The sequence below is a fragment of the Rhodococcus pyridinivorans genome (assembly GCF_900105195.1).
Taxonomy (GTDB): Bacteria; Actinomycetota; Actinomycetes; order Mycobacteriales; family Mycobacteriaceae; genus Rhodococcus; species Rhodococcus pyridinivorans.
In genome coordinates this window covers 1,027,237-1,142,579 of record NZ_FNRX01000002.1, presented here as the reverse complement: position 1 = coordinate 1,142,579, position 115,343 = coordinate 1,027,237, and the positions used below count along the sequence as shown (strand labels likewise).

The 115,343-nt window shown below is 66.7% G+C and carries 109 protein-coding genes and 1 pseudogene (2 of these 110 only partly in view); 40 read left to right on the top strand and 70 right to left on the bottom strand.

Translation table 11 applies throughout. The features are described 5' to 3' along the window. Positions 1–1,755, bottom strand: partial view of a 2-oxoacid:acceptor oxidoreductase subunit alpha gene (locus BLV31_RS06040; RefSeq protein ID WP_064060494.1) — the 5' portion only. The gene continues 180 nt to the left of window position 1, outside the view; only the first 1,755 of its 1,935 coding nucleotides appear in the window; it begins with the start codon at positions 1,753–1,755; its stop codon lies off the left edge, out of view. A gap of 130 nt (positions 1,756–1,885) precedes the next feature. After that, positions 1,886–2,599, bottom strand: coding sequence for a dienelactone hydrolase family protein (locus BLV31_RS06035; RefSeq protein WP_064060504.1), 714 nt, complete (start codon positions 2,597–2,599; stop codon positions 1,886–1,888). A gap of 212 nt (positions 2,600–2,811) precedes the next feature. Here BLV31_RS06035 and BLV31_RS06030 point away from each other — a divergent pair, with 212 nt between their 5' ends. Then, on the top strand, positions 2,812–3,504 hold the full coding sequence (locus BLV31_RS06030; protein WP_039585036.1) for an SDR family NAD(P)-dependent oxidoreductase: 693 nt from the start codon (positions 2,812–2,814) through the stop codon (positions 3,502–3,504). Between the two features lie 5 nt (positions 3,505–3,509). Here BLV31_RS06030 and BLV31_RS06025 read toward each other — a convergent pair whose 3' ends face one another. Both BLV31_RS06025 and BLV31_RS06020 read right to left on the bottom strand, forming a co-directional pair. Continuing rightward, complete coding sequence (locus BLV31_RS06025; RefSeq protein ID WP_033096410.1) at positions 3,510–3,785, bottom strand: WhiB family transcriptional regulator; 276 nt, start codon at positions 3,783–3,785, stop codon at positions 3,510–3,512. A 215-nt stretch (positions 3,786–4,000) separates the two neighbouring features. After that, positions 4,001–5,221, bottom strand: a complete 1,221-nt coding sequence (locus BLV31_RS06020; RefSeq protein ID WP_064060493.1) for a CaiB/BaiF CoA transferase family protein — start codon at positions 5,219–5,221, stop codon at positions 4,001–4,003. Between the two features lie 206 nt (positions 5,222–5,427). Between BLV31_RS06020 and BLV31_RS06015 the strand changes: the two genes are divergently transcribed. Beyond that, a complete protein-coding gene (locus tag BLV31_RS06015; protein WP_064060492.1) occupies positions 5,428–6,843 on the top strand; it encodes an MFS transporter in 1,416 nt (471 codons plus the stop codon). Positions 6,844–6,895: 52 nt separating this feature from the next. Here the strand turns inward: BLV31_RS06015 and BLV31_RS06010 are convergent, their stop codons facing one another. Then, entirely contained in the window at positions 6,896–7,792 is an 897-nt protein-coding gene (locus BLV31_RS06010) for a LysR family transcriptional regulator (RefSeq protein ID WP_064060491.1), read from the bottom strand. Between the two features lie 71 nt (positions 7,793–7,863). On the opposite strand from BLV31_RS06010, the gene BLV31_RS06005 reads away from it, so the two are divergent. The 3 genes from BLV31_RS06005 to BLV31_RS05995 all read left to right on the top strand — a co-directional run bounded on the left by BLV31_RS06005 (position 7,864) and on the right by BLV31_RS05995 (position 10,699). Beyond that, positions 7,864–8,781 (top strand): CoA transferase subunit A, encoded by a 918-nt coding sequence (locus tag BLV31_RS06005; protein ID WP_064060490.1) that lies wholly within the window; start codon positions 7,864–7,866, stop codon positions 8,779–8,781. Then, the gene (locus BLV31_RS06000) at positions 8,778–9,554 is read left to right on the top strand and encodes a CoA-transferase subunit beta (protein ID WP_064060489.1); all 777 of its coding nucleotides are present in this window, start codon (positions 8,778–8,780) and stop codon (positions 9,552–9,554) included. Before BLV31_RS06005 ends, BLV31_RS06000 begins: the two co-directional genes overlap by 4 nt. A gap of 134 nt (positions 9,555–9,688) precedes the next feature. Beyond that, positions 9,689–10,699 (top strand): DICT sensory domain-containing protein, encoded by a 1,011-nt coding sequence (locus BLV31_RS05995; protein WP_006553724.1) that lies wholly within the window; start codon positions 9,689–9,691, stop codon positions 10,697–10,699. Positions 10,700–10,715: 16 nt separating this feature from the next. On the opposite strand, the gene BLV31_RS05990 is transcribed toward BLV31_RS05995, so the two are convergent. After that, a complete protein-coding gene (locus BLV31_RS05990; protein ID WP_064060488.1) occupies positions 10,716–11,942 on the bottom strand; it encodes an EAL domain-containing protein in 1,227 nt (408 codons plus the stop codon). Between the two features lie 293 nt (positions 11,943–12,235). Here BLV31_RS05990 and BLV31_RS05985 point away from each other — a divergent pair, with 293 nt between their 5' ends. Then, on the top strand, positions 12,236–12,658 hold the full coding sequence (locus tag BLV31_RS05985) for an STAS domain-containing protein (protein ID WP_052039944.1): 423 nt from the start codon (positions 12,236–12,238) through the stop codon (positions 12,656–12,658). Positions 12,659–12,885: 227 nt separating this feature from the next. Next, positions 12,886–15,498 carry an AMP-binding protein gene (locus BLV31_RS05980; RefSeq protein ID WP_371850708.1) on the top strand — a complete coding sequence of 871 codons (2,613 nt, stop codon included), beginning with the start codon at positions 12,886–12,888 and terminating at the stop codon, positions 15,496–15,498. Positions 15,499–15,611: 113 nt separating this feature from the next. On the opposite strand, the gene BLV31_RS05975 is transcribed toward BLV31_RS05980, so the two are convergent. From BLV31_RS05975 to BLV31_RS05945, 7 genes and pseudogenes are all read right to left on the bottom strand, one after another. Beyond that, positions 15,612–16,652: an acyl-CoA dehydrogenase family protein gene (locus BLV31_RS05975; protein WP_064060487.1), complete on the bottom strand. Its 1,041-nt coding sequence runs from the start codon at positions 16,650–16,652 to the stop codon at positions 15,612–15,614. Then, positions 16,649–17,794 (bottom strand): acyl-CoA dehydrogenase family protein, encoded by a 1,146-nt coding sequence (locus BLV31_RS05970; RefSeq protein ID WP_064060486.1) that lies wholly within the window; start codon positions 17,792–17,794, stop codon positions 16,649–16,651. The genes BLV31_RS05975 and BLV31_RS05970 overlap by 4 nt, the downstream gene beginning before the upstream one ends. Continuing rightward, positions 17,791–18,399: a TetR/AcrR family transcriptional regulator gene (locus tag BLV31_RS05965; protein WP_232333390.1), complete on the bottom strand. Its 609-nt coding sequence runs from the start codon at positions 18,397–18,399 to the stop codon at positions 17,791–17,793. Before BLV31_RS05965 ends, BLV31_RS05970 begins: the two co-directional genes overlap by 4 nt. 92 nt (positions 18,400–18,491) lie before the next feature. Beyond that, positions 18,492–18,980, bottom strand: a pseudogene (locus tag BLV31_RS05960) (AMP-binding protein); the annotation flags it as partial. Positions 18,981–18,982: 2 nt separating this feature from the next. Then, complete coding sequence (locus BLV31_RS05955) at positions 18,983–20,140, bottom strand: acyl-CoA dehydrogenase family protein (RefSeq protein ID WP_064060484.1); 1,158 nt, start codon at positions 20,138–20,140, stop codon at positions 18,983–18,985. Positions 20,141–20,180: 40 nt separating this feature from the next. Next, positions 20,181–20,990 (bottom strand): crotonase/enoyl-CoA hydratase family protein, encoded by an 810-nt coding sequence (locus BLV31_RS05950; protein WP_033096334.1) that lies wholly within the window; start codon positions 20,988–20,990, stop codon positions 20,181–20,183. Between the two features lie 113 nt (positions 20,991–21,103). Beyond that, positions 21,104–22,540 (bottom strand): ABC1 kinase family protein, encoded by a 1,437-nt coding sequence (locus BLV31_RS05945; protein WP_064060501.1) that lies wholly within the window; start codon positions 22,538–22,540, stop codon positions 21,104–21,106. A 186-nt stretch (positions 22,541–22,726) separates the two neighbouring features. Between BLV31_RS05945 and BLV31_RS05940 the strand changes: the two genes are divergently transcribed. After that, the gene (locus tag BLV31_RS05940) at positions 22,727–23,746 is read left to right on the top strand and encodes a sigma-70 family RNA polymerase sigma factor (RefSeq protein WP_064060483.1); all 1,020 of its coding nucleotides are present in this window, start codon (positions 22,727–22,729) and stop codon (positions 23,744–23,746) included. Positions 23,747–23,755: 9 nt separating this feature from the next. On the opposite strand, the gene BLV31_RS05935 is transcribed toward BLV31_RS05940, so the two are convergent. Together BLV31_RS05935 and BLV31_RS05930 are read right to left on the bottom strand one after the other, a co-directional pair. After that, positions 23,756–24,214, bottom strand: coding sequence for a VOC family protein (locus BLV31_RS05935; RefSeq protein WP_064060482.1), 459 nt, complete (start codon positions 24,212–24,214; stop codon positions 23,756–23,758). A 118-nt stretch (positions 24,215–24,332) separates the two neighbouring features. Further along, on the bottom strand, positions 24,333–24,866 hold the full coding sequence (locus BLV31_RS05930) for a hypothetical protein (RefSeq protein ID WP_039585044.1): 534 nt from the start codon (positions 24,864–24,866) through the stop codon (positions 24,333–24,335). A 116-nt stretch (positions 24,867–24,982) separates the two neighbouring features. Between BLV31_RS05930 and BLV31_RS05925 the strand changes: the two genes are divergently transcribed. The 4 genes from BLV31_RS05925 (at position 24,983) to BLV31_RS05910 (ending at position 28,576) form a co-directional block, all read left to right on the top strand. After that, on the top strand, positions 24,983–26,185 hold the full coding sequence (locus BLV31_RS05925) for a sensor histidine kinase (RefSeq protein ID WP_064060481.1): 1,203 nt from the start codon (positions 24,983–24,985) through the stop codon (positions 26,183–26,185). After that, entirely contained in the window at positions 26,182–26,838 is a 657-nt protein-coding gene (locus tag BLV31_RS05920) for a response regulator (protein ID WP_064060480.1), read from the top strand. The genes BLV31_RS05925 and BLV31_RS05920 overlap by 4 nt, the downstream gene beginning before the upstream one ends. 53 nt (positions 26,839–26,891) lie before the next feature. Continuing rightward, positions 26,892–27,503 (top strand): DUF1707 SHOCT-like domain-containing protein, encoded by a 612-nt coding sequence (locus BLV31_RS05915; RefSeq protein ID WP_006553741.1) that lies wholly within the window; start codon positions 26,892–26,894, stop codon positions 27,501–27,503. A 149-nt stretch (positions 27,504–27,652) separates the two neighbouring features. Continuing rightward, positions 27,653–28,576, top strand: a complete 924-nt coding sequence (locus BLV31_RS05910; protein ID WP_019290818.1) for a PaaI family thioesterase — start codon at positions 27,653–27,655, stop codon at positions 28,574–28,576. A 241-nt stretch (positions 28,577–28,817) separates the two neighbouring features. On the opposite strand, the gene BLV31_RS05905 is transcribed toward BLV31_RS05910, so the two are convergent. After that, entirely contained in the window at positions 28,818–30,023 is a 1,206-nt protein-coding gene (locus tag BLV31_RS05905) for a serine hydrolase domain-containing protein (protein WP_064060479.1), read from the bottom strand. Between the two features lie 112 nt (positions 30,024–30,135). On the opposite strand from BLV31_RS05905, the gene BLV31_RS05900 reads away from it, so the two are divergent. Beyond that, positions 30,136–32,106: a M13 family metallopeptidase gene (locus tag BLV31_RS05900; RefSeq protein WP_033096342.1), complete on the top strand. Its 1,971-nt coding sequence runs from the start codon at positions 30,136–30,138 to the stop codon at positions 32,104–32,106. 99 nt (positions 32,107–32,205) lie between these two features. Here BLV31_RS05900 and BLV31_RS05895 read toward each other — a convergent pair whose 3' ends face one another. Further along, positions 32,206–32,928 (bottom strand): M23 family metallopeptidase, encoded by a 723-nt coding sequence (locus BLV31_RS05895; RefSeq protein ID WP_033096343.1) that lies wholly within the window; start codon positions 32,926–32,928, stop codon positions 32,206–32,208. 360 nt (positions 32,929–33,288) lie between these two features. After that, on the bottom strand, positions 33,289–34,623 hold the full coding sequence (locus BLV31_RS05890; RefSeq protein WP_033096344.1) for a cytochrome P450: 1,335 nt from the start codon (positions 34,621–34,623) through the stop codon (positions 33,289–33,291). Between the two features lie 731 nt (positions 34,624–35,354). Between BLV31_RS05890 and BLV31_RS05885 the strand changes: the two genes are divergently transcribed. The 3 genes from BLV31_RS05885 to BLV31_RS05875 all read left to right on the top strand — a co-directional run bounded on the left by BLV31_RS05885 (position 35,355) and on the right by BLV31_RS05875 (position 37,884). Next, positions 35,355–36,647 carry a cytochrome P450 gene (locus BLV31_RS05885; RefSeq protein WP_006553750.1) on the top strand — a complete coding sequence of 431 codons (1,293 nt, stop codon included), beginning with the start codon at positions 35,355–35,357 and terminating at the stop codon, positions 36,645–36,647. Continuing rightward, on the top strand, positions 36,644–36,832 hold the full coding sequence (locus tag BLV31_RS05880) for a ferredoxin (RefSeq protein ID WP_006553751.1): 189 nt from the start codon (positions 36,644–36,646) through the stop codon (positions 36,830–36,832). The genes BLV31_RS05885 and BLV31_RS05880 overlap by 4 nt, the downstream gene beginning before the upstream one ends. A gap of 401 nt (positions 36,833–37,233) precedes the next feature. Beyond that, a complete protein-coding gene (locus BLV31_RS05875) occupies positions 37,234–37,884 on the top strand; it encodes a TetR/AcrR family transcriptional regulator (RefSeq protein WP_019290814.1) in 651 nt (216 codons plus the stop codon). Positions 37,885–37,912: 28 nt separating this feature from the next. Here the strand turns inward: BLV31_RS05875 and BLV31_RS05870 are convergent, their stop codons facing one another. Both BLV31_RS05870 and BLV31_RS05865 read right to left on the bottom strand, forming a co-directional pair. Next, entirely contained in the window at positions 37,913–39,331 is a 1,419-nt protein-coding gene (locus tag BLV31_RS05870) for a glycoside hydrolase family 140 protein (protein WP_033096414.1), read from the bottom strand. Positions 39,332–39,456: 125 nt separating this feature from the next. Beyond that, a complete protein-coding gene (locus BLV31_RS05865) occupies positions 39,457–40,338 on the bottom strand; it encodes a DMT family transporter (protein ID WP_039585048.1) in 882 nt (293 codons plus the stop codon). A 37-nt stretch (positions 40,339–40,375) separates the two neighbouring features. Here BLV31_RS05865 and BLV31_RS05860 point away from each other — a divergent pair, with 37 nt between their 5' ends. Then, the gene (locus BLV31_RS05860) at positions 40,376–41,779 is read left to right on the top strand and encodes an aminotransferase-like domain-containing protein (RefSeq protein WP_039585050.1); all 1,404 of its coding nucleotides are present in this window, start codon (positions 40,376–40,378) and stop codon (positions 41,777–41,779) included. A gap of 13 nt (positions 41,780–41,792) precedes the next feature. On the opposite strand, the gene BLV31_RS05855 is transcribed toward BLV31_RS05860, so the two are convergent. From BLV31_RS05855 to fgd, 3 genes are read right to left on the bottom strand one after another with little or no spacing between them, the layout of a single operon-like run. Continuing rightward, positions 41,793–42,092, bottom strand: a complete 300-nt coding sequence (locus BLV31_RS05855; RefSeq protein WP_039585051.1) for a WhiB family transcriptional regulator — start codon at positions 42,090–42,092, stop codon at positions 41,793–41,795. A 3-nt stretch (positions 42,093–42,095) separates the two neighbouring features. Continuing rightward, the gene (pgi, locus tag BLV31_RS05850) at positions 42,096–43,748 is read right to left on the bottom strand and encodes a glucose-6-phosphate isomerase (RefSeq protein ID WP_074853046.1); all 1,653 of its coding nucleotides are present in this window, start codon (positions 43,746–43,748) and stop codon (positions 42,096–42,098) included. A gap of 20 nt (positions 43,749–43,768) precedes the next feature. Continuing rightward, on the bottom strand, positions 43,769–44,773 hold the full coding sequence (fgd, locus tag BLV31_RS05845; protein WP_065995763.1) for a glucose-6-phosphate dehydrogenase (coenzyme-F420): 1,005 nt from the start codon (positions 44,771–44,773) through the stop codon (positions 43,769–43,771). A 206-nt stretch (positions 44,774–44,979) separates the two neighbouring features. On the opposite strand from fgd, the gene BLV31_RS05840 reads away from it, so the two are divergent. Genes BLV31_RS05840 through BLV31_RS05830 form a run of 3 tightly spaced genes read left to right on the top strand, consistent with a single transcriptional unit; the run spans position 44,980 to position 46,605 of the window. Then, complete coding sequence (locus BLV31_RS05840) at positions 44,980–45,741, top strand: DeoR/GlpR family DNA-binding transcription regulator (protein WP_064060819.1); 762 nt, start codon at positions 44,980–44,982, stop codon at positions 45,739–45,741. Positions 45,742–45,771: 30 nt separating this feature from the next. After that, positions 45,772–46,113: an ArsR/SmtB family transcription factor gene (locus BLV31_RS05835; RefSeq protein ID WP_064060868.1), complete on the top strand. Its 342-nt coding sequence runs from the start codon at positions 45,772–45,774 to the stop codon at positions 46,111–46,113. 3 nt (positions 46,114–46,116) lie between these two features. Next, entirely contained in the window at positions 46,117–46,605 is a 489-nt protein-coding gene (locus tag BLV31_RS05830) for an SRPBCC family protein (RefSeq protein WP_024102123.1), read from the top strand. Here BLV31_RS05830 and BLV31_RS05825 read toward each other — a convergent pair. The 6 genes from BLV31_RS05825 to BLV31_RS05800 all read right to left on the bottom strand — a co-directional run bounded on the left by BLV31_RS05825 (position 46,571) and on the right by BLV31_RS05800 (position 52,762). Next, positions 46,571–47,683 carry an ABC transporter ATP-binding protein gene (locus BLV31_RS05825; protein ID WP_006553670.1) on the bottom strand — a complete coding sequence of 371 codons (1,113 nt, stop codon included), beginning with the start codon at positions 47,681–47,683 and terminating at the stop codon, positions 46,571–46,573. The two genes, BLV31_RS05830 and BLV31_RS05825, sit on opposite strands and share 35 nt — an antisense overlap. A gap of 11 nt (positions 47,684–47,694) precedes the next feature. Beyond that, positions 47,695–49,029 carry an ABC transporter substrate-binding protein gene (locus BLV31_RS05820; RefSeq protein WP_081263424.1) on the bottom strand — a complete coding sequence of 445 codons (1,335 nt, stop codon included), beginning with the start codon at positions 49,027–49,029 and terminating at the stop codon, positions 47,695–47,697. A gap of 18 nt (positions 49,030–49,047) precedes the next feature. Further along, the gene (locus BLV31_RS05815) at positions 49,048–49,941 is read right to left on the bottom strand and encodes a carbohydrate ABC transporter permease (RefSeq protein WP_039585281.1); all 894 of its coding nucleotides are present in this window, start codon (positions 49,939–49,941) and stop codon (positions 49,048–49,050) included. Further along, entirely contained in the window at positions 49,938–50,864 is a 927-nt protein-coding gene (locus BLV31_RS05810) for a carbohydrate ABC transporter permease (protein ID WP_064060820.1), read from the bottom strand. The genes BLV31_RS05815 and BLV31_RS05810 overlap by 4 nt, the downstream gene beginning before the upstream one ends. Positions 50,865–50,979: 115 nt before the next feature. Beyond that, complete coding sequence (locus BLV31_RS05805) at positions 50,980–51,921, bottom strand: L,D-transpeptidase (protein WP_006553674.1); 942 nt, start codon at positions 51,919–51,921, stop codon at positions 50,980–50,982. Positions 51,922–52,132: 211 nt separating this feature from the next. Continuing rightward, entirely contained in the window at positions 52,133–52,762 is a 630-nt protein-coding gene (locus BLV31_RS05800) for a hypothetical protein (protein ID WP_064060821.1), read from the bottom strand. A 139-nt stretch (positions 52,763–52,901) separates the two neighbouring features. Between BLV31_RS05800 and BLV31_RS05795 the strand changes: the two genes are divergently transcribed. Continuing rightward, on the top strand, positions 52,902–54,239 hold the full coding sequence (locus BLV31_RS05795) for a wax ester/triacylglycerol synthase domain-containing protein (protein WP_064060822.1): 1,338 nt from the start codon (positions 52,902–52,904) through the stop codon (positions 54,237–54,239). Between the two features lie 57 nt (positions 54,240–54,296). Continuing rightward, the gene (locus BLV31_RS05790; protein WP_019290802.1) at positions 54,297–54,734 is read left to right on the top strand and encodes a PaaI family thioesterase; all 438 of its coding nucleotides are present in this window, start codon (positions 54,297–54,299) and stop codon (positions 54,732–54,734) included. A 26-nt stretch (positions 54,735–54,760) separates the two neighbouring features. Here BLV31_RS05790 and BLV31_RS05785 read toward each other — a convergent pair whose 3' ends face one another. The 9 genes from BLV31_RS05785 to BLV31_RS05745 form a co-directional block, all read right to left on the bottom strand. Then, complete coding sequence (locus tag BLV31_RS05785) at positions 54,761–55,729, bottom strand: MsnO8 family LLM class oxidoreductase (RefSeq protein ID WP_064060870.1); 969 nt, start codon at positions 55,727–55,729, stop codon at positions 54,761–54,763. A 13-nt stretch (positions 55,730–55,742) separates the two neighbouring features. Further along, positions 55,743–56,048, bottom strand: a complete 306-nt coding sequence (locus BLV31_RS05780) for a hypothetical protein (protein WP_235367110.1) — start codon at positions 56,046–56,048, stop codon at positions 55,743–55,745. Next, positions 56,003–56,266, bottom strand: a complete 264-nt coding sequence (locus BLV31_RS05775) for a hypothetical protein (protein WP_039585283.1) — start codon at positions 56,264–56,266, stop codon at positions 56,003–56,005. Before BLV31_RS05775 ends, BLV31_RS05780 begins: the two co-directional genes overlap by 46 nt. A gap of 28 nt (positions 56,267–56,294) precedes the next feature. Beyond that, complete coding sequence (locus BLV31_RS05770) at positions 56,295–57,971, bottom strand: FAD-dependent oxidoreductase (protein WP_039585286.1); 1,677 nt, start codon at positions 57,969–57,971, stop codon at positions 56,295–56,297. Between the two features lie 125 nt (positions 57,972–58,096). Continuing rightward, entirely contained in the window at positions 58,097–58,321 is a 225-nt protein-coding gene (locus tag BLV31_RS05765) for a dodecin (protein WP_006553682.1), read from the bottom strand. A 92-nt stretch (positions 58,322–58,413) separates the two neighbouring features. Beyond that, positions 58,414–59,673 carry a serine hydrolase domain-containing protein gene (locus tag BLV31_RS05760; protein ID WP_006553683.1) on the bottom strand — a complete coding sequence of 420 codons (1,260 nt, stop codon included), beginning with the start codon at positions 59,671–59,673 and terminating at the stop codon, positions 58,414–58,416. A gap of 106 nt (positions 59,674–59,779) precedes the next feature. Continuing rightward, complete coding sequence (locus BLV31_RS05755; protein WP_006553684.1) at positions 59,780–60,331, bottom strand: DUF6764 family protein; 552 nt, start codon at positions 60,329–60,331, stop codon at positions 59,780–59,782. A gap of 117 nt (positions 60,332–60,448) precedes the next feature. After that, positions 60,449–61,501: a DNA polymerase domain-containing protein gene (locus tag BLV31_RS05750; RefSeq protein ID WP_039585290.1), complete on the bottom strand. Its 1,053-nt coding sequence runs from the start codon at positions 61,499–61,501 to the stop codon at positions 60,449–60,451. Position 61,502: 1 nt separating this feature from the next. Beyond that, a complete protein-coding gene (locus BLV31_RS05745; RefSeq protein WP_006553685.1) occupies positions 61,503–62,567 on the bottom strand; it encodes an ATP-dependent DNA ligase in 1,065 nt (354 codons plus the stop codon). Between the two features lie 58 nt (positions 62,568–62,625). Between BLV31_RS05745 and lppU the strand changes: the two genes are divergently transcribed. After that, positions 62,626–63,210 (top strand): LppU family putative lipoprotein, encoded by a 585-nt coding sequence (gene lppU, locus BLV31_RS05740; protein WP_039585292.1) that lies wholly within the window; start codon positions 62,626–62,628, stop codon positions 63,208–63,210. Between the two features lie 107 nt (positions 63,211–63,317). Then, positions 63,318–64,097: a 3'-5' exonuclease gene (locus BLV31_RS05735; protein WP_039585293.1), complete on the top strand. Its 780-nt coding sequence runs from the start codon at positions 63,318–63,320 to the stop codon at positions 64,095–64,097. Positions 64,098–64,113: 16 nt separating this feature from the next. Here the strand turns inward: BLV31_RS05735 and BLV31_RS05730 are convergent, their stop codons facing one another. Continuing rightward, entirely contained in the window at positions 64,114–64,974 is an 861-nt protein-coding gene (locus BLV31_RS05730; RefSeq protein ID WP_039585294.1) for a LuxR C-terminal-related transcriptional regulator, read from the bottom strand. 195 nt (positions 64,975–65,169) lie between these two features. Here BLV31_RS05730 and BLV31_RS05725 point away from each other — a divergent pair, with 195 nt between their 5' ends. The 9 genes from BLV31_RS05725 (at position 65,170) to BLV31_RS05685 (ending at position 73,677) form a co-directional block, all read left to right on the top strand. Beyond that, positions 65,170–66,750 carry an acyl--CoA ligase family protein gene (locus tag BLV31_RS05725; protein WP_235367112.1) on the top strand — a complete coding sequence of 527 codons (1,581 nt, stop codon included), beginning with the start codon at positions 65,170–65,172 and terminating at the stop codon, positions 66,748–66,750. Between the two features lie 36 nt (positions 66,751–66,786). After that, positions 66,787–67,533, top strand: a complete 747-nt coding sequence (locus BLV31_RS05720; RefSeq protein ID WP_006553690.1) for a TetR family transcriptional regulator — start codon at positions 66,787–66,789, stop codon at positions 67,531–67,533. A gap of 123 nt (positions 67,534–67,656) precedes the next feature. After that, positions 67,657–68,814: an acyl-CoA dehydrogenase gene (locus BLV31_RS05715; protein ID WP_006553691.1), complete on the top strand. Its 1,158-nt coding sequence runs from the start codon at positions 67,657–67,659 to the stop codon at positions 68,812–68,814. Positions 68,815–68,873: 59 nt separating this feature from the next. Then, positions 68,874–69,722 carry a 3-hydroxybutyryl-CoA dehydrogenase gene (locus tag BLV31_RS05710; RefSeq protein ID WP_006553692.1) on the top strand — a complete coding sequence of 283 codons (849 nt, stop codon included), beginning with the start codon at positions 68,874–68,876 and terminating at the stop codon, positions 69,720–69,722. Between the two features lie 266 nt (positions 69,723–69,988). Continuing rightward, complete coding sequence (locus BLV31_RS05705) at positions 69,989–70,288, top strand: hypothetical protein (RefSeq protein ID WP_232512540.1); 300 nt, start codon at positions 69,989–69,991, stop codon at positions 70,286–70,288. After that, complete coding sequence (locus BLV31_RS05700) at positions 70,285–71,283, top strand: hypothetical protein (RefSeq protein ID WP_064060823.1); 999 nt, start codon at positions 70,285–70,287, stop codon at positions 71,281–71,283. The genes BLV31_RS05705 and BLV31_RS05700 overlap by 4 nt, the downstream gene beginning before the upstream one ends. Then, complete coding sequence (locus BLV31_RS25345) at positions 71,283–72,227, top strand: hypothetical protein (RefSeq protein WP_231414086.1); 945 nt, start codon at positions 71,283–71,285, stop codon at positions 72,225–72,227. Before BLV31_RS05700 ends, BLV31_RS25345 begins: the two co-directional genes overlap by 1 nt. Then, entirely contained in the window at positions 72,224–72,751 is a 528-nt protein-coding gene (locus BLV31_RS05690) for an LpqN/LpqT family lipoprotein (protein WP_064060824.1), read from the top strand. Before BLV31_RS25345 ends, BLV31_RS05690 begins: the two co-directional genes overlap by 4 nt. Beyond that, positions 72,748–73,677 carry a hypothetical protein gene (locus BLV31_RS05685; RefSeq protein WP_248846225.1) on the top strand — a complete coding sequence of 310 codons (930 nt, stop codon included), beginning with the start codon at positions 72,748–72,750 and terminating at the stop codon, positions 73,675–73,677. Before BLV31_RS05690 ends, BLV31_RS05685 begins: the two co-directional genes overlap by 4 nt. Positions 73,678–73,762: 85 nt before the next feature. On the opposite strand, the gene BLV31_RS05680 is transcribed toward BLV31_RS05685, so the two are convergent. The 20 genes from BLV31_RS05680 to BLV31_RS05585 form a co-directional block, all read right to left on the bottom strand. Next, positions 73,763–74,455 carry a GTP pyrophosphokinase gene (locus tag BLV31_RS05680; RefSeq protein ID WP_064060826.1) on the bottom strand — a complete coding sequence of 231 codons (693 nt, stop codon included), beginning with the start codon at positions 74,453–74,455 and terminating at the stop codon, positions 73,763–73,765. A gap of 82 nt (positions 74,456–74,537) precedes the next feature. Next, entirely contained in the window at positions 74,538–75,131 is a 594-nt protein-coding gene (locus BLV31_RS05675; RefSeq protein WP_064060827.1) for a hypothetical protein, read from the bottom strand. A 41-nt stretch (positions 75,132–75,172) separates the two neighbouring features. Next, positions 75,173–76,132 (bottom strand): MlaD family protein, encoded by a 960-nt coding sequence (locus BLV31_RS05670; RefSeq protein ID WP_081263425.1) that lies wholly within the window; start codon positions 76,130–76,132, stop codon positions 75,173–75,175. Then, positions 76,129–77,112 carry an MlaD family protein gene (locus BLV31_RS05665; RefSeq protein WP_064060829.1) on the bottom strand — a complete coding sequence of 328 codons (984 nt, stop codon included), beginning with the start codon at positions 77,110–77,112 and terminating at the stop codon, positions 76,129–76,131. The genes BLV31_RS05670 and BLV31_RS05665 overlap by 4 nt, the downstream gene beginning before the upstream one ends. Beyond that, complete coding sequence (locus tag BLV31_RS05660) at positions 77,109–78,212, bottom strand: MlaD family protein (protein ID WP_248846226.1); 1,104 nt, start codon at positions 78,210–78,212, stop codon at positions 77,109–77,111. Before BLV31_RS05660 ends, BLV31_RS05665 begins: the two co-directional genes overlap by 4 nt. A gap of 54 nt (positions 78,213–78,266) precedes the next feature. Then, entirely contained in the window at positions 78,267–79,268 is a 1,002-nt protein-coding gene (locus BLV31_RS05655; RefSeq protein ID WP_064060831.1) for an MlaD family protein, read from the bottom strand. Then, entirely contained in the window at positions 79,265–80,278 is a 1,014-nt protein-coding gene (locus tag BLV31_RS05650) for an MlaD family protein (protein WP_064060832.1), read from the bottom strand. Before BLV31_RS05650 ends, BLV31_RS05655 begins: the two co-directional genes overlap by 4 nt. Further along, positions 80,275–81,357 (bottom strand): MlaD family protein, encoded by a 1,083-nt coding sequence (locus BLV31_RS05645; RefSeq protein ID WP_064060833.1) that lies wholly within the window; start codon positions 81,355–81,357, stop codon positions 80,275–80,277. Before BLV31_RS05645 ends, BLV31_RS05650 begins: the two co-directional genes overlap by 4 nt. A 10-nt stretch (positions 81,358–81,367) precedes the next feature. Next, entirely contained in the window at positions 81,368–82,243 is an 876-nt protein-coding gene (locus BLV31_RS05640; protein WP_081263426.1) for an MlaE family ABC transporter permease, read from the bottom strand. Continuing rightward, on the bottom strand, positions 82,243–83,109 hold the full coding sequence (locus tag BLV31_RS05635; protein ID WP_064060834.1) for an MlaE family ABC transporter permease: 867 nt from the start codon (positions 83,107–83,109) through the stop codon (positions 82,243–82,245). The genes BLV31_RS05640 and BLV31_RS05635 overlap by 1 nt, the downstream gene beginning before the upstream one ends. Before the next feature lie 132 nt (positions 83,110–83,241). Then, the gene (locus BLV31_RS05630; RefSeq protein ID WP_064060835.1) at positions 83,242–84,294 is read right to left on the bottom strand and encodes an ABC transporter ATP-binding protein; all 1,053 of its coding nucleotides are present in this window, start codon (positions 84,292–84,294) and stop codon (positions 83,242–83,244) included. Between the two features lie 282 nt (positions 84,295–84,576). Continuing rightward, on the bottom strand, positions 84,577–86,205 hold the full coding sequence (locus BLV31_RS05625; RefSeq protein WP_064060836.1) for a 4Fe-4S binding protein: 1,629 nt from the start codon (positions 86,203–86,205) through the stop codon (positions 84,577–84,579). Between the two features lie 31 nt (positions 86,206–86,236). Next, positions 86,237–87,547 carry a C40 family peptidase gene (locus tag BLV31_RS05620; protein ID WP_064060837.1) on the bottom strand — a complete coding sequence of 437 codons (1,311 nt, stop codon included), beginning with the start codon at positions 87,545–87,547 and terminating at the stop codon, positions 86,237–86,239. A gap of 195 nt (positions 87,548–87,742) precedes the next feature. Next, on the bottom strand, positions 87,743–88,363 hold the full coding sequence (locus BLV31_RS05615; RefSeq protein ID WP_064060838.1) for a TetR/AcrR family transcriptional regulator: 621 nt from the start codon (positions 88,361–88,363) through the stop codon (positions 87,743–87,745). Between the two features lie 104 nt (positions 88,364–88,467). Next, positions 88,468–89,703, bottom strand: coding sequence for a cytochrome P450 (locus BLV31_RS05610; protein ID WP_064060839.1), 1,236 nt, complete (start codon positions 89,701–89,703; stop codon positions 88,468–88,470). 23 nt (positions 89,704–89,726) lie between these two features. Next, positions 89,727–89,945 carry a ferredoxin gene (locus BLV31_RS05605; RefSeq protein WP_064060840.1) on the bottom strand — a complete coding sequence of 73 codons (219 nt, stop codon included), beginning with the start codon at positions 89,943–89,945 and terminating at the stop codon, positions 89,727–89,729. A gap of 464 nt (positions 89,946–90,409) precedes the next feature. Next, positions 90,410–91,066: a TetR/AcrR family transcriptional regulator gene (locus tag BLV31_RS05600; RefSeq protein ID WP_064060841.1), complete on the bottom strand. Its 657-nt coding sequence runs from the start codon at positions 91,064–91,066 to the stop codon at positions 90,410–90,412. 174 nt (positions 91,067–91,240) lie between these two features. Next, the gene (locus tag BLV31_RS05595; RefSeq protein ID WP_064060842.1) at positions 91,241–92,086 is read right to left on the bottom strand and encodes an enoyl-CoA hydratase-related protein; all 846 of its coding nucleotides are present in this window, start codon (positions 92,084–92,086) and stop codon (positions 91,241–91,243) included. A 34-nt stretch (positions 92,087–92,120) separates the two neighbouring features. Continuing rightward, the gene (locus BLV31_RS05590; RefSeq protein WP_064060843.1) at positions 92,121–93,638 is read right to left on the bottom strand and encodes a class I adenylate-forming enzyme family protein; all 1,518 of its coding nucleotides are present in this window, start codon (positions 93,636–93,638) and stop codon (positions 92,121–92,123) included. Between the two features lie 248 nt (positions 93,639–93,886). Beyond that, positions 93,887–94,849, bottom strand: a complete 963-nt coding sequence (locus BLV31_RS05585; RefSeq protein WP_064060844.1) for a PDR/VanB family oxidoreductase — start codon at positions 94,847–94,849, stop codon at positions 93,887–93,889. Between the two features lie 110 nt (positions 94,850–94,959). Between BLV31_RS05585 and BLV31_RS05580 the strand changes: the two genes are divergently transcribed. The 3 genes from BLV31_RS05580 (at position 94,960) to BLV31_RS05570 (ending at position 97,371) form a co-directional block, all read left to right on the top strand. Further along, complete coding sequence (locus tag BLV31_RS05580; protein WP_064060845.1) at positions 94,960–95,751, top strand: SDR family NAD(P)-dependent oxidoreductase; 792 nt, start codon at positions 94,960–94,962, stop codon at positions 95,749–95,751. Between the two features lie 31 nt (positions 95,752–95,782). Further along, positions 95,783–96,658 (top strand): alpha/beta fold hydrolase, encoded by an 876-nt coding sequence (locus BLV31_RS05575; protein WP_064060846.1) that lies wholly within the window; start codon positions 95,783–95,785, stop codon positions 96,656–96,658. A 77-nt stretch (positions 96,659–96,735) separates the two neighbouring features. After that, a complete protein-coding gene (locus BLV31_RS05570; RefSeq protein ID WP_064060847.1) occupies positions 96,736–97,371 on the top strand; it encodes a TetR family transcriptional regulator in 636 nt (211 codons plus the stop codon). A gap of 87 nt (positions 97,372–97,458) precedes the next feature. Here the strand turns inward: BLV31_RS05570 and BLV31_RS05565 are convergent, their stop codons facing one another. Together BLV31_RS05565 and BLV31_RS05560 are read right to left on the bottom strand one after the other, a co-directional pair. Further along, on the bottom strand, positions 97,459–98,946 hold the full coding sequence (locus BLV31_RS05565) for an aldehyde dehydrogenase (protein WP_064060848.1): 1,488 nt from the start codon (positions 98,944–98,946) through the stop codon (positions 97,459–97,461). Positions 98,947–99,220: 274 nt separating this feature from the next. After that, the gene (locus BLV31_RS05560) at positions 99,221–100,213 is read right to left on the bottom strand and encodes a GNAT family N-acetyltransferase (protein WP_064060849.1); all 993 of its coding nucleotides are present in this window, start codon (positions 100,211–100,213) and stop codon (positions 99,221–99,223) included. 203 nt (positions 100,214–100,416) lie between these two features. Here BLV31_RS05560 and BLV31_RS05555 point away from each other — a divergent pair, with 203 nt between their 5' ends. Both BLV31_RS05555 and BLV31_RS05550 read left to right on the top strand, forming a co-directional pair. Beyond that, a complete protein-coding gene (locus tag BLV31_RS05555; protein ID WP_064060850.1) occupies positions 100,417–101,586 on the top strand; it encodes an aromatic ring-hydroxylating oxygenase subunit alpha in 1,170 nt (389 codons plus the stop codon). Between the two features lie 50 nt (positions 101,587–101,636). Continuing rightward, positions 101,637–102,788 carry an acyl-CoA dehydrogenase family protein gene (locus BLV31_RS05550; protein WP_064060851.1) on the top strand — a complete coding sequence of 384 codons (1,152 nt, stop codon included), beginning with the start codon at positions 101,637–101,639 and terminating at the stop codon, positions 102,786–102,788. 54 nt (positions 102,789–102,842) lie between these two features. On the opposite strand, the gene BLV31_RS05545 is transcribed toward BLV31_RS05550, so the two are convergent. The 7 genes from BLV31_RS05545 to BLV31_RS05515 form a co-directional block, all read right to left on the bottom strand. Then, positions 102,843–103,712, bottom strand: coding sequence for an SDR family NAD(P)-dependent oxidoreductase (locus tag BLV31_RS05545; protein WP_064060852.1), 870 nt, complete (start codon positions 103,710–103,712; stop codon positions 102,843–102,845). A 305-nt stretch (positions 103,713–104,017) separates the two neighbouring features. Beyond that, the gene (locus tag BLV31_RS05540; RefSeq protein WP_064060853.1) at positions 104,018–106,441 is read right to left on the bottom strand and encodes a CaiB/BaiF CoA transferase family protein; all 2,424 of its coding nucleotides are present in this window, start codon (positions 106,439–106,441) and stop codon (positions 104,018–104,020) included. Between the two features lie 43 nt (positions 106,442–106,484). Further along, positions 106,485–107,945 carry an aldehyde dehydrogenase gene (locus BLV31_RS05535; RefSeq protein WP_081263427.1) on the bottom strand — a complete coding sequence of 487 codons (1,461 nt, stop codon included), beginning with the start codon at positions 107,943–107,945 and terminating at the stop codon, positions 106,485–106,487. Positions 107,946–107,968: 23 nt separating this feature from the next. Further along, entirely contained in the window at positions 107,969–109,162 is a 1,194-nt protein-coding gene (locus BLV31_RS05530; RefSeq protein WP_064060854.1) for a thiolase C-terminal domain-containing protein, read from the bottom strand. Next, on the bottom strand, positions 109,159–109,614 hold the full coding sequence (locus BLV31_RS05525) for a Zn-ribbon domain-containing OB-fold protein (protein WP_064060855.1): 456 nt from the start codon (positions 109,612–109,614) through the stop codon (positions 109,159–109,161). Before BLV31_RS05525 ends, BLV31_RS05530 begins: the two co-directional genes overlap by 4 nt. Further along, entirely contained in the window at positions 109,611–109,928 is a 318-nt protein-coding gene (locus BLV31_RS05520) for a hypothetical protein (RefSeq protein WP_064060856.1), read from the bottom strand. The genes BLV31_RS05525 and BLV31_RS05520 overlap by 4 nt, the downstream gene beginning before the upstream one ends. Positions 109,929–110,011: 83 nt before the next feature. Further along, positions 110,012–111,493, bottom strand: a complete 1,482-nt coding sequence (locus tag BLV31_RS05515; protein ID WP_064060857.1) for an acetyl-CoA acetyltransferase — start codon at positions 111,491–111,493, stop codon at positions 110,012–110,014. 181 nt (positions 111,494–111,674) lie between these two features. Here BLV31_RS05515 and BLV31_RS05510 point away from each other — a divergent pair, with 181 nt between their 5' ends. Continuing rightward, positions 111,675–112,475 (top strand): crotonase/enoyl-CoA hydratase family protein, encoded by an 801-nt coding sequence (locus BLV31_RS05510; protein WP_064060858.1) that lies wholly within the window; start codon positions 111,675–111,677, stop codon positions 112,473–112,475. Between the two features lie 15 nt (positions 112,476–112,490). Here BLV31_RS05510 and BLV31_RS05505 read toward each other — a convergent pair whose 3' ends face one another. After that, a complete protein-coding gene (locus tag BLV31_RS05505) occupies positions 112,491–113,765 on the bottom strand; it encodes an MFS transporter (RefSeq protein ID WP_064060859.1) in 1,275 nt (424 codons plus the stop codon). Between the two features lie 40 nt (positions 113,766–113,805). Continuing rightward, positions 113,806–114,810 carry an aldo/keto reductase gene (locus BLV31_RS05500; RefSeq protein ID WP_064060874.1) on the bottom strand — a complete coding sequence of 335 codons (1,005 nt, stop codon included), beginning with the start codon at positions 114,808–114,810 and terminating at the stop codon, positions 113,806–113,808. Positions 114,811–114,924: 114 nt separating this feature from the next. Here BLV31_RS05500 and BLV31_RS05495 point away from each other — a divergent pair, with 114 nt between their 5' ends. Beyond that, a protein-coding gene (locus BLV31_RS05495) for a TIGR03086 family metal-binding protein (protein WP_064060860.1) crosses the window boundary here: on the top strand, positions 114,925–115,343 show its 5' portion. The gene runs 148 nt beyond the window's last position; only the first 419 of its 567 coding nucleotides appear in the window; its start codon is at positions 114,925–114,927; its stop codon lies off the right edge, out of view.

Sequence of the window (115,343 nt, the reverse complement as noted above, 5' to 3'; positions counted from 1 at the left end):
GAACCGCGACCGCAGCAGGAAGGACAGCTGACCGAGGTTCATCTCCGGGACCAGCACGCGCCGGTAGCGGCCGAGCACGTCGCCGAGATTCTTCGGCATCGGCGCCAGGTGCCGGAGGTGCGCGCGGGCGACGACATGCCCCGCTCGCCGGGCGCGACGCACGGCCTCCCCGATCGGCCCGTACGACGAACCCCAGCCGAGCACGAGCACCTCGGCGTCGCCGGTGGGGTCGTCGACGTCGAGATCCGGGACGTCGATGCCGGCCACCCGCGCGACCCGCAGTCGGGTCATCAGCTCGTGGTTGGTGTGGTGGTACGAGATGTCGCCGGTGCCGTCGGCCTTCTCGAGTCCGCCGATCCGATGCTCGCGACCTGCGGTGCCGGGTATCGCCCAGTCGCGCGCGAGGGTGTCGGCGTGGCGGGCGTAGGGCAGGTAGCCGGGATCGTCGTCACCCGGCGACGCGGCGAAGCGCGGATCGATGCGGGGCAGGTCGTCGATGTCGGGGATCCGCCACGGTTCGGATCCGTTGGCGATCGCACCGTCGGACAACAGCATGACCGGGGTGCGGTAGGTGATGGCGATGCGCGCGGCTTCGAGTGCGGCGTCGAAGCAGTCGGCGGGTGACTGCGGAGCGACGATCGCGACGGGCGATTCGCCGTTGCGGCCGAACATCGCCTGCATCAGGTCGGCCTGTTCGGTCTTCGTCGGAAGGCCCGTGGACGGTCCACCACGCTGGACGTCGACGACGATCAGCGGCAGTTCGGTCATCACCGCCAGACCGATGGCCTCGGATTGCAGGGCGATTCCCGGACCCGACGTGCTCGTGACCCCGAGCGCGCCACCGTAGGACGCGCCGATCGCGGCGCCGATACCCGCGATCTCGTCCTCGGCTTGGAAGGTGTGCACTCCGAAGCGTCCGAGTCTGCTCAGTTCGTGGAGGATGTCGGAGGCCGGCGTGATCGGGTAGGTGCCGAGGAAGACGTCCATCCCCGCCGCGCGACCCGCCGCGACGAGACCGTAGGCGAGGGCGGTGTTGCCGGTGATCTGCCGGTACGTCCCGGGTGGCAGTGCCGCGCGGGCCACCTCGTAGGTTGCGGCGAACGTCTCGGTGGTCTCGCCGTAGTTCCAGCCGGCGCGCAGGGCGAGGACGTTCGCGTGCGCGATGTCGGGTTTCGACGTGAACTTGCGCTCGAGGAACGTCTCGACCGGCGCGATCGGCCTCCCGTACATCCACGACAGGAGACCGAGCGCGAACATGTTCTTCGAGCGCTGCGCGTCCTTCTTGCCCACACCGGCGGGTTCGACGGCTCCGGCGGTGAGGGTGCTCATCGGCAGGGCGTGGACGGTCAGATGCTGCACGGCGTCGGTACCGAGCGGATCGGCGTCGTATCCCGCCTTGCTCAGGTTCCGTTTGGTGAACTCGTCGCTGTTCACGATGACGGTGCCGCCTCGGGGCAGGTCGCCGACGTTGGCCTTGAAGGCCGCCGGGTTCATCGCGACCAGCACGTCGGGGCGGTCGCCGGCGGTGAGGATGTCGTGGTCGGCGATCTGGATCTGGAAGCTCGAGACCCCGGGAAGAGTGCCCTGAGGTGCGCGGATCTCGGCGGGGAAGTTGGGTTGTGTGGCAAGGTCGTTGCCGAAGGCCGCCGCCTCGGCGGTGAACCTGTCACCGGCGAGTTGCATGCCGTCGCCGGAGTCGCCGGCGATGCGGATGACGACCTGTTCGAGTTTCGCGCTCGACGCCATGCGCTCCATCGTGGCCCTCACGCGCGCATGTGCAACCGTTTCTCCCGAAAAATTCTGCTCATCCGCTACAAGATCGGCTTTCTGCTACAGCAATTGCCGGCAATCACCGCAGCGGAAAGCCAACTTTGTAGCGAACGCGTCAGGAGCGGACGGTGTCGCCGATGAAGTTCAACGCCTGGGGCCACGACACGGCGTAGGCGTCGGCGTTGACGGGATTGCCGTGCCGGTCGCGGGAGGAGAAACCGTGTTCGGCGCCCGGGTAGACGTGGGTGATGGTCGCGCCGGTCTCGCGCTGTTGCAGCGTCGCCTGCAGGTTCGCGAAGGTCTCGGCGCTCATGATCGTGTCGGCGCCGGCGTGCAGCACCATGACGGGTGCAGCGACGCGACCTGCCTGTTCGACGGCGTCGATCGTGTGGTTCGGGGCGGGCGGCACCGCGATCGACGGGTGGTAGGCCACGACGTTCGCGACCCGCGTGTCGCGGGCGCCGAGGATCAGGGCGAGGCGTCCGCCGAGGCACCATCCGATCACGCCGACCTTCTCCAGGCGCAGCTCACCGAAGGCATGGTCGAGCAGGGTCGCCATCTCCGCGAGGCACTTCTCGTCGTCGAGGCCCCGCATCAACTCCACGAGTTCCTCGCGCGAGGTGTCGTCGGCGCTCGGTCCGTGCCAGGGATCCCAGACGAGCGCGGTCACACCGGTTCCGGCGATGTCGTGCGCGTACTCGCGGACCTGGGCGTCGATGCCGGTGATCATGGGCAGCAGCAGCATTCCTCCGGTGGCACCGCCGAGCGGCCTGGCCAGATAGGCGCGCAGACCTCCGATGTGAACGAATTCTGCCTCGATGTCGGTCATCGACCGTCCTTCCACTTTGCGTCGTTTGTTCGTCATGATCTTCGTACGAAGTCGTTCAGCGGGCAGCACATCCACCCGTCACTGCAGCTCAGGGGCCGTCCGTCCCACCCACCAAAAAAGAACATCATTTCCGATCTGCGGCATCGTTCCTCTCGCGCACCGACGTACGGTTGGAGCACGGCAGACGGCTCGCTCGAAAGGGATACCGGCAGATGGCTCGCACCGTATTGGTCAGTGGTGGCACCGGCGGCCTCGGCAGCGCCGTGACGAAACATCTCCTCGACACCGGATGGCGGGTCGTGGTGCCGTGGCTGGTCCGTGACGAGCTCGAGCGCGTGGGCACGCATCCGAACCTCCAACTCGTCCAGGCCGACGTCTCCGACGAGCAACAGCTCGAGGACGCCCTGAACCTGGCGTGCGACGACCCCGACGCTCCCCTCTTCGGCGTCGTCAATCTTGTCGGCGGCTTCACCTCCGGACCTCGGGTGCACGAGACTCCGATCGAGGTCCTCGACTCCCAGCTCGATCTCAACCTGCGCACTGCCTATTCCGTCAGCCAGGCGGCGCTGCCCCACCTGATCCGCCGCGGCGGTGGATCGATCGTCTGCATCTCCACCGCCGCGACGCTCAACCCCTTCCCGGGCGGCGCCCCCTACATCGCTTCCAAGGCTGCGGTGTCGGCGCTGGTCGAGACGATGGCGCTCGAGTACCGCGACGACCACATCCGCGTCAACGCGCTGCTGCCCGTCGTCATCGACACCCCGGCCAACCGCGCCGCGATGCCCGACGCCGACACGAGCCGCTGGTCGAAGCCGGCCGACATCGCGAAGGTCATCGAGTTCCTGATCTCCGATGCGGGCGCCTCCGTCACCGGTGGTCTGATCCCCGTCACCAATGTCGGCTGACAGCGTCAGACCGACTGGAGGCGACCGAGTTTCATCGCACGTTCGAACGCTCGCCGTTCGGCGTAGTTCATGCCGCCCCACACGCCGTGCGTCTCTCCGGTGCGCACGGCGTGCACTCGGCACGCGTCGATCACCGGACAGGAGCGACAGACCTCCTTCGCCTGCCGCTCGGCCCGGAGCACCGCACCACGGCCGTCCTCGGGCTGAGGGAAGAACATCGACGTGTCCACCCCGCGGCACCGCGCCGCGACCACCCAGTCACGGTCGCCGGATCCGTACATCGCCGCCTCCTTGCCCATCGGGTCATCGCGGACCCGCACTCGTCGAACGAGTGTTTGTACGGCCATTTTTCGGTACCCGGCGGGGATCGTCAATCCTTGAGCAGCGCGGATCCATCAGAATCGACGATGGCAGTCGCTTCGGATACCTATAAGCACCGGAAGCTATGGCCGCACATTTGGCGAGCGGGCGAGGCCGAGCGGACCAGCGGGGCGGATCAGCCGACGATGCCGGCCTTCTTCAGGCCCGCGATCTGCTCGTCGGTGAGCCCGAGAGCGGCGAGCACCGTGTCGGTGTGCTGACCGAGCCCCGGCACCGCCCCCATCGGCAGTTCGACGTCGCGGAAGTTCATCGGCGGCAGGATGCCACGCACCGTCCCCGCCTCGGTCTGCACCTCACGCCAGCGATCACGCGTCGAGAGCTGGGGGTGCTCGATGAGCCCGCGTAGATCCCGCAGCTGCGCGGCCGGCACACCGGCGTCGGCGAGCTTCTCGTCGAGCTCCGCGCTCGTGAACTGCTTGGTGGCCCGCCCGACCAGCGCATCGACCTCCTCGCGGCGACGCACCCGCTCGAGATTGGTGGCGTAGCGCGGATCATCGCCCAGTTCGGGCATGCCGAGCACATCGGTGAGCGTGCGCCAGCCCCGATCGTTCTGCACGCCGATGAGGATCTCGCCGTCCGAGGTGGGGTACTTGTCGTACGGCGCGATCGAGGTGTGCGACAGACCCATCCGCGGCACCTGCCGCCCCTGATACATCTGCAGGTACATCGGATAACCGAGCCATTCGGCGGTCGCGTCGAACATCGACACGTCGATCGTCGCGCCGACGCCCGTGCGGTGCCGGCGCAACAGCGCCGCCTGGATGGAGGTGAGCGCATACATGCCCGCGGCGATGTCCGAGGTGGGGATGCCCGTCTTCACCGCAGTCTCGGGCGTGCCGGTGATCGAGCACAGGCCGGTCTCGGACTGCACGAGCATGTCGTAGGCCTTGCGGTCGCGCATCGGTCCGTCGGTGCCGTAACCGGACATGTTGACCACCACCAGTTCCGGGTGGTCGGCACGCAGGTCGTCGGCACCGAGTCCGAGACGCTCCACCGCGCCGGGAGCGAGATTCTGCAAGAAGACGTCCGCACCGCGGATCAGCGCCTTCACCGCATCGATGCCCTCGGGAGCCTTGAGATCCACCGCGAACGATTCCTTGCCGCGGTTGAGCCAGACGAAGTGTGCGGCCAGGCCGTGCACGGCACCGTCGTAGGCGCGCGCGAAGTCGCCGTCGCCGACGCGTTCGACCTTGACGACACGGGCTCCGAGGTCTGCGAGATGGCGCGTCGCGAGGGGCGCGGCGACCGCCTGTTCGAGGCTCACCACAGTGATGCCCTCCAGCGGCAGGCCGGCAGAAACCTCCACCTCGGTCCGATCGGTTCGGTCGCTCGTCACCTGATGTCCTTTCGCGTTCGCGGTTCCCCCATCCGGCGTCGCTGCATGTCTACCAGGACGAACACGGACTCCCCAGTAATACCTCTGCGGTATCGATTCGGGTCCTATTGGGTATTGGACTGGAAAGCCGAGCCCTGCCACTCTCTGTTGAGACGCAGACCACATTCCACCCGCCTCGTCCCGGGGGCGTAGCAGACGGAGGGCGCATGAGTTCGTCCACACCCACCGATCAGGAGATCGCGAGGAAGGCCCGCAAGGCCGGTATCGCCTCCTTCATCGGCACCACCATCGAGTGGTACGACTTCTACATCTACGGCACGGCCGCCGCGCTGGTGTTCGGCCAGGTCTTCTTCTCGGACGAACTCTCGAGCGGTGTCGCGACCCTCCTCGCGTTCGTCACCCTCTGGGCCGGCTTCCTCGCCCGCCCACTCGGTGGCGTCATCTTCGGCCATCTCGGAGACCGCCTCGGACGCAAGAACACCCTCGTCATCACGCTCGTCATGATGGGCATCGCGACGGTGGGCATCGGTTTGCTCCCCACCTACGCGCAGATCGGAATGTGGGCGCCGGTCCTGCTGGTCTTCCTGCGCATCGTGCAGGGCGTCGCGGTCGGCGGCGAATGGGGCGGCGCCGTCCTCATCGCCAGCGAGAACGCCCCGAAGGGCAAGGGAATCCTGTATTCGGCGTTCGCGCAGCAGGGTTCGCCCGCCGGCAACCTGCTGTCGACGATGGCCTTCTTCTTCCTCGCAGCGCTGCCCACCCCGCAGTTCATGATGTGGGGCTGGCGCATCCCGTTCCTGCTGTCGGGCGTGCTGGTCGTCATAGGCATGGTGATCCGCCTCGAGCTCGAGGAATCGGACGCGATGAAAGCCGTTCTGGCACGCAAGAAGACCGTCAAGCTCCCGATCAAGGAAGTGCTGCGCAAGCACTGGGTCCTGGTCCTGCTCGGCGCCGGTGCACTGCCCCTCGCCCAGGTGACCTATTTCAAGAACACCTTCGCCCTGTCGTGGGCGACGAGCGAACTCGGTTACGAGCGCGGCACCTTCCTCGCGATCATCGCCATCGCCCTCGTCGTGCAGTTCATCGTGCAGCCGTTCGGTGCCGTGCTGGTGTCGAGAATCGACATGCGCAGGGCCATGCTCCTGATGATCGTCCCGGAGCTGTTCCTCATGCCGGCGATGTTCTTCGCGATCCGCACCGAGACCTTCGCGGTCGCCGTGATCGGTATGTGCCTCGCGACGATTCCGCACTCGATGTTCTACGGCGCGATCGCCGGCATCCTGGCCCGCGCCTTCCCGGCAAACATCCGGTACTCGGGCCTGTCGCTCGCCTACCAGCTGTGCTCGCTGATCGTCGGTGGTGGCACCCCGGTTCTCGCCCAGTACCTGCTCAACTCGTCCGGTGACGTCACCGGCGTGGCCATCGCGGCGGCCTGCTACGCAGCGGTTTCCCTCGTGTGCACCCTGGCACTGCTCGAGCGCACCGGATACGACCCGAAGGCACCCTCGGTCGCCGAGAAGTCCGACGCCGACGAACTCGCCCTCGAGCAGTCGGAGGCGGCCGAGCACGACCGCCGTACTCCGGGAACCGACGACACCCCACGAGATCGCGTCCATGCCTAGGACGGATCGCTCGCACTCGGGGCCGGCCGGCGCAGTCGCCGGCCGGCCCCGGTCAATCCGGAGTCGGCAGCGCTTCCTCGGAGAGGCGGAGAACCTCCCGCAGCGCGGCACTGTCGTCGTCCTCCCGCCACACGAGCCGCACGTCGAGCGGCTCGGGATGATCTGCGAGAGGAACGAACACGACCTCGGGGTTGATGACGTTCGCTGCGACCGACGAGACCGTCATCGAACATCCCACCCCGGCCGAGACCAGGGCGATCAGCGACAGCGAATCCGGGGCGCTCTGAACGATTCTGGGCGTGAATCCGACGTCGTGGGCGATACGGAGCAACAGCTCGCGCAGCATCGATCCGGGTTCGGCGGGCAGCATCACCCACGCCTCGTGCGCGAGGTCCTCGAGCCGGACCTGCTCACGGTCGGCGAGCGGGTGCTCCTTGGGCAGCGCCACGACAAGGTTCTCTCGGGCCACGACGCGCGACGCGATCCCCGGTGGGAAGAACAACAGGCGCACGATGCCGATGTCGAGCTTGCCCGCGGCCAGCTTGTTGAGCGCCTCGCTCGCGTACGCCGAACTGTCGAGCACGAATTCGATACCGGGATGAGTGCGCCGCACGAGCTTCGCCCACCGGCCCACGAGATAGTGCGAGGACGAACCGGCGAAACCGATACGGACCCTGCCGGTCTGACCCGACCCCGCGGCGGTCACCGCCATCTCGGCGAGCCGGCAGGCGTCGAGGATGTTCCGGGCCGGCTCCACGAGCGCGCGACCGCTCTCCGTCAACCGCACGCTGCGGGTGTTGCGTTCGAAGAGTTCGGCTCCGAGTTCTTTCTCGAGCCTGCGGATCGTGCGGCTGAGCGGCGGCTGGGCCATGCGCAGCCGCTGCGCCGCGCGACCGAAATGCAGTTCCTCCGCCACCGCCAGGAACGCCTTCACCTGCTGGATCTCCACCCGTCGATTATTGCGCCTGCGGGCTCCTGACATCCGACACCGAATTACCGACCACACGGAGGACGACCGGTATGCCGGACAAACTCATGACCATGCGCGAGGCGATCGCCACCTATGTCGAGGACGGCATGACCGTTGCCCTCGAGGGTTTCTCGCACCTCATCCCGTTCGCCGCGGCGCACGAGATCATCCGGCAGGGCAGGCGCGACCTGACGTTGTGCCGCATGACCCCCGACATCATCTCCGATCAGCTCATCGCCGCCGACTGCGTGTCGAAGCTCGTCGCCTCGTTTTTCGCCAGCGGCTCGGCCGGGTCGCTGTACGAGATCCGCCGGCGCATCGAGAGCCACGACCCCGTCGCACTCGAGGTCGAGGAGTACAGCCACTACGGCATGGTCTGCCGCTACCAGGCCGGCGCGGCCGGGCTGCCCTTCTTCCCGCTGCGCTCGTATGCGGGCAGCGACCTGCCGAAGATCAACCCGAACATCCGGCTCGTCGAGGATCCCTTCAGCGGCGGCAGCGTCTACGTTGTGCCTCCGCTGAACCCGGACGTGACGATCATCCACGCGCAGCGCGCCGACCGCTCCGGCAACGTCCAGATCTGGGGCATCGCCGGTGTGCAGCAGGAAGCGGTCTACGCTGCGAAGAAGGCCATCGTGGTGGTCGAGGAGATCGTCGACGACGACGTGATCCGCTCCGATCCCAGCCGCACCCTCGTCCCTTCGCACGCGGTGGACGCGGTGGTGCTGAGCCCGCGCGGAGCGCACCCCTCCTACGCGCAGGGTTACTACGACCGCGACTGCGCGTTCTACCGCCGATGGACCGCGATCAGCAAGGACCCCCAGCAACTGCGCACCTGGTTGAAGGAATGGGTCCTCACCACCGCCGATCACGCCGAATACCTCGAGAAACTGGGCGAAGAGTACTGGGCCGACCTCGAGGTCGCGCCGCGCCCCTCCGGGACCGTCGACTACGGGAGCCGAAAGTGACCACCACCGAAACCTTCTCCACCACCGAACTGATCGTCTCCGTCGCCGCGCGGGCCCTGGCCGGCAAGGCCCGGGTCTTCGCCGGGGTGGGTCTGCCCACCCTCGCCGTCGACCTCGCCGCCCGCACGTCGAACCCCGACGTCGAGCTGATCTACGAATCCGGGGTCTGCGGTGCGCACCCCGAGGCGATGGCCGAGGGCATCGCCGACTCCGTCGTGGTCTCCGGCGCCGAATCCGTGGTGTCCATGGCGTCGCTGTTCGGGTACGTGCTCCAAGGCGGCAACGTCGACGTCGGGTTCCTCGGGGCGGCACAGATCGACCGCGACGGCAGCCTCAACACCAGCATCATCGGCGACTGGGACAAGCCCACCGTGCGCCTGCCCGGCGGCGGCGGAGCCGTCGAGATCATGCCCAACGCCGGCGAAGTGTTCGTGATCATGCGACGCCACGATCCGAGTGCCTTCCCCGCCGAACTGGACTTCTGCACGACCCCGAGCCCGGTGCGCGCCCGTGAGGCGGGCGTCGGCATCATGCCCCGCGGCCGCGGGGTGACGAAGGTGTTCACCAGTCTGGGCGTGCTGTCGCGGCAAGATTCCTTCGACGAACTCGAACTGACCAGCATCCACCGCGGTGTCACCGTCGACCAGGTCCGCGCCGCCACCGGCTGGGATCTGAAGGTCTCCGACGAGGTGACGCTGACCGAGGATCCCACCGCCGAGGAGATCGACCTGCTGCGCAACGAGATCGACAAGGTCCGCCTGTATCTGCGGTGATCCCGTCGACGTAACCGACGTGGCGGCTGGCAGGATGTCCGCAACGGACGACGCCCCGGATCCTGCGAGCCTGCGCGCGTCCGGCGTGATGCGCGGCGGACGGACCGCCGCGTGATGCGGGAAGGCGGCACGTCATGCACGCGAGCACGATCCACGACCTCGTGGACGGCACGGTCGTCGCGGCTGTGATGCCGTTGACCGACCTCGCGCACAGGCCGGTGGCCGGACGCGATGCCGTCGCACTGGTCGACGAGCACGAGGTGTTCGCCGATCCCCCGACGGTCCTGCACCGGATCGCCGCTGTGCGCGAGCGCGGATTCGCCGTGGCGGTACGCATCGCGGAATCGGCGTCCCGCGCCACGGTCGTCCTGGCTCTGGTCGAGCCGGAGGTGGTCGTCGTACCGGCCGAGGCGCTCGTCGCATCCGACCTGCGGGCCGCCACTACCCTGCTGTCGTTGCGGGCCCACTGCGAGCGCACGAACTCCGTCGTTCTCGCCGAGGGCGTCGACTCCGACCTTCATCGCGAGGCGGCCCTCGCCCACGGTATCGATTTCGGTTGCGGTACAGCACTACACGTTGCGGAGGGTGAAGCCGGCCCTTCGTCGCCGCGCGGCGGGTTGTTCCGTGAACCCACCTGGAGTGCGCCGCTCGACGACGCGACCGCCGCGCCCTTCCGCATCCTGTCTGCCGGTCGGGAACGCGTGCGGAGCGGCAAGGGTCTGCTCGTGTCCATGAGCGCCGACCTCGAGGCGCGAGCCGGGGAGGCCGGACCCGACACGATCGCCCTCGGCACCTTCCAGCACCACGACCACTTCACCGGGGCCGCACGCAGACGATGGCTGTCGATGGCCGACACCCTCGCGCACGTCGCGGTCTTCGCGGTCGGGTTCGGCACGAGCACCTCGGGCCCGGACCTCGTCCCGATCGAGCCGCACGATCCCCTCGTCGACGAGTGGAACGTCATCCTCCTGGGAGAGTCGTTCGCGTGCGCGCTCTCTGCCCTCGACCTGCACCGTCGAACGGCCGGCGGCGAGCGGGAGTTCGAGTACGTCGTCTCCTACGACCGGGAGGCCGTCGCCCGCGCGGCGCGCGCGACCCTGTCCCGTCCCCGACCGGTCCCCTTGGAGGTCCCACCCTCGTCCTGAGCCGCTCTCCCTCGGGTCACCCCTCGAAACGCGCCAGGATGCTGTGGGCGCACCGGATCACGGTGCCGCGGTCGTAGGACAGCACGTAGCGGAACTCGCGGTCGAGATCCGCTGCGTCGGTGTGCATGTCGAGCGCAGCGAGTACGCACGCGAAGTGCGGACCGAGGACGACGACGTTCCATTCGTCGACGATCGGATCGTTCGGGTCCAACGGCGCGTGGTGTACCGCGGAGTCGACGTAGGGATCGATTCCGACGCCGTAGACCCCGGTGTAGGCGACCTGCCCGGCGAGCTGCGCCCATCGAACCCGGGAGGTCGGAGTGAAGTGCTCGGCGCGCTGGAAGGTGCCGAGCACGATCGTCTCCGGTCCGGCTCCCACCGCGTTGGTCTCGAGCAGCTTGCTCATCGACACCAGAAGTCGCTTGAAACTACTTGTGCGTCTGCGTCCTTCGGACGCCAGAGCGAAGGGAGTGAGTTCGAGGCCGCCGGGAACGGCCCGTCGCGGACGCAGCGATATCGGTTCGACATCCGAATCCGCTTGCGCGGCATCACCGGTCGATCCGACTGTCGGATACAGCGCGCCCATTCCGTATTCGGCGGCCAATCCCAGAGCGCGGCGGCGATGCAGTTCCGAATCGACGCCCTGCGCGATGACGACCGCGCTGCTGGATTCGATGTACGCGGCGACGGCGTGGGCGATCCTCGCCGTCGAGGCGTCGGCCGCACGCGCGATCAGGGCCGGCGACGTGATGATCACATCCGGTTCGACGAGCGGCAGCAGCGCGAGGGCCTGAGCACGCGCTCCCACACCGTCCACCGCGACGAGCATGCCGGCGGTGCGCGCCGCCGCAATGGTGCGCAGCGTCCTGGCAGGGGCGGCGATCAGCGTCTGCTCGGTGATGAGAGCGACCGTGGTCGACCCCCCTCGATCCCCGAGCGCGCCGAGTTCGTCGAGTGAATCGAGATCGACGGTCACCAGATGCGGAACCGCCGACTCGGCTTGCCGTCCGGCCCTGCGCCACTTGATCCGGTCCAGTTCCGACTTCTGATGCATCGCCCGGGCGGCCTCGCTCAGAGCGGTCGCATCGTGCAACGATGATCCTTCCGGACCACGCAGTTGCAGTTCGACGGCGGACAGCGCACCGCTGCCGAGCCGGTGGATGGGGGCGAGCTCCGTCTCCACGACGAGGCCGCCGAACGCGGCCTCCGCGTCGGCGGCAGCGTCGGCAGGAACAGCGCTCATGGATCCAGCATCCCATCTCCAGCCACCGATCGTCCGCTCGGGCCGACGGAGCCAGGAACATAGGATATTTTCGCAGCTCCGAACGCCTACGTTACAGAACCGTGATGTTTCGTTATCGCTCCGTTATGGAACGGGTGGTGGCGAAGCGACATCCGTCGGACAGGCTCTGTGCAAGCCCGAGGCGAGTTCTCACCGGACCCCGACGTTCTCACCACGACCCCAGCAGGCCGACCGTCTGCTCGTGATCCAGCCCGCACCGGACGGCACGAAATCCACGCCGACAGGAGACCGCAATGAGCACACGTACGAGCACCACCCGCAGGATCGTCACCCACACCGGCGCACTCTCACGAGTCGGTGCAGAGACGGTCGCCCGAGCACCGCGCTACCGTCTCGACGTCCACTCGCCCTCCCGTCGCTGCAGCGTCCTGCGGGCGAAGGGAGATCTCGACATGACCGCCCGAGCGGAGTTCGCCTCCACTCTCGGCGACCTCGCACACTCGGGCGACCACGTCGTCGTCGATCTGTCCGAGGTGACCTTCATGTACTCCGAGGTCGCCTCGATGCTCGCCGATGCCGTTCACATCCGGCCCGGCCGTTTCCACGTCGTCGCACCCACACGCCAGGTGCGCATGCTGCTCGACATCCTCGCTCCCGACCTCGACGTCACAGCCGATGCCGCACCCTGCGACGCGGGCACAGCACCCGCTGCCTGATCACAGCAAGGGGCGCGTGACGGCGTCCGGCCGGCGTACAACCGACTGCTGTGGCAGTGCGCCCGCCACGTGCGCGCGTCGCAACACCTCGGACACGACTGCAGCATCGGATCCACCCACGACCGCGGCGACATGTGTGTGTGTGTGGGGGGCGAACCCCATAAGGTGGTGGTAAAGGCCAATTCAAGCCCTCGGTTGTCAGGTTTGGCAGCCCTTACACTCTATCGGTGCTCAGCCCGTTCTTCCGCAAGGAACATCCTCGCGTGCGTTTCGTCCTCCATCTGGAAGACTTCGGTGACGCCCCAGCCTTGATCACCCAGCAGGAAACCGTCACCTACAGCGACCTGGCCGACCGAGTCCATCGGGCAACTGCCCGGCTGGGCAACACCCGCCGACTGGTGTTGATCGCAGGTGCCAACGAGATCGATGTTCTTGTCGTCTACCTTGCAGCCCTACTCGCCGGACATCCGGTTCTGCTGGCGCCGGGCGACCACCCCGCAGCCTTCGAAGGCCTGATCGCCGCATACCGACCCGACGTGGTGGTGCGCAGTATCGACGGGACCGTGACGATCGAGGAACGGGGTGACGGTTCTGCGCATGTACTGCACCCCGACCTGGCGCTGCTGCTGAGCACCTCCGGCTCGACGGGCTCCCCGAAACTCGTCCGCCTGTCCCATCGCAACGTGCAGTCCAATGCAGAGTCGATCGCGGAGTACCTCGACATCCGTAGTACCGACCGGGCAGTGACGACGCTGCCGATGCATTACTGCTACGGGCTCTCTGTCATCCACAGCCACCTACTGCGCGGAGCCGCAGTGATCCTCACGAGCCGCTCGGTGACCGACCCGGCGTTCTGGGAGCTGTTCCGAGACCACCGCGGCACCAGCTTCGCCGGCGTGCCCTACACGTTCGATCTGCTCGATCGGTTCGGATTCGACGAACTGGACCTACCCGACCTGCGCTACATCACCCAGGCCGGCGGTCGACTCTCACCGGATCGGGTCCGCGCCTATACGCAGTCGGGCCGTGAGCGGGGCTGGGATTTCTTCGTCATGTACGGGCAGACGGAGGCGACCGCACGGATGGCGTACCTGCCTCCGGAACTCGCCTCCGACTATCCGCAGTCGATCGGACGAGCTGTTCCCGGTGGATCCTTCCGGCTCGAGCCGATACCGGACGCTCCGGACGGCACCGGTGAACTGATCTACACGGGGCCGAACGTGATGCTCGGCTACGCGCACACGCCCGAAGATCTGGGTCTCGGGGACGTCCTCGAGGGTGAACTGCGGACCGGCGACCTCGCGCGGCAGATCGACGGCGGCGTGTACGAGGTGGTGGGCCGACGCAGCCGTTTCGTCAAGATCTTCGGGCTACGGATCGACCTGCAGCAGGTCGAGTCGACCCTCGCCGAACAGGGACTGACAGCATGCTGTGTCGGCGGGACGGACGACATGATCGTGGCGGTCGAGGGTGCGAGCGATCTCGAGGCGATCCGGTCCGCGAGCGCACGGGCCTGTGGTCTTCCCGTCGCGGCCGTGCGGGTGTGTCTCGTCGACGAGCTTCCGCGGACCGGCACGGGCAAACCCGACCTTCGGGCAGTGGCCGAGCTCGTGCACCACGCGACGCCCGATTCACCCGAGGCAGAGAGCACCGTCGTGGACACGGCCGCCCTGCGGACCCTGTATGCCGAGGTGCTGCACAGTGGGCAGGTCACCGACGACAGCTCGTTCGTGAGCCTGGGCGGCGACTCGCTGTCCTATGTGCAGATGTCTCTGCGGCTCGAGCGCATGCTCGGCTATCTACCCCAGAACTGGCACACCACCGCGATCAAGGATTTCGTGCCTACGCCCCGGCGACGATGGTGGCGGGCGGTCGAGACCAACGTGCTGCTCCGCGCTGTTGCGATCGTGCTGATCGTCGGTTCGCACATCCGGTTGTTCGGGGTTCTCGGCGGCGCGCATGTGCTGCTGGGGGTCGCCGGATACAACTTCGCACGCTTTCATCTCGCCACTCCCCGTACCGAACGGGTGCGACATGTCCTGGGCAGCGTCGCCCGAATTGCCGTACCCAGCATGGTGTGGCTCGGCATCGTGATCGCACTGACCGGGGACTATCTCGTGACCAGTGCGTTGTTGCTCAACGGCATTCTCGGCCCCGACGGGTGGACGCCCGAATGGCGGTACTGGTTCATCGAAGCGATCGTGTACATCCTGCTCGTAGTCATCGCGGTGTTGTCCATCCCGCTCATCGACCGTGTTGAGCGCAGGCACTCGTTCTGGTTCGCGATGGCCTTGGTGGGTGTGGGTCTGCTCCCCCGCTACCGCGTGATCGAGCTCGGGGACGGCAACAATCTGATTCTGAGCGCGTCGATGGTCTTCTGGTTGTTCGCCCTGGGCTGGGCTGCCGCTACGTCGACGACCGTGTGGCACCGAATGATCGTCACGGCAGTGATCGCAGCCACGGTGCCTGGATACTTCTCGGGTGATCTCCAGCGAGAACTTCTCGTCATCGGTGGGCTGGGCCTGCTGGTGTGGCTCGAGTCCGTTCCCTGCCCACCTGTGCTGAGCCGGATCGCAGGGGTGCTGGCGAGCGCGTCGCTCTACATCTACCTGACGCACTTCCAGGTGTATCTGCCGCTGCGAGAGGACCATCCCTGGTTGGCGTTCGCCCTGTCGATTCTGGTCGGCATTCTCTTCTGGCAAGCCGTGACGGTCACCCTTGCTCTGCGTCGACCGGTCGGTGCTGCGCGGGCGAAATCCGATCCGAATCCGGCCGGTACCAGCAGTGGTTCGCCCCCGTCCCACGCTGCGGAGATGCCGGGGAGATCCCCGGTGGCGTGAACTGTCACTGCTACTGGTTCGAAGATCCCGGGACGCGTGGTGTGCAGTCCTCGCCCTTGCGAACGACATCGATAAGACCGCGTTGAAGCATGCACCGACATGTCTCGTGCTCGTCAGCGTGCCGGGCCACCCGTGATCAACGCCCACACGTCCCCGGCTTCACCGGCCGCGGCGAGCAGTTCGGAATCCCACGACGCGACCGTGCCGAATTCGCTGCGCCACGACAGGATCCGGTTGGCGTGCCGATGCAGCTCGTGTTCCATCGTGAAGCCGATCGCACCGAGCGCCTGATGCGCGTTGCGGGCGACGACCGACGCCGCATGTCCGGCACACGACGCGGCCGCCGCGATCGCGAAGCGGGTCGACGCGTCATCGAAACCACCGGCGAGAACGGCATCGACCGCACCATCCGCGGCGGCGTGCACGAGCGAGGCCTCGGTGGCGATGTCGGCGACGAGCGCCTGCACCGCCTGGAACTTGGCCAGCGGACGACCGAACTGCACGCGGGCAGTGGTGTGATCGACGACGAGCTCGAGAACCCGATCCATCGCACCCGCGGTGGCCAGCGCACGGACGAGCGCGCCCCGGTAGCGGAACTCGTCGGCGGTGCCCGCCGGAACGTCACGTCCCGACAGTGCCGACAGGTCGACGCACACGTGGTCGCGGGGCTCCGCCGCCAAGTTCACGGCCTCGACGATCTCGACATCGCCGCGAGCGACCTCGGCGACCTGCCATCCCTGCGGTGACTCCCACAACACGACGATCGAGTCCGCGAACCGGGCCCACGGCACGTGGCGTGCGCGGCCGTCGGCGTCGAGCACCGCGGCGGTACGCACGGCCGGCACCGCCTCGAGGCCTGCCTGCTCGAGGAGCCAACCCGCGAGCAGATCGTTCTCGGCCACCGGCACGGCAGCAGCAGCACTGCCGGCAGCTTCGAGCAGCAGGGCGGCTTCGAGCCATCCCGCGCCGCTTCCACCACTGTCCTCCGAATCGGTGAGCCGATCGAGGCCGAGCTCGGTGAGGGTGCTCCACAGGGCACGATCGAGTTCGACGACGTCACCGATGCGGTGGTCGTCGCCCGAGGTGAACACCTCGGACAGCATCTGTGCGAAGTCGCGCAGTTCCGTCGACTGCAGTGCGTCCTGCCCGCTCATCTCATCCCCAATCCTCGTGCGATGACCCCGCGGAGGATCTCGCTCGTGCCGCCGCGCAGTGTGAAGCCCGGTCGTTGCATGACTCCTGCCCGGACGAGCTCGGCCAGATGTGCGTCGGCCGCGGTGTATCCCGCGACCTCGTCGGCGAGATCCGCCAGGTCCCCTTCGGTCTTCGTGCCGAGCACCTTCACTACCGACGCCGCGAGTTCGGCGTTCTCGCCACGTTCGAGGGACTCGGAGACCGCGGTGGACATGCGGTGCAGACCCGCGATGCGCCCGATGGTCGCTCCGATGCGGGTGTCCGCTTCGACGCTGCCGTCGGCCACACCGTGTACGAGGGATTCGAGCACCCCGAAGGTCGACAGGAAACGTTCGGGACCGCTGCGCTCGTAACCGAGCTCGCTCGTCACCTGTTCCCAGCCGGCGCCGATCTGTCCGAGCACCAGGTCGTCCGGGACGAAGACGTCGTCGAGCAGCACCTCGTTGAAGTGGTGGTCGCCGGACATCGACAGGATCGGGCGGATGGTCACGCCCGGGGAGTCGAGCAGCACGATGAACTGGCTCAGCCCGTCGTGGCGGTGCGCGGGATCGAGCGGGGCGGACCGCGCGAGGCCGAAGAAGGCGTCGGCGTGGTGGGCCCCGGACGTCCACAACTTGGTGCCGGAGATCCGCCACCCACCGTCCACCTGCGTGGCCTTCGTCTTGACGCTCGCGAGGTCGGATCCGGAGTCGGGCTCGGACATTCCGATGGCCCAGCAGATCTCACCGGCCGCGATGCCCGGCAGGAACCGCTGCTTCTGCTCTTCGGTGCCGTACTTCAGTAGCGACGGTGCGGCCTGGCGGTCGGCGACCCACTGGGCGGCGACCGGCGCGCCCACCGCGAGCAGCTCCTCGGTGACGACGAAGCGCTCCATGAAGGTTCGTCCGTGTCCGCCGTACTCGACGGGGATCGTCATGCCGACCCAACCGCGAGCGGCGAGTGCGCGCGTGAACTCGGGGTTCCATCGCGTCAGCCAGGTGTCGATGCCTGGGGTGAACACGCCCGCGTCGATCTGTTGTTTCAGGAACGCCCGTACCTCGGCACGGAGTTCCGTCAGTGCCGGGTCGGGGGTACCCGCCCTCGGTACGAGTCGTGCACTCATCGTTGATCTCCTTCTCCACCGGTGATGGTGGGACACAGCAGCGCCAGCGACAGGTCCGCGTAGCGTTCTGCGATCTCGTCCGGGCCGTCCGGACCCGCGGGGTCGTACCAGTTGGCGATAGCCGAGACCATCGCCAGAATCGATCGGCGGCAGTCGTCGGGATACTTCGTGGTGAAGACACCTTGTGCGACACCGCGATCGATGATGTCGCGGATCCGCCTTCGGCCGGCGCGCCGGCCTTCCTCGTACAGCAGCGCACCCTCGGGTTCGAGATTGCGCACCTCCGTCGCGATCATGCGTCCCTGCTCGGGGAACTGCGTGCGGAAGATGACGTTCCCCTTGACGAACGCGCGGATCTGCTCGACCGGATCGTCGCCGACGCGGGCGAGTTCGGCGTCACAGACCGCGTCGTAGGTGTCGACGCCGTCGAGCAGGATCGCCAGCAGCAGATCCTGTTTGTTCTTGTAGTGGTAGTACAGGGCGGACAGGCTCACGCCTGCCTCCTGCGCGATGGTCCGGATCGACGACGAGCCGTATCCGTTGCGCACGAACTCTTTCCGGCCCGCCTCGATGAAGACGCGCTGCTTCGGCGACAGCACTCTCACGACAACGCTCCGGTATCGGCGTACTGCGCGATCAGCTCGCCGAGCCTGCCCTTGACCATCTTGCCCGTCGGCGTGCGCGGCAGTTCGTCGACGAACCGCTCCATGAGCACGACCGTGCCACCGAGCGCCTGCGTCGACACGCCGTACCGCAAGGGCGCGGCGTGGTAGATCGGTGCCGGCGACAGGTAGACGGTGTTCTCGTCGAAGGCGACACGGTGCGTCACCTTCGGGGTGAGCGGCACGATCGCCTCGGCGAGGTCGGCGAGCGGCGCCGAGACGACGAGCACCTTCGCGTCGCAGTCGTCGACGAGGTAGGCCGCCTCGACGGGAGCGAGATGCGTGTTGACGAAGGTGACGTAGACGCCCGAACGAACTGCCCCCCAGTATAGTTCGAACGCAGTGGCGTCGTTGACGGTGACGACCGCGATGTGGTCGCCCTTCCCGACGTCGTGTGCGCGCAGCCAGTGTGCGAACCGGACGGACGCGCCCTCGAGCTCCCGATAGGTGAGCGTCCGGCCGGTCGCGGCCTCGTGCACGGCGGGCCGATCCGGGGCGACGGCGGCGTAACGGCCCGGGTACATGCCTACAGCCCCAGATCCTTGGAGATGATCGTCTTCATGACCTCGCTGGTGCCACCGTAGATCCGGGTCACGCGGGTGTCGGCGTACAGCCGGGCGATCGGATACTCGGTGATGTAGCCGTAGCCGCCGTGCAGTTGCAGGCACTTGTCGATGACGCGACCGGAGACCTCGGTGCAGAACAGCTTCGCGCGGGCCGCATCGGCGACCGTCAGTTCCTTGCGGTCGAGCAGTTCGAGGCAGTGGTCGACGTAGACACGCGCGGCCTGGGTCTCGGCCGAGCACTCGGCGAGCACGAACTTGGTGTTCTGGAACGAGGCGACGGGCTTGCCGAAGACCTTGCGTTCCTTGGTGTATGCGATCGCGTGGGCGATGGCGGCCTCGGCGAAGCCGACCTGGTTCAGAGCGATGCTCAGACGCTCCTGCGGCAGGTTGTGGGTGAGGTAGCCGAAGCCCGCGCCTTCCTCACCGAGGAGGTTCTCGACCGGCACCTTCACGTCGGTGTACGAGAGCTCGGCGGTGTCCTGCTGGTGCAGGCCGATCTTGTCGAGCTTGCGGCCTACCGCGAAGCCCTCGGTGTCGGTGGGCACCGCGATGATCGACAGGCCGCCGCGGCGGTTCTCAGGATCGAACGGACGCGTACGGCAGACCGTGAGGATGAGGTCGGCGGTGACGCCGCCGGTGATGAAGGTCTTCGCGCCGTTGATGATGTAGTGCTTGCCGTCCTCGGACAGCTTCGCCGAGGTCGCGATGTTGGCGAGGTCGGAGCCGGTGCCGGGCTCGGTCATCGCGATCGCGGTCATGATCGAGCCGTCGGCGAAGCCGGGCAGCCAGCGTTGCTTCTGCTCCTCGGTCGCGTACTCGAGCAGGTAGGGCAGGATCAGGCAGGCGTGCACGGTGTAGGAGCCGAACGAGACTCCGGCGCGCGCAACCTCTTCGAAGACGATCGTGTTGAACTTGAAGCCGGACTCGCCCCCTCCGCCGAACTCCTCGGGGACCTGGATCCCCAGGATGCCGAGTTCGCCCAGCCGGCGGAAGAATTCGCGGGGCGGGCGACCCATCTCGTCCCATTCCTCGCGATGCGGCGCGACCTCACGTTCGATGAAGTCGCGCACCATCTTCCGGAACTGCTCGTGTTCTTCGGTGAAGATCGTCCGCTGCATGGCTTGTCCTCCGGGGTGTGGGGGCAAGGAGAGGGGAAGGTCAGTTGCCGGTGAAGTCGCCGGTGCGTCGTTCGAGGAACGCCGAGAGGGCTTCGCGGTGGTCCTCGGTGTGGTGCGAGAGCGCCTGGAAGGAGGCCGACAGTTCGAGGAGCGTGTCGAGATCGACGCGCTGACCTTCGCGCAGCAACTTCTTCGTCATGCGCAGTGCGCTCGGGGGGTTGACGGCGACGCGGGCGGCGAGCGCATTCGCGGCGTCGAGGAGCTGCTCGGGTTCGACGACCTGCGAGACCATGCCCCAGTCGAATGCCGTCGCGGCGTCGACGCGGTCGCCGGTGAAGGCCATCTCGGCGGCGCGCGCCGCACCGACCGCGCGCGGAAGCAGCCAGGCGCCGCCGTCGCCGGGGATGATGCCGAGCTTGACGAAGCTCTCCGCGAAGAACGCCTTCGACGAGGCGATCCGCATGTCGCACATCATCGCGAGGTCGCAGCCGGCGCCTACGGCCGGTCCGTTGACCGCGGCGATGATCGGGACCTCGCAGTGGTAGATGGCGCGGGGCAGGCGCTGGATGCCGTAACGGTAGCCCTCGCGCAGGGCGTGGGGGCTGCCGCCGAACATGCCGCGACGTTCGTCCATGTCCTTGACGTTGCCGCCGGCGGAGAAGGCCGATCCGGCGCCGGTGAGAATGACGACGCGGGTGTCGATGTCGCGGTTTGCCTCCTCGGCGAGCTCGACGAGGCGATCGATGACGTCGTCACCCGAGATCGGGTTGCGCGCCTCCGGAAGGTTGATCGTCCAGGTCACGACGTTTCCGTCGCGCGTGCTCAGTACGACGTCCTGCGAAGTTGCCATTGCGGTCGCGGTCCTTCCGGTAGCCAGTGTGTGGCTCGCACCATAATTTGGTCGAACGATCGTTCAAATTACGGGGCCGGTCGGATCCTGTAAAGACCGAACGGGCTCGTGGCTCAGTCGGGCAGGCTCACGTTCGATTCGGCGATTCTTATGGCTACCTCGTCCGGGAAGATGTTCCGGAAGACGAAGGGATCGCGGCCGAGCACCCAGCCCGGCGCCAGCGCGGTCGCGTAGCGCTCGAAATATCCGAGCTGCTTCCCGAACAACACGAGTTCCTCGGGCGTCGACGTGTTCCACTTGCGGCCGAGCGAGACGAGCGCACCGATCAGTTCGCTGAGCCGCAACTCCCCCACGTCCTGACCGAGCAGCGGACCGAAGATCTCGGCAACCTGCCGGCCGACCGCCGCGTCGTCGACGTCGAGGTCGGCGGCGACACCGAGCGCCCGCACACTCTGCGCGACCGCCGTGAAGTCCCCGTCGAGCAGGGCCGCGCGGAACAACGCCCGCAGCAGCGCGCGCCACTTCTCGGGCAGTTCGCCGACGATGCCGAAGTCGAGCAGCGCGACACGTCCGTCGTCGAGCAGCCAGAGATTGCCCGCGTGCACGTCGCCGTGGAACGGGCCGTGACAGAGCACCGCCTCCATCCACACCTTCACTCCGCGGCGCACGAGCAGGGAGGTGTCGAGATCGTCCTGGCCCGGCACCACCCGGTCGACGGGCTTGCCCTGCAGGCGCTCCATGCAGATCACCCGCGGACCGCACCACTGCCAGTACACCTCGGGCACCGTGACGTAGGCGTTGTCGCCGAACGCGGAGATGTTGCGGCGGAAACGATCCTGACGATCCGCTTCGACCGCCGCGTTGAGCTCGGTCATCGTTGCGTTGTAGAGATCGCGGATGATCCCCGGAGTGTTCGCGATACGGAAGAACTCGAAGAGCTGCAGCAGCTTCGCGCCCATGTAGGCGGCGCGCAGATCGACGAGCATGCGGTGCGCGATCCCCGGTCGCTGCACCTTCACCACGGCCCGTCGGCCGTCGCGCAGCACGCACCCGTGCACCTGGGCCACGGACGCCGCGGCGAGCGGCACATCGTCGAACGACTCGAACATCTCGTCGATGCGGTGTCCGAGATCCTCCTCGATCACCGCGCGGGCCTGCTCGGAAGGGAAGGTCGGCACGTCGTCGAGCATGCGCAGGCACGCGTCGGCGAGGGCCGCGGGGAACAGTCCGGGTGACGACGCGATGAGCTGGCCCAGCTTCACGAAGGTCGGCCCGAGATGTTCGAAGGCGTCGACGGTGCCGTGCGCGGCCGCTTCGACGACGTTGTGCTGCCGGGGCCGGACGGTCCACCGCAACACCGCCCACACCACGAAGGCGATCAGGACGGCGGCGACGACCACGGCCCGTCCGAGCTCGGCCGGCCCGAACCGGTCGAGCGGAGGCCGCTCGACGTCCAGTGCCCCGGGTGGAAGGACGTCGGCGAAGGGGCCGACGGGCCCGTTGCGCTCGGGCCTGCTGTGACCCCGCGCTCCGGATACGCCTTCGCGCAGCGTGTACTCGTGCACGACCTGTCCCCACTCCGTCCACCACGCGCTCACCTCGGCGCGACTTCGTGCACGGTACCTGTATCCGGCCCCCCGATCGAGACCCGGCGATCATCTGTCTTCTGTCGGTGCCCCCGACTACTCTCTGACGGGTAGCGGATTCGGGTCCGACCAGCCGGGGGTATCGCGCTCATGACCGAACAACTGCTCGAAGAATCTGCCGGTTCGACATCGACGTCGACCGATTTCATGGAACTCGCCGAGCCGTTCCGTCGCGAATTGCTCGCCCACTGTTATCGCATGAGCGGGTCGCTGCACGATGCGGAAGACCTGGTCCAGGAGACCTACCTGCGCGCCTGGCGCGGTTACGAGAACTTCGGCGGCCGCTCCTCACTGCGCACGTGGCTGCACCGGATCGCCACCAACGTGTGCCTGACGGCGCTCGAAGGCCGCAGTCGCCGGCCGTTGCCCACCGGGCTCGGCGCGCCCAGCTCCGATCCCACCGACGATCTGGTCACCCGCCCCGAGGTGCCGTGGCTCGAGCCGTTCCCCGTGGGGTACGCCACCGACGATCCGTCGGATCCCGCCACCATCGCTGCCTCCCGCGATTCCGTCCGCCTCGCCTTCGTCGCGGCCCTGCAGCATCTCTCCGCTCGTCAGCGCGCGGTCCTGCTGCTCCGCGAGGTCCTGCAGTGGCGCGCCACCGAGGTCGCAGCCGCGCTCGACACGTCGACGGCGGCGGTCAACAGCCTTCTGCAACGGGCACGTGCGCAGCTGAAGGACGCCCAGGTCCGCGACGACGACCTCGCCGAACCCGACAGCGCCGAGACCAAGGCGTTGCTGCAGCGCTGGGTCGACGGCTTCGAGAAGTACGACATCGATTCGCTCGTCGAGATGCTCACCCAGGACGCCGTCTGGGAGATGCCGCCCTTCGAGGGCTGGTACCAGGGCCCCGACGCGATCGTCACCCTCATCAAGCACCAGTGCCCCGCGAAGGGCCCCGGCGACCAGGTGCTGCTTCCCACCGTGGCCAACGGCCAGCCGGCATTCGGGCTGTACATGCGAGGGGAGGACGACCGCCACCACCCTTTCCAACTGCAGGTGCTCGACATCGTCGACGGTAGGGTCGCGCACGCCACCGTCTTCTTCTCCGACGACACCGCCGGGTTGTTCGCCAGGTTCGGGCTGCCGGAGGACCCGGCAGCCCGCTGACGTCGAAGGTCACGCCTCGGCAGGCGCAGCTTCCGTAGCATCGGCCTGCTGAGCGGCGGCCATGTCCATCCACATGACCTCCCAGACGTGGTTGTCGAGGTCGCGGAACGCCCGCTGGTACGCGTAGTCCCCCATCTCCTCCTGCGCCTTCTGCGCGCCGGTCGTCACCCATTCGCTGCCACCGGCCGCGATCGCGCCGTCGACGAGCGCGTCGACACCGTCGCGACTGTCGGCCGACACGCACATCAGCACCTCACGGGCCTTCGTGGTGTCGCAGATGTCGTCGTTGGTGAACATCCGGAACATCTGCTTCTCGAGCAGCATCACGTAGGTCTGGTCGTTGATCTTCAGGCAGGCGGCGTTCTCGTCGCAGAACGACTCGTCGAACGTGAATCCGAGCGTGTCGAAGAATGCGCGGGTGGCGGTGATGTTCTCGACGGCGAGATTGACGAACAGCATGCGCGACATGGTTTCTCCTGTGGTCGGCCCGTCCTGTGCGGGACGCGGTGCGGGTGTCACCGATACAGACCGGCCGCCCCGTGAGAACTCATCGCGCACCCCGAGATTTCTCGGCGCGGTGTGGTCGTCACTGCTTGCCGAGCACCCAGACCGGGCCCGTGATCAGCCAGATCACCGTGATCGTGGCGAGGGTGGGGAAGATTCCGTACAGCGCCGAGGCCTGTTCGCCGTTCGCGACGGTCGACCCGAGCCCGAGCACGGCTGCCGCACTGATCCCGGCCGCGAGCAGCCATCGCCCGAAGTCCACACATTCCTTGCGGAAGGCCTCCGGGCCCTCCTTCGGAGCGCGTTCCGGTTTCGGACCACCCGCGAGGTGATAGGCGAACCGCCGGTCGGCCCACCGGACGACGCTCGGCCCGAAGGCGACACTCGCACCGAGATAGATACCCGCGGCGCGGTGGACCCAGCCGACCTCCGCCCCGTTGTGCAGATCCACCGCGACGGCCGCGAGCAGAACGACGTCGATCAGCGGGATCAGGGCGAGCAGCACCGTGCCCGTCCTCCGGAGCCGGAGCAGATACCGGCACACGAGGCCGGCCGCGAGCACGACCCAGAACGCGATCTCGCACCCGACGATGAAAGCGGCGATGTGGCTGAACATGACCTCAGAATCGCGCGCACATCCCCCCGCGCGCGTCGCCCGATGGGCGGCAAATGCCTCATCACTTCGGGTGACGCCGACCCTGATCCTCCCCCGGTTGTGGTCGAATCGTTGCCGTGGACAACCGTGAATCCGAGATTCGAGTGGGATTCGTGAACCCGCGCTACAACTCCCTGCTCGTCGCCCTCGCGTACTTCGCGGGTGGCTCGCTGTTGTACGCCCTGGATCTCGGTGTGCTCGTCGAGGACCGGCCGCCGCAGCCGCTGTGGGTGTGGCTGGTTCTGCTCGCGTGCGTGTGTGCACCGATGACGATGCGCCGCACGCGACCGCTTCTCGCACTCCTGCTGGGCACGGTTCCGGTACTGGTCGACCTCGTCGTCGGCCCTTCGCTGCCGGTCTGGATCGCATACGGCGACCTGCTGTACGCCGCAACGCTCTTCGGCTCGGCGCGCACCAGCCGCTTCCTCGAACGCGCCCCGTTGGTCCCGATCGTCGTCGGCGCCGTCGCGCTCGGTGTGTACTTCGGAGAACTGCGCATCGCCGTATGGGCCGTGTCGATCGCCGCGCTCGTGATCGTCGTCCCGATCTGGTGGGCCCGATCCGTCCGCACACATCGGGACGCCGCCGAGATCGAACGGGCACGCGCCGAGGCTCTCTCGCGGGTCGCGGAACTGGACCGTCGCGCCGCCATCACCACCGAGCGGCAGCGTCTGGCCCGCGACCTGCACGATGTCGTGGCTGGGCACCTGTCGTCGATCGCGATCCAGAGCGAGGCCGCGCTCCGCCTCCGCGATTCCGATCCCGACCGAGCGCTGACCGTGCTCGAGTCCGTGCGCTCCGGCAGCGTGGCCGCCCTGCAGGAGATGCAGTCGATGGTGCGTCTGCTGCGCAGCGACGACACCGACGAGATCACCACCGCGGGTCGCCTCGCCGACCTCGAACCGCTCACCGCCTCCGCACGCGCCGCCGGCACCTCCGTCCGGATCGACGGTCGTCCACCCGCAGACCTCGACGCGGAGGTCGATCTCACGGCCTACCGCATCGTCCAGGAGACCCTGACGAACGCGGTCAAGCATGCACCCGGACGGCCGGTGACCCTTCGTTTCGACGACGCCGACGGCCGCCTCGGGATCGAGGTGGTGAACCCGATCGGCGACCCGGACACCCCGGACCCGTCACCGGCCCGCGGCGCCGGGCACGGCCTGCGCAACATCGCCGAACGCGCCGCCGCGGTGGGCGGGCACGCCCGCTCCGGTCGCGACGGGAACGAATGGAGGACATACGTGCAACTGCCGATCGCGAACAGGAGTACGACGTGACGATCAGGGTGTTGCTCGCCGACGACCACAGCGCCATCCGCGCGGGCCTGCGGCTCCTGCTCCACACGAGCGAGGACATCGAGGTGGTGGGCGAAGCCGCCGACGGTGCCGTCGCGGTGTCGCAGACGCGCGCCCTCGCCCCGGATGTCGTCCTCATGGACATCCGCATGCCGCACGTCGACGGGATCGCCGCGACCCGCACCATCACCGAGGAGACGAGTGCCCAGGTGCTGGTGCTGACGAGTTTCGAGATCGACGAGTACGTCTTCGAGAGTCTTCGGGCCGGAGCGGCCGGATACCTCCTCAAGACCGCCTCCGCGGATGCCATGCTCGACGCGATCCGGGCGGTGCACTCCGGGGAGTCCGTGCTCTCACCGCAGATCACGCGAACCGTCATCGACGCGTTCGTCTCGAAATCGACTCGGCGGGAGGATGTTCCGGACGGTCCGGATATCGACGCCCTCACCGCACGCGAACAGGAGGTCTTCGCGTGCCTGGGCGAGGGATTGTCCAACCGCCAGATCGCCACCCGCCTCGGCATCGGTGAGAACACGGCGAAGACACACGTCGCCCGGGTGCTCCACAAACTCGGGCTGCAATCGCGGATCCAGGCGGCCATCCTCGCCCGGGACATGCCCGACCATCAGCTCTAGGATCGGGGATGCACCAGGATTCGACAACCGACTCCGAAAGCGCGGGAAAAACAATGACCGGCACTTCCGATCACGACGACCTGCTGCTCAGCGACGCCGAACGCATGCACGCGTTGAACGCACTCGGCGAACACTACGCCGCGGGCCGGCTCGACAGCGCCGAGTTCTACGAACGATCCGGAGAGATATCTTCGGCGCGAACGTTTTCGGCGTTGCTCCCCTCCTTCCGGGGGCTACCCGGCGGTGTTCCCCTCGAACAGGTCGACGGTCACATCCGGATGACCCACGACTCCTCCGCACCGGCGGTCAGCCACGACAGCTCCTCTGCGACGGCACCCCAGTCCCCGGAGGACGAACTGGCCTCGCTCCGCGAACGGGGCAGCATGGTCGAGACGCTGGACTGGATCATCATCGGCGTCACGCTCGTGACCTTCCTCGTCCTGCAGATCGCTCTCGACTGGAGCTACGCGTGGATCGTGTGGCCGTCGCTGATCGTCACGCTCAGCGTTCCGCGGTTGATCCTGAAGTACAGCGACGACGACGAGAAGGTCTACGAAGAGCTCAAGAAGTCGGAGGCCGCCGAACGGAAGAAGCGGCTCGAGGAGGCGTCGAAGCGGATCCGGGAACTCGAGGGTCGTCGCGGTCCGGAGACGCCACGGAGCTGAAGCGACCGACAGTCACGGAGCTGAAGCGACCGACAGTCACGGAGCTGAGCCGAGGGGTGACCGCAGAGCGGGGTCGACCGGTGATCGCGGACCGGGACGAACCACTCCCCGATTGCTCTTTATTGCGCTGTTCCTGGTAGAAGCAAGGAATGGCAATCGAGACCGCACAGTTCACCGTCGATCGTCCGGGTCGTTTCATGGGCGTCGGCATCGAGGTCGCCGACGACGCGTCGGTCTCGGTCACCCAGTCCGTCGGATCGCACCTGTTCGACCACCGCGGGCAGACCACGCTCGCCTCCATCGGCGTCTTCACCGACGTCGCCGCGGGCGCACCCGCCGGTATCGCGCGATTCGCGGAGACCGGTGAGCGACCGCAGAGCGTGCTGTCGCACGTGACGGCGACGCTCGCCCACCCCTTCCCCGCCTCGGGGGCCCTCGTCGGTCACGGCAGCAGCCTGTTCTTCGACGAGTCCACCGCCGTGTCGGGCACCGACGTGCGCGACGAGCAGGGTGCTCTCGTCGCGCACCTGGTCGGCCGCTCCATCGTCGTCGGGCGCACGCCGATGGAACTCGGCGCCGAGGCGTCGGAGGCCGTGCCGGAGCGGGACGAGCCGGAACCGTGGTCCGATGTGGCGATCCTGGCCGAACTGCCCGGCCTCGACATCGTCACGGGCATCTCCACCGGGACTCTTCCGCGCGGACCGCTCGCCGGGCTGCTCGGACTCGAGGTGACAGCCGCCGAGCGCGGCGTCGTGCAGGCCCGGCTGTCGCCGCGCGAGTGGATGGCCAACGTGATCGGTTCGGTGCAGGGCGGTGTGCTCGTGTCGATGGCGGAGGCCGTCACCGGCCTGGCCGCACAGACGCTGACCGGCATCGATCAGGACTATCGCGTGCTGGAGATCGGCCTCGACTACCTCCGCTCGCCCGCCGTCCCCGGGCCGGTCATCGAACTGCGATCCGAAGCGGTGCGGGCCGGACGGCGACTCGCGTCCTTCGAGACGACGCTGTGCGCCGCCGACGGCACCGTCTACGTGCGCGCACACGCCAACGTCCAGCTGTTCCCCCGCGCGTAACGGATTCGCAGGAATCTCCCAGCTCTCTCGCACCGTGCCTCGAGCGTCCGGACGCACGATGGTCGGAACGAGGACGCACGGAGGAGAGATCATGAACGAGGACGGTCGAGCCGTACACCGAGCACAGCGGCCGCGACACTCGCAACGACACCGACTCGATCCACGACCCGACGGGGACGACGGTCACCGCACGTGAGGTGACCGGGTCCTCGCCGCGGTCAACGTGGGTGTCGACGTCTGATCACGCTGCTCTGCGCGCGGCCGTCACCGCCGCGGCGCCGAGCCTCGGGAACCGGCCGTCGGAGATCGTGGTGAAGGTGTTGCCCATGCGGTTGGTGACGAACGCGACCGACAGTCCGGTCTCCGGGTCGGCGAACGCTCCCGAGCCGCCGAAGCCGTAGTGGCCGACCGACCGCAGCGGCTGCTGCCTCAGGGCGACCCATCCGGGGTGGTAACCCAGCCGCCAGTTGGGCCGGATGCCGAGGACGTAGTCGCGTTGCCGGGTCTGCACTTCGAGCAACTGGCCGACGGTGTCCTCCTTCAACAGGCGGGCACCGTCGATCGCTCCGCCGTTCGCGATCGCCGCGTACATGCGGGCCAGGGCCCGAGCGGTGAACACACCGTTCCATCCCGGCATGACGGCGTCGTGCGCGGACGGACTGCGCATCAACTCGTCGAAGCCCTCCGCCATGCCTGCCTCGGCTAGACCCCGCACGCCCGGCGCGTGCGACAGCACCGCCGACGCCGTCGTCCACGGTGCCGGCAGGAAGTTGACCTTGGGGAACACCCGGGCGATGCGGTGCCGTTGGTCCTCGGGCACGTGGTACCAGAACTCGTCCGTGCCGAGCGGCTCGGCGATCTCGGTGCGCACGAGTTCCTGGAAGGACACCCCGGTCACGCGCGATGCGATCTCGGCGACGAGGTTGCCGTAGGTGACGGCGTGATAACCCGGCCCGTGGAAACGTCGTGGATCGGGTGGGGAGGCGGCGAGCGCGGCGGCCACCGCCTCTGAATCGAGCAGTCCTTCCCTGCCGGGCACGAGACCGCGGGACCTGTGCAGTCCGGCGCGATGCGACATGAGCTGTCGCAGGGTGATCGTCTCCTTGCCGGCCGCGGCGAACTCCGGCCAGTACTCGGCCACGGCTGCGTCGTAGTCGAGCAGGCCACGCTCGGCGAGGCGGTGCACCACCGTGCTGGCCACCCCCTTGCCGGTGGAGAACGACAGCACCACAGTGTCGCGGGTCCACCGCTTGTCGCGCGCGGCCCAGCCCGCCCAGATGTCGAGGACGGGTTCGCCGTGCAGGTAGCAGGCGAGAGCGCCGCCGCCCTGGCTCGGCTTGTAGAACATCCGGAAGAAGAGATCCGCGACAGGCATGAAGCGCGGATCGACCAGCATCTGTGTGGACGGGGTCGCCACGGGCGGCTCCGTCGTGGAACCTTCGGTCATGAGGGCGATGGTAGGAGTATGTAAACGCTCCCGAGGGTGTTCTCCCACTTCCGCGGCGGTCCGGTCCGCAGGGTGACTGCACGACCTGTCCTTCCGGTGTAAGGATGGGAGCATGACCCTCGCGCAGAACTCGGAGATTCGCTCCGGCATCGATCTCGGACACGTCGACGAACGGGTCCGCCCCCAGGACGACCTCTTCGAACACGTGAACGGCCGATGGCTCGCCGAACACGAGATCCCCGCCGACCGCGCGCTCGACGGAGCCTTCCGCACGCTCGCCGACAAGGCCGAGGTCGACGTGCGGACCATCATCGAAGAGGCCGCGGCGTCCGGCGCCGAGCCGGGCACCGACGCCCAGAAGATCGGCGACCTGTACACCTCGTTCATGGACACCGCGACGATCGAGGCAGCCGGTCTCGATCCGATCCGCGGGGAACTCCGGGCGGTCTCCGGCGCTGCCGACCGCGCCGCGCTCGCGGCAGTACTGGGCGGGTTGCAGCGCGCCGGCGTGACGGGTGCGCTCGCACACTACGTCGACACCGATTCGAAGAACTCCGAGCGGTACCTGATGCACGTTTCGCAGGGCGGGCTCGGGCTGCCCGACGAGTCGTACTACCGCGAGGACCGCTACGCCGAGATCCGTGACCAGTACACCGCCCACATCGGCCGGATGTTCGCCCTCGCCGACCTGCCCTACGACGCGGCGAAGGTGGTCGCGCTCGAGACGAGGCTGGCCGCTGGGCACTGGGACGTCGTCAAGCGTCGCGACGCCGACCTGAGTTACAACCTGCTCACCCTCGACTCGCTGCGCACCGATCTTCCGCAGTTCGACTGGACGGGATGGATCACCGCGACCGGCGCGACCACCGAACAGTGGGCCGAGATCGTCGTTCGTCAGCCGAGCTTCCTCGAGACGTTCGCGACGTTGTGGGCCGACGAGGACCTCGACGACTGGAAGGCCTGGGCGGTGTGGCGGGTGCTGCGCGCGCGGGCTCCGTACCTGTCCGAGGCGTTCGTCGACGAGAACTTCGCGTTCTACGGCCGCACGCTCACCGGTACGCAGGAGATCCGCGACCGCTGGAAGCGCGGCGTGTCGCTCGTGCAGGACCTGCTCGGCGAGGCCGTCGGCAAGCTCTACGTCGAACGGCACTTCCCCGCCGAGGCGAAGACGCGCATGCAGGTGCTCGTCGACAATCTCACCGAGGCGTACCGGCAGTCCATCACCGACCTCGAATGGATGAGCCCGGCCACGCGCGAGGCCGCGCTGCGCAAGCTCGAGAAGTTCACCCCCAAGGTCGGCTATCCCGACACCTGGCGCGACTACTCCGCTGTGACGATCACCCCGGACGACGTGGTGGGCAACTACCGCAGCGGGTACGCCGCGGAATACGACCGCGATCTCGGCAAGCTCGGTGGTCCGGTCGATCGCGGCGAGTGGTTCATGACCCCGCAGACGGTCAACGCCTACTACAACCCGGGGATGAACGAGATCGTCTTCCCCGCCGCGATTCTCCAGCCCCCGTTCTTCGACCTGCATGCCGACGACGCCGCGAACTACGGCGGTATCGGCGCGGTCATCGGGCACGAGATCGGCCACGGATTCGACGATCAGGGCGCGAAGTACGACGGCGACGGCAATCTGGAGAACTGGTGGACCGATTCGGACCGCGAGGAGTTCGGTAAACGCACCGCTGCCCTCATCGCGCAGTACGACGAGTTCGAGCCGAAGGCCCTTCCCGGACAGCGTGTCAACGGCAGCTTCACGATCGGCGAGAACATCGGTGATCTCGGTGGCCTGTCGATCGCGTTGAAGGCCTACGAGATCGCGCTCGACGGCAAGCCCGCGCCGGTCATCGACGGCCTGACCGGCCTGCAGCGCGTGTTCTTCGGATGGGCGCAGGTGTGGCGTACGAAGGTTCGCGACGAGGAGGCGTCACGACGCCTCGCCGTCGACCCGCACTCGCCGCCGGAGTTCCGCTGCAACGGCGTGATCCGCAACATCGACGCTTTCTACGACGCGTTCGGCGTCGACGAGGGCGACAGGCTGTATCTCGATCCTTCGGAGCGCGTGCGCATCTGGTAACTCCACGCACGACACTGCCCCGACGCGGACAGCGTCGGGGCAGTGGTCGTTTCGGGGGCGTTCGTTTCGGGGGCCGTTCTCGGGCTGTCGCCTACCGGATCAGCCGAGGTGCGAGCTCGGCACCGGAACGCCGCGCGCGTGGAACCACGGGATGGGGTCGACCTTGGCGCCGCCCGGCTGCCACACCTCGTAGTGCAGGTGCGGGCCGGTGGACTGGCCGCGGTTGCCCATCGTGGCGATCTGCTCACCGGCGCGGACGTGCTGGCCGACCGAGACGAGGGACTGATCGATGTGGCCGTAGACACCGGTCGTGCCGTCGTCCTGCGCGATGCGCACCCACAGGCCGAAGCCCGAGGCCGGACCGGATTCGATCACGACGCCGTCGGTGACGGAGACGATGGGCGTGCCGATCGAGTTGGCGACGTCGATACCGTTGTGGTTGGTCCCCCAGCGCGGACCGTAGCCCGAGGTCAGCGTTCCTGCAGCGGGGAAGGCGAGCGCGGGGCGACGCGCGGCCTCCTCACGAGCGGCCTGCTCGGCGGCCTCGCGGGCGATCCGCTCGGCCTCGGCACGCTGTGCTGCCTCCTGGGCAGCGATCGCCTCGGCGACACGCTGTGCTTCCCTCTCGGCGGCGCGGTTCAGCTTCTCGGTGTAGTGGGATGCGTCGACATCGGCGACCTTCAGCACCTGCGGTGCGGTCGAGAGGTTCTCCCCGGCGCCCGTCCATGCGGTGGCGGACTCGACGCGGACCCGGTCGCCTGCGGCGTTCGCGACCGTCGTTCCGCCGACGGTGACGGCGCTCGCGAGGACCGCGACTGCCATCCACCTGCCGGCGCGGGTTGCGCGCCGTCGCAGATCGGTGGCTTCTCGGGTGTGGGTGGATTCAGGATTTCGGATCACAGCAGTTTCCTCTGGGACAGGCCCTCGGTAACGAAAGGGTCACGATTCCATCACAGAGTACTTCGACCTTTGACGAACTCAGCGTGTCGCCTTGACTCCAAACCGACCGGTATCGGACAAAAAGCGCCCGATTTTCCCTACTCGATTCACATCGACACCATCGACCTCACGCGTTGGTCGCAAAACCGGGGTGAACCGTGAGTGACGTCACGCCATCGGATAACGGGGAAACGATCTCCGAGGGGGTATCGACGCGGTATTGCGGCCCCAGCCGAGAGAGCCCTACCGCACCGCGAAACGCAGACCGAAATTGTCGAACGTCGCGGGCAGCGGACGCGCCGGATCCGGCTTCATATCCGACACCACGGTGAACTCGGCGGACCGGAGCAGAGTCGCAAGGAAGGTGCTCGCCGCGAACAGCACGATGCTGCGCCCGGGGCACACCGTCGGTCCGGCGCTGAACGGCACGAGCGCGGGATAGCGCTCGGCGCGGCCGTCGAGCCAGATCTCGGGTTCGAAGGTGTCGGCGAACGGCAGGTCGTCGGAGCGGTGGAAGGCCGAGGACAGGATCACGAAGCCCGTACCGGCGGGAATCGTGGAGGTACCACCCGCACCGTCGCTCCACGTGGTCTCTTCCACGGAGTCCCGGAGGATCACCGGAGTGGTCGGCCACAGCCGGGTCGTGTCCAGCACGCAGGCCCGCAGGTACTCGTAGACCTGCGGTGTCCCGGCTTCGGTTCCTGACAATTCCGACTCGACGCGCAGACGCTGCTCGGAATGGGTCGACAACACCGCCAGGGTTCGGGCGCTGACCATGCCTGCGGCGTCGAACGCGAACAACCAGTGCGGCATCTGCCCGATCGGGTCGACGGACGCCGGCGCTGCGAGGTCCCGGACCACCCCGGCCAGACTCTGGGACGGAGCCGCCGTGACATGACGGTGCAGGTTCTGGGTGAACCGATCGCGCAGGCGGTGCCGGAGCGGATGCGCGAACGACCAGTTCCCGTTCGAGCGCAGCGTCCACAACTGGTCGGTGATGCTCTCGTCGTCGCGGGCGGCGTCGCCGAACGCGAGTCGCCGAACGAGGCGCCACCAGGTCTTCACGAAATCAGGAGCGTCGAGTTCACCGCGCGACCTCGCATGCTCGAGCAGATCCTGCGCCTCCTGCTCGATCACGGGAACCCATTCGGCCGCGAGACGGTGCAGGGCGTGTTCCGGTTCGAGGACCGACTCGTTGAACGCGCGTCGCTGGGCGCGGATGTTCCCTCGGGAGATGAGCACACCGTTGGGCTGGAACGGGCTGAGTGCGGCCACCTTCTCCTTGTTGGCCGCAGTGAACGATGCCGTGTCGGTGCGCAGGATCCGGTCCACATCCTCGGGCGTCAGGACGATCGCGAGGGTGCGGCCGGGGATCGGCACGACCACCGGTCCGTCACCGTGCCGCTTCCGTAGATCGGCGACCAGGCGGACCACGCCGGCATCGGATTGGTTCTTCTCGAGCAGCTTCATCGCCCAACGCCGACGAGCGATCGGTCCCACCGCCACGAACGGCACGGCCACCTGCCCGAGGAGCCGAGCGGCGTCGGTAGGCGAAACGGTCGCGGTCGTTGCAGGCACAGGTGCTCCCGGCGTCGGAGGGGCAGGACTTGTGAAGGCTTCCCGTCGGGAGCACATCCAAACGTCCGTCCGGACCCGCAGAGGGAGATCACCGCAACCCCGGAACGAGCAGGCTTGCACGGTCCGCGGACAGAAGCACGCCTTCGGACGGCATGCAACTGTCTTCAAGGCGCGCAAACGGTCGGCGCTGCAGTGACAACTACCCGTCCCGATTTCCCCTGCGCCCTATTTTCCGCGCGCCTGCTTGCCGCGAGAGCACCTTGTCGGCCGCTTCCCAGTGCGCATCGAACAGATCGCCACGACCGTCGGAAAACCCTGCGACGGTGTGGAAGTGAGCATCGCCGACGACAGCGAGGTGCTAATCCGCGGATACAACGTGATGCAAAGGTCGTCGCGTCGCTCTTCCTCCCGTCGACTCCACCGACCCACCGTCGGCGTGAAGTCACCCATCGGACATTCCGACGATGAACACATCCCGTGCCCGTACCCGAACTTTCCGAGGCTCGAGTACGGGCATGTTGTCGCTTCTGCGGTTATACATTTCAAGATCGAACACAGCACATCGATCGTCGTCACGTTATCCATCACAAGTCCGAAATGCACGAAAGATCCTCTCGCGCCCAACTTTCGAACCCGTGGTTGGATGTGCGGTCGAGATACGGACTCGAGCGCGCGACGCCGCGTGGCGAAGCCGAACTCCATCACAGCCACCGCCTGCCCCGGGAGGAACCATGACCGACATCGAGACGAAGAACTTCTTCACCGATCCGGAACTCGTCGAGGACCCGTACCCCTACTACGACGCCCTGCGCGAGGGATGCCCGGTCACGCGCGAACCCCACCACAACGTCATGATGGTCACCGGCTACGAAGAGGCGATCCAGGTCCTGAGCGACGAGCAGACCTTCTCGTCGTGTATCTCGGTGACCGGTCCGTTCTCCGGCCTTCCGGCCTGCCCCGAGAGCGACGACATCACCGACTTCATCGAGGAGCACCGCCCCTCGCTGCCGATGAACGACCAGCTCCCCACCATGGATCCCCCGCAGCACACCGACCATCGCGGCCTGCTGATGCGGCTCATCACGCCCAAGCGGCTCAAGGAGAACGAGGCCTTCATCGAGCGCATCGCCGACCGCCTCCTCGACGATCTGCTCGCCCGAGGCGAGGGCGACTACATCACCGGCTTCGCCGCTCCGTTCGCGATGCTCGTCATCGCCGACCTGCTGGGCGTGCCGGAGAGTGACCATCAAGAATTCATCGAGGGCCTGAAGATCCAAGTGGAGAAAGGCTTCTCGCTCGGCAGCACCGAGGGTGAGACGCTGAAGCTCAACCCACTCGAGTTCCTGTACAAGAAGTTCGGCCAGTACATCGAGGACCGCCGCGCGAACCCCACCGACGACGTGCTGACGGGCCTCGCCACCGCAACCTTCCCCGACGGCACCCTGCCGCCCGTCGACGACGTCCTGCGTATCGCCGCGAACGTGTTCTCCGCCGGCCAGGAGACCACCGTGCGTCTGCTGAGTTCCGCGTTGCGGATCATCGCCGAGCAGCCCGAACTCCAGAAGACCCTGCGCAGCGAGCCCGATCGCATCCCGAACTTCATCGAGGAGACGCTGCGTTTCGAGAGCCCGATCAAGGGCGACTTCCGGCTCGCGAAGACCCCCACCACCGTCGGCGGGGTCGACGTCTCGGCCGGCACGATCATGATGCTGGTCAACGGCGCCGCCAACCGCGACCCGCGCCAGTTCTCCGACCCGAACGAGTTCGACATCGATCGCCGCAACGCACGCACCCACATCGCGTTCGGTCGCGGCGTGCACTCGTGTCCTGGCGCCCCGCTCGCCCGAACCGAAGGACGCGTGGGCATCGCGCGCCTGCTCGAGCGCACCAGCGAGATCCGGATCTCCGAGAAAGTGCACGGCCCCGAGGACGACCGGAAGTTCGGTTACCTGCCGACCTTCATCCTGCGTGGCCTGCTCGCCCTGCACCTCGAGTACACGCCGGCGGAAGGTGAGTCGAAGTGAAGGTGGTCGTCGACGACGACGCCTGCCGCGGACACGGCGTCTGCCTCGCGGCCTGCCCGGAGGTCTTCGACCTGAGCGACGGCGGATACGCCGTCACCCTGATGTCCGAGGTCCCGGCCGAGCACCAGGACTCCGTGCGGGAGGCCGCAGGGGGTTGCCCCGAAAGGGCGATCCGGCTCGACTGAGATCAGAGCGCGCCGTTCTTCGACGGGTCCGGCGTCCGGCCTTCCATTCTCCAGCAGAGAATCCACCTCCCGAGCCTCTTGCGGGGAATGACCCGTCTACGGGGGCCGGGTGCGCTCCGATCCCCGCGTTGGTTGTCAGGATGTCTCACGGCCATCCTGACAACCAGCGAATTGCCGCAGCGGATGGCGAGAACGGCAGCGGATTCCGTCCCGGGTGCGCATTCCGACTTGCCTCTTTCCGGCCCCGAATCAGCCGTATCGGGATGAGAGCAAGGTTTCTTTTTCTGATAGCAACAGTCTCGAGTCGGGACGGAAAGCGGAAGGACGGCCCCGCGTTGCCTCCCTACCCTCCGGTACAGTGTCCCCATGTCCACTCCACGCGACACAGGGCGATCCGGGCAGTGACGGGCGCCAGCGAAGAGCCGGCCTGGAAGCAGCGCGCGGTGGAGCGTTCCATCCGGACCGCGAAGCTGCGCGCCGAGCAGCGCGTTCAGCGCTTTCTCGATGCCGCACAGGCGATCATCGCGGAAAAGGGCAGCACCGACTTCACGGTTCAGGAAGTTGTCGACCGGTCGAAGCAGTCGCTTCGCAGCTTCTACCTACAATTCGACGGTAAGCACGAGCTGTTGCTGGCACTCTTCGAGGATGCTCTGAGCCGCTCTGCCGATCAGATCCGTGCCGCTGCCGCCGACGAGAAGGATCCTCTCGATCAGCTACGCGTCGCAGTGGAACTGCTGTTCGAGTCGTCCCGACCCGATCCGGCGGCCCCGCGCCCCCTGTTCACCGACCTCGCGCCGCAGCTGGTGCTCACCCATCCTGCCGAGGTGAAGGTCGCACACGCACCGATGCTCACGCTGTTCACGGAGCTGATGGAGAAGGTCGATGCCGAGGGCAGCCTTCGCGAGGGAACGAACGCGAAGCGAATGGCCGCCATGACAATGCAGACCGTGATGTCCATTGCCCAGTCGAGCGGTGGCGACGACACCACGACCCTTCTCATCTCGGCCGACGAGGTATGGAGTTTCTGCTCGCAGGGATTCGCCGCCCGCTGACGAGAGCAGCATTCTCGAACAGCAAAGTTCATCCCTCTCGCTCGGTGATCACGAGAAGCCAATCCCCGTCTCCATCCGTGTTCGGCCCCGGTATAGGGATGTCGCCGTTCTCGTCGGAAGTCGCCGGCTGCCGAGGCCCGGTCGCGTCGGCGGGGTCGACCCACTCGAGGGTCGCCTCCTCCGGTACCAACGCAGGATCGAGCCGGATCGTGCGCTGCGTCGGAAGGTAGACGACGGCGAGTGAACCGTCGGGTGTCCGGGCAGCGGTGACGTACTCGTCGTCGAGAACGTCGATCATCTCGTCACTCGTCCACGGGGTGCCGCGACCTGCGACGACGAGCGGTTCGTCGATATCCGGCACGAGCTCCCACCACGGCCACGACTGCCACAGTTCACGTATCGCTCGCAGCTGTGCGACAGCGGGAGTATCCAGACGGGTTTCCCACCCGTCCGGGAACTCCCAGTCGTCGGAACCCCGGAACTCGCCGGGCGAACCGGAGGTCAGTGCCCACAACGCCTGACGTCGGAGTGTCTCGTCGGTGGTCGGTGCCGTGTCCTCCTGGTTGTTCTCACCTTCGTAGTTGCCCTCCGAGAACAGTGCGGGTCGCGGGTCGCGGGTTCCGTCGGCACGCTCGTAGGCCTGCAGGACGGCCTGATAGGTGGGCGCGTAGGTGTAGACGAAGTTCCAGTCCACGACCGGTTCCCAGAACGGGTGATCCGTGGACAGCAGCTTGTCCCACCCCAGTTGGATCGTGAACGGTGCGTCGGAGCCGGCATCACGGATCCCGTCGAGCATCGCGTGCAGCACGAGATCCGACTCGGCACCGGCCGCGAGATCCTCCGCCTCCGGTGAGTAGTCCCCGCCGGTCATCCAGACGATGTTCGGGAATTCCGCGTACCGCTGCGCGAACCGCCGTCCGTACTCGAAGGCCTGTTCCGGCGTGGTCGACGCGAAGACGTGGGTGAGGTTCCACCCGTCCATCGGATACAGGAATACCGTGTTCCCGTGGCGGCACGCGATCCGGAGGTAGTCGTCGACACGCGACCAGTACACCTCGTTCCACTGCGTGATGTCGCCGTCGACGAACGGTTCGATGCCGTCGAAGGTGGCGCCTTCGTAGCTCGGGCCGCCGTTCACCGGCACGACGATCGCCGACATGATCGAGGCATTGAACCCGTTGATCTCGCGGTCGGTGAAATACAACTCGGCCTGCTCGGGCGACCAGTCGGCCATCCCCGACCACGGCGAGTCGCCGCGGACGAGGACGGGATCACCGTATTGATCCTCGAAATGGCGGCCATCGGCGCCGACGGACGAGACGAAGCGGTGGTCGGCGGCATCGCAGTCCGCTTCGACCGCCGGGACGTTCGTCCGCTGTTCCTGCTCTCCCGCGTTCGAACAGGCCGCGACCAGCAGCAACACCATCACAAGGACTGCCTGTTTCATCGTCACCCCACCGCGCCCGTGGTACGTCCAGGCTACGGAGGAGATCGTGGCTCCGAGCGAAAACACGGAACCCGTCGTCGGCGACAACCCGCGCTGGGGACTTCTTCCTCGACAAGGACCGACGTTCAATTCCGACGGACGCGGACGGCGGTGCCGGCGCACAGCACGACGACGGCACCGCCCGCAAACACTGCCCATGTCAATGGTTCTCCCAGCAGCCAGGCGGCCCAGCCGACCGTCATGATCGGCTGGGTCAGTTGCACCTGCCCGACCCGAGCCATCGGCCCGATGGCCAGACCTCGGTACCACGCGAAGAACCCGAGGAACATGCTGACGATGCCGAGGTACGCGAACGACGCCCAGTGCGTCACCCCACCCTGCGGCGGTCCGTCGGCGAGCGAGACCAGGGTGAGTGTCACCATCAACGGTGACCCCAGCACCAGTGCCCACGAGATCGTCTGCCACGCACCGATCTCCCGCGCCAGCAGCCCGCCTTCTGCGTAACCGACGGCGGCGGCGACCACCGCGCCGAGCAACAGCAGATCGGCTCGACCGAATCCCGCGGCACCTCCGCCACGCAGGCCCGCGAAGGCCATGACGGCGACCGTCCCCACACCCGCCGCGACCCAGAACGGGGTGGGCGGCCGTTCGTGGGCCCGCAACACCGCGACCACCGCGGTCGCAGCCGGAAGGATCGCGATGACGATCGCGCTGTGGTTCGCCGGTGCCATGGTCAGGGCGTACGAGGTGAGCATGGGGAATCCGATCACCACCCCACCTGTGACGACGGCGATCCTGCGCCACTGATGCGTGTTCGGGAGTCGTTGCCCCGTGAGCGCGAGCGCCAGAGCGGCGAGAACCGCCGCGACGACCGCGCGGCCGGCGGCGACGAACAGCGGTGACATCGCCCCGTTCTCGACGGCGATGCGGGTGAGCGGCACGGTCAGGGAGAAGCCTGCGACGCCGAGCAGACCCCAGGCGAGCCCGCGAGGATCGGACGATAGCACTGGCCTGCCGGACACGATAGCGCTACTCTTCAATCTCATGTCGAACAGTAGCAGTTCCCAGCTCGTCGCGGAACTGACCCGGTGGATCGCCACCGCAGCACCCGGCGCCCGGTTGCCGTCGACGAGATCGCTCGTCGCGCAGTACGGCGTCAGCCCCGTCACGGTGCAGAAAGCATTGAAGACACTCCAGACCCGGGGTCTCGTGGAGAGTCGCACCGGTGTGGGAACCTTCGTCCGCCGGATCCGCACGTCGAACACGATCGATCACAGCTGGCAGACGGAAGCGCTCGGAACGGCTCCCTCGTTGCCTCGCGCCTCCGCCGCCCTGCGCACCGTGTCCAACGATGTGGTCTCACTCCACTCCGGCTATCCCGACCGCACGCTGCTTCCCGAACGCCTTGTCCGCGGAGCATATTCACGCGCAGCCCGCAGCGACGCCGCCGTAGGACGGACACCTGCTGCAGGACTTCCCGAACTGCAGGAGTGGTTCGCCGCGGAGCTGTCGGAAGCGACGAACGCGCGCACGGCCCCGCCGTCCGCGGGCGACGTGATCATCACCCCCGGCAGTCAGAGCGGGCTCGGGTCGATCTTCCGCGCACTCGTCGGCGCCGGTAATCCCCTCATCGTGGAGTCACCGACCTATTGGGGTGCAATCCTCGCGGCCACGAAGGCCGGCGTGCAGCTCGCACCGGTTTCCAGCGGACCCAACGGGCCCGATCCCGACGAATTGGCCCGCGCCTTCGATCGGACCCGGGCCCGCGCCTTCTACGCACAACCGAACTTCGCGAATCCCACCGGGGCGCAATGGTCGTCGTCGACCGGCGAGCGGGTCCTCGACGTCGTGCGCGATGCGGGAGCGTTCGTCATCGAGGACGACTGGGCCCACGACTTCGCGATCTCGGCCCCGTCCGTTCCGCTGTTCGCCCGCGACGATTCGGGCCACGTCGTCTATGTCCGCTCCCTGACCAAGAGTGTCGCGCCGTCGGTGCGGGTCGCGGCGATCGTCGCGCGTGGACCGGCTCGCGAACGCATCCTCGCCGACGTGCAGGCCGAATCCGTCTATGTGAGCGGCGTTCTCCAGACGGTCGCGCTCGACGTCGTCACCCAGCCGGCATGGCAGACCCATCTGCGGGCGGTGCGGCGCGAGCTCGAATCGCGCCGCAACCTTCTCGTGAGCGAACTTCGTGAGCTCGCACCGGATGTGGCTGTCGACGGGCTACCGTCCGGTGGGCTCAACCTGTGGGGCAGGCTCCCGGACGACGTCGACGCCGAGGCCGTCGCGCACGAGTGCGAGGCCGCCGGGGTGCTCGTCGCGGCAGGTGACGAGTGGTTCCCGGCGGAGCCCACCGGTCAGTACCTCCGGCTCAACTACGCAGGACCGAATCCGGCGGCCTTCCGGGAGGCCGCGCGGGTCATCGGGAAAGTCGTCTCCGGCGGGTGAGGGCGAGCGGACGTCACCGGCTCGTGCGGCGCCGGCGGGCCTTCCTCACCCGGGTGCGTTCGTCCTCTGTGAGCCCACCCCAGATCCCGTAGCGTTCACCGGAATCGAGGGCGTACTGCAGGCACTTCTCCCGCACCGGACAACGAGCGCAGACCTTCTTGGCCGAAGCTATCCGGTTCTCCCTCGCGTCGCCCCGCTCGTTGTCCGGGTGGAAGAACAACGATCCGTCTGCGTCGCGACAAGCCGCGTCCATCTGCCAATCCCATTCCTCGGTAACGGGAGGCGGCAGATAGAGCAACTTCAGCGCGGGCATGTCTTACCTCCCTCCGTTGCGCAGGGTGCGGTAGACCTCGATCAGGTGGTCGGTGGACGCGTCGCCGGTGTCGGGGATCTCGTCGCCGGCGAGCACCGTCTGCAGGGCGGTGGCCTGGGTCTTGCCGAGTTCGACGCCCCACTGGTCGAACGAGTCGATCCCCCACACGACGCCTTGGACGAAGGTCTGATGTTCGTAGAAGGCGATGATCTGCCCGACCACCGACGGGGTCAGTTCCGGGGCGAGGATCGTCGTCGACGGCCGATCCCCGGGCATCACCTTGTGCGCCACCAACGCCTCGTCGACGCCGTCGGCGCGGACCTCGTCGGCATCACGCCCGAAGGCCAACACTTTGGCCTGGGCGAACATGTTCGCCAGCAACAACACCTGCATGCTGGTCTGCCCGTCGCGGGCGGGCAGGTCGTCGCCGCTACGGGCGAGGCCGAGAAAGTCGACGGGGACGATCTCGGTGCCCTGGTGCAACAGCTGGAAGAAGGCGTGCTGACCGTTGGTACCGGGCTCACCCCAGAACACCTCCCCGGTCGGACACACCACCGGTGTGCCGTCGGCGCGCACGGATTTGCCGTTCGATTCCATGGTCAGCTGCTGCAGATAGGCCGGCAGCCGCGCCAGATCCTGCGCATAGGGCACCACCGCGCGCGACCGATAACCGAGGATGCTCGCATTCCACACCCCGATCACCCCCGCCAGCAACGGTGCGTTCCGTGCCGGGGCGGTGGTGGCGAAGTGGGTGTCGATGGTGTGCATGCCGGCGAGGAACTCGGCGAACCGCTCGCGTCCGATGGCGCACATCACCGCCAGCCCGATCGCCGAGCCGACCGAATAACGGCCGCCGACCCAGTCCCAGAATTCGAACATGTTCGCCGGGTCGATGCCGAACTCGACCACCCGCTCGGTGTGCGTCGACACCGCGACGAAATGCTTCGCCACCGCATCTTCACCGAGGGCGTCGACGAGCCAGCGGCGGGCGGCGGTGGCGTTGGAGAGGGTTTCGAGGGTGGAAAACGTCTTCGACGCGACGATGAACACGGTCGTCGCCGGGTCCAGGTCGGCCAGTGCCGCGGTCAGATCGGCGGGGTCGACGTTGGAGACGAACCGCGTCGCCGGCCCGTCGTGGAAGCGCCGCAGTGCGCGGGTGACCATCGCCGGGCCGAGATCGGAGCCGCCGATGCCGATGTTGACCACCGTGGTGATCTGCTGCCCGGTGGCGCCGCGCCAGTCGCCGCTGCGGAGGCGGTCGGTGAACTCGCCCATCCGGTCGAGCACGGCGTGGACATCGGCGACGACATCGACCCCGTCGACGATCAACTGCGCATCGCGGGGCAGACGCAGGGCGGTGTGCAGCACCGCCCGATCCTCGGTGACGTTGATGTGCGCACCCGAGAGCATCGCCTCCCGAGCCGCGGCCACACCCGTCTGCTCCGCCAGCTGGAGGAGCAGTTCGAGAGTGCGACCGGTGAGACGTTGTTTGCTGAAATCGACCACCAGATCCCCGGCGTGCGAGGTCAACGCCTGCGCGCGCTGCGGTTCGATCGCGAACAGCTCCCGCAGGGACACCGCGGCGATCTCGTCGCGATGGGCATCGAGGGCTCGCCAGGCCTCCGTGGTCGTCACATCCTGTGTTTCCGTATCCATGTTTCTGCCAACGCCTTTCGTCACGCCAGTGCGCGCAGGCGCGGGGCGAGGTCGCGCTCGAACAACTCCAGGAACCGCTTCTGATCATGACCCGGCGCATGGAACACCAGATGATTCAACCCCGCATCGACATACGCCCTGACCTGCTCGACCGCCTCGTCCGGATCCGACGCCACGATCCACCGCTTGGCGACCTGCTCGATCGGCAACGCATCCGCCGCCGCCTCCATCTCCATCGGATCATCGATGGAATGCTTCTGCTCCGGCGTGAGCGACAGCGGTGCCCAGAACCGGGTGTTCTCCAACGCCTTGTCCGGATCGGTGTCGTACGAGATCTTGATCTCGATCATTCTGTCGATCTGCGCCACATCCCGCTCCGCCTTCTCCGCCCCCTCGGCGACGGCCGGCAACAGCTTGTCGGTGTAGAGCTCCATGCCCTTGCCGGAGGTGCAGATGAACCCGTCCCCCGCGCGTCCGGCATAGCGGGCCACGACCGGGCCGCCGGCGGCGACGTAGACCGGGATGCCGCCTTCGGGCACGTCGTAGATCGACGCCCCCTTGGTGGTGTAGTACTCGCCCTCGAAATCGACCCGGTCTCCGCGCCACAGCTCACGCATCAACCGCACCGATTCGCGCAGCCGGGCGAAGCGTTCCTTGAACTCCGGCCACTGGCCGGCGTAGCCGGTGGCGATCTCGTTGAGTGCTTCGCCGGTGCCGACCCCGAGGAAGATCCGTCCCGGATACAGACACCCCATCGTCGCGAAGGCCTGCGCGATCACCGCCGGGTTGTACCGGAACGTCGGCGTGAGCACACTCGTGCCCAGCTGCAACCTTTCGGTGCGCTCCCCCACAGCGGTCATCCACGCCAACGAGAACGGCGCATGCCCACCGTTGTGCCGCCACGGCTGGAAATGATCCGACACCGTCGCCGAATCCATCCCGTGCGCCTCGGCCAACACACCCAACTCCACCAGCTCGCGCGGCCCGAACTGCTCTGCCGACGCCTTGTATCCCAACTTCAGCATTACCGTGCAACCTCCGAACAACGTGGTGCCAGCGAAACGATCACGCACTATCGCGCAAATCCTGCACGAAATCATGCACACTGAGCGCAGACAGTGTCAATATCCACGCAAAGGTGTGTCGCCCGTGCGTTATGGTCGTGCACCGACCCCCGACCACGGCGTCCGAGTACCCAGAAATTCGAGTGCCCAGAGCCCTAGGAGCAATCGTGTCAGCGACCGCACGGCGACGTGAAATCTTCCACCGAATCCTCGCCGACGGATATGTCGATGCGAAGACCCTCTCGGCCGATCTCGGCGTCGACGCGTCCACGATCCGTCGCGACCTCGATTCACTCGCCCGTGAAGGGAAGGTCGAGCGCACGCACGGGGGCGCCCGAGCGGTCGAGGGCGCGGGCCTCGAGGTGCCGTACGCCCTCAAGAAGGACGTACGCCGTGAGGAGAAGGTGGCGATCGCGGCGGTAGCGGCCGCCATGGTGTCCGACGGCGACAGCGTGGTGCTCGACAGTGGATCCACAACCTACGAGGTAGCGGTCGCACTGCGACACAAGGCGTCACTGACGGTCCTCACCAATGACCTGCGTATCGCGAAATACGTTGCGGCATTTCCCGATGTCCGGCTTCTCGTGTCCGGAGGCGAGCTCCTCGGCTCGGTCTACACCCTGGTCGGCGACCATGCCGTGCAGTTCCTCTCGGACTACTCGGCCGACTGGGCGTTCCTCGGTGCCGACGCCGTGCACCCCACTGCCGGCATCACCAACACCAACACGCTGGAGATCCCGATCAAGCGGGCGATGATCCGGTCGGCCGAGAAGACGATCGTCGTGGCGGATCGTTCGAAGTTCGGAGAGCGCGCGCTCGCCCGGGTCGCGAGCCTCGACGAGGTCTCGTGCATCGTCACCGACGGCGGCCTCGACGAGGAGAAGCGGGCAGCCTACGGCGACCGACTCGTGATCGCTTCGAACTCTTGACATACAATCATTCGGTTGTACATTTGGGATGTGAGCGGAGACGACGAGGACCGGGCCGATGTCCTGTTCCACGCGCTCTCCGACCGGACCCGACGAGACATCATGCGACGCGTCCTGGCGGGGGAGCACTCGGTGTCCGCTCTCGCAGCGAACTACGACATGTCCTTCGCCGCAGTACAGAAACACGTCGCCGTGCTGGAGAAGGCCGGTCTGCTCGTGAAGCGACGCAGCGGTCGCGAGCAGTTGGCCAGTGGTGACGTGGCGGCAGTGCGGTCGGTGGCGTCCATGCTCACCGAGATGGAGCAGCTCTGGCGCGGTCGCATCGCGCGCATCGACGAACTCATCGCATCCGAATCCTCCGAGGAAGGCTGAGAAATGCCTGTAACCGACGTCCGGCACGACTCCGACCAGCCGACCCTGACCATCACCGCGGAGTTCGCCGCCCCGGTGTCCCGCATCTGGCAGGTCTACGCCGATCCCCGTCAGCTGGAGAAGATCTGGGGACCCCCGACCTTCCCCGCGACGGTGGTCGACCACAATCTGAAGCCCGGCACCCGTACCACCTACTTCATGACCGGCCCCGATGGTGAGAAGTACGCCGGCTACTGGGATATCACGACCGTCGACGAACCGACGGGCTTCTCGTTCCTGGACGGCTTCGCGGAGCCGGACTTCACCCCGAAACCGGAACTACCCGTCTCACGGTGCGTCTACAGTTTCGAGGAGTTCGAGGGCGGCACGCGCGCAACCTATGTCAGCACCTACGAGAGCGCCGAAGCGCTCCAGCAGGTTCTGGACATGGGCGTGGTCGAGGGCGCCTCGTCCGCCATCAACCAGATCGACGCATTGGTAGCGGAGCAGTAGCACCGAGCCGAACCCCGGTCCGTGCGGAGAAGAAGTACACCTCGTCGGGTTTCGGGATCACGTGGATCTCGGAACCCGACGAGACGGGCACATGCCGATCCCACCGGACGACGATCCTGTCGGCATCTCCGTCCACGGTGTCCTTCGGCACCGCGTACACGAACGACTCGGCACCGAGTTCCTCGACCAGGACCGTCCGTAGCGACCAGGAGTCGGATCGCCACGCCCCCACGGTCGTCCACGATTCCGGACGGACCCCGATCACCACGCGATCGGAATCCACCGAACGCGGAACGCGGATTCGCAGCGCTCCGAGTTCGGCGTACCCGTCGTGTACAGCTGCCTCGACGAGGTTCATCCCCGGCGACCCCACGAACCCGGCGACGAAGGTGTTCACCGGCTCGTCGTACAACTTCCGAGGCGACGCGACCTGCTGAAGGCGGCCGTTCTCCAGGACGGCGACACGATCTCCCATCGTCATCGCCTCGACCTGGTCGTGGGTCACGTACACGGTGGTGGTGCCGAGCGACCGCTGCAACTCGGCGATCTGCGCGCGGGTGCTGACCCGCAGTTTCGCATCGAGATTCGAAAGCGGCTCGTCCATGCAGAACACTGCCGGGTGACGGACGATCGCGCGCCCCATCGCGACACGCTGACGCTGACCACCCGACAGCTTTCCGGGCTTGCGGTCCAGCAGTGATTCCAGTTCGAGCATCCGGGCGGCTTCGAGCACTCGGGCCGTGCGCTCGTCCTTCTTCATCCCCGCGTTCTGCAGAGCGAAAGCCATGTTCTCCGCCACGGTCATGTTCGGGTAGAGCGCATAGTTCTGGAAAACCATCGCGACGTCACGGGCCTTCGGTGGCAGTCCTGTGACGTCACGACCACCGATCTCCACGCGCCCGGAGTCGACCGCCTCGAGACCGGCGAGCATGCGCAGGCTCGTCGACTTGCCGCATCCCGAGGGCCCGACGAGGACGAGGAATTCCCCGTCCTCGATGTCGAGGTCCAGTCGGTCCACGGCAGGACGATCGGCACCGGGATACCGATGGGTGACGTTGCGGAAGGCGATGGCAGCCAATGGTGTTCCTTCTACTTCAGGTTGGGGGTGATCTGCCTGTCGACGACCGCCTGCAGCTGCTGCTGCACGTCGGCGAAGGTCGTTGCGACGTCGGCGTTCTGCAGTGCGATCCGTTCCAGGCCGGTCCCGATGATCTGATCACCACCGGGGACGAACACCCGGGCGTAGTCCTGGGAGCGCGTGACGGCCAGCTGGTCGACCGCGGTCCGTGCGTTGGGGTTGTCCCCGAGGTACTCCTTCATGGCGGGGTTGTCCACCGCGGACTTCCGGACCGGCATGTAACCGATGTTCTGTGAGAAGTACGCGGTGCTGTCGCCGTTGGTGACGAACTCGACGAACTTCAGGGCATTGCGCTTGCGTTCGTCGGAGATACCGGACGGAATCGCCAGACCCGCACCACCGGTGGGGCATCCCGCGACGCCTTCGGGAGCCGGCAGGAAGGCCGTCCCGAATTCGAAGGACGCGTTCTGCGTGATACCCGACAGGTCTCCCGTGGACGCGATCGTGGAGGCGATGAGACCGGCGGAGAAGTCGTTCGCGATATCGGTCGTCACCGCGGCGTACTTCTTGTCGTGGATCATGCGCTTCAGGAATTCACCTGCCGCAATCGTCTTCTCGTCGGTGAACTTCAGGTCCCATCCGTCGGAATAGGCACCACCGAAAGTCCAGATCGGGCCCTCGAAGGTCCATCCGAGGTAATCCTTGGCGTTGCCCCAGCCGTGCGCGAGCCTGCCGTCGCCGACCACCCCCTGGATGCGGGGACCCCACTCGTCGAACTCCTCCCAGGTGTCGGGTCCGCGATCGGGAAGTCCGGCCTGCTGCCACACCTGCTTGTTGTAGTAGAACAGCGGAGTCGACCGCGCGTACGGAAGAGCGAAGTGACTCCCCTCGTAGAGATAGTCCGCGAGCAGGGAATCGACGTAGTCGCCGGTGTCCACTCCCACCTCGCGGAACAGATCGTCGAGCGGGGTGATCGCACCGGTGATCGCATAGTTGAACCACCACACGTCCGACAGCACGACCACGTCGGGCAGGTCGCCGCCGGAGAGCGCGGCGTTGAACTTCTGTGAGACCTCCTCGTAGTTCTTGCCACCGTCGATGAGATCGACCGTGATGCCCGGGTTCGCGTCCTGGAACCGCCGGATCAGCTCCTTCTCCACGTCCTGGGATTTGCCGGGGTGGTTGGACCAGAAGCTGATCCGCGATGCATCGCCGGATACCGATCCCGTTCCCGAAGTCTGGGACGAGCCACCGCCCGTCCCTGCACATGCGGTCAGCGCAGCGCTCGCAGCCACGAGACCGGTCAGCCCGAGGAAACGACGCCTGTCGATGTTCCTGATGTCCATTCCCAGCTCCCTGAGGATTCAGCCCTTGACCGCACCGGAGGTGAGGCCCTTGATCATGTGCTTTTGCAGCACAAGGAAAATCACGAGAATCGGCAGCATCGCGAGCACGGTGCCGGCCATGACCGGACCCCAGTTCGTGACACCGTCGTTGTTCTGGAGTTGTGTCAGCCCGATCGGTAACGGCGCAACGGATGCGTCGTCGGCCATCAGGAACGGCCATAGATACTCGTTCCACTCGTTCACGACGGTGATGAGCGCGAACGCGACCATGGTCGGGCCGGATACGGGGAGGACCACGCGCCACAGCAGCCGGAACGGGCCCGCTCCGTCCATCCGTGCGGCTTCGATGATCTCGGCCGGAATGGACAGGAAATGGTTGCGCATGAGGAACGTTCCGAAGGCCACGCCTGCCAACGGCACGATGATGCCCTGGAAGGTGTTGCGCCAACCCCAGTCCGCGACGAGCGCATAATTGGAGATGACGGTGATCTGGTTCGGCACCATCAGCGCGGCGATGATGCCGAGGAAGACGATGTTCTTGCCGGGGAACCGCAGGAACACGAGACCGAACGCACTGACAACTCCGAGGACGAACTTCACCGTCGCCAGTATCGTCGTGATGACGATCGAGTTGCGCAGGAACAACCCGAACGGCACAGATTCGGTTGCCTCCGTGTAGTTCTGCGGATGGAAGACGCTCGGCCACCAGGTCACCGGCAGCGTGTAGATGTCGGGCCGCTCCTTGAACGATGTCACGACAATCCAATACAAGGGCAGAGCCACCACCAGCAGCACGAGCACCATGGCGACATAGGCCAAAGCCGTGACGGCGCGCTCTCGTCTTCGGTGCGAACGCGTTTCGTCCGCGGGTGCGACCAGGTGCACGACAGACTTCTCCGCGACAGCGGTCACGAGTGACCTCCTCGGTCCATGATGCGCACCTGATAAACGGTCACCGCGAGCAGTACCAGGAACATGATGGTGGCAACGGTGGCGCCGTAGCCGGCACGGAAGTTGCGGAACGACTCGTCGTAGATCTGGTAGACCATCGTGGTCGTGCCGGTCCCCAACGGACCCCCACGAGTCATGACGTTGATGATGTCGAAGACCTGGAACGAATTGAGCAGCACGGTGATCGACAGGAAGTAGGTGGTGGGCCGCAATTGCGGAAGGACGACGCGCCGGAAGCTCGTTCCCCGGGAGGCACCGTCGATGGCAGCGGCTTCGCTCAACTCGGGCCGGAGTCCCTGCAGTGCAGCGAGATAGATGACGAATGTGTAGCCGAGATTCTTCCACATGTACGTCAGGGTCACCATCACCAACGCCCAGTTGGAGTCCTGGTAGAAGTCCGGCGTCGGAATTCCCACCCGGGTCAGGACGTCCTGCACCAGACCGAAGTTCGGATCGAAGACGAACTGGAAGGCGATTCCGACGGCCGCACCGGAGATGACGAACGGTGCGAACAGCGCCGACCGGACGAGATTGCGTCCATGGAGCCTACGGTCCAGAAGCAGTGCGAGCCCGAGTCCCAGTGCCATCGAACCGGCAACGGTCGCCACGGTGAACACGATGGTGTTGCCGACGATTTCCCAACTGTCGGGACGCGTGAACCATTCTCGGTAGTTGGCGAGTCCGACGAAGGTCGAGTTCGGGCTCGCGATGTTCCACTCGAAGAAGGAGAGCCGGATGTTGTCGGCGAGAGGCCGGTAGGTGAACAGGATCAACAGCGCGAGATTGGGCCCGACCAATGCCGCGAAGAGCGCGTAATCGCGCCACGGGCGGTGGCGGAGGCCGCGTTCGTGTTGCGGCAGGGTTCGTTCCGGATTCGGTGACACCGGAGCAGTGTGTGCCGACAGAACGAACCATGGGTTACGAAAGGGCGACGCCCCCTGCTATTCCGGACGAACGTTACGAACCGGAAGCAGGGGGCGTCGGAGATGTGCGTCGGTGTCAGAGATTCCAGTCGCCGAGACCGTCCCAGCCGTTGAGGGTTCCACCGGCCGTGTTCTGCACGATCACCGGATCGCCCTTCTTGGCGTTCTCGTAGAACCACTTGCCGTCCTCGGTGCTCACGTTGAGGCAGCCGTGGCTGACGTTGGTGTTGCCCTGCGCGCCGACCGACCACGGTGCGGCGTGGAGGAAGATGCCGCTGTTGGACATCCGCGTCGCGTACTCGACGTAGGTGCGATATCCCTCGGGGCTGTCGACGGGCACCCCGTAGGTCGACGAGTCCATGTACATGTCGCGGTACTTCTCACCGACGATGTACGTGCCGTTCGGGGTGTCGTGGCCGGGCTTGCCGAAGGACGTCGGCATGGTGCGGACGACCTCGCCGTTGCGGGTGACGGTGATGGTCTTGGTGTTGTTGTCGGCGACCGTCACCAGAGCGTCACCGATGGTGAACGACGACTGAGTGTCGCCGGCCTTCACGGTCACCGCGGTGTTCGCGGGCCAGAACTCGAACGGCTTCCAGCGGACCTGCGTGTTCGACGCCCAGTAGAAGTGCCCGTCGACGGGCGGCTGCGTGGTGATGCGGATGGCGCGTTCGGCGGCTGCACGATCTCCGACGGCCTCGTTGAAGCGGATGATGATCGGCTGCGCGACACCCACCGTCTCCCCGTTCGACGGGTTGACGGACGGAGCGGAGAACGGGGCGGCCGGCTCGGGAGCGAGCTGGGGCGGAAGCTGCGGCGGCGTCACCCCGGGCGGCGTGAGCCCTTCGATCAGCTCTTGGACACTCGGCACCTCGGGCCCACCGGGCCACAGCGGTGCCGCGCTCGCAGGACCGGCGGTGGCCAGTGCCACGGCGGCTGCGCCCACGAGTGCAGCACCGATCCGCGCAGATCGGCGGCCCGTGCGGCGACCGTTCGACAAAGCTCGCTTTTCGAACATTCCACAACCCATCGTTCAGCGGTGCGCCGCGCCTTACTTCCCCTGCGCGGCGTGCTCGTACCCATTCATTAGACACAGGACGGTTACGGACGGGCAATTCGAATGCGGACGGTCTCGGCGTTTTCCCAGTTCAGCGGACCGAGTGGTCTATTACGAATGCGGACGGCCACGGCGCGGGTGAACGGATATCACCCGCGCCGCAGACCCGCGGTCACACCATTTCCGGGACGTCGAGGTGGGCGATGACGAGCTCGAACTCACCGGTATCGAGCACCCTGGCGCCTGCTGCCCGAGTCACCTCGGAGCGGATGTCGTCGACATGTGCTCTGGTGCGGTCCATCGCCTCGGCACTGTCGAACGTCAACGAGGTCACCCCGCGACCACCGGCACGGTCGAGCATCAGGCTGGCGCTGCAGAAACCCTCGAGTTCCTCCATCCGCGGCAGCGCGGCCATCTTCCACATGTCCACACCGCGATCCACCTGCGCGGGATCGATGTCGACCCAGGTGACACTGCAGCAGGACCCACGGGTCGAGTGGTGATCGCGGTGCATGACGGCGATCTCCCAGTTGGCCACGTCCGTGGTGGCATGGAACATCCGGGCCGCCTCGTCCCGGAGCATGCGGGCCATGCCTTCGCTGGAGCGCAACACGTCCTCGTCCCGCCAGGAGCTGGTGGCGATGCATCGGCCCGAGCCGCGGTCGATCAGCAGGGACAGCCCCAGGCAACCGTTCATGTCCGCCAGGGCAGGCATCACGATGTCGCGTACGTGCTTGATCCCGGCGTCGATGTACGACGGATGCGCATGAATTGTGGTGGAGCGTGCAAACACGATCGGCACCCCTCTCCTCAGGGCGGCGCCGACGCGGCGTCGCCGGTCGTTTCGGCGCGACCCCCCACCCGAAACACCCGTGTTCACACTGCTCCCCTACTCGGCCGTAGGCAATAGACGGACAGCGTGCGTCTGTCATCCTCGAAGGGTGGCGGCCTCGAACGGCATCGACCGCATCGGTCCCGGAGACCTGATCGAACTCGTCTCGGACGTGGGACGGGTACCCATGAATGTCGGTGCTGCGATCTTCTTCGCCGGTGAGAACCTGACGAACCCCACGACACTGATGACCGTGCTCGCCGAACGCCTCGTCCGGATTCGACGCCTGCGGCAATGCCTGATCGAGCCGGCCTTCGGACTCGGGCGTCCCTACTGGCTCGACGACGCCCACTTCGACATCGATGCCCACTTCTCCCAGGTGCGGTGCCCCGGTCCCCGCGACAGGGACGCCGCACTGACGCTCGCCGCGGACGCCCTTACCCGGCCGCTGCCCCGATCGCAGCCGTTGTGGCGCGCGCTGCTCGTCACCGACATCGCGGACCCGAACGGGCACACGGCGTTGGTGATGGTGCTGCACCACGTCCTGGCCGACGGGATCGGTGGTCTGTCGATCCTGGCGCATCTCGTCGACGGCACGGACAGCACACCACCCATGCCCGAACAGCGCACTTCAACGCAACCAACCAGACGAGAGTTGTTCTACGACAATGCAATCGGTCACTTGCGGACGCTCCGCCGGGCACCGCGAGCCGTCGCACGTCTTCCTGCAGCATGGACAGAACTCGGGAGGGGCGCCGGCGGACGTGCCCCGCGGTGTTCGTTGAACGCGCCCATCGGGTCTCGTCTGGCGCTCGAGACCGTCGAGGTGGATCTGGACACGCTCCGTCGGGCGGGACGGCAGTGGGACGCAACGATCAACGATGTGCTGCTGGTCGCCGTCGGGGGCGCCCTCGCCACCATCCTGCACAAGCGCGGCGAGTTCCCGTCCGAGCTGATGATCTCGGTGCCGGTCTCCGCCCGCACCGCTGCCACGGGTGGGCAACTGGGCAATCGCGTCGGCGTCATGCCCGTCCGGGTACCGCTGGACGGGACCCCGGAGCACCGGTCGGTATCCGTCTCCCGCACGACCCGACTGCAGAAGGCGAACGTGCGGGGCCTGTCTGCCGAACTACTGGGTCCGGTCTTCCGCGCCCTTGCGGCCGTCGGGGCGTTCCGCCGGTTCGTGGACCGGCAGCGCCGGGTCAACTCGTTCCTGTCCGACCTGCCGGGACCGTCGTCGACGCTCACCGTTGCAGGAGTGCCTGTCGCGTCGATGGTGCCGATGATCGTCACCACGGGCAACGTCGCGGTCGCTTTCGCGGCCCTGTCCTATGCCGGCACGCTGACCGTGGCGGTCGTCGTCGACCCCGATCTCGTCCCCGAACACCGTGACCTCACGGAGGCCCTGCGCGAACAGTTCCGCTCGATCGTCGCCTCCGCACAGTGACTGCCGGCCGCTCCGATATGGCGGTCGGGAACCGAGGAGCGGAGTACCTTGCTGTGCATGTCGGAGGAGATCGCCGAGATCCGTACCCTCGCCGATGCCCGGAAGGTGTTGGCATCGCAACCGTTCAGCGTCCTGATCGGAGCCCGTCTGACCGAGTACGAGCGCGGCCGGGCAGTCCTGGAAATACCGCTCAGGGAGGAACTGCTCCAGCAGTTCGGCTTCGCGCACGGAGGTGTTCTGGCCTACGCGGCCGACAATGCGCTCACGTTCGCCGCAGGCACGGCCCTCGGGCCGTCGATCGTGACGACCGGCATGAGCCTCGACTACCTGCGGCCCGCCGGGGGCGTACTCCTACGCGCGGTCGCCACGATCGTCAGCACCAGTCGCAGGCAGGCACTGTGTCGTTGCGAGATCTACGCCGTCACCGAGGACGGGACGGAGAAGATGTGTGCGGCGGCGCAGGGCAGTGCTCGCCTGATCGATCTGAATCGTTGAGCGGGACAATCTGTTCCACCCTCCTTTCAGAGACCGAAGATCCTCGCCAGTCGCGCATCGGAGTCGTACAGGGCGTCGGTGTCGAAAGTGGATGCGGAGCTGAGCACCTCGTTCGCCCCGGTGGAGGCGAGCAGTTTCTCGAGCCCTTCGGCCACCTGATCCTCGGTGCCGGCCAGCGAACCCTTCGCGGTCTCGTCGACGATGCGGCGGCGCCGCTCGGTCATCGGCTGCCGGCGGATCTCCTCGATCGGGGACAGCGGCGGGAACGCCCCCTCTTCGCGTGAGACGGCCATCGCCCAGGCCTCCGGAAGCTGCAGCTCCCGAGCCTCGGCTTCGGTGTCGGCGATGAGGATGTCCAGGCCGACGACAACATAGGGCTCAGCGCCGGGTGTGGCCGGGCGGAAGTCGGCGCGATAACGGTCGAACGGTTCCGATCCCTGCCGCAGAAGCGGTCCGGCGACGACGACGGGCAGGCCCAGACGCGCCGCCAGCCGCATACCCTGCCCGGTGCCGAGGACGAAGATCGGAGGCGGCTCGGACAGTCGAGGACGCACCGTCACTTCGGCGGTGCCGTGCAGATAACCGCGCAGTTCCTCGATGTCGGCGGCGAAGTCGTCCGCGTCGGCCTTGTGGGTCCGCAGCGCATCGCGCACAGGCGCGGTGAATCCGAGGGAACGACCGACACCCAGATCGATCCGTCCCGGGTGCATCGCTTCGAGCATCGCGAACTGTTCGGCGACGACGATCGGTTGATGGTTGGGCAGCATGACGCCGCCGGATCCCACCCGGATCCGGCTCGTCCGCTCCGCGATCGTGCCGATGAGCAGCGGTGGAGCTCCCGACGCGATGCCTGGGACGGCGTGGTGCTCGGCCACCCAGAAGCGGTGGTAGCCGGCCGCCTCGGCGAGTTCGGCGCGACGCAGGGTCTGCTGCAATGCGGCAGCGTCCGGCTGCCCCTCCCGGGTCCGGGAGCGGTCCAGCAACGACAACGCCACCTGCACGGTCGTCTCAACACCGCGACCGTCCCGGATCTTCCCTGCAGGTCAGGGATCTTCGGGACCCCAAGCGCGTCCGGCTGCGATCCAGTTCCCCGTGGAAGTGGAGTTGCCCGTGCTCCGAGGCCTTCTGCGCCGCGGCGACACCGTGTGCATCGGCGAGGTACAGCAGGAGATCGGCGATCGCGTCTCCGACCGCGACGACCTGGTCGCGGGCATCACCCGCTCGGATCGCCATCTCGGCGAGTACGCGCCCGGTACCGATCGCCCCTGTCACCGCGGCCGGTCGTTGCGGGTGGCCGCCGTGCAGCGACGACACGGGACGACTCCGTGCTCACCCAGCTCCGCCAGGTACAGCGCGTCGCTCCACGGCACGTGCGGAACGCGGTCGAGTCGGGCACGGGAGAGCGGCACCCCGCACAGGGTCTGATTGGTGCCGGGCGTCCATGCGTGGGTGTCGCCGGACGGGTAGCGGGTCCCGTCGGTATCGATCCATCGGCCCGACGCAGCGACCGCCGGGGGGGAGTGCTGAGCCATGGGTCCGGGTTCCCGCCACCGGACGGGATTACTCGATCCGCGACGCTGCGAGCATCTCCTCGATCGAGACGAACTTCAGGCGCGAGCGTCCCGCCGCCGATCCGCGGGCCTTCTCCTGCTTGTCGATCTGCAGCCAGCCCCGGTAATCGATGTGCTCCGGACGCCGCTCGGCCACCAGCGCCGCCAACTTCTCCCGATCGGCGACCGGCTCGGGCAGCTTGCCCTCGACGAAATCGTCGAGGATCTTCTCGACCGTTTCGGCAGAGCACTGCTTGTTGGTGCCGATCACGCCGCTGGGACCACGCTTGATCCAACCGGCGGTGTAGACACCGGGCACCGGTGCTCCGGCCTCGGCGTCGGTCACCCGGCCGCCCTCGTTCGGGATGACCCCGCGCCGCTCGTCGAAGGGCAGACCGGCCGGCGCGGTGCCGCGGTAACCGATCGAACGCAGCACCAATCCCGCCTCGAGGATTTCGGTCTGTCCGGTCGGGCGGGCCTCGAGACGGCCGTCGACCTCGACCAGTTCGTTGCGCTCGAGGGTGATCGATTCGACAACACCGTCGCCGGAGATCTCCACCGGCGAGGCGAGATAGCGCAGCACGACCCGCTTGTTGCCCTCGGTGGGAGTGCGCTGCGCGAAGCCCTCGACCTGCCGCACCTTGAGCGTCAGGCGGGGTTCGACCTCCGGATCGTCGATCAGCGCGCGGCTGACCGGGTCGAGTTCGACCTCGACCGGGTCGACGACCACATCGACACCGGGCAGCGAGCCGAGCGCGAGCAGCTCCGGGTTGGTGTAGGCGGCCTGCGCCGGGCCGCGCCGGCCCACGACCACGACCTCGCGGATGTTCGACTTCCGCAGCGCCTCGAGCGCGTGCTCGGCGATGTCGGTGCGCGCGAGCTCGTCGGGGTCCATCACCAGGGCTCGCGCGACGTCCAGGGCGACGTTGCCGTTGCCGATGATCACCGCGCGTTCGGCCGACAGATCGAAGGTGTGGTCGGCGAAATCAGGGTGTCCGTTGTACCAGGCGACGAACTCGGTCGCGGCGCGGCTGCCCACGAGGTCCTCTCCCGGGATACCCAGCGTGCGGTCGCCTGCGGCACCGACGGCGTAGATCACGGCGTGATGGTGCGCGAGCAGTTCCTCGTGGGTGATGTGGGTGCCGACCTCGACGTTGAAATAGCACTGGGTGTTCTTGTGGCCGATGGCGCTGCGGAAGAGGTCGCCGACTCCCTTGGTGCTCTGATGATCGGGGGCCACACCGGCACGCACGAGCCCGTAGGGGGTAGGCAGGCGGTCGAAGATGTCGACCTGCACCGCCGAGTGCGTCACCAGATCCATCGCGGCATAGCACGCCGCAGGACCCGAGCCGACGATCGCCACCCGCAGCGTGCCCAGCTCGGCGGGCAGCTTGCGGCGCGTGCGCAGCTCGGGCCAGTCCGGTCCGATCGGGTAGCGACGGTAGTACTCGGCGTTGATCTCGAGATACGGCTCCTGCGCCGGCGTGAGTTCGTTGTCGGCGGCGATCGCATCCACCGGGCACTCGTCGACACAGGCCCCGCAGTCGATGCACGTGTCGGGATCAATGTAGAGCATCTCCGTGGTCGCGAAGGGTGCTTCGTCGGGTGTCGGGTGGATGCAGTTGACCGGGCAGACCTCGACACACGAGGCGTCGTTGCAGCACGCCTGGGTGATTACATAAGCCACAGTTGTACCTGCCTACAGTGCCGATTCCGGACAACGAACGGGCCTCAGACTAGTACACGTTCCAGTTTCGGTCGAGAACCACGTTCTCGAAACGAGATCATCGAATTTCCGGCTGTCGAGGTGCCTCAGATGTCCGTTTCGGCGCTCGATTCGATGCGGAAACCGATTTTGAGAGTGACCTGCGTGTGGGCCACCCGGCCGTCGTCGATGTGGCCCCGGATGTTGACCGTCTCGAACCACTCGAGATGCCGCGTGGTCTCCGCTGCTCGCGCCACCGCTTTCGCGATCGCGTCGTCGACTCCCGTCGTCGACGATCCGACGACCTCGATCACCCGGTAGACATGGCTCATGGCTGAACTCCTCGAATCGACGATGCTCCGATTCGGATCGTCCCGCCCTCGAGGGACCCCCGTCCCCGGAACCACGAAAATGACAGAAAGATTCAGGCACGACGCGCGAGCGACCGGGCGAGTTCGCCCAGCCGCGCCAGACGCAGGTCCCCGAGCGGGATCGCGCCGGCACCGAGCCGGTTGGTGACGAAGGCGAGCGACAGACCGGTGTCGAGATCAGCGTACGCCCCCGAGCCACCCACTCCGTAGTGCCCGAGCGCACCACGCGGACGCTGGATGCTCGCGAAGATGGGCTGGTGGTAGCCGAGCCGCCACGCCATCGGCACACCGAGCACGTAGTCCCGGCTGCGCACCCGCACGCGCGACATCTCGTCGATCGTGGTGGCGTCGAGGAACTTCACGCCGTCGATCGTCCCGCCGGCGGCTATCGCCCCGTACATACGCGCGAGCGAGCGGGCGGTGAACACACCGTTCCAGCCCGGCATCACCGAGTCGTGCACGGCCGGGTCGCCGACGAGCCTGTCGAAGCCGTCGGGCATCGCGGCCTCGGCGAGACCGCGGGTCGGTTCGAGTCGCGACAGGACCGCGGCGCTCGCACCCCAGTGCAGGCCGACCGGGGCGAGCCGCGGGAAGAGCTTCGCGATACGGCCCCGTTCGTCATGAGGCACGCGGTACCAGAAATCGGGATCGCCGAGGGGCCGGGCGATCTCCTGCTCCACGACCTCCACGAAGGGCAGACCGGTCACCCGCTGCACGAGTTCGGCGACGAGCCATCCGTAGGTGACGGCGTGGTAGCCCGAGCCGCGTCGCCGCCGTCGATCCGGTGCCGCCTGCTCGAGTGCCGCGACGGTCGTCTCGTAGTCGAGGATCCCGCGCGTCCCCGGAACCAGACCGCGCACCCGGTGCAGGCCGGATCGGTGGGTCATGACGTCCGCGACGGTGATGTCATCTTTGCCGTTCGCGGCGAACTCCGGCCAGTACTGCGCAACGGGCGCGAAGTAGTCGATCACTCCGCGCTCGGCCAGACGGTGCACGACGGTCGACGCCACGCCCTTGCCGGTCGAGAACGACAACGCCATGGTGTCGCGGCTCCACCGCTTGTCGGGGGCCGACCAGCCGGACCAGATGTCGAGGACCTTCTCACCGTGGAGATAGGCGGTGAGTGCGCCGCCGCCGTCCCGGGGCCGCTTGTACAGCGAGAAGAACGCGTCGGCCAGCCGCAGGAATCGCGCATCGACGACCATCTCGGTCGGCGCCGCCGGGCCCGGCCGGGCGTCGATCCGCCCCGGGACGTGCACCGGTGCGAACGACGCTGTCGCCCCGGCAGGTTCGAAGACTGCTCCGGTCGTCATCGCGACACCTCCATCGGCATGTGCGACAGGCTACGACGACACGGAACGTAAAGGAAGGGTTTACGTACAGTCTGTCTGTCGAGGATCCCGGCGAGACGCGCCGAATCTACGGCAGGGGCGACGGCGGCGTCTGCGCGCCAGGAGTGAAGTACCGGAAGTCGCCCAGCACGACACACCCGCGTGCGGCCTCGAGTTCGAACGCGGCCGCCGCCGTGCCCTCGCACAACACCGGATCGTCGGCGTCGCCCACATAGGCCTGCGACTGCGGACCCGCGGCGACGACCGCCGTGCCCGGACTTTCGAGCACACCGAGCGCCAGGGCCTCCTCCCCCACGCCGATCGCGAACAGCCGTCCCGACGTGCTTTCCCCGGCGCCGACACCGCCGTCGAATCCGGCGGCCACCACCTGTGCGGCACTGCGGGCATCGGCGAATCCCACGCCCCGCTCGGCATAGCTCCACGCCTCGGCGGTGCCGTCGGTGGACGCACCACACGCTTCGCCCCCGTCGATCTGCACGATCTCGGCCGGGGCACCCGGCGGTGCCGTGCACGTCGTGGCCGCGGACGCGGTCTGAGGAATGAGGAAACCGACCCCGATGGCGGCAGCGAATACTGCCCCGACGCCGAGAACCCGACCGGACGCCCACGAGCGAATCACGACATCGACCCTTCCGAACCTCGAGTGACTGTTCTCTCGGACAGTTTATGGACTCGCACCTCGGGAGGACTCATACTCGAGGTCACGACAGGGACGCGATTCCCCGAACGTTCCGGTTCACGTGTCCTTTGCCCGGTCGGTGTCGCGGGACGGTTGGACGCGCTTCGGCTCCCCCGGCATCTTCGGGTGATTCGGCGGATACGGCAGGTCGCCGATACCGTTCGCCTCGTCCCGTTCGGCCATCTCGAGCAGAACGTCCAGCGAGTGCGCATGCGCATCGAGATCCGCCATCGGATCGCCGCGCTTCGCCAGCAGATCCGGCACCGTGGCGATCGTGAAGTCGTCAGGTTCGGCGTCGACCAGCTCGTCCCAGGTCAGCGGAGTCGAGACGGTCGCGATCGGGGTGCGACGGACCGAGTAGGCCGAGGCGATCGTCTTGTCGCGCGCGTTCTGGTTGTAGTCGAGGAAGAGCCGCTCTCCGCGCTCCTCCTTCCACCACGCCGTCGTCGCCCGCCCGTCGCTGCGCCGCTCGATCTCACGCATGAGCGCGATCCCCGCACGACGGACTCCGACGAAATCCCATTCGGGCACGATCCGCAGATAGATGTGGAGTCCCCGCCCACCGGACGTCTTGGGATATCCGGCGAGTCCCAGTTCGTCGAGAAGCGGGCGCACGACCTCCAGCGCCACGGCCCGCGCGTCGCCGAAATCGGTTCCCGGTTGCGGGTCGAGGTCGATGCGCAATTCGTCGGGACGGTCGGTGTCGCCGCAGCGCACCGGCCACGGATGGAAGGTCACGCACCCGAGATTGGCCGCCCACACCACGTCGGCAGCCGAACACACACGCAGCGCATCGGCGGTACGCCCCGACGGGAACGTGATCTCGCAGGTCGCCACGTGGTCGGGTCGCTTGACCGGTGCCCGCTTCTGATAGATCTCCTCCCCCTCGATGCCGTCGGGAAAGCGCTGCAGATGCGTCGGCCGATCGCGCAGAGCCGTCAGGATCGGTGCGTCGAACTCGGTGGCGACCCTGCGGTAGTACTCCACGAGGTGCCGCTTCGTGCCACCCGCGGCGCCGAGCTGCGGGAAGTAGATCTTGTCGGGGTTCGACAACCGCACGGGCGTGCCGTCGACGTCCAACTCCTCCGCGGGCGAACGCTTCGTGGCCATATCAGTCCTCCGTCCGGTCGAGCACATCCGACAGGTCGTAGCGCACCGGCACCTCCAGCTGGTCGAACGTGCAGCTCTCGGGGTCACGGTCGGGACGCCACCGCAGGAACTTCGCTGCGTGCCGGAACCGCATCCCCGCTCCCGACACACCTTCCATCTGGTCGTACGCGACCTCCACGACACGTTCGGGACGCAACGGCACCCAGCTGCGGTCCACCGCCGAACGCCACCGCGTCGGTTCACCCTGCTCGACGACGTCGTCCCCGAGTCGCAGCGGTTGCAGTTCGGCGAGCAGTTCCTCGCGCCGCTCCCGCGTGAACGCCGAGGCTCCGCCGACCATCGCGAGTTCGCCGTCGTGATAGAGCCCGAGCAGCAACGACCCGATGCCCTCGACGCTCTTGTGCATGCGGTAGCCCATGAGGACGCAGTCGGCGGTGCGGGCATGTTTGAGCTTGAGCATCTCCCGCTTGTCGGGCACATAGAGCCCGTCGAGTCGCTTGGCGATCACGCCGTCGAGGCCGGCCCCTTCGAACTCCTCGAACCAGCGGCGGGCGGTATCGGTGTCGGTCGTGGCCACCGTGACATGACAGCTCTTACCCCCGCCGATCTCGGACCGCAGCCGCGCGCGCCGCTCCGCGAACGGGGTCTCCATGAGATTCTCGTCGGCGAGAGCGAGCAGATCGAAACCGACGAACACGGCCGGTGTCTGCTCGGCGAGCATCGTGACCCGGCTGGCGGCCGGATGGATCCGCTCGGACAGCGCCTGCCAGTCGAGTCGGGTGCGGCCGTCGTGTTCGCGCGGGACGACGATCTCCCCGTCGACCACGCACCTGCGGGGCAGTTCGGCGCGCGCGGCGTCGGCGAGTTCCGGGAAGTAGCGCACGAGGTCCTTGCCTCCGCGCGAGCCGAGAACCACCTCGTCACCGTCGCGGAAGACGATCGCCCGGAACCCGTCCCATTTGGGTTCGTAGGACCACTCGTCGGGACCGTCTTCGGGTTGGGAGGGGACGGTGGAGGAGACCTTGGCGAGCATCGGGGCGAGCGGCGGCACCACAGGCAGGTCCATGCGGCACATCGTTCCACCCTGTACGGGTACCGGCAGCACTTCCGTAGGCTCTTCGACCATGAACATTCTCCGAGGGGCGGCCGGTGCCGCGATGGCGTTGGCGGCAGCAGGGGTGCTCGGAGGATGCGCGACCCAGGTCGAAGGGCAGGCCGTGCCCGCCGCGAACGCCCTGGACACGTCCACGGCGCCGTCCTTCTCCCTACCCACCACGACCCCGTCGGCGTCGTCGTCGACCGAGTTGAGCGTCGACGTCGCAGCCGGCGAATGCGTCGCGCTCGGCGGCACGGTCGACGACGCGACCATCGACTACGCGGTGTGCGGCAGCCCGAGCTCGAATTACAAGGTCGTCGACGTCGTCGATGCCAGTGCCATGTGCCCCGGCGACATCGACCAGACCTACTACGAGTCCTTCGGCGGCATCGAGGTCGGCGCGTTGTGTCTCGACATCGACTGGGTGGTGGGCGACTGCATCGACCTCGGCGGCGAGGATCCGCAGCGCATCGACTGCGGTGAGCCCGCGGTCCAGGGCGAGGAGGTCACCGAGATCCTGCTCGACACCTCCGACGTGAACGACTGCTCCACGTCCGAGGGGGGGTTCGTGTACCGGGAACGCAACTTCGTGGTCTGCACCGACACCATCTGAGGTTCTCTCCTTGTGCGGATGCCCGTCGCGGCCGCGACGGAGCATGTCGGTGCCTCCCGCAACAATGCGTTCGACAGATCATCATCCGACGGACGCGAGGACGGAACATGACGCACTGGCCGGACAGACCGATCTGCGCGTTCGATCTCGAGACCACCGACCGGGATCCCCGCAACGCCCGCATCGTCACGGCATGCGTCGCGACCTTCGACGGCGACCGCATCGACACACGCTCGTGGCTGCTCGACCCGGGTATCGCGATACCCGAGGAGACCACCGCGATCCACGGCATCACCACCGCCCACGCCCGCGCCGAAGGACTCGACTATCTCGAGGGATACAAGCAGATCCGGCAGGCCGTGAGCGACGCGTGGGCGCGCGGCCACATCGTCGTCGCATTCAACGCCAGCTACGACCTGACGGTCCTCGACGCCGAAGGACGCCGGCTCGGCCTGACGGGGCTCGACATCGGCACGGTCGTCGACCCGTACGTCATCGACCGGGAGATGGACCGCAGCCGGCCCGGCAGGCGCACACTGCAGGCGGTGTGCGAGGCGTACGGGGTGTCGCTGCCGAATCCGCACGAGGCCGAGGCCGACGCGCTCGCCGCCGGCCACCTGACCCGCGCGCTCGTGGCGAGATTCCCCGAGCTCGCCGAACTCGACATCATGGCCGATCAGGCCGCCTGGCACGCCGAACGGCAACGCAGCTTTGCCGAGTACCTGCGCGGGCTGGGTCGCGAGGTCGTCGACGTCGACGACAGCTGGCCCGTCCGGCTCCCCACGCCGGTGGGTACCGATGTCCTCGAGCGTCCCGCGACCGAGACGAAGTTCCGGCGCGCGCTGAGCGCAATCCGCGAGTTCTTCCGGCGACTGCGCCGCCGCTGATCAGGAGTGCGGTCGATCAGGGCAGCAGTCCCTGCCGCCGCGCCTCGACGACCGCCGCGTGCCGACTGCGCACATCGAGTTTGTCCATGGCGTTGCGCAGATAGGTCTTCACCGTCTCCACGCGCAGCGACAACCTGTCGGCGATCTCCGCGTTGCGGCAGCCCAGCGCCACATGGCTCAGCACGTCGTGCTCGCGCGCGGTCAGATGCGTCCGCGGGTGCGATACGCCGTCGCGCGCCCGGGTCAAGGTCTCCTCGACCGTTCGTACCTGTTCCCTGATCGACGGATCATCGGTCCGAGCCGCGATCGCCCGCAACGCGACGAGACTTTCCGTCAGCGCTTCGGAGACGGAGGCAGGTACGGTGGCGCCGTGCGCGGCCCGCGTGTTCCCGATCAGCGACACGCGGCGATCGACCTCGTCGCGGATCTCGATCTCCCGCGCCAGCTCCGCGGCCGACCGCACGACCTTCTCCGCCACGACGTCGCCGATGGACCGGTTGACCCTCAGCCCGCCGTAGATCGCCGCCCGGGTGCGTCCGCGCACCACGACCGGCACGGCGAGCAACGACTCGATTCCCTCACCCGCGACCTGCCGGTCGTAGTGGTGGGTGATGTGCGGGGAGGTGAAGTAGTCGGCGACCGCGCCGGGACGTTGTTCGACGACCACCCGACCGCCGAGTCCGCGTTCGGCGGCGATCACCAGATTGCGCAGGGCACGACCGCGGGTTCCGACGAATCCGGACAGGACCACGTCCGAGCCCTGCACCACGCCACCGAAGAGCACCGGTAGTTCCGTCGTCGCCTCGAGGTCGCGCAGCGTGGCGCGGAGGGTGTCGAGATCGTCGGGACGCAACACATCCGGCACGGCGACATCCATCGATTGCTCCTACTCTTCCCTCCGAACACCCACTTTCGAGGGTAGAGGGGCCAGTTCCACGATTTGTAACCTGCACATCGCCCGGTGTTGCAACGATCACAGAAGACGCCGGAATCCGAGTAGGCCACCCCGGAGGTATCCGTGTCCATCGCCCCCGTCCGTCCCGGCTCGACCGGAGCCGCGAACTACAGCCAGATGAGCCCGCTGCGCTTCCTCGAACGGTCCGCGGCGGTGTTCCCGGATCGCACCGCGATCATCCACGGCGACCGCACGTACACCTACGCCGAGTTCGCCGACGAGGCGCAGCGGCTCGCGCGCGTGCTGCGCAGCCGTATCGAGCCGGGCGACAAGATCGCGTACCTGACTCCGAACGTGCCCGAGATGCTCATCGCGCATTTCGCGGTTCCGCTCGCGGGCGGTGTGCTGGTCGCGCTGAACTCGCGCCTGGCCGGGCCGGAACTCGAGTACATCCTCGACCACTCCGAGACGAAGCTGCTGTTCGTCGACTCCGAACTGCTCGGATCGGTCGCGAACGTCCGCGACAACGTTCCCGGCGTCGCCGAGATCATCGAGGTCCCCGACTCCACCGTGCCGGCTCCGGATGTCCCCGCCGGAGTGGCTACCGCTCGGTACGACGAGTTCCTCGCGCAGGCCGACTCGCTCGATGCGACGCCGCTGCCGTGGAGCGTCGACGACGAGCTCGGCGTCATCACCCTCAACTACACCTCGGGCACGACCGGCAAACCCAAGGGCGTGATGTACACCCATCGCGGCGCGTACCTGAACTCGCTGGGCGAGACCTTCCACAACAGCTTCGACGGGCAGAGCAAGTATCTGTGGACACTGCCGATGTTCCACTGCAACGGCTGGTGTACGCCCTGGGCGGTGACCGCTGCGGCGGGCACCCACATCTGCCTGCGGGCGGTGCGGGCCGACGCGATCTGGGATGCCATCGACAACCTCGGTGTCACCAACCTGTGCGGTGCGCCCGCGGTGTGCTCGACCATCGCGAACGCCGAGCAGGCTCATCCACTCGACCGTCCGTTGCGGATCACCACGGCCGGCGCGCCGCCGTCGCCGACGGTGATCGCCCAGCTCGAACAGATCGGCATCACGGTTGTCCACGTCTACGGACTCACCGAGGTGTACGGCCCGTACACGATCTGCGAGTACCAGGACAGCTGGGACGACAAGCCAGCCGACGAACGCGCCGCGCTGCTCTCCCGTCAGGGTGTGGGCATGCTGCAGGCCGAGACCGCGCGGGTCGTCGACGAGGACATGAACGACGTGCCCGCCGACGGCGAGACCATGGGCGAGATCGTGCTGCGCGGCAACAACGTCATGCTCGGCTACTACAAGGACCCGGACGCGACCGAGGAGGCGTTCCGCGGCGGCTGGTTCCACACCGGCGACCTCGGCGTGATGTACCCGGACGGATACATCCAGCTCAAGGACCGCGCAAAGGACATCATCATCTCCGGCGGCGAGAACATCTCGACCGTGGAGGTCGAGCAGGCGATCGTCAGCCACCCGGCGGTGCTCGACGTCGCGGTCGTCGGCGTTCCGGACGAGAAGTGGGGTGAGCGTCCCAAGGCGTTCGTGATCCTGAAGAAGGGCGAATCGGTCACGGCCGAGGAGATCATCGACTACACGCGCACGCTGCTCGCCGGGTACAAGGTGCCGCGCGACATCGTCTTCCCGCTGGAGCTGCCCCGCACCTCGACCGGCAAGATCCTGAAGTTCGAGCTGCGATCGGCCGAAGCCGCCGAGGGGTGAGCCGACCCCTCACGACTGCATTGGATACTCGACGCCATGACATCCGGTACCGGTAACAGCACCCGTCGCCTCGATTCGACGGGCCCCGATCCCGCCCAGTTCCGGGTGCATGTCGTCACGCAGGCGATCCGTTTGTTCTCCGAGTTCGGCTACGAGTCGACCACCGTCGAGCAGATCGCCGCGGCCGCAGGGGTGTCGCGGCGGACCTTCTTCCGGCAGTTCCGGTCGAAGGAGGACGTGATCTTCGCCGATCACGAGTCGCTGCTCGAGCAGGTCGCCGAGTACCTCTCGCAGGATTTCGACGATCCGTGGGCGGCGGCCTGCGAGGGGGCCAAGCTCGTCTTCGGGCACTTCCGGGACCGGCGCGAGCTGGCGGTGTGGCGGTATCGGGTGGTGCAGCGGGTGCCGGCGCTGCGGGAGCGCGAACTCGTCACCACCTACCGCTACGAGCGGTTGTTCACCGACTTCCTGCGCGCCGCCGTCCCGACGGAGAAGCCGGTGCGCACCGTCAGCTTCGCGGCGGCGATGACCGCCACGCACAATTTCGTGTTGCGCGCGATGATCCGCGGCGACGAGACCGCCACTGCCGAACGCCTCGAGCAGGAGCTGCTCGAGCTCCGCCGCACGTACGGGGTGGTTCCGGTGCCCGAAGGCGCGACGAACGGGAAGGTCGCGCCGGCTCCGCCGGCGGTCGCGGTGGTGACCTATCCGGCCCACCTGACACCGGCCGAGATCGCCGAGCAGGTTCGGCTCCAACTCGAAGGCGCACAGCAGCGCCGTTGACCTGGCACTGAGTGCCGTGGTTACAATCGACTCATTCCGTCACGTCGCGAACCCTCGCCCCGATATCGTCGAGGGAGCTACGTTCGCAAATCTGGCACCGCGTGCCGTTAGGAGTCCGCCGTCATGGCCCTCAATCCCGACTTCGATCTGTTCAAGCTCTCCGAGGAGCACGACGCGCTGCGCGAGGCCATCCGCGCGCTCGCCGAGAAGGAGATCGCGCCCTACGCCAAGGACGTCGACGAGAACTCCCGCTTCCCGCAGGAAGCCCTCGACGCCCTCAACAAGTCGGGCTTCAACGCCATCCACGTGCCCGAGCAGTTCGAAGGCCAAGGCGCCGACTCGATCGCCGCCTGCATCGTCATCGAAGAGGTCGCCCGAGTATGCGGCTCCTCCTCGCTGATCCCCGCCGTCAACAAGCTCGGCACCATGGGCCTGATCCTCCGCGGCTCCGACGAACTCAAGGCCAAGGTCCTCCCCGACATCGTCAACGGCGCGATGGCCTCCTACGCGCTGTCCGAGCGCGAAGCCGGCTCCGACGCCGCCTCCATGCGCACCCGCGCCAAGGCCGACGGCGACGACTGGATCCTCAACGGCTCCAAGTGCTGGATCACCAACGGTGGTAAGTCCACCTGGTACACCGTCATGGCCGTCACCGACCCCGAGAAGGGCGCCAACGGCATCTCCTCCTTCATGGTCCACAAGGACGACGAGGGCTTCGTCGTCGGACCGAAGGAGAAGAAGCTCGGCATCAAGGGCTCCCCCACCGCCGAGCTGTACTTCGAGAACTGCCGCATCCCCGGCGACCGCATCGTCGGCGAGCCGGGCACCGGCTTCAAGACCGCTCTCGCGACCCTCGACCACACCCGCCCCACCATCGGTGCGCAGGCCGTCGGCCTCGCCCAGGGCGCCCTCGACGCGGCGACCGCCTACGTCAAGGACCGCAAGCAGTTCGGCCGCCCGATCTCCGACAACCAGGGTGTGCAGTTCATGCTCGCCGACATGGCGATGAAGGTCGAGGCCGCACGCCTGATGGTCTACACCTCCGCCGCTCGCGCCGAGCGCGGCGAGCCCAACCTCGGCTTCATCTCGGCCGCCGCGAAGTGCTTCGCGTCGGACGTCGCCATGGAGGTCACCACCGACGCCGTGCAGTTGTTCGGTGGCGCCGGCTACACCACCGACTTCCCGGTCGAGCGCATGATGCGCGACGCGAAGATCACGCAGATCTACGAGGGCACCAACCAGATCCAACGCGTCGTCATGTCGCGCGCGCTGCTGCGCTGACACCGGTCGCGTAGGTTACCCCCGGAACATCGAAGCGATCAGGAGTTACCGCAGTGGCAGTGGAAAAGGTAGGCGTGATCGGTGGCGGCACCATGGGTGCCGGTATCGCCGAGGTGTGCGCCAAGGCCGGTAGCGACGTCCTCGTCAAGGAGACCACCGAGGAGTTCGCCGCCGCGGCACGCGAGCGTCTGAAGAAGTCGATCGGACGTGGCGTCAAGTCCGGCAAGATCACGCAGGAGGACGCCGACGCGGTCCTCGGACGGATCCGCGTCACCCTCGACCTGAAGGAGTTCGCCGACCGCGACCTTGTCGTCGAGGCCGCCCCCGAGATCGAGTCTCTCAAGGTGGAGATCTTCTCCGAGCTCGACAAGATCGTGAAGCCCGAAGGCATCCTCGCCACCAACACGTCGTCGATCCCCGTCATCAAGATGGCGCAGGCGACGCAGCGGCCCGGCAAGGTCGTGGGCGTGCACTTCTTCAACCCGGTGCCGGTGATGCCGCTCGTCGAGATCATTTCGGCGCTCACCACCGACGAGGCCACCGCCGACACGGTGTTCGACTATGCGAAGAACACCCTCGGCAAGACGGCCGTGCGCGCAGGCGACCGTGCGGGTTTCATCGTCAACGCCCTGCTCATCCCGTACCTGTGCTCGGCAGTGCGCATGCTCGAGTCGGGCTACGCGACGAAGGAAGACATCGACGCCGCGATGAAGGGCGGCTGCGGCTACCCGATGGGACCGCTGACCCTCATCGACACCGTCGGCCTCGACATCACCCTCAACGCCGCGCAGTCGCTGTACGACGAGTTCGCCGAGCCGCACTACGCACCCCCGGCACTGCTGCGCCGCATGGTCGACGCGGGTCGCCTGGGTCGCAAGACCGGCGAGGGCTTCTACAGCTACAAGTAGGCCTCACTCGGACGCCCCTGCCGTTCCTTCTCGGAACGGCGGGGGCGTCTGCGCATCCGGACAGCCGGGAGGTACGCAACAACAGTTCCGGGCTCGCAACACGGCCAGCAACTGCCGGCGTTGCGAACCTTCACTACGTGTTGCGTACCTCGCGTACGACCGATGCCCCGCTCGAAGTCGCCCGACGGTCCGCTCCGGCTCCGTGAGGGCGCCGTCTGCTATCGTCCCCACCCGGACGTATCGGGGGATTCTGTCGGGGGGCAGTGGTGACATTGCACGTAGATCCTGAAGTGCTGCGCACATTCGCAGCCTTCGTGGCGGACACCGCCGACGCGATGAACGACTGGGACGTCGGCGAACCGTATGCCGTGTCGCAATCAGCACTTCCCGGAACAGAATTCGCGGCCGTCTGCGCACGAGCCTTCACCGCCACCGATCAAGCACTCGGCAACGTGTGCAGTCGCCTGCGCGAGATCGTCGACATCACCGACGGCGCCGCGAACGATTACGTCGTCGCAGAGACGGACTTCGTGGCTGCACTCTCGGCGATGGATCAGCACGGATGAGACCGGGAGTCGCTGCGGTCCGGTCCTGGAATCCCGACGCGCTGCGAATCACCGCCGACCACCTCGACGTGCTCGTCGACACACTCGACGACCGCATGAAAGGTCTGCTCACCGAGCAGGATGTGCTCGCCGAGCGATGGTCCGGCGACGCCGCACGTGCCGCCGCCGCGCGAGTGGTCCGCGAACGCTCGCTGGGCAGCGCCATCGCCGAAGCACTCCTGCAGGTCGCTGAGGCGTACCGCACCGGCGCGTGGCTCGTCGAAGGCACCCGCCTGCACCTCCTGTCGGTCGTGGGCGGCGCCGAACAGTCCGGGTTCACCGTGCACGACGACGGCACCGTCGACCCCTCCGACCAGATCCACATCCTCTCGGCGACGCTGCCGAGCGAAGCCGTCACAGAGGCCCGCGTCCGCCTCGAACACGAAGCAACGGAACTGACCCACACCGTCACCGGCGCTCTCGAACAAGCGTCGCGAGCCGCGACGGAAACTGCCGATCGCTTCACCGCTGCCGTTGCGGTACTCGAAGCAGCCAGGGATGCCGCGGCGCCGGGGAAGGTCGTGCAGAACGAGAACGGCGAGTTCTCCTGGTGGCCTGACTGGCCATCGACCATCGCAGCGTCGTCCATCGGCGCAATGTCCGGAGCTACCAAGGAACTCCTGACCGACGCGGCAGTGGCCTCGGGCGACGATGTCGCACGCAACATCGCACGTGGAATGAACCCGGCTGCCGCTGCAGTAGGCACCGTTCCTGCGATCGTCAACGACATCAAGGGAGGCATGGATCCCACCGAGGCGGTGGTGTCCGAGAGCGCCGGAACCGTTGTCGGCATGGTCGGTGCATTCCTGGCGTCGAAGGGAACTACCGCGGCTATCGGCGCTGCGACCGGCTCGGTCGTTCCAGGGGTCGGCACCGCCGCCGGCTTCGCTGTCGGGCTTGTGCTCGGGGGCTTTGCCACGTGGTACACATCCAAGAGGATCCAGGAGTTGTGGTAATGACCGAAGGCACGCCGGAAGACCGGAATCACGTTCGCGCCGATAGTTCCTCCGACGCGCCCTGTTGGCCGCAACGTCTTCGAATCGGATGGTGCATAACGGGGGTATGTGTTCTGGTCTTCGCTACGTGGAGTCTGGTTGACAGTTCTGCGAATATCCTCCACGAGGAGTTGGTATCCACGATCGGTTCGCTGTTGTACGGAGCAGCAATGCTGCTCATGGGCGTGATGTGTGTCAGACTCGGCGGGATTCGACATGTCCTGTATTCGCCACGCATCAGAAGTTACAGGCATCCGGAATATGGCACGGGCATCGTTGTTCCTGGAGGACTTACGCCTCTAACCATTTTCATGGTCCTGCTCGTCGTGGTCGGCCTCGGATGCCTGGCCGTAGCGGCGCTGACCATCTACATCACCGACAAATCCGAGTTGCCTTACGGTCGCGACCCTCACGCCACTGCAATCTTCATGCTCGTGGGTGGGGTCGTCGCCCTGATCGCGTCGGCAGTGTTCGTATGGTTCCGGCTCCCGACAACAGTGGGGTTGTACCCGCAAGGAATCGAAAGAGTCGTACGCTCTCGCAATCTCAGACGAAACAATGCCACCGTGCAATTTGTGCATTGGAACGATATCGAGGGCATCGCCGGAACGGATATCGTGACCCGTTCCGGATACGGCGACGTCCGGACTCCGATGATCCACGTCCACACGACCGGGCGGTTTCCCCCTGAAGCGCGCATCCCCCACGACGAAGAACACACCCTCGCCATCGTCTGCACCTGGCTCATCGCCGAACCCAACGCCCTCTTGACCCTGATCCGACAGATGAGCGAACGCCCGAACGACCGCACGCTCCTCGCTCGGGAAGACGCGGCCGAACTTCTCAGACCACCGCCGTTGCGAGAACGATTCCGGATGGTACGCCACCAGGAAGCGTCTCGGTGAACGCTCCGATTCAGGCGACGCTCTCCGACTACCTCGCAACACACGAAGTCGGACTGAGCCCCTGCGACCCGGACGATCCGCGGCACCCGCAACCGGAACTCCAGGCGCCGGAGGGTTGGATAGTTCTCCCTCGCGATGTCTTTCCGCATGCACATACGGTTCTCGTGGCTCCCGAGCACGTCGCGGACGATTGGGTGCCCAACGCCGTCCTCCTCCACTGCGCACTGTCGAAATGGCGGCCGACGGACGAACTGCTGGAGGTCGCGGCGCGTGAAGCTCGCGAACTGCCCGCGTGGAGGGAGACGCTCCGCGACACATCCGATTTCCGCGGGCACCGATCGGTGATCATCCAAGGCTCCTATCGAGTGGACGACGTCGAGTACACCGCCGTGACGCGGTATCTCGTGATCGACCACGAGTACGATCGCTACCTCACGCAACTGACGGCAACCGCACGTTTCGACAGCGCCGAGTCTCTTATCGCTCATCTGCATGCAATCCATGAGGGACTGAGAATCCGGTGAGCGATTCCATCGAGACGTACCCCTACGGAGAACGATCCGAACCTGCTTGGCCGCAAAGGTTCCGTACGGGATCGCTCTGCCTCGGCGTGTTCCTGGCCGGGGCCGGAACCCTTGTGCTGCAGAAGACCGTGGATGTTCGACGAGCGGATGACCTCGGAGCCATCGCCCTGGGGTTCTGTCTCGCTGTGATGACGGCGTTAGGTTCGGCCTGGGGATTCGAGCGAGCCGGCTTCCACCGATTCGGTTTGCATCCGAGGATCCGGCAGTGCCGAGACGACCTTCACGGCTCCGGCATCGAGATTCCTTACGTGAGGATACTTCCCGTTCAGCTGTCCGTCGTGTTCTCCTGCATCACAATATTGGGCGCTTTCATGATTCGTGCGTCGAACCGACCGGACGGAGCGATGCTTCTTGCGAGACACGAGCTCCCCTACTCCGGCTCGTTCATCGCATGGACGACATGTGCAACCGTGGCGGTGTGCGCTCTACCCTTCTTGATCCACCCCCGGGGATCCACCCGTCTCCATGCCGACGGTATTCGCCGCCGCACGACATGGCTCGTGCGGCATGGCGTTTCGGACGTGTTCATTCGATGGGACGAGATCCAGGAAGTGGCTGCCGATGTCTACACCGTCTCGGGCCGCGGGGCGTCTACGCACAATCCACTCATCCGTCTCCACGTACCCGGCTACGAACCGACTCCGCCTCGCGTGGCGCACGACAAGCCGGATTCGTTCACCGTGCCGGCGTACGTTCTCGTGAGCGAACCCAACACGCTGCTCGGGCTCATCGACCGCCTCCATCGGTGTCCCGAAGATCGCCAACTCATCACGACACTCGAGGCCCCTGAACTCCTTCGTCCTCTCCCGGTTCGGGAACGCTTACGCATCGCGCGGAAGATTCCGCGTCAACAGTGGGAATGGTGAGGGGTACGCAACACCGGTGGTGGGTCCGCAACGCCGACAGCGACCGGCCACGTTGCGAGCCTTCACCCCACGTTGCGTACCTCGGTCAGTTCCCGTTGTTCGGGCCGTGGACGCGGCGGTGCAGTGCTTCCATCCGCAGGTCCAGATCGCGCGCCGTCTCCGCGGCGAGGCGGAGTTCCTCGCGCAGTTCGTCCGGGACCTCACGGTCGTGCTTGTAGTAGATCTTGTGTTCCAGGCTCGCCCAGAAGTCCATGGCGACGGTGCGGATCTGCAGTTCGACGTAGACGCGCTCGACCCGGTCGGACATGTACACCGGGATCTGGACGATCACGTGCACGCTGCTGTACCCGTTGGGCTTCGGGCGCGCGATGTAGTCCTCGATCTCGACGACCGTCACGTCGAGCTGGCTCGTGATCATGTCGATGATCCGGTAGACGTCCGATGTGAAGCTGCACGTGATGCGGATGCCGGCGATGTCGCGGACGGCCTCGCGGATGCCGTCGAGCGAGGCGGGCGCACCCTTCCGTTCCGCCTTGGCGAGGATCGACTCGGGGCTCTTCAGCCGCGACTTCACGTGCTCGATCGGGTTGTACTCGCGGGCGTAGGTGAACTCCTCGCGCAGGATGTTGATCTTCGTCATCATCTCGTCGATGCCGAACTTGTACACCATGAGTGCGCGTCGGAGATCCTGTGCGAGGTGTTCCACTGCGACCAGCGGTGCCTGCACGTCGTCCGGTGCCGGTAGCCCCGGTTCGGGTTCGTCCACCGTCGTCTTCACTCGATCCCTCCTCGATGTTCTTCGGGATCGAGTCTGCCAGTTCCAGGAGGATCGATGCCCTCCACCTCTGTGACCTGCGGTTCTACCGCGGACCGTCCGGTAGGGCGTCCGCACCGACGCCACTGATCTCGGTGATCGTCCAGCCGTCCCGGTTGTCCATACCGAGCCGGTACGTCGCAGTCGAGACGATACCCTCGGGAGCCTGCGCGTTCGTGGTGCGAACACTCACGAAGCAGTCCACCGTGAACGTTCCGTCGGGTCCACTCACGGCCTTGGCGGTGATCGGTTCGGCAATCGACGTCCACTGCAAAGGAACGATGATCTGTTCCATGGACGTTGCGGCCTTATCCAGACGATCGGTCAGTTCCGGGATGGTGCCCGACGTCAATCGCGACCGCCATGCACCGAGGTCGCGGAAGTCCATCTCCGCGGCACCGAGTGCGTAATCGAGGGCGACCTGTTCGGCCTCCGCCCGCGCCGCTGCGTCCGACAGGAGGGCGTCCCGCTCGTTCCGTGCGTCGTTCCACTGCCATCCGACAACTGCCAGCACCGCGACCAGCAGTACACCGACGGCGACGACGATGCCTTGCATCGGCAGACGCCGGCGGGTCGAATCCTGCACCGTGTCGTGCTCGTGGTCGTGCGTGTCGGTGATGTCCTCGAGAGTTGTCTTCATCGTCGTCCTCCGGTTGTGTGCTGGTAGCGGATGGGTGCTTGTCAGGGGCCGGGTATCTCGACCTTCAGCGTGAGAGCGTCGCCGGATTCGGTGGAGGTGAGCACGTTGTTCATCAGCGTGCCGATGTCCATGGCCCTGATACTGTTCGCCGCTTCCGAGACGGCAGGCAGCAGATTCACACCGATCACCTCGAGATCGGCCGCGGTCTCGTCGAGGAACTTCTGCAGTTCGCCGATGAACGGACTGGCGCCGTAGGCGATACCGGCGTTGAGCGGACCCCGGTCGGACGCGAAGCGGATACCGGCGAGCAGATCGGTGAAACCGCTTCCGAACTCTGCGACACCCGGTTCGGTGGCGCGCATCGCGTTCGGGATGCTCCCGCTGTCGAGGAGCAGTGGTTGCACGGTGCGCAGGAGCGTGGTGAACGTATCGGCGTTCTGCGTGAACGTGGCGGCCATGAGCTCACCCGAACGTGCGAGGTTGCCGTGAACCCGCGGGTCCTCGGGCAGGGCGATATCGAGTGTCCGGAAGATTTCGCGGACACCTTCCGGCTCGACCTGCGTGAGCAGGTTCGTCAGACGCTCCGAGAGTTCCTCGAATGTGGTGGGTACGACCACCCTGTCGTCACCGACCACGGCGCCGTCCTCGAGATACTGCGCGGATGCGGATTGCGGCCACACGGCGAGGAAGGGCTCACCCAGCGCCGACAGGTTGTCGAGCCGGATCGTGCTGTCCACCGGGATCGGTGAATTGCGATCGTATTTCCAGGCCACGTGGACGGCGTCGGCCGAGGCCGTGATGTCGGTGACCTCTCCGATCTCGATACCTCGCATGAGCACACGGGACCCGACGACCAGGCCGTTGGTATCGGGCACCTCGACCTCGGCGGTGTACACGTCCTCGCCGAGTCCGGTCCGCAGCCCGGCCTGACCCATGTACACGAAGGACAGCGCCGCGATGATCCCCATTCCCGCGAGGGACAGTACTGTTCGCCGGCTCACTGCACAGCTCCCAACATTCGAAGGATGTTCTCGGCATCGGATACGAGCTGGTCTCCACCGGCCGACTCGACCGACACGATGTCGACGGACGGATTCTGCGCGAACGGGATCAGCGTCGTCCTCAGGAAGTTCGACAGTTCCACCGTCGCCGACGGCGCTCCACGGGAGATATCGGTGGTGTCGGCGAGCGATTCGAACATCGGCACCAGCCAGTAGCCACCGACGTACAGGCTGCCGACGGACGGGAGGATCTGCCCGATGTGCGACACGACGTCCACCGCGAGCCGGCGCCAGTAGTGCACCGACGACCCGTCGAAGATTGTCACGAGCGACTCGCTGTTGTCGTTCAACGCTGCCGCGGAGGAGTTCATCCCGTCGAGCATCCGGTCGATCTCGACGGTTCGTTGTCCCAGGTCGTTCAGGTCGACGGCGACGGTCCCGGCGAGCCGTTCGATCTCGGCGACGTCGGGCATGACCGCGTTGACACGCCCCATCACCTGTTCGATGCGACGGATGCTGCCGCCGTTGACGAAGGTCGCGAGCACCGCCATGGTGTCCTCGAGTTGCGGAGGTGAGGTCGTACGCTCGACGGGTACCGTAGCGCCCTCCCCCAGGTACTCGCCGCTCCTGCCGTCGGGGCTCCGCAGCAGTGCCACATAGGTGTCACCGAGCAGGGTGTTCTGTCGGACGATTGCCCGGACGTCGGACGGAACCTTGGTGTCGGAACGTACTCCGACGCGTACTGCTACGCCGTCGTTCTGCACTTCGAGGTTGCGCACCTCACCGACACGGACGCCGTCCATGATGACGTCGGCTCCGGAGGGCAGGTTCATGACGCTGGCGAACTCGACCGAGATCTCGTATCCGTCCCCGATGCCTCCGCGCACGGAGGGAAGATCCTCCGGCCGCAGTGAACACGACGACACGACAAGGATCAGGGACAGAGCGGCGACCGCCCGAGTGATACGTCGGGTGATCATCGCGTCGCTCCGATCGGATTCAGCAGGTTCATCAGACCCTCTGGTGTGACGCGCGAGCCCGTGCCGGCGCCCTTGCAGCTTCCCGGGCTCAGGCTTTCCAGGACCTCGCACAACCGGGCGGCCTCGTCGTCGCTCAGCGCGATCTGCGGGGGTGTGAACTCGACAGACAGTGCACCCGCGTCGCGCGTCTGCGTGGAGACCGCCGTCGACATCGACGGGATCGTGGACACGAGATCGCCGAGCGAACCGGACTGCTGCGCAGCCAGTTTGACGGCTTCGACGGCCTGCCCGTGTACGAACGGCCAAATGTCGTCGCCGTAGTTACGCTGTATGTCGTCGAGCAGCGCGACGAGCCATCCGATGCCGACACAGACGTCGATCGTGCCGGGCCACAAGCCCATTGCGTCGGATACCACCTTCGGCATGTTGTCGGCGATGTTCTTGACGGCCGCCCACTGGACGAGTGCTTCCTCGGTGAGTGGTGCCATGTTCGAGATCGACGACCCGATGTCGGCGACGAAACCGTCGGGATTCTCCATTGCATTCGCTGCATGGAGCATCATCTGCCGGGCGTTCTCACCCTGGCCCCGCAAGGCCTCGTTCAGCCCCGTGATCGCCATTTCGACGGTCTCGTCACCGGCCTCCGGTGACAGCGCCTCGATGAAGTCGGCCGCCGAGCCGACCACCTCGGAGATCGTCTTGGGGGTATAGCTGTTGGCGAGCGGGACGCAGGGCTCGGGGGCGAGCTGCGGTCCGGATTCGTAATTGCCCACCAGTTCGAGGCTGCGGTCCGCGAGGATCGACTTGGAGCGGGTCACGGCCCGGACATCCGCGGGGAAGACACGTCCGCCGTCGGTGGTGAAACGCACCTCGACGTGGGTGCTCCTCTGCTCGACAGAATCGACCTTACCGACCGGAAACCCCATCTGTGTGACGGGGTTTCCCGGGTACAATCCGACCGAGTCCGGCATCTCGACACAGTAGGTCGCCGGTTCGGTACCGCGTTTCAGTGGCTGTGCGGCCGTGACTCCCGCTCCGCACGTACCCATGATCGTGGTGACGGCCACGGCGACGGTCGCCAGCGTCTTCGTTCTCTTCACAGTCGGCCCTGCCAATCTTGTCAGCATCGAAGTTCTCGATTCGCCATTCATCGGTCAGCACTGCCGTCCGGGTACCGGGATGCAGATGTCGGACGCCATGAGGGTGCCCCCGCCGACAGCGACGATCCCTTCCGGTGTCAGCCACTGGGCGAGCTCGTCACGGGTGGCCGCCAGCGCCTCGATCGACGGCCCCATGGTCGTGTTGAACTCCTCGATCATCGAGCGGACCTGCGTGATCCCGCTCTCCAGTGCATCCCGATTGTCGAGGTAGTACTCCGAATAGGGGGCGACGGTCATGAGGACATACCCGAGGAGTCGGTAGGCCTCGTTGAAGCCGGCATGCGTGTTCTCGTAGGTCTCGAAGACGATGTCGATCTCGCGAAGGACGTCGAACACCATCTCCCGGCTGGCATTGAAGGTGGTGAGGTACTCCGAGGCGAGCGTTGCCACCGTGTGGACCTGCCGGCGCTGCTCGTCCATGACCCGAGCGACGGCGGACATGCCGGAGACGATCGACTCGATCGATCCCGGGTTGTTCTGCAAGGCATCTGCGACCTGCATGAGGTTGGCGTCGATGTCCGTGCCGTCGACGTTGTCCGTGACATTCGGTGCGGCTTGGAGCACGTCGCCGATCGAGTACGGAACGGACACCTGGCCGGTGGGAATGACCGACTCTCCCAGGGGAGTTCGACCTACGGGGAAGAGGGTCACGGCGTAACCACCGACCGGTGTCAGCATCCTGACCTCGACCCGCGACTCGGTACCGACCATCAGGTCGTCCTCGATCTCCATGGAGACCTTCACGGAGGTGTCCCCGAGTTCCAATTTCGAGACCTTACCGACCGAGACACCGGCGACGCGTACGTCCTGACCCGTGGAGATCGCCGAGACATCGGTGGTCTCGAACGCCACCGTCGTGCGGCCGGGCGGTCTCGTGTAGAGGACCGCGGTCGCGACGAGCGCGAGGACGGCGACCACGGCGACCACGGTCCCGATACGAATGTCGTTGTCGACGAGAGACAGAACCTTCCCGAACCGGCGACGGGGCCTGTTCATCCCGCGTTGCATACGACGACCTCGCTTCCGCTCAGAAGAATCTGCACATCCGTCGGCAGTTGCGCGATGCCGTTGGAGCATCCGGCACCGCCACCCGCCGGGGCACTCGCCGGTATCTGGAGACCCGCCACCGCCGGCGGGAGGAGCCTGACGGCCTCGGCCGCGTCCTCGAGGGACGCGAATGCGGATGTCACCATCGCATCGACGTCCGCTCCCGGCGCGAGGCCGTAGGCGTCGAGCAGACGTTTGATGGGAGTGAGGAATTCGGGCCCGTAGGTCGCGGTCTTGTGGAATTCCTCGAGGACGGTCATGGCCTTGGCTATCGGGAAGCTCACGGAACGGAGGAACTCCACGACACCGTCCGACCGCCCGCCCATGCTGTCCGCGATGCGGGCCAGATTGTCCGCGAGCGTCGAGATCACCTGTTCGCGATCGGACGCGAGGTTCGCGATTCTCTGCGCGTCGTCCAGCATCGGTTTCAATCCCCCACCATCACCTTGCAGAAGAGCGATGGCGTTCTCGGTGAATCGGTTGATGTCCTCGGTGCTCATCGTTGCCAGGACCGGTTGCAGGCCGTTGAAGAGCGACGTGATGTCGAACGACGGTTTCGTGCTCTCGAGTGAGAGGTGCTCGACGGGCGTGCCCGGCTTCTCGCCGAAGTCCGCGTCGATGTACCGCACGCCGGTGAGGTTCTGATACTTGACCGCCAGAATGGTGGTGTCGGTCAACTCGTAGGGCTCTTCCATCGTGAACTCGACCTCGGCGATCGTCTTGCCGTCGCGTTCGCGCAACTCGATGGACCGCACCTTCCCGATGCGGACGCCGCGTGTGCGGATATCACCGTTGGCGCCGAGGCCCGACACGTCCGAGAACTCGGCAGTGTAATTGCGGGTCGGTCCGCTGACCGGGCTGCGCATGGCGCTGATGACCAGTGCGAACAGCACCGCGGAGATGATCGCCGCAACGACGAGTTTGATGATGGTCGCGATGTACGTGGCTCGTGTCGTCATCGTCCGCCTCCTTCTGTCGCTGCGGCCGGGACGGGCCCGAGGCCGAGCGGTGCAGTGAAGGCCGGTAGGGCGTCGACCAGCACCCGCAGGCGCAGGCGTTGTCCGTCCGGGGTGTCGACGAAGGCGGAGTCGAGACGTCGCACCACGTCCTGGGCAGCGGCCGGGGTCATTCCGCCGTTGACCAGGTGAGGGAATACGTCGGATGCCTCGGCGACAGAGAGGATGAGCGGGGTCAGCTCCTCCCCGTGCGAAGCGAGCAGCGCACCCGCCTGACCGAACAACTGGTTCGCCGCCAGGGTGAGGCCGGCGTTCGCCTCGTCGAAGACCGCGTCGTCGACGCCGACGGAACCGTCCGGAAGGGTGTTGTAGTTGCTGTGATAGATGTTCATGAGCGATTCGATCGCCTGGTCGCCGAAGCCGGGGAATGCCTCGAGGATGTCGTTGAAACGGGCGAGCAACGTGCTCGGCATCTCCTGCTGGGTCTCGGCGACCCGATCGGCGAGGAACACACCGGTGTCGACCCAGGGAGTGAGGCCGTCGAGATAGTGGACGGTCTTGTCGAGCGACGTGATCATGTCGTCGGTCAGGGTGCCGTCGATGGTGAGCGATCCCTGTTCGATCATCGTCGACATCGTGAAGTCACCTTCGGGTGTCCTTTCCAACTCCATTCCGGACTCGAGGGGGCCGCCGCCCGGGCGCGCAAGGATGTTCACCGCCGAGGTACCGAAGTAGTTCTCGGGGCGGTAGTCGATCTCGAATCGATCGGTCAGACCGTCGATCTGGGATTCGTCGAGCATCATGCGTACCTGCACCGACTCGGACGGTGTGCGCTCGAGAGCGGTCACGCGTCCCACGGATTGTCCGTGCAGTACGACCTTGGTTCCCTCCGCGACACCCGGACCGAGATACGGCACGTCGACGACGAGTTCGATCCCGTCGGGTGCGGTGATCTTCGGGTACAGCGTGGCGGCGGCGAGACCGGCCACCCCTACGAACACGATCGCTGCAGCACCGGCGGCAGCCAGCCGGCGGGACTGTTCTGCAGCCGTGCCGCGGAGAAAGTCCTGACTTCTCGACATGGATTCTTCCTCATCCCTTGAAGACGAGTTCCGGGCTCAGGCCCCAGATGATGACGGTCATTACGAAGTTCAGTACGACGATCGCAACGAGGCTGGCGCGGATGGCCCGACCGGACGCGGAACCCACTCCTGCCGGCCCACCGGAGGCGAAATAGCCGTAGTAGCAGTGGATCATCGTGACCACTGCGCAGAAGATCAGGGCTTTGACGACCGACGCTGCGAGGTCGGGAAGGTTGAGGAACTGCGCGAAGTAATGGTCGTAGGTCCCGCTGGGCTGGTCGTGGAAGGTCTTCACGACGACACCGCCGGTGACGAACGCGACGACGAGAGCCATGAGGTAACCCGGCAGCACCACAAGCATGCTGCCGATCAGGCGGGGACCCACGACGAAGGGAATCGCCTGCAGTCCGATGGATTCCGTCGCATCGATCTCTTCGGAAATGCGCATCGAGCCGATCTCGGCGGTCATCCGGCAGCCGGCCTGGGCCGCGAAGCCGATGCCCGTGATGATCGGTGCGATGACGCGCACGTTGCCGAAAGAACCGATGATGCCTGTCAGCGCACCGAATCCCAGCAGGTCGAAGGCCATGAACGCCTGGATGGCGACCACGGCACCGACAGCGATGCCGAGGAAGAACATCAGGCTGATCACACCACCGTCGACGACGAGCGATCCGTTGCCCCAGGCCATGTTGTTCATGGTGGTGACGGTCTGCTTACGGTAGTGCTTCACGGTCTTGGGCAGCAGGTAGACCGTTCGGGCGGTGAACAGGACGACCTGTCCGACCTCCTCGACTCCCGATCGGATTCGCTTCACGAACCTGGCACCGAGTTGGGACAGTGCCGAGCCGGTGTTCCCGCGATTCGCGGGTGTTCCGGTCGTCATCACGCCAACCGGGCCGGGAAGAACATCAGCTGCAGCTGGCTCACCACGAGGTTGGCGATGAAGATGCAGAAGACGCTGAGGACGACCGAGGCGTTGACGGCGTTCGCGACACCGGTGGGTCCGCCCTTGGCCTCGAGTCCGCGCAGGCCGGCGATCAACACCACGATGGCCGCGAAGACGACGGACTTGAGCACGGAGAACACGAGATCGGTCGGGGTGGCGAAGGCACCGAACGACTGCCAGAAGCTGCCCGGCACGACGTCGTTGACGTTCGCCGAGATGGTCAGTCCTGCAGCAACACCCGCGGAGATGATGATGATGCACAACATCGGGGCGATCGCGAGCATGGCCAGGAATCTCGGCATCACGAGCCGCTGGACCGGGTCGATACCCATTACACGGATCGCTTCGATCTCCTCGCGGATCGATCGTGCGCCGAGATCTGAGGCGATGGCGGACGCTGCGGCCCCACTCATCAACAGTCCGGCGGCCATCGGTGCACCCTGTCCGACGACACCGAGACCGCTGGCGGCGCCGGCGAGCGAGTTGGCGCCGACCTGATTCATGATGCCGCCCACCTGCACCGAGACCTCGGCACCGATCGGGACGGCCATGAGCAGAGCGGGAAGGGCGGTAACCTTGAGAAGGACCCACATCTGCTCGATGACCTCTCGCACCGGCAGTCGCCACGCGATGGTGTCGGTGACGGCGTAGCGGACGACGTTGCCTCCGAGTCGTGCCGAGCGTCCGATGGTGGCCAGTGAAGCCGCAGGCTTCTCGATCAGGTATCGGCGGATTCCTGCCGGGACGATGGGTCGACGGCGGGAATCCGCCATCGGGGAGGTGAGTGCCGCTTCGGCGGTCATCGCGCGATCACCTCACGGCGTCGAGGCGCGAGCCTGCAACTGCGAGTTCTCACTCGTCTGTACCTTTCTGGTCGTCCGTGGCCGGCGGATGCTCGTCCACGAGTCCGTCGCCGGTCGCGTGCGGTGGGAGAACTATCGCGAGACCACGGGAATGAGTTCGGTGGGCGCGTCGGATCCCGCGAATGCGTGGCGGGCGGACGGTACCGGTGTGTGCTCGAGGTCTTCGAGGATGGCCTGCTGGGCGGCCGGGGGCAGAGTGTGCAGGATCGACCGCACCCGCTCCTGCCGACGCGCCACCGCCTGCCGCTCCGGCATCCCCGGCGTCGCCTGCATCTGCGGCACGATCCCCTCGACATCGTCGACACCCCCGGCATGATGACCGGCATCGACGAGCGCCTGCTCGTGCGCCATCGTCGCCTCGTCCTTCTCCTCCGACATCCCGATCGGACCGATCATCGTGCCGTTGAGGAACTGCTTGACCACCGGCTCGTCCGAGGTCAACAACACCTCACGCGGACCGAACATCACCAACTGCCGACGGAACAACATCCCGATGTTGTCCGGCACCGTGCGCGCCAGATTGATGTTGTGCGACACGATCAGGATCGTCGCATCGATCTCCGCGTTGATATCGATCAACGTTTGCGAAATGTAGGTGGTGCGCACCGGATCGAGACCCGAATCCGGCTCGTCGACCAGGATGATCTCCGGATCGAGCACCAGCGCGCGGGCCAGGCCGGCGCGCTTGCGCATCCCCCCGGAGATCTCCCCGGGCAGCTTGTCCTCGGCGCCGAGCAGACCGACGAGCTCGAGCTTGCTCATCACGATCTGCCGGATCTCGGACTCGGTCTTCTTGGTGTGCTCGCGCAGCGGGAAGGCGACATTGTCGTAGAGGTTCATCGACCCGAACAACGCCCCGTCCTGGAACAGCACCCCGAACAGCTTGCGGATCTCGTAGAGCTCCTTGCTCGAGCACTGCAGGATGTCGGTGCCGTCGATGACGATCGAGCCCTCCTCCGGGCGCAGCAGACCGATCAACGACTTGAGGAACACCGACTTGCCGGTACCCGACGGACCGAGCAGCGCACTGACCTCACCGGCCGGCAACGTCAACGTCACGTCCTGCCAGATACGTTGCGAGCCGAAGGACTTGGTCAGCCCCTCGACGGAAACCTCGACACCCATCGGTTCCTCCCACGTGTCTCGTCGTAACGGCATGTGCCGTCGACGGCAGCTTTCAACGGATAGTGCGTCCAGGTCCGGCCGCGCCGGCGACTCTCGTTGGTGGACAAGAGCAGAACGTGGTTACCGGATGTGACCCAAGTCCCTACGCACGACAACTGTGATTCAAAGTACGGGATTTGTCAATCGTATCTACGCTTTCGCGTCGACCGAATCCTTGCTTCCGACAGAGGATTCGGAAAACGGGAACGAAGCGGACATATCGACAGCAGTGCGATCACCGGTTCATCTCGCGGCGACGGCCTCTCCCAGAGCGACCGAGACCATCTCGTCACGGTCCACAAGCTTGACCCTCGGACGTCCGACGGCACGGCCTGCACTCTTCTCGTGCGAGTCGATACGGCGCCAACCCTGCAGATCGATACGTCCGGGCCGGACAGCATCAACGAAGTCCGAGAACGACTGTCGGCCGCCCTGCGGCTCACGGAGTCGACCACCGACGAAGTCCGAGACGATCGACGCCGCGGTCTCCGCGGAGCACGACTTGTTCGAACCGATGACCCCGCTCGGACCTCGCTTGATCCAGCCGGCGGTGTAGACGCCGGACACCGGCGCACCGGTTCCCGATTCCACGACGGCTCCCGCCCGATGTGGGATCGTGCCGCGCTCCGCGTCGAAGGGCACGGAAGGGATCGGGGAACCCCGGAAGCCGATCGAGCGCAGTACCAATCCGGCTGCGACGTCCTCGACTCCTCCGTCCGTTTCGGGATCGTCGACCGAGACACGCAGGCCCTCCACGCGTTCCGTTCCCAGGACCTCCACCGGCGAACGGAGGAACTGCAGATGGATACGACGATCCCCCGGCACGGCCGCTTCCGCCGCACAACGGGTGAGGATGTCTGCTCGGATCCGGTCCAGCGCGGTGGAGGCCACGAACGCGTGCGACGCCGTGACGCTCACCCCCGGCAGATCGGTCAGGCCCAGCAACTCGGGAGTACTGAACGCCGCATGTGCCGGCCCTCGGCGTCCCAGTACCACGACTTCACGGATACGGCTCGCGGCAAGGGCTTCGAGTGCGTGGGCGGCGATGTCCGTCTTCAGGAGGCGTGAAACGTCGCTACTGAGGATGCGGGCCACGTCGAGCGCGACATTTCCGTTGCCGACGATCACCGCACGTTCACAGGACAGGTCGAATCGTTGGTTCGCATGGTCGGGATGACCGTTGTACCAGGCTACGAACTCGCGGGCCGAGACACTTCCCGGCATGTCCTCGCCGGGCACATTCAAGGCACGGTCGCCGCTCGTCCCCGAGGCGTAGACCACCGCATGGTGGTGGCGCAGCAGATCGTCGTGAGTGAGGTGTGTACCGACCTCCACTCCGAGGAAGATGTCGACGTTCTTCCGTCCCATAGTGCGCAGGAAGCCGGACGCGACCTCTTTGGTGGACGGGTGATCGGGTGCCACACCGAACCGTACGAGCCCTCCCGGAACCGGAAGCCTCTCCAGGATCGAGATCTCCACCGGGAGGCGACGATTCGCGACGAGGGACTCGGCGAGATAACTCGCAGACGGCCCACTGCCCACGATGGCGACCCGTAGGACTCCGGGCGCCGCCTTCACCTCGATCGGTTGCGGCTCGGGGTCCGGCCCGGGCACCGGGTTGTCCTGGTAGTACGCGGCGTTGATCTCGACGAAAGGCTGCATCCCGGGGGTGATGTCCTCCGGCGGTACGATCGCGTCGACCGGGCACTCGTCGACGCACGCACCGCAGTCGATGCATTTCTCCGGGTCGATGTAGAGCATCTCCGACGGGCGGAACAGCCGTTCCGTCGGCGTCGGGTGGATGCAATCGACCGGGCAGACGGCGACGCACCCGGCATCCTTGCAACACGGTTGAGTCACTATGTGGGCCATCGTTTCACCACTCCTCGATGTGGACGGACGATCAGACGATGCGACGTGCTCGCATATCGGGGAAGACCTCGCCGATGCGCACCACGTCGCCTGTGGTCGGCGCGTGCACCATCAGACCTTCACCCAGGTAGATGCCGACGTGGCCCGGTCCACCGACCTGCCAGTTGCCGAAGACGAGGTCACCGGGCCGCGCCTGGTCCATCGGGACCTCGACGCCGACCTTCCACTGGGTCTCCGATGTCCGGGGCAGCACGGTTCCGGTGGCGGCGTGCAGTGCGAACGACGTGAGCCCGGAACAGTCGAATCCACCGCCCGTAGGGCCTTGGATGTTTCCACCACCCCACACGTACGGCAGGCCGAGATAGCGGAATGCCTGCTCGAGCACCTGCCGGCCGAGGTCGTCGCCTGCCGGGAGTTCGAGGGCCAGGAACGGTGAGAGCATGCGTTCGAAAGCCGGTCGCGCCGCCAGGATCTTCGCCACGTACGGCTTGGTCTGGTTCTCGTAATCGGGCAGACCGCTGGGCATCCCCCCGGATCTCAGTACGGCTCCGACGCCGGCGTTGTAGGCGGCAAGTGTCAGCGACAGCGTGTCGCCGACGACCCGGCCGTCCTTCTTCCACTGTTCGATCCTGTTCCAGTTGTCGCACAGCAGGCGACCGGATGCCATGACCGGGTCGGCGACCCCGCGTACGTCGGCCTTGCCGTCGCCGTCCGCATCCTTGCCGTAGACCGCCCAGGTACCGGGCATGAACTGTCCCGGTCCGAGTGCGCCGGCAGGCGAGACGGGCGCGGTGGAACCGTATCGGAAACCGTTCTCGACGGAGTACAGCGCGGCAAGCACAGGCGCGGTGATGCCGTCACAGATGGCACCCGCCTTCTTCAGCCACGGAGCGAACACGGCTATGGCACCGATCGGTGCGGTGGCGGCGCTCGACGCGAGCGGAAAGGTCGACGGCGGGACGAGGACTGCCGGCCCGACGGGAGTGGCCGATACGGCGGCTCCGGCTGCGAATTGCTGTATGGTTTCGTGGTTTTCGACTGGTTCGTCCGGTTCCGGAGTGTCACCGGGGTCGGATCGTCTCTCGTCCGGTAGCAGCGCTTCGAGATCGGTCCGCAACCGCTCGGTGGTCTCGGCGACGATCTGCTCTGCCGGTACACGGGCGTCTTCCGGCAGGGCGTCGACTGCTGCGGTTATCCCGTCCATCACCTGGCTCGCACCCTGTTCGACGGCATGCGATACGGCTGCGGCCTGCTCGGCTCCGATCTGGGGATCGACACCGAGGACGAGTGCCCCTACGGCGGCTCCGAGCGTGACGACGAGTGAAGGTGGATCCACGGACATGACAGCTCACCTTTCGGAACGACGATTTCCTCCCGCGCACGATCGGTTGCGTTGTTACGGGGGAAAGGGTTTCGTTCGCGCAGATGCGCGTAACGGCAGGAGAAGGTGCGGAACTACGCGGCGTGCGGCGAGTTCTCGCGATGCGTCACGAACGGCCGGATGCAGGAGTCGCGGCCGATCGGCACTGCAGTCGTATTACGAAACGATGCTTGCGGCGCCGGTGGTGATGCCCGGCAGCAGCAGGTTGGTCAACAGGCTCCGGTTGGCCTCACCGACGGGATCGTCGAAATCCATGCGACCTACGAGGATCAACTCCACCAGAGTGATCCACTTGCAGATCTCCGCATCGGTGATTCCGTCGCGGATCTCACCACGCTCGCGCGCCGTCTCGAGCAGCGGCGCCCACATCTCGAAAGTGAGACGCGCCGCGAGTTCGGAACTTCCTTCCAGGGCGGTGCCGCGATCGACATGTTCGGGGCTGACGATCAGACGGATCGCCGGGTCGCGTCGGCCGCGGTCGACCAGGTAGAGCAGGCCGTCGACCACCTGGTCGGCGAAGGACTCGCGGTCGGCGACGTAGGCCTGCGCATCCTCGAAGAGCCGACGCGCACGGGTTTCGATCAGCGAGGTGATGAGGGTGTCGCGGTCTCGGAAGTAACGGTAGATCGTCGGTCGGGAGACACCGGTTTCGCGGGCCACGTCGTCGATCGTGGTCTTGGCGACCCCGAAACGCTCGACCGCGCTGTCGGCGGCGGCGAGGATCTGGGCACGAGCGGTCTCGGCATTGTCGCTGAGGACGCTCTGACGTCGCGCCATGCACCCTCCCTCACCGAAACCTTTACCTTTGATTGACGATTGTAGTGGAGGGACGTTCTACCCACCCGCCGGCACCCTTTCGGCACCGGCGCGTGAGCGACGGATCATGCCGTCGGAGTGAACGTGATCGGCAGGCGCATGCACCCGCGGACCTGGCTGGCGTGCAGGATCGGCGGATCGTTCTCGACCAGCTGATAATCCGGAATCCGGCGATGAAGTTCCTCGAGAGCCAGCGACAACTCGATGCGTGCGAGGTGCGAGCCGATGCAACGATGCGGACCACCACCGAAGGAGAGGTGACGGTTGGGGTGCCGATCGAGCTGCAGCTCGGCAGGATCGTCGAACTCGTCCGAGTCACGGTTCGCGGAGCACAGCGTAAGGATGAGCTGGTCGCCCTCCTTGATCCGTACGCCGCCGAGTTCGACGTCGCGGGTCGCGCGGCGTCCCGGGATCACGGCTGCCTCGATACGCAGAATCTCCTCCACCGCCGTCGGGATCAGCGACTCGTCCTCGATCAGCGCGCGACGCTGTTCGGGATTGTTCACGAGATGGATGATCGCCCACGCGAGCGAGCCCTGCACAGTGTGCAGTCCGGCGATCAGCAGCAGGAAGAGCATGCGGTAGAGCTCTTCGTCGGTGAGCAGCCGCTTGCCGTCCTCGAGTTCCACCTCGGTGTGTATGAGGGTCGACGTGACGTCGTCGCCCGGGTTCTCGCGACGTTCCTGCACCATCTTGTGGAAGTAGCCGAACATCTCGAATCCGGCGGTGGCGCGCGCCTGCTGATTCTCTTCCTCGTTCAGACCCGGCTTGCCCATGAGGATGATGTCGGTGGCCTCGGTGAAGAGCGGAGCGTCCTCGAGAGGCCAGTCCATGAGAGCGAGGAAGACCCGGGCCGGAAGCTCGTGAGCGAACTCCGAGATGAATTCGGCCTCACCCTTTCCGGCGAAACCGTCGATCAGCTCGTTGACCAGATCGCGGATCTGATCCGTCAGAGCCTTCATCCGGTTGGGGCTGAACAGCGGTTGCAGAGCGAGCCGGTAACCCGTGTGCTCCGGCGGGTCGAGCTCGATGGGAACGAGCTTGCCCATGCCGGCCGGACCCGTGACGAGGTTGTTGGGGTAGCTGGAGAATGTGTCGGGGTCGCGCAGGACCTCGTGGATCTCTTTGTAGCGGGTGACAATCCAGTGACCGCCGTGAGCCGTGGAGTACACGACGGGTCCCTTGGCTGACAGCTCCGCAACTCGCTGCTGAACGTTGTCGACCGGCTGCGCGAGGGACTGGTCGTAGATGTCGAAATCGACCACCAGGTGTTCGGGTACTGCCTTCTCTGTAGTTGTCATGAATCTTCCTCTGGGTCGGCCCCTCAGCGGGGTTCGATGGTGAGTGCTCGTTCGGGACAGACGATGACGGCGGCTTCTGCTGCGCGCACGTCGTCGTCCGACGAAAGGTCGTGCAGGACAACCGGGTAACCCTGGTCGTCACAGTCGATCAGTTGCGGAGAGGTGGAGTAGCACAGCCCGTGCCCGGCACAGACCGACATATCCACCACGAGTCGCTGCACCTGCTGACGAAGATCGGACATAGTTCTGTCCAGTCCTTTCGAACGTTGCCTGCCTAGCAATCCGGCCGAAGTCTCTTCCCCGACAGACGATCACGGGAAAGTAGCGGATGCACGCAGCGGCACCGAAATCACTTGCGCCGCCTCGGCGGACAGTGCCGATGCACACCCGGTTCCGGCCGGGCTCCTATGCCCGGTGGATGAAACGCGAGAATCGGGATGTGCCGCCGGACAGGGTGATCCTTCGGCACAGTTCGACCGTTACCGACCTTTCGAGAACTCGATCGGTCGGCGTCCGATCTATGTGACCCAGATTACCCACATGTTCCATGTTACGTCAATCGAAATTTGTAAATTGATTCGCCCTGTCGTGGCGACGCGTCTTGTCGGACAAGCCCTAAAGAGTCGGCGAAAACGCGGAGGACCGGGCGCGGTGGACGCACCCGGTCGAAGGGTCGACGCGTGAAAGACTGCGTCGGACTTGTGAACTACCCGCGCGAGCGACGGGCGGCCGCTGCACGAGGACGCCGCGCCGGCGGCGCATCGTCGACGATGCACGGCAACAGGAAATTGGTGAGCATCCGACGGTTGTCGGGATCGTCGTCGGAGTTGAAGTCCATGCGCCCCACCAGGATGAGCTGCACCAGAGCGATCCACTGGCAGATCTCTTCGTCGGTGAGTCCGTCACGGATCTCACCGCGGGCACGGGCCTCTTCCAGCAGAGGAGCCCACATCTCGTAGGTCAACCGCGCCGCGAGCCCACTGCTGCCCACCAGCGCAGTGGCCATGTCCATGTGCTCGGGACTGACGATCAGCCGAACGATGGGATCCTGGCGTCCGCGGTCGACGAGGAAGATCAGACCGTCCACGATCTGCTCGGCGAACGTCGACCGTTCGCGCAGATAGTCGCGAGCCTTGTCGAAGAGCCGGCGCGATCTCGTCTCGATCAACGCGATGATCAGCGAGTCGCGATCTCCGAAATAGCGGTACACCGTCGGTCGCGAGACTCCGGCTTCCTTCGCGATGTCGTCCATGGTCGTCTTCACGACCCCGTAACGCAGGAACATCGCCTCGGCGGCCTTCAGGATCTTGCCGCGCGCTGTTTCCGCGTCGTCGCCGAGGACACTCGACCGCCGTCGCGCCATGCCGCAGCTCCTGCCTTGTCGTTGCCGTGTACACGGCAGATGTTACAAGATTCGTCAGTTGTCACCGAGTGCTCGCTGCGCCCATGGTAACCGCCTCGGACACGACTCGGCCCTCTCCCGAGTCCGGGAGAGGGCCGAGTGAGCGGATCCATCGACCGGCCGAGCCGGCCGTCGTTACAGATCGAACAGCTCCGGCAGACCGTCCGAGACGCGGTTCGGGAATTTCGGTTCGCGCTTGTCGAGGAATGCCTCGACACCCTCCCTGACGTCGTCGGACGTGCCTCGCACGTGAATACCGATCGACTCGGCGCGGTGTGCGACCTCGGGGCCGGCCGCCCCGAGCATCCGCCACATCAACTGCCTGGTCAGCGCTACCGAGACCGGTGCCGTACCGGACACCATCTCCCGCGCGATCGCGATGGCTCGGTCGAGGAGCTGTCCGACCGGCAGCACTTCGCGGACGAGGCCCCGCTCGAGAGCCTCGGTGACCGGCACCATCTTTCCGCCCACAGTCCATTCGACCGCGGTCGAGATCCCGACGGCCCGCGGCAGGAACCACGTCGAGCATGCCTCCGGAACCAGGCCTCGACGGGTGAAGACGAACCCGAACTTCGCCGTATCCGCGGCGATGCGGACGTCGGCCGGAAGCGTCATCGTCACCCCCACGCCTGCGGCCGGGCCGTTGATCGCCGCGATCACGGGCTTGAGCGACCGGTAGATCCGCAGAGTGACACGTCCGCCCAGATCCGGCGGTGCCCCACCCGTCTCGGGGTCGTCGCCGAGGACGAACGTGTCTCCCCCGGCCGCGAGATCGGCACCGGCGCAGAACCCCCGCCCCGTTCCGGTGACGACGACGGCGCGCACGTCGTCGTCGGCATCCGTCTCGTCGAACAGTGCGATGAGCCGTTCACCCATCTCGTCGGTGAACGCGTTGAGGCGATCGGGGCGGTTCAGTCGTATCACGGCAATCTCGCCGTGACGTTCGAGAACTACCGAGTTCTCGGTACCGGTCTCGGACACGGTGGCTCCTTTCCCGGGTCCTCCGAGCGAAGGCTCAGCGGACCTTGTCGAATCGATCGGCGACGTCCTTGTACTCGGATCGGATCGCCGTCTTCGACAGCTTGCCACTGGGGAGCCGCGGCAGGGGCTCGTCGCGGATCACGACGTAGCGCGGAACCTTGTAGTCCGCCATGAGCCGGTCGCAGTGTTCGATGATCGTCGCTTCGTCGACACCGTTCTCGACGGTGACGATGGCCGCGGGAGTCTCGCCGAAACGCTCGTCGGACGCAGCGATCACAGCGACTTCCTGGACACCCGGGAGCTCGCCGATGACGCGTTCGATCTCCACGGGCGAGACGTTGATTCCGCCGGTGATGATGAGGTCCTTGAGCCGGTCCACGAACTTGACGCGGCCCTCCGCGTCGCGGGTACCCAGGTCACCGCTGTGCAGCCATCCGTCACGCAGAGCGGTCGCGGTGGAATCGGGGTCGTTCCAGTAGCCGGGAGTCACGCCCGGACCACGCAGGAGAATCTCGCCCTCCTCCCCCGGTGCCGCTTCGGTGCCGTCGTCGCGCACAACCTTGAGTTCGGTGAAGATCGAGCCCGAGCCGCACGAATCCGGATGATCGAACGCTTCGGCCACGAGAGTGGCGGTGGCGACGCCACCGGCCTCGGTCATGCCGTAGATCTGGCGCAGCGCAACGCCCTTGTCCGCCCATCGCTTCAGCAGTACCGGCGCGACGGCGGCACCCCCGACGATGGCGGTCCGCAACGACGACAGGTCTGCCTTCTCGAACTCGGGAGACCGCGAGATCGCGTCGAAGATGAGCGGTACACCGAAGATCGCCTGGACGTTGTGCTCACCGAGGAGCCTCGCGGCGCGGTTCGGATCGAGTTCCTTCTCCACGACGAGGGTGCCGCCGAGCACGGTGGTCATGACCAGGCCCCAGACAAGGCCCGGCGTGAAGACCAGCGGGAGGACCAGGAGCGAGGTCGAGCCGGGACGGAAACCCTCCTCGGTGAGGGTCGCTTCGAAGACGATGTTGAGCAATGTCCGGTTGGTGCAGATGACCCCCTTCGACATACCCGTGGAGCCGCTGGTGAACAACACGGCCGTCGGTTCGTCGGGCCCGACGTCGATGCGGAAGTCGTCCTGCCCACCCTCGCGCAGGGGAACGATGTCGGAGAATTCGAGGATGTCGAAGGTATCGCCGAGAGCGCGGGCATCGTCGACGACCGTCGTGAACTCGCTCGGGGTGACCACCAGGGTCAGGCCCGAATCGTCTGCGACCTTGCGGAGTTCGGCCGGCTTGTAGCGCGGGTTGAGCGGTACGAGCACCGCGCCGGCCTTGAGCACACCCAGCGCGACGACGGGCCACGTCAACGAGTTCGGGCCGAGTACGCCGACACGTTGTCCGGCTTCGACGCCCCGGTCGACGATGGTGCGCGCGACACGGCTGGACCAATCCTGGAGTTCTCGGTAGGTGAGTGCTTCGTCCGCAACGACGATCGCGTTCTGCTCTCCCTTGGTCTTCGCCCACCAATGCAGGGCCGAACCGACGGTGGAAGCCATGCTGGTTCCCTTTCGTGAGTCGCACCGGTATGTCGGCGCAATGCTGATGCGGGCGGGGGCGGCGTCTCGGAATCGGTACACAAGTTCTGCCGAACAAAGTTGTTCGGCAAGAACTTCGAGGGGATGCACCGAAGCGGCGGCCGCCCCCGACTCCGTGACGCACACGCTATCCGGTATTACATGAGACGTCAATCATATTTTGTAAACTGAAATAATCCGCACGGATCATCGTCGGACGTGTTATATGTCTACAACTCCAGGACGAGTTTCGGTGTCCGACTCCGGGACACGCAGATCATCATGCAGTCGTTCGCGGCCTGCTCGCCCTCGGTCAGGACCGAATCCCGATGATCGGGCTCTCCGTGCATCACCGTAACCTCGCACGTGCCACATGTCCCCTCCCGGCACGAGAACGGCACGTCGACCCCGGACCGCAACACAGCATCGAGCAGGGACTCGTCGGTCCCGACCGTGATGCCGACGCCGGATCGCGCGAGTTCGACCTCGAAGGTGCCGTCGACCGCGTCGGCGGATCGTTCCTTGGCTGCGAAACGTTCGACATGAAGGGTGATTCCGATCCGGGCACGACATGCGTCCTCGATCGCTTGCAGGAGCGGTTCCGGCCCACAGCAGTAGACCGAGGAGCCTTCCGGCAGTGCGTCGAGCGTGCCGGCGAGATCGAGGAGCCCGAACTCGTCCTGCGGCCTGATCTCCACGCGATCCGGATGACCGGTGGCGAGACCGTCGGCGAAGGCCATGCTGCTGCGGGTTCGTCCGCCGTACAACAACCGCCAGTTCACTCCCGCCGCGTCGGCGGCGCGGAGCATCGGGAGCAACGGCGTGATGCCGATTCCGCCTGCGACGAAGAGACAGTCGGAGGTGGTGTCGAACCGGAAGTTGTTGCGCGGCCCACCGATGCCGACGAGGTCGCCCATCTGCAACGAATCGTGCACCCAGCGCGACCCTCCTCGGCCGTTCTCCTCGCGGAGCACGGCGACCGTCAGACACGTGCGATCCTCGACGTCACCGCACAACGAGTACTGCCGCACGGTCGATTCGTCGATGACGAGGTCTATATGCGAACCGGGATCCCACGCGGGGACAGGATTGCCGTCCGGATCGGCAAGTCGCACGGCGACGACACCGTCCGCGAGCACGTCCTTGCCGATCACCTGCAACTTGCGGTTGCCGGTAGCGGGGTCTGCAGTCATCGGCGTCTCGCTTCCCTGGACTTCACGTGCCATATAATCTTATGTAATTAGTTTTATGGGACGCAACAGTCCGCCGGGAGTCCGTTCCGCAACAGCCCAGGGAGACGCCCATGACCTCGACAGACATCGCCCCCGAGACGGGTTCGGTACTCGATCTCTTCCGGCTCGACAGCCGTGTCGCCGTCGTCACGGGAGCCGGCAGCGGGCTGGGAGCCGGCTTCGCGCGGGCACTCGCCGAGGCGGGCGCCGACGTGGTCGTCGCAGCACGACGACGTGATCGGCTCGAAGCTGTCGCCGAGACCGTCGAGGACGCCGGTCGTCGTTGCCTCGTCGTTCCCACCGACGTCACCGACCCGGAACAGTGCGAGATGGTCGCGCGCACCACGATCGAGGAGTTCGGCCGACTCGACATTCTCGTCAACAATGCCGGTGTCACCCATGCCGCACCGGCCACACATGAACGGCCCGAAGATTTCCGCTCGGTGCTCGACGTCAATCTCATGGGCAGCTACTGGGCCGCCCAGTCGTGTGCACGAGTAATGGAACCCGGTTCGAGCATCGTCAACGTCGCGAGCATGCTCGGATTGATCAAGTCGGTTCTCCCCCAGGCCGCGTACGCCGCGAGCAAAGCGGGACTGATCGGACTGACCCGCGACCTCTCACACCAGTGGGCGCAACGCAAGGGCATACGGGTCAATGCCGTCGCACCCGGCTTCGTCGAGACGGACCTCATCTCCGAGATGTCGTCGGATACGCTCGCAGAGTTCCTGCGTGGTAGTTCGCTGGGCCGCACCGCCACTCAGCGCGAGATCGACGCCGCCGTGATCTTCCTGGCGAGTCCTGCCTCCGGGTACGTCACGGGCTCGACGCTCGCGGTGGACGGCGGAACGTCCGGACATTGACCTGCCCGCGCCGACGAAGGGGGCTCGACTCGTGACCATCTCCACCGAGACCATGGACCTGCGGGGCGACGGACTGCGTCTGAGCGCCGATCTGTGGCGACCCGACGCCTCCGGGAACCACGGCAACAAGGGGGCCGTGCTGCTCCTGCACGGCGGTGGCCAGACCCGGCACTCGTGGCAACGCACCGGCCGTCGGCTCGCCGAGCACGGCTGGCGGGCCTACACGATCGACGCGCGCGGTCACGGGGACAGCGAGTGGGCCGCCGACGGCGACTATTCCCCCGACGCCCACGCCCGCGACATCCGGGCGGTCGCCGACTCCCTCGGTGAGAGTCCCGTCCTGGTGGGTGCGTCCATGGGTGGGCTGGCCTCGCTCGTCACGGCGGGGGAAGATCCCGGGCTCGTCCGCGCCCTGGTCCTGGTGGACATCACCCCCAGGGCCGAACTCGAGGGCATCTCCCGGATCACCGAGTTCATGCGTGCCGGTCTCGACGGCTTCGACAGCCTCGACGACGCGCTCGAGGCGGTCATTGCGTACAACCCGAACCGTCGGCGTCCGCCCCGCAAGGACGGGCTGCGCAAGAACCTGCGCCACCGGGGCGGCCGGTGGTACTGGCACTGGGATCCGCGGCTGCTCTCCGACCGCGAGAAGCTGATCGCGGCGGAGATCGCCCGGGAGGAACGCGCCCGGGCCGCCGCCCGCGCCGTCACCGTCCCCACTCTCCTGATCCGCGGTGCCCAGTCCGACGTCGTCAGCGACGAGGGTGCGAACGAACTGCTCGACCTGATCCCGGGGGCCCGGCACATCGACGTGAGCGGAGCCGGGCACATGGTGAGTGGCGACGACAACGACGTGCTGAGCACGGGCCTGATCGAGTTCCTCGAGGGGTCCGTCCTCACGTCGTGAGGCCTGCCGACGAGAGCCGATACCATTCCAGGCAGCCACCGGGCATCGATGCCCGACGTACCAGCCGAAAGCGAGACATGGCCCGACCGTCGAAACCGCTCATCAGTCGCGCGGCCGCGGTGGCCGCGTCCATCGAGATCATCGACTCCGAAGGACTCGAAGCCTTCAGTCTCCCGCGTCTCGCGAAGCATCTCGGGGTGCGCGCGCCCTCGCTCTACCACCACTTCTCCGACAAGTCGGAGATCCTCTCCGCGGTTGCACGACAGATCGCCGGCGCGGGCCCGATGCCCCGCCGCAAGCCCGGCCCGGACTGGCCCGAGTACTTCGTGACGCTCAGTCTCAACCTGCGCCGATCGATCCTCAAGCACCGCAACGCGGCCCCGATCCTGCTGCAGTACCTGCCGCGCGACGTGCTCATCGGCACCTATGAGGAGACCGCGGCCTTCCTGGAGGCCTCGGGGGTACCCGCCCGGTTGCACGTGCAGATCCTGGACGGCATGGAGCGTCTGACGCTCGGCGCGGTGCTGACCGAGGCGATGCGCCCCCCGAGCACGAAGTCGACCATCTTCCCGAACGTCGATCCCGAGTCCCGGCCGATGCTCGCGCGAGCCCTCGCTGAGAACGCGATGACCTCGAAGCAACTGTTCGAGGAGATGATCCGCAGCTTCCTGTACGGCGTGATGCGCAACGAGGACGACGCCGAGCAATCCTGAGGACGGCGCTGCGTATTCGTTTCCCGCATGCACAACGGGGCCTCGCGAATCGCGAGGCCCCGTTGCTCTTCCACCCCAGTGGAGTCCCTAGGCGGGCATGTGCACGGTCTTGATCTCGAAGAACTCCTCGAGTCCCTCGGGGCCACCCTCACGGCCGATGCCGGACTGCTTGTAGCCGCCGAACGGCAACGAGAAGTCCATGGCCGAGGTGTTGACGCTGATCGTGCCGGTGCGGATGCGGCGCGCGATCTCGTAACCGCGGTCGATGTCCTCGGTGTAGACGGCGCCGGAGAGGCCGTAGATCGAGTTGTTCGCGATCGCGATCGCGTCCTCCTCGTCCTCGTAGGTGATCACCGAGATCACCGGGCCGAAGACCTCCTCCTGTGCGATCCGCGAGTCGGGGGCGACACCGTCGAGCAGGGTCGGCGCGACGAAGAAGCCCTTCTCGAGGCCCTCGGGGACGCCACCGCCGAGCACGACCTTCGCGCCGTCCTCCTTCGCGATGTCGATGTAGCCGAGCACCCGCTGCTGGTGGTGCTCGGTGGCGAGGGGGCCGAGGAAGTTCGTGGGCTCCCACGGATTACCCAGCGGCAGAGCGCCGTAAGCGGCCTTCAGAGCCTCGAGCACCTCGTCGTGCCGCGTCCTCGACACGAGGACCCGGGTGAGCGCGATACATGCCTGGCCGGTCTGCAGACACCCGCCCATGGGCAGGGTCTGCAGGACGTGGTCGATGTCGGCGTCGTCGAGGATGATCGCCGCGGACTTGCCGCCGAGTTCGAGCGACACGCGGGCGATGCGTTCGCTCGCCAGTGCCATGATGCGGCGTCCTGCGGCGGTGCTGCCGGTGAAGGTGACGTGGTCGACATCGGGGTTGGTGACGAGTGTCTCCGACACCTCGCGATCCGCGCACACCACGCTTACGACGCCCTCGGGGATGCGTCCCTGCTCGACGAGTTCGGCGATGACGTCGGCGAAGATGCACGGCGACAGCGGGGCGTCCGGAGCCGTCTTGAGCACGACCGAGCAGCCGGCGGCGAGAGCCGGGGCCAGCTTGAACGCGATGTTCCCGATCGGGCCGTTCCAGGGGATGATCGCCGCGACCACCCCGGTGGGTTCCTTCACGATGCGGGAGACGCCACCGCCCATCCGGGGGCGTTCCTCGAACGTCGAGAAGTTGCGGGCGACCTCGGCGACCGCGCGGAAGAGACCGCCGATCATCTGCTGGGTCTGATGGCTGACGCCGACCGGGACGCCGACCTCGGCGACACCGATGGCGGTCAGTTCCTCGAACCGCGCCTGGAGGCCGTCGGCGATCGCGTCGACGACGGCGGCGCGCTCCTCCATGGTCTTCGACGCCCATTCGCCCTTGTCGAAGGATTCGCGGGCAGCCACGACAGCGCGGGTGACGTCCTCCGCGGTGGCCGTGCGGACGCGGGCGACACGCTGCTCACTGAACGAGTCGACGACGTCGACCCACTCGCTGCCGGTCGACTCGACCCAGCGGCCGCCGATGAAGACCTTGTCGCGGTCTGCGAACGTCGGGACCGTGGGGGTCGCCGCTTCGGTAGTGGTCATGTGCGAAAGCTCCTTCGGTTCAGCGGATGTTGTAGCCGGCGTCGACAGGGAAGGGGACTCCCGTGACGTAACGCGGGCGCGAGGCGTCCTTCGAGTAGACCCGTGGAGGGCCCTCTCCGCGACGAGATCTCATGCTCCGACGTACGGAGCGACCGAGAAGACAACGCACCGGAACGGTGCGGACCGGCCACCCGCGTGTGTGAGCCGCAACACAAAGATATCCGCCTACAAGCTTTAGGTCAACACCTGACAGAAAGCGTTTTTCGTAAAGCAGTCAGCGCCGGAAGCCTGGAATGCCGACCCAATCCCCCACCTGGAAGCAGGAGTGCTCCTCTTCCTGCTCGAACCACATGAGCCGGCACATCCGCACTGCCGCAGCGTTGTCCGGATCGATCCGCATGAGGCCGACCTGAGCGCCGGCGCCCCGCAGCGCCCCGAGCGCCGAGGTGAGCAGGCCGGCACCGAGGCCTGATCCGCGGACGGCGTCGGCGAGGACGAGCGCGCGGATCCACGCGGCCCGCAGTTCGAGATGCATCGACAGCGCAGGGTCGTACCAGACGAATCCCGCGGGCTTGCCGGACGCGTCCTCGGCGACGACGACATGCCCGTTCCCGAGCCGGATCTCGTCGAGGAGCCGTTCGCGTTGCACCGCCGGGAGCGAGGACGCGTCGAGCACGTGATCGATCGCCTCGCGCGCCGCGGCGTCCCCGAGTGCGAGAGGGGTGCCGATCGTGGCGTCGTCGAACTCCGTGACGGGCTCCAGCGAATGGGCGAACGGTCCGGACAGGTGCCGGAAGATCGTCCATAACCGTCCGGCAGCCCGGATGTCGAACCGCCGGGTGAGGCGGTCGGCGGCAGGGTGGGTGCTGTACGCCCAGCAGCGGAGGGCGTGCGCCCCGGTCCCCTGCCAGCCACCCTCGACGGCGGCGTCCAGGCCCATCTCCTCCACGAGCGTGGTGGCCACACCGCGGGAGCGGTAGTCGGGGTGCACGACGAATTGCACGGTGCCGTAGCCCTCGGCGTCGACCTTCAGGTGCAGATAGGCCACGGTAACCAGCGGGGCGTCCTCGCGTGCGCTCAGGTCGCGCCGCGCCTGGACCGGGAGGTGGAAGATCGTCCCACTCCCGTCGGACGTGGCGGTGACGTCGGCCGGGTGAATCTTCGAGAAGCCTGCCTCCTCGTCGAAGTCAGCGGCCGCCGCGACGAGGCCGAGGACTTCGTCCCGATCTTCCGGTTCCAGCTCCGAACACCATTGATACGAGATCATTCCGTTCGCTCCTCACACACCGGACTGTGACCACTGAATCTAATGGTCATCGATATTTCGAGCAATCCTCGAACGGTCTTCCCGGAAGCATTCGAGGGTTTACACTAAAACCTACATCAGTTAGATTTAGGCCGACGATCCGAACGACAGCCGAAGACGTGGCCACCCGGCGACGCTTCAGCACGACTCTGGAGGACAGCCCCATGACAGAGGTCGGGATTCCCACCGAGGAACGCATTCGCCGCGCACTCGATCATCTGCGCAACGACACCACCGACGAGTACGAGCACCTCACCTGGTTCGAACCGAACGAGTTCGTCGATCCGGCAGTCGCGAAACTCGAGCGGGACCGCGTCTTCGGCCGCCTTCCGACGATCGTCGCCCACGGATCCGAGATCCCGAAGCCGGGCGACTTCTTCACCCTGCAGATGCCGCGGAACAACGTCATCGTCGTCCGCCAGCGCGACGGCAGCGTCAAGACCCTCGTCAACCAGTGCCGTCACCGCGGCGCCATGGTCGAGAAGGAGGAAAAGGGCCGTTGCCGGCTGTTCTCGTGCCCGTACCACCGTTGGTCGTACGACACCGACGGCACGTTGCGCACGATCACCCGCGACAACACCTTCGGTGAGGCCGACCGTGACAAGCGCAATCTCGTGCAGTTGCCCACCGAGGAGCGACACGGGTTCATCTGGGTGGTGGACGACGCCGAGGCGACCATCGACGTCGCCGACTGGCTCGGCCCCGAGATGGACGCCATCCTGGCCTCGCACGATCTCGGATCGCTCGTGACCACGCGCGTCCAGGTCTTCGAGGAGCCCGTCAACTGGAAGCTCATGCAGGACGCCTTCCTGGACGGCTATCACATCCAGTACGCGCATCCGAACACCGCGGCCAAGCACATCCACACCAACGTCATGTCCTTCGAGGACTTCGGTCACCATTGCCGGTTCATGAACCTGCGCAAGACGATCGACCGCTGGATCGAAGAGGATCCCGGCGACCGCAGCCTCGCCGAGCACACCACCGAAACCCACTTCGTAGGCCCCAACAGCACTCTGCTCCGGCAGCCGGATCACTTCCAGCTGCTCACCTTCCGCCCGCATCCGACCGATCCGCAGCAGTGCCGGATGGAGATCCGTCTGATCTGCCCGACGGTCGAGAACAGCGGGATGGCCGAGGAACGCTACAACCGACTCTGGGACAAGAACGTCGAGATCCTCGTCGCCGTGCTGCACAACGAGGACTTCCCGATTCTGCGCGACTCGCAGCGCGCGATGACCAGCGCCAACGCCGGAAACATGGTCCTCGGCCGCAACGAGGTCGCCAACCAGGTCTTCCGACGCGAAATCCAGAAACTGGTCGGCCAGGACTGACCACCGACACCATGGCGGGTGCCTACGGGCGCCCGCCTCAGGAGGCATTTGTGGAGAGCGATCTCTTCGAGCAGGACCACGAGCTGTTCCGGAATTCCGTCCGGGCATTCGTGGACAAATATGTCGTCCCCAACGTGGAGAAGTGGGACACCGACCGGCTGATCGACCGCGAGACCTGGACCGCGGCCGGACGACAGGGACTGCTCGGCCTCGCCGTGCCGGAGGAATACGGCGGAGCCGGGGAGACGGATTACCGTTTCCGGGTGGTGATCCAGTCGGAGATCGCACGCGTCGGCGCATCCGCGCTGCAGTCGGGCTTCTCGACCAATGACGACATCGTCCTGAACTATCTGCTCCGGCACGCGAACGACGAACAGAAACGCCGTTGGCTCCCAGGCTTCGTCACGGGTGAGACGATCGGTGCGATCGCGATGACCGAACCGGCAGCCGGCAGTGATCTGCGGGGCATCACCACCTCCGCGGTGCGCGACGGCGATCATTGGGTGCTCAACGGTTCCAAGACCTTCATCACCAGCGGCATCCTCGCCGACCTGGTGATCGTGTTCGCTCGAACGGATCCGAGTGCGGGTTCACGTGGTTTCAGCCTCTTCGTGGTCGAAGAGGGCATGTCCGGATTCTCGCGGGGACGCAAACTCGACAAGGTGGGGCTGCACGCCCAGGACACCGCCGAACTGTTCTTCGAGGACGTACGGGTACCGAAGGAGAATCTCCTGGGCGAACTCGGGGCCGGCTTCGGTTACCTGATGCAGAGCCTGCCCCTCGAACGCCTCGGCATCGGCATTGCAGCGCAGGTGTCCGCCGAGGCCGTCATTCGATGGACCCTCGACTACGTGAAGGAACGTACGGCCTTCGGAAAACGGATCGGTGAGTTCCAGGGCATGGGTTTCACCCTCGCCGAACTACAGACGGCGGTGGAGGTTTCACGCACCTACATCGATCGGTGCGTCCGCGAATACAACAAGGGAACACTCAGCGCCGTCGATGCATCGAAGGCGAAGTTGTGGGCGACCGAACTACAGGGCCGCGTCATCGACGCCGGCGTCCAGTTCCACGGCGGCTACGGATACATGATGGAGTACCCGGTCGCCAAGGCGTTCATCGATGCACGCATCCAGCGCATCTACGGCGGCACCAACGAGATCATGAAGGAGATCATCCATCGCGATCTCATGAAGTCCTGAGATAGGGAAGACGAGAAGGGGACCCGGTGATCCGGGTCCCCTTCTCCTTTCGGCTCAGGACTCGAGCGTCGGCTTCAGCTCGTCCTCGGGGAACATCATCGCGACGCGGGACAGGGTACCGCCGTCGGTGGCGGGCAGTGTGAGACCCGTGATGTACGCGGCGTCGTCGGACACCAGGAACAGCGCAGCACGCGCGTTGTCACCCAGTGAGGGTGGGCGGTTCAGCTTGAGCGGGATCGGCGAGATGCCCGGGTCCCACGGACCGGCGACCTCTTCGTACGACTGCCCGACCACCGGAGTTCCGGCGGGCGCCAGGAAGTTCGGTGACATGCCGTGGGTGGGCGCGACGGCGTTGACACGGATTCCGTACTTGCCGAGGTCGAGGCTGAGGCCACGAACCATGCCGTTGACGCCGGCCTTCGTGGCGGAGTACATCGCGATGCTGTGGTACGCAGCGAACGATGCGGCCGACGAGGTCGCGAGGATGACGCCACCGCCGTTGGCACGCAGGTGGGGCACGGCGGCCTTGGCCGTGTAGAACACGCCGGACAGGTTGACGCCGACGACGTCCTGCCAGTCGGCGTCGGTGAGGTCCTGGAAGTCGACCTGCTCACCGCCCGCAACGGACGGAACACCGCCACGCGAGACGATTCCGGCGTTGGCCCAGGCGATGTCGAGCTTGCCGAATGCGTCGACGGTTGCAGCAACGGCGTCGTTCACCTGCTGTTCGCTGCGCACGTCGGCGGTGATCGCGACGGCGTTACCGCCCTGCTGCTCGACGAGTTCGACCGTGCCCTTGGCGCGCTCCGGGTCGATGTCGACGACCGCGATCTTCGCGCCCTCGGACGCGAACAGCTGGGAAGCCTCGCGGCCCAGGCCGGAGCCGGCGCCGGTGATGAGCGCGACCTTGCCTTCGAGTTTCATGGGAGCTCCTTCGCTCGATGTGTTCCAGGGAGATACCTGTGCAGTGGGAAGGTTTGAAAGACAACGTTGTTCGACGAGACTTGCGGGGAGGGGAACCCCGCACTCCGAGAATGCGTCCGCTCGACGTTGCTGTGATCGAGGTTACAGACATGAGTCGTGATACGTCAATCGATTTTTGTAAAAAGAAGGAAGAAATATGGACTCCGACGAAACAGCCCTCCTACCCATCCGAAGATGGGCAGGAGGGCTGCCGATGCCGGTAGTTCTGTCCCCGCAGAGGATTCCGTGAACGTCGACTCCGCCGATCAGGCGGGGGACGGAAGCTGCTGGGCAGGATCGTCGACGGGCGGCTGCAGAACACCGTCCCGGACGAGTCCGTCGATCTCGTCGGGACTCATACCGAGCACTGTCTCGCAAATCTCCCGTGTCTGTTGTCCGGGCAGCGGCGCCGGACGCAGGGGCCACACCGGCAGGGTCTCGAAGTGGGCCACCTGCCGAGCGGTGGGCAGCGCCGCAGGCAGCCGGTCGTGTTCGAGTTCCGTATAGGCGCCTCGGGCGACGAGCTGGGGGTCCGTGAGCAACTCGGGCAGGCGGTGCATGACGCCGGCCGGGACACCACCTGCCTGGAGGGCCTGCATGGCCTCGGTCGGGCCGCGACCGGCAACCCATTCGGCGACGATGCGGTCGGCGTCGTCCCGATATCCGAGGCGCGCCGCAGAAGTCGCGAAACGCGGATCCTCTACCAGCTCGGGTCGGTTCAGCACGCTGCACAGACCTCGCCAGTCGGCATCGTCGCGAACGGTCACGACACACCATTCGTCGTCCCCCGCCGCCGAAAAGAGGCCGGCCGGTGCCGCATACGGATCGGCATTGCCGGGAGCGCTGATCGATCCGGACCGGAGGTGCTCCGCGACGAGTTGATTTCCCAGCGCCACGATCGCCACGTCTGCCTGAGCGATCTCGATTACGGCGCCTCGTCCGGTCCGCAACCGGTCGATCAAAGTGGCGAGCACCGCGGTTGCGGCGATCTGGCCGCCGATGTGGTCCGGATAGACCGTCGAGCCGTCGCACAGTCCGTCCGAACTGTCGGAGTACCGCCACAGCGCCGACACCCCACACGCGGCCCGCACGAGCGGACCGTAACCCAGGCGTGTGTTCCACGGTCCGACGCTGCCGAACGCACTGCTCTCCGAGACGATGATGCGCGGATTGATCGCCGCGAGTTCCTCGTAGGACAACCCCATCGATGCCAGGGTGCCCGGTTTGAAGTTGGCCAGCACGATGTCGGCCTCGGCAGCAAGCTTCCTGAAGACCCGCACACCTTCCGGCGTACGAAGGTTCAACCCCAGGCTGCGCCGGTTGCGGTGCCCCCAGGCCACAGACGCCGCGAGGGCGCCCTTGCGCTTGGACTGCCGTAATCCGTCCGGGAAGTCGGAGTTCTCGATCTTGATCACGTCGGCGCCGTGATCGGCGAACTGGCGGCCGAGTTCGGCGCCGAACACCACGACCCCCATGTCGAGGACGCGTAGGCCTTCGAACGGGCGCGAGCCGACAGGCCGCCGAGGCGCAGGGATCGAGGTGCACGGTTCGTCCCGCCTGGAGTCGAAGACGAGTTCGTCGTGCTCACCGAGTTCGGGAGCACGGAAACGGAAGCCCGCACGTGCACCGTCGATCTTGGCGTAACCGGACGGGATCCGTGCCTCGAGACCCGGGGCGATCACGGCGTCGACGAACGTTCCCGAAGCCTCGAAGTGTTCGGTGATCAGCACCTCGGACACCACGTTCAGCCCTCCGATGGGGATACCCCGGGCCGCACCCTCCGCTACCAGCTGGTCGCGGGTGTACTGCGCGAACAGGGTCTCGATCAGTGGATTGAGCCGGTCGGCCGCCGCGAACCGAGCCGGGATCGTGTCGTACTTCGGGTCTGCGAACTCCGCAGGTTCCCCGAGCCATTCGAACATCGCCCGCCACTGCCGCTTGGCGAGGAGGCAGATCCGTACCTGCCCGTCGGCGCACCGGTAGACGGGATAGAAGTTCGCGGCGTCCGGGCGGCCCCGGGGGAAGTCCTCGGAGCGGCCCGCCGCAGCCGACCCCTGCACGCCGAAACCGGGGTCGAATCCGTGCACGACGACCTCGTAGGCCGAGATGTCCACGCTCTGTCCCTGCCCGGTGTGCAGGCGGTCGTAGTAGGCCAGCAGCGCCGACCACGCCGTGTGCGCACCCACGGTCTCGGCGACGAGCCCGTTCGGCGGGAGGAGCGGCGGTTCGCCGGGTTCACCCGACCGCGACAGCACCCCGCTCAGCGCGTACAGCACCTGTTCGGTCGCAGCCCAGTCCCGATACGGGCCATCCTGTCCGAACGGGGTCACCGACACCGCAACCAGTGCGGGGTTCACCGCGCGTAGGTCGGCGGAGCCGACACCGCGGGCGGCGAGATGGCCCGGGGGCAGCGATTCGATGAGGATGTCGGACGACACGGCGAGGCTGCGGAGCCGGTCCCGTCCGGCCTCGTCGTCCAGATCGACGACGACACCCAGCTTGTTGGCGTTCCGCAACGCGAACGGGATGCTCACCCCGTTCCGGATCGGCGGGGCCGAGCGGGACGCCGATCCGCCGGGCCGCTCGACGAGGACGACCTCCGCGCCGAGATCGGCGAGGAAACGGCAGGCGGTGTCGCCGAATCCGTCGGTCAGGTCCAGTACCCGGACGCCCTGCAGAGGAAGTGCCATCCTGTGCTCCAAACTCCTGTGCTCGTGACGACGGCTGCCGGGGTCAGCGGGTGCCGAAGTACACCGACTTCGCGGCGTAGTAGGGCTGCAGACCTTCCGGTCCCAGTTCGCGACCGAGACCCGAGGCCTTGACACCGCCGAAGGGCGCCGCGAGGTCGAGTGCGTAATGGTTCACGCCGACGGTGCCGGTGTGGATGCGGGCGGCCAACTCGAGGCCGTGCTGCTCGTCGGTGGTCCACACCGTGCCGCCGAGGCCGTAATCCGAATTGTTGGCGATCGCGACCGCCTCGTCCTCGTCCGTGTAAGGGGTGATCGTCAGCACCGGGCCGAAGATCTCCTCCTGCGCAATGCGCGCGGAGTTGCCGACATCGGCGAAGACCGTCGGCTCGACGAACCAGCCCACCGCCTGCGAGGCCGGCCGTCCCCCACCGGTGGTGACGCGGTAGCCGTCGGCGCGGCCGGTCTCGATGTAGCCGAGCACCCGCTCGCGCTGCGCGGCGGACACCAGCGGGCCGATCTGCGTGGCCGGATCCAGGGGATCGCCCACCGTCAGGGCTCGCACCGTCTCGGTCACGGCCTCGACGACCTCGTCGTAGCGCGCGCGGGGAGCGAGGATGCGGGTGCTCGCGTGGCAGGTCTGGCCGTTGTTGACCAGCGAGACCTCGAGCAACTTGCCGGCGAACACGTCGAGATCGGCCTGCTCGGTCACGATCGCCGCGGACTTGCCGCCGAGTTCGAGGGTGACCGGGCGCAGCAACCGGCCGCAGACCTCGCCGATCGCCCGGCCCGCCGCGGTGGAACCGGTGAAGGCGACCTTGTCGACACCGGGATGCTCCACCAGATAGGCGCTCGTCTCGCGGCCGGCGGGCAGCACGTTGACGACGCCTACCGGAAGCCCCGCCTCGACAGCGGCGTCGGCGAAGGCGAAGGCATCCAGGGCGGTCTCGGGTGCGGGCTTGAGCACCACCGTGCACCCCGCGGCCAGGGCCGGAGCCAGCTTCATCGCGGCGAGCGGTTGAGGGTAGTTCCACGGCGTGATCGCCGCGACCACGCCGACCGGTTCGCGCCGGACCACGGTGCGCCCCCCGAACACACCGGGGCGCACCTCCTCGCCGGAGTCGTCGCGGACGAGACGCGCATAATACGAGAACATCGCTGCCGCGCCGATCCCGTTGACACCGTTGGACAACGAGATCGGCATGCCGTTCTCCCGGCTGACCAGCCGGGCCGTGTCGCGGCCACGGCTCTTCAGCGCGACGGCGAACCGATCCAGCAGATCGGCCCGCTCGGCACCGTTCATCGAACCCCACGGTCCGGCCAGTGCGGCGCGGGCCGCCGCGACCGCGGCATCGACGTCGGCGTTCGAGGCGAGTGCCGTGCGGGCGAGCGCCTTCTCGGTGGCCGCCTCGATCACGTCGAAGGAACCACCGGACACCGGTGTCACCCAGCGGCCGCCGACGAACAACTCGTCCCGGTCTGCGATCTCAGCGTGCGCAGTGGTCATCTCGTACCCTTTCGGATGCCGTGTCAGAGAGTGTCTTCGTTGCCGAACAGCACCGAGCTCACCAACGGGGCCATGGGGCCACCGATGAACAGCGAGGTCTCCGCTCCGGCGACTTGGTTCGGGGAGGTGCGGCGGATCTGGCGGACTGCTTCGACGGCGAGATTGAGGCCGTTGACGAACGAGTCGGCGAGATTGCCACCGCTGGTGTTGACGGGCAGCTTTCCGCCCGGCGCGGTGAGGTTCTCGACCGTCATGAACCCGCCGGCCGCCTCGCCGGGCGGGCACAGGCCGTGGTCGATCAGCGCCGCAACGGCCGGGCCACTGAAGTTCTCGTAGACCTGCACGACGTCGACGTCGTCCGGGCCGAGTCCGGCTGCGGCCCACAAATGCTCGGCGACACCGGGTTTCCCGTTGTTGGCCGGACCGAAGCCGGCCGTCATGTACTGCTCGCCGAGGTCGTTGTCGATCAGTTCGGAGAACCCGCCGGGCGCACCCTGGGCGCCGGCGAGGAGGTAGACCGGATCCTGCCGCAGATCGCGGGCTCGCTCGGCGGACACGAGGATCAGGGCCACCGCACCGTCGCTCTCGCGCGAGCAGTCGAACAGGTGGAACGGCTCGGCGATCAGACGGGAGTTCTCGTAGGTCTCCACGTCGAGCGGGCGCCCGTAACCTTGTGCGGGGGGGTTGTTCTGGGCGTGATGGTAGGCGGCGAGCACGAGTGACCGCATCGCTTCCCGCGGTACTCCCCCGTGTTCGAGCATGCGCTGGGTACGCATGGCGCAGATCTGCGCCGGAGAGCCGACGCCATGGGCGAGGAAATGACTTCCGTAGTGGTACTTGGCGTATCCGAGTCGACCGGTGTCGGCCTGGGACATCGCGCGGTAGACGGCGACGCACTCGGCCTGGCCGGTCGCGATGGCGGCCGCGGCGTTGGTGATGGCCGCGGCGACGCTGCCACCACCCCCACCCCACATCATGTTGGACCAGCGCAGTTCGTCGATCATCAACGCGCCGCCGATGATCGCGCCGTCGTTGGAACCTCCGGCGTAGGAGACGAATCCGTCGATCTGCCGGGGATCGATACCGGCGTCGGCGCATGCCGCGAGGATCGCCTCGAGGGTCATCCGCTTCTCGCCGTGCGGCGCCTCACCGCGACGGTAGTGCTGTTCGGCGACGCCGACGACCGCGGCCGCGCCGCGCATTCCCCGTCCGCTCATCGGGTTTCTCCTTCCGAGCCGGCGCGGACACGACGCCAGCGCACCAGCGGCCACCGGGCACCCTCGTCGAGTTCGATCGCGCCCACCACCTCGTCGCCGATCCGCGGATCCTCGTCGATGCCGTCGACGAGCAGGCCCAGCACGCGGCGACCGTCGGCGCCCGGTAGCTCGACCAGGACGGTGACGTAGGGCAGCCGACCGGCGTATTCGTCCATGTAGGGATACCAGCTGCGATGCCAGCTGTAGACCGTGCCAGCGGGTTCGACCTTCTCCCAGCCGATGTCGAATCCGTGGCAGGAACCGCAGATCGCCTGCGGTCCCCAGATCCAGGTGCGGCAGTCGCTGCAGCGCTGCAGCCGGAGTTCACCCTCGACGAGTCGCTCCCAGTGCGGGAGGTCCAGTCCGTCGGGGGTGGGTCCCCACGGCTCGGTTGCAGGTTCGATCGCAGTCATGCCCGGACGTCCTTCTCCACATCGAAATTCTCGAGTCTTCCGGCGAGCCAACGCCCGTCGCGCTGCTCCCAGTACGAGCGCAGCCCGATGGTCCGGTCGTCGAGCTCGTAGACGGCCTCGCCGATCATCAGGTCGCCTTCGGCGCGGACGTCCGCGATGCGGTGGGACCTCACCTCCGCACGGGGGGTGTCGACACCATCGAAGACCTGGGGGAGGTTCTCGGGCACCATGTCGGCGAGCGCGGCCTTCATGTTTCCGCTGACGATATGGCCCACATGCCGTTCGTACAGAGAACGAAAGTCTTCGACAGACACGGGAACTCCTCGAATCGAGGACGCACTCACGGTGCGTCCGACTGACACATTTAACTTAAGGCATTAGATAAATGTCGTCAACGTCACGCGAGGCGGAAAACGCCGTCCGAGGTCACCGCGACCTTCTCACCTGCGACGTCCTCCGTCGCGAGACGAGCGAGATCTGCGGCATCCGTACCGGCCCCGAGAATGCGTTCCCCCGTGGGCGTGCGCGCGGCGAGGAACGCCCGCTCCGGTTCACCGTCGCGTCCGTACACCACGGTCCACGACTCCGCTGTCGCGACACCCTCGTACGAGACCAGAGCCGGGGTCGTCGGTTCCGCGTCCACCTCGGCCTGCACGTCCAGGCGCCGGAAGCCGCCGGCGGGTGGTTCGGTCCGGTAGACGCCCATCGCATGCTTGGTCAGGTAGCCGCTGTTGGCCGTCACCAGACCGTAGGAGCCCGGGTTCTCGCGAAGCCTGGTCAGCATCGCGGCGATCGAATGGCTGACGTAGTTGTTCCACGGCCCGCCCCCGAAGGTCAGACCACCGGTGATCGTCAGCGGCCGCGACGGATCGTCCAGCGGCAGCCCGAATTCGTTCGCCGCGACCTGCACCGCCGACGGGAAGCACGAGTACACGTCGACGTGCTCGACGTCGTCGAGGTCGATGCCGGCGAGTTCGAGTGCCCGCGCCCCGGCGATGCGGATCGCCGGCGAGCGGTCGAGGGCGGCCCGTTCGGCGATCGCGTAGGTATCGTGCGATTCGGTACCGGACTGCGGGAAGACCCAGTTCTCCCTGGGGATTCCGAGACGGGTTGCAGTCTCGACCGAGCACACCAGGACGGCCGCACTCTGGTCGACCATGTTGTTGGAGTTGAGCAGCTTGGTGTACGGCGTGGAGATCATCCGGTTGTCGGACGAGGGCAGGGCGATCTCGTCGGCGCCGCACTCGCGCTGCACCCAGGCGTGCGGATTACCGGCCGCGGCCGCGCTGAACTGCGACCACAGCTCACCGATGAACCGCTGATGTTCCTGCGGCGAGCGACCCGCGGTGATACGCAGAGCCTGCTCGAACAGCGGATAGACGAACGAAGGTCGGTCCAGGCCGATGCGGCGTTCACTCTCGGCCTCCATCGGCACGTCGGTCACCAGGATCTCCGCGGCGGGCACCGTCTCGTCCTGCACGGTCCACTCCGGGCGCAGTTTCTGCTTGCGGAGCCGGGTGCGGGTGCGCCACGACTCGGCCCCGCCGATGAGCACGACGTCTGCACGACCGGCGGCGATGTCCTCGGCGGCGGCGTTGACCATCACCTGCGGGGTGCTGCCGCCGTTGCCGGAGTAGCCGGTGTGGCGGACGTTCGCGCCGATCCGCTCCCCGACCAAGGCACCCGGGTCGCGGTAGCGCCACGAGAGCAGACCCACCACGCGGACCGAGTCGACGAGTTCGAGCAGGCGCGTCGAGCCGGCCTGTTCCGCGGCGGCGCGGGCCGCACGCACCATGAGGTCGACGGGCTCGACCCCTCCGTCGCGCTCGTTGATCTGGCCGCCGCCGACCAGGATGGGGGTTCTCGGATCGAGTGTCACCGTTGCACCACTTTCGGTATGCGCTCTCGCGCTGCCTGCCGTCCGCGATTAGGCTAATGGCATTAGATTAATGGCTCAAGCCCGAGAGTGCGCCGAGAGGGGCGATTGACCGACCCCACTCCCCGTGATAGGCATTTAGCGATCGTTAAATAGACCGTATCGTGTGATCGAGAGGCGAGACATGTCCGACGAGACGACCACCCCCGAACCCGCCGCGCTGTACGAGCGACGCGGCAACGTCGCACTCATCACCCTCAACCGTCCGCGCGCCCTCAATGCGGTGAACGGCGCTCTGGCCACCGCGGTCGGCAACCATCTCGAGCAGGCGAACACCGACGACGAGGTGCGAGTCGTGGTGATCACCGGTGCCGGTCGCGCGTTCTGCGCAGGTGCCGACCTCAAAGCACTGGCTGCCGGTGAGGACACATCTGCCGAGGGTCATCCGGAATGGGGCTTCGCGGGGTACGCCCAGCACTGGAGCGCCAAGCCCACCATTGCCGCCGTCAACGGATTCGCGCTCGGTGGCGGTACCGAACTCGTGCTCGCCAGCGATCTCGCGGTCGTCGACGAGGAGGCGAAGTTGGGCCTGCCCGAAGTCAAGCGCGGACTGTTCGCGGCCGCCGGCGGTGTGATCCGGATGCAGCAGCAGATCCCCCGCAAGGTCGCTCTCGAACTCGCACTGACCGGTGAACCCATCACCGCCGCGCAGGGCAAGGAGCTGGGCCTGGTGAACCGGGTTGCCCCTGCCGGCACCGCTTTGGAGGTCGCCCTCGAACTGGCCGAGATCATTGCGGCGAACGCCCCTGTGGCCGTCCGCGAATCGAAGGCGATGATCCACCGGACCGCCAACAGTCCCGACTGGGAGGACGCAGCGTGGGACGCCAACCGCAATGCGTTGAAGGTCGTGTTCACGAGCGAGGACGCGATGGAAGGACCGCGCGCGTTCGCCGAGAAGCGTCAGCCCGTCTGGAAGGGTCGCTGACGAGTTCCCCGAGGATCAGCGTTTGCCGCGACCGAACCGGTCGACCACGACCGCCCGCAACGAACGGGCTTCGATGCCGGCCTCGCGGCGGGCGCGTCCTCGGGTCACGAGCACGCCGACGAGCGCGATCACCCAGATCGGGTACTGCGCGAACCACGCGACGCGGAAGGCGTCGAAGGTGTAACCACCGAGCCGGTCGAGCACGATGCCCATCGTCTGCACGACCAGCAGCGTCGCGAGGAAGCCACCGATGTTGACGATGCCGTTGGCCGTGCCCAGCGCGGTCCCGGGATTGAAGGTGCGGGCGTAGTCGAAGCCGATCATCGACCCCGGCCCGCCCACCGAGATGACGACGACGAGCACCACGAGCAGCCACAGCGGTGCGGGTCCGGGCAGGGCGAGCACCGCCGACCACGTCACGGCGCTGGCCAGGATGATCATGAGGACGAGCCACGAGCGTCTGGTAGGGAAACGTCCCGACAGCACCCCCAGGATGGGTCCGGCGGAGATGGCCGTGACCACCGAGACCGTGAGCATCGAACCGGCCGCCGCGGGTGACAGACCCTGCGCGGAGACCAGATACGGCACGCCCCACATGAGCGCGAAGGTCGTCACCGAGAACTGCGTGCCCATGTGGGTGAAGAAGCCGAGTTTGGTGCCGGGACGCCGCCACACCGTGCCGAGTCCGCCGATCACCTCCCGCAGCCCGGACGCCGTGGCCTCCCGCGCCTCTCCCGGCGGGGTGTCACGCACGATCGCGAACACCAGGACGCACGCGAGCAGGCCGAGCGCCGCGGCACTGCCGTAGGCGGCCGTCCATCCGGTGCCGGTGAGCAGCAGGACGAACGGCACCGCCGACAGCACCTGGCCGAGCTGGCCGAAGATGCCCGTCAGCTGCGAGACGACGGGCACCCGGCGCGGAGCGAACCACACCGGCACGAGCCGCAGCACCGAGATGAACGTCAGGGCGTCACCGACACCGACCAGTACCCGGGCCAGATATGCGACCGGCAACGACTCGGTGACGGCGAGGATCGCCTGACCGACCGCGAGGATCACGGCGCCGGTCGCGATCATCCTTCGCGAACCGAACCTGTCGAGCAGCACACCGGCCGGGATCTGCATCCCCGCGTAGACGATGAGCTGCAGGACGACGAAGCCGGACAGCACCGACGGCGAGATCTCGAAGCGTTCGGTGGCGGCGAGTCCGGAGACACCGAACGCCGTCCGATGGAGGACGGCGACGATGTAGGCGAAGACTCCGATACCCCAGACCAGCCATGCCCTCATGTCACAAGGACGATACGCGGCGGTCTGTTAACGGTGCTAATTACTCACGACCGAGCGACACCCACGTCGGGTCGGCCGCACGCGGACCGGCGACCTTGTCGGCGAGACGGTCCAGCCGCGCGACCTGCTCGTCGGTGAGCGTCACGTCGAGCGCACCGGCGTTCTCGGTGACGCGATTCGCGTAGCGCGTGCCGGGGATCGACACCGAGGGCAACCCGAACTCGTGACCCTTCGCATCCAGCCATGCCAGGGCGATCTGCGCGATGGTCGCGTCCGCTTCCTTCGCAACCGCCCGCACCTCTTCACGGACCGCGAGGTTGGTCGGCAGGGACTCGGCGTCGAAGCGCGGGAAGCGCTTGCGCAGGTCGTTCTCGGCAACCTGTCCGGGATCGAAGGCGTCGGTGAGCAGTCCCCGGCTCACCGGCGAGTACGGCACGAAGCCGATGCCGAGTTCGGCGGCGGTGGGCACCACGTGCCGTTCGACGTCGCGCGAGACGATGCTCCACTCCGACTGGATCGCGGCGATCGGATGGACGGCGTGCGCGCGGCGCAGCTCGTCACCCGTGGCCTCCGACAGTCCGATGTGCTGCACCTTGCCGGCCTGCACGAGTTCGGCGAGGGCACCGACCGTGTCCTCGACCGGCACCTCCGGATCGACGCGGTGCAGGTAGTACAGGTCGACGTGGTCGACGCCGAGACGCCCGAGCGACTCGTCGATGGCCTGCTTCGCGTATTCGGGACGGCCGTTGATGCGACGGTTGGCGGTGCCCGTGCCGCCGACCGCGCCGACGAGACCGAACTTCGTCGCCAGCTGGACCTCGTCCCGCCGGTCGGCGAGCAGCGTGCCGACCACCTTCTCGCTGGTGCCGTCGCCGTAGACGTCGGCGGTGTCGATGAAGGTGATGCCCAGATCCACGGCGTGGTGCAGGGTCGCGAGTGCCTCGTCGAGATTCACCTCGCCGTATGCGGGGGCGACGGACATCGCGCCGTAACCCTGGGCGCTGACGACGAGACCGGGCGCGAGCTGGACGGTGGGGACAGGCATGTACTTCTCCTCGACGACGACACGGTGCGACTCCCGATCGTCCCGCATCCCGCGCATGATCGCAGGAGTTGAAATCGCCGTGATCCGAGCAGCCCGCGCCCTAGGCTGAGATCCATGGTGACCGACTGGCTTTCCCTGCAACGAACCGCGCGTCGCGAGTTCGACGACCGTGTCGCGCAGATCCGCGACTGGCACGCACCCACCCCGGACACCGAGTGGGACGTCACCGACCTGGTGTGGCACATGGTCGACGAGCAGCGCTGGATCCAGCCGCTGCTCTCCGGCCGTTCCCTCGACGACGCGAAGGCCGTACTCGAACCGATCGGGGACGATCTCGCCGCCGAATGGGCACGCTTCGCCGAGCAGGCGACCGCCGCGTGGGCGATGACGTCACCGTCCCAGGAGGTCCACCTGTCCTACGGCACCGTCCCGTGCCTCGACTACATGAAACAGCAGGTCGCGGACATCACCGTGCACACCTGGGATCTCGCCCGGGCCATCGGTGCCGACGAAATGCTCGACGCCGACCTCGT

What these genes read in the sequence shown, in the direction of transcription:
- BLV31_RS05750 (WP_039585290.1), bottom strand. Translation starts at nt 61,501, where the DNA reads ATGGCCACGAAGCGTTCGCCCGCGGAGGAGTTGGACGTCGACGGCACG.
- BLV31_RS06035 (WP_064060504.1), bottom strand. Translation starts at nt 2,599, where the DNA reads ATGACCGACATCGAGGCAGAATTCGTTCACATCGGAGGTCTGCGCGCC.
- fgd (WP_065995763.1), bottom strand. Translation starts at nt 44,773, where the DNA reads ATGCTGAAGTTGGGATACAAGGCGTCGGCAGAGCAGTTCGGGCCGCGC.
- BLV31_RS06005 (WP_064060490.1), top strand. Translation starts at nt 7,864, where the DNA reads ATGCCGGACAAACTCATGACCATGCGCGAGGCGATCGCCACCTATGTC.
- BLV31_RS05970 (WP_064060486.1), bottom strand. Translation starts at nt 17,794, where the DNA reads ATGAGTGCACGACTCGTACCGAGGGCGGGTACCCCCGACCCGGCACTG.
- BLV31_RS05610 (WP_064060839.1), bottom strand. Translation starts at nt 89,703, where the DNA reads ATGACAACTACAGAGAAGGCAGTACCCGAACACCTGGTGGTCGATTTC.
- BLV31_RS05975 (WP_064060487.1), bottom strand. Translation starts at nt 16,652, where the DNA reads ATGAGCGGGCAGGACGCACTGCAGTCGACGGAACTGCGCGACTTCGCA.
- BLV31_RS05885 (WP_006553750.1), top strand. Translation starts at nt 35,355, where the DNA reads ATGACCGACATCGAGACGAAGAACTTCTTCACCGATCCGGAACTCGTC.
- BLV31_RS05590 (WP_064060843.1), bottom strand. Translation starts at nt 93,638, where the DNA reads ATGGCTTCCACCGTCGGTTCGGCCCTGCATTGGTGGGCGAAGACCAAG.
- BLV31_RS05540 (WP_064060853.1), bottom strand. Translation starts at nt 106,441, where the DNA reads ATGGCACTTCCTCTGCAGGGCGTCCGGGTACTGGACCTGACCGACGGA.
- BLV31_RS05555 (WP_064060850.1), top strand. Translation starts at nt 100,417, where the DNA reads ATGACAGAGGTCGGGATTCCCACCGAGGAACGCATTCGCCGCGCACTC.
- BLV31_RS05855 (WP_039585051.1), bottom strand. Translation starts at nt 42,092, where the DNA reads ATGCCCGCGCTGAAGTTGCTCTATCTGCCGCCTCCCGTTACCGAGGAA.
- BLV31_RS05630 (WP_064060835.1), bottom strand. Translation starts at nt 84,294, where the DNA reads ATGGGTGTCGAGGTTTCCGTCGAGGGGCTGACCAAGTCCTTCGGCTCG.
- BLV31_RS05715 (WP_006553691.1), top strand. Translation starts at nt 67,657, where the DNA reads ATGGCCCTCAATCCCGACTTCGATCTGTTCAAGCTCTCCGAGGAGCAC.
- BLV31_RS05910 (WP_019290818.1), top strand. Translation starts at nt 27,653, where the DNA reads ATGGCAATCGAGACCGCACAGTTCACCGTCGATCGTCCGGGTCGTTTC.
- BLV31_RS05505 (WP_064060859.1), bottom strand. Translation starts at nt 113,765, where the DNA reads ATGAGGGCATGGCTGGTCTGGGGTATCGGAGTCTTCGCCTACATCGTC.
- BLV31_RS06030 (WP_039585036.1), top strand. Translation starts at nt 2,812, where the DNA reads ATGGCTCGCACCGTATTGGTCAGTGGTGGCACCGGCGGCCTCGGCAGC.
- BLV31_RS05570 (WP_064060847.1), top strand. Translation starts at nt 96,736, where the DNA reads ATGGCCCGACCGTCGAAACCGCTCATCAGTCGCGCGGCCGCGGTGGCC.
- BLV31_RS05530 (WP_064060854.1), bottom strand. Translation starts at nt 109,162, where the DNA reads ATGAGCGGACGGGGAATGCGCGGCGCGGCCGCGGTCGTCGGCGTCGCC.
- BLV31_RS05775 (WP_039585283.1), bottom strand. Translation starts at nt 56,266, where the DNA reads ATGGCTCAGCACTCCCCCCCGGCGGTCGCTGCGTCGGGCCGATGGATC.
- BLV31_RS05955 (WP_064060484.1), bottom strand. Translation starts at nt 20,140, where the DNA reads ATGCAGCGGACGATCTTCACCGAAGAACACGAGCAGTTCCGGAAGATG.
- BLV31_RS05700 (WP_064060823.1), top strand. Translation starts at nt 70,285, where the DNA reads ATGAGACCGGGAGTCGCTGCGGTCCGGTCCTGGAATCCCGACGCGCTG.
- BLV31_RS05905 (WP_064060479.1), bottom strand. Translation starts at nt 30,023, where the DNA reads ATGACCGAAGGTTCCACGACGGAGCCGCCCGTGGCGACCCCGTCCACA.
- BLV31_RS05600 (WP_064060841.1), bottom strand. Translation starts at nt 91,066, where the DNA reads ATGGCGCGACGGCGGTCGAGTGTCCTCGGCGACGACGCGGAAACAGCG.
- BLV31_RS05930 (WP_039585044.1), bottom strand. Translation starts at nt 24,866, where the DNA reads ATGTTCAGCCACATCGCCGCTTTCATCGTCGGGTGCGAGATCGCGTTC.
- BLV31_RS05830 (WP_024102123.1), top strand. Translation starts at nt 46,117, where the DNA reads ATGCCTGTAACCGACGTCCGGCACGACTCCGACCAGCCGACCCTGACC.
- BLV31_RS05615 (WP_064060838.1), bottom strand. Translation starts at nt 88,363, where the DNA reads ATGGCGCGACGTCAGAGCGTCCTCAGCGACAATGCCGAGACCGCTCGT.
- BLV31_RS05860 (WP_039585050.1), top strand. Translation starts at nt 40,376, where the DNA reads ATGTCGAACAGTAGCAGTTCCCAGCTCGTCGCGGAACTGACCCGGTGG.
- BLV31_RS05565 (WP_064060848.1), bottom strand. Translation starts at nt 98,946, where the DNA reads ATGACCACTACCGAAGCGGCGACCCCCACGGTCCCGACGTTCGCAGAC.
- BLV31_RS05870 (WP_033096414.1), bottom strand. Translation starts at nt 39,331, where the DNA reads ATGAAACAGGCAGTCCTTGTGATGGTGTTGCTGCTGGTCGCGGCCTGT.
- BLV31_RS05640 (WP_081263426.1), bottom strand. Translation starts at nt 82,243, where the DNA reads ATGACGACCGGAACACCCGCGAATCGCGGGAACACCGGCTCGGCACTG.
- BLV31_RS06015 (WP_064060492.1), top strand. Translation starts at nt 5,428, where the DNA reads ATGAGTTCGTCCACACCCACCGATCAGGAGATCGCGAGGAAGGCCCGC.
- BLV31_RS05935 (WP_064060482.1), bottom strand. Translation starts at nt 24,214, where the DNA reads ATGTCGCGCATGCTGTTCGTCAATCTCGCCGTCGAGAACATCACCGCC.
- BLV31_RS05735 (WP_039585293.1), top strand. Translation starts at nt 63,318, where the DNA reads ATGACGCACTGGCCGGACAGACCGATCTGCGCGTTCGATCTCGAGACC.
- BLV31_RS05745 (WP_006553685.1), bottom strand. Translation starts at nt 62,567, where the DNA reads ATGGACCTGCCTGTGGTGCCGCCGCTCGCCCCGATGCTCGCCAAGGTC.
- BLV31_RS05620 (WP_064060837.1), bottom strand. Translation starts at nt 87,547, where the DNA reads ATGTCCGTGGATCCACCTTCACTCGTCGTCACGCTCGGAGCCGCCGTA.
- BLV31_RS05995 (WP_006553724.1), top strand. Translation starts at nt 9,689, where the DNA reads ATGCACGCGAGCACGATCCACGACCTCGTGGACGGCACGGTCGTCGCG.
- BLV31_RS05500 (WP_064060874.1), bottom strand. Translation starts at nt 114,810, where the DNA reads ATGCCTGTCCCCACCGTCCAGCTCGCGCCCGGTCTCGTCGTCAGCGCC.
- BLV31_RS05805 (WP_006553674.1), bottom strand. Translation starts at nt 51,921, where the DNA reads ATGTTCGAAAAGCGAGCTTTGTCGAACGGTCGCCGCACGGGCCGCCGA.
- BLV31_RS05585 (WP_064060844.1), bottom strand. Translation starts at nt 94,849, where the DNA reads ATGACTGCAGACCCCGCTACCGGCAACCGCAAGTTGCAGGTGATCGGC.
- BLV31_RS05525 (WP_064060855.1), bottom strand. Translation starts at nt 109,614, where the DNA reads ATGACTGCGATCGAACCTGCAACCGAGCCGTGGGGACCCACCCCCGAC.
- BLV31_RS05915 (WP_006553741.1), top strand. Translation starts at nt 26,892, where the DNA reads ATGACCGGCACTTCCGATCACGACGACCTGCTGCTCAGCGACGCCGAA.
- BLV31_RS05720 (WP_006553690.1), top strand. Translation starts at nt 66,787, where the DNA reads ATGACATCCGGTACCGGTAACAGCACCCGTCGCCTCGATTCGACGGGC.
- BLV31_RS05535 (WP_081263427.1), bottom strand. Translation starts at nt 107,945, where the DNA reads ATGACCACTGCGCACGCTGAGATCGCAGACCGGGACGAGTTGTTCGTC.
- BLV31_RS05940 (WP_064060483.1), top strand. Translation starts at nt 22,727, where the DNA reads ATGACCGAACAACTGCTCGAAGAATCTGCCGGTTCGACATCGACGTCG.
- lppU (WP_039585292.1), top strand. Translation starts at nt 62,626, where the DNA reads ATGAACATTCTCCGAGGGGCGGCCGGTGCCGCGATGGCGTTGGCGGCA.
- BLV31_RS06025 (WP_033096410.1), bottom strand. Translation starts at nt 3,785, where the DNA reads ATGTACGGATCCGGCGACCGTGACTGGGTGGTCGCGGCGCGGTGCCGC.
- BLV31_RS25345 (WP_231414086.1), top strand. Translation starts at nt 71,283, where the DNA reads ATGACCGAAGGCACGCCGGAAGACCGGAATCACGTTCGCGCCGATAGT.
- BLV31_RS05900 (WP_033096342.1), top strand. Translation starts at nt 30,136, where the DNA reads ATGACCCTCGCGCAGAACTCGGAGATTCGCTCCGGCATCGATCTCGGA.
- BLV31_RS05985 (WP_052039944.1), top strand. Translation starts at nt 12,236, where the DNA reads ATGAGCACACGTACGAGCACCACCCGCAGGATCGTCACCCACACCGGC.
- BLV31_RS05650 (WP_064060832.1), bottom strand. Translation starts at nt 80,278, where the DNA reads ATGACGACACGAGCCACGTACATCGCGACCATCATCAAACTCGTCGTT.
- BLV31_RS05510 (WP_064060858.1), top strand. Translation starts at nt 111,675, where the DNA reads ATGTCCGACGAGACGACCACCCCCGAACCCGCCGCGCTGTACGAGCGA.
- BLV31_RS05655 (WP_064060831.1), bottom strand. Translation starts at nt 79,268, where the DNA reads ATGAACAGGCCCCGTCGCCGGTTCGGGAAGGTTCTGTCTCTCGTCGAC.
- BLV31_RS05990 (WP_064060488.1), bottom strand. Translation starts at nt 11,942, where the DNA reads ATGAGCGCTGTTCCTGCCGACGCTGCCGCCGACGCGGAGGCCGCGTTC.
- BLV31_RS05605 (WP_064060840.1), bottom strand. Translation starts at nt 89,945, where the DNA reads ATGTCCGATCTTCGTCAGCAGGTGCAGCGACTCGTGGTGGATATGTCG.
- BLV31_RS05725 (WP_235367112.1), top strand. Translation starts at nt 65,170, where the DNA reads ATGAGCCCGCTGCGCTTCCTCGAACGGTCCGCGGCGGTGTTCCCGGAT.
- BLV31_RS05895 (WP_033096343.1), bottom strand. Translation starts at nt 32,928, where the DNA reads ATGGCAGTCGCGGTCCTCGCGAGCGCCGTCACCGTCGGCGGAACGACG.
- BLV31_RS05560 (WP_064060849.1), bottom strand. Translation starts at nt 100,213, where the DNA reads ATGATCTCGTATCAATGGTGTTCGGAGCTGGAACCGGAAGATCGGGAC.
- pgi (WP_074853046.1), bottom strand. Translation starts at nt 43,748, where the DNA reads ATGGATACGGAAACACAGGATGTGACGACCACGGAGGCCTGGCGAGCC.
- BLV31_RS05580 (WP_064060845.1), top strand. Translation starts at nt 94,960, where the DNA reads ATGACCTCGACAGACATCGCCCCCGAGACGGGTTCGGTACTCGATCTC.
- BLV31_RS05820 (WP_081263424.1), bottom strand. Translation starts at nt 49,029, where the DNA reads ATGGACATCAGGAACATCGACAGGCGTCGTTTCCTCGGGCTGACCGGT.
- BLV31_RS05760 (WP_006553683.1), bottom strand. Translation starts at nt 59,673, where the DNA reads ATGACGACCGGAGCAGTCTTCGAACCTGCCGGGGCGACAGCGTCGTTC.
- BLV31_RS05645 (WP_064060833.1), bottom strand. Translation starts at nt 81,357, where the DNA reads ATGTCGAGAAGTCAGGACTTTCTCCGCGGCACGGCTGCAGAACAGTCC.
- BLV31_RS05730 (WP_039585294.1), bottom strand. Translation starts at nt 64,974, where the DNA reads ATGGATGTCGCCGTGCCGGATGTGTTGCGTCCCGACGATCTCGACACC.
- BLV31_RS05625 (WP_064060836.1), bottom strand. Translation starts at nt 86,205, where the DNA reads ATGGCCCACATAGTGACTCAACCGTGTTGCAAGGATGCCGGGTGCGTC.
- BLV31_RS05790 (WP_019290802.1), top strand. Translation starts at nt 54,297, where the DNA reads ATGTCGGAGGAGATCGCCGAGATCCGTACCCTCGCCGATGCCCGGAAG.
- BLV31_RS05545 (WP_064060852.1), bottom strand. Translation starts at nt 103,712, where the DNA reads ATGAAACTCGAAGGCAAGGTCGCGCTCATCACCGGCGCCGGCTCCGGC.
- BLV31_RS05950 (WP_033096334.1), bottom strand. Translation starts at nt 20,990, where the DNA reads ATGGCAACTTCGCAGGACGTCGTACTGAGCACGCGCGACGGAAACGTC.
- BLV31_RS05635 (WP_064060834.1), bottom strand. Translation starts at nt 83,109, where the DNA reads ATGACCGCCGAAGCGGCACTCACCTCCCCGATGGCGGATTCCCGCCGT.
- BLV31_RS05675 (WP_064060827.1), bottom strand. Translation starts at nt 75,131, where the DNA reads ATGAAGACAACTCTCGAGGACATCACCGACACGCACGACCACGAGCAC.
- BLV31_RS05765 (WP_006553682.1), bottom strand. Translation starts at nt 58,321, where the DNA reads ATGAGCCATGTCTACCGGGTGATCGAGGTCGTCGGATCGTCGACGACG.
- BLV31_RS05665 (WP_064060829.1), bottom strand. Translation starts at nt 77,112, where the DNA reads ATGATCACCCGACGTATCACTCGGGCGGTCGCCGCTCTGTCCCTGATC.